Below are 112,847 nucleotides of genomic sequence, written 5' to 3'. Positions count from 1 at the left end.
GAGCAGCCGGTTCTGGCGCCGCAACCGGTGATGGCTCCAGACCGCCTGTATGCGCAGCACGTTCATGGTGAGGATCTGGCCGATCAGCCCTTCGTGGGAGCTGCGCACCTCGGGCGTCATCTCCCCCAGCCAGAGCAGCTGGGCATGCTCCAGCAGGCGGGCTTGGCTCTTGCGCAGGGATTCCAGCAGGGTTTCGCTGTCCGAGGTGCTGGGCAGGATCATCATCATCAGACCGCCGCAGAGGATACCGATGATCACCTCGCTCACCCGCGCCTGGGCAATATCGAAGATATGGTGGGGATCCGCCACATTGACGCAGGAGAAGGCGATGATGGCGGCCGTATAACCACCGAGTGCAAAGGCGTAGGAGACGTTGTTCTGATAGTGGTTGGAGATGTAGGTGCACAAGCCCAGCCAGAGGGCGATGAGGAAGCTGAACAGCCAGGGATCGCTGATGCCAAGACCGGTGATCACCACCGCCGCCATCGCCCCCATCAGGCTGCCAACCACCCGCCCCAGACTCTTGCTGATCACCCCGCCCACGGTGGGAAAACTCACCACCGCGGCCGAGCTCATCGCCCAATAGGGGGAGTCGAGCTGCAGCACGAAGGCCAGCCAGAGCGACAGGCACATTGCTAGGGCATTGCGCAGGGCATAACGCCACTGCCCCCCTGTCGCCTTCCCCCAGGGGGTGCGCAACCAGAACGACTCGCTCACCCTACTCGCCAATGGTGATGGTGCAGGTGGTGCCGGCGATCAGCGTCACGTCCGCCGGCACCTCCAGCAGCTTGATCCGCACCGGCACCCGCTGGGCCAGCCGCACCCAGGGCACGTTGGGTTTGACGTCGATCAGCAGGCCGTTGCCGCCATCGACGCTCTGATCGTGGATGGCGCGCCCTATGCTCTCCACCTCGCCACGCAACCGCTGCTCACCGCTGTAAAGCACCACTTCGGCCGGTTTGCCCGGCGCTATGTGGCCAAGCTTGGTCTCTTCAAAATAACCCTGCACATAGAAGGAGTGAGTATCTACCAGCGCCACCAACGGCACGCCGGCACTAGCATAGTTGCCGACCCGGGTCTGCAGGTTGGTGATGTAGCCATCGCTCGCGGCATGCACCCGGGTCTTGGCCAGCGACCACTCCGCCTTCTCCAGATTGGCCTGCGCCACCTGATAGGCCGCCTGCATCGCCTGGGCATTGAGGCGCGCTTCGTCCACCGTCTCGGCGGAGATGACGCTGCGCGACAGGCCGCTGCGGCGGTTCGCCTCGTGCTCGGCCTTGTCGAGATCCGATTTCGCCTTGGCCAGCGCCGCCCGGGCATTATCGAGGGCGATCCGGTAGGGCTCGGGGTCGAGCGTAAAGATCTCCTCCCCCGCCTTCACCAGCTGGTTGTCCTTCACCGCTATCTTGATGATCTTGCCCGACACCTCGGGGGTAATGCTGACCAGCTCGGCGCGCACCTTGCCATCCCGGGTCCAGGGCCCCTGCATGTAGTAGTTCCACAGCCACCAGCCCGCCGCCAGCGCCAGCGCACAGACCAGCAGGGTGGAGAAGTATTTGAGGGTCGCGAGAGGTGATTTAGCCATGTAACAGCATCCATAGAGCGCCGCTGACGGCGAGGATAAACAGGGAGAGATCCATCAACAAGGGGTACCAGACATCCCCGCCATAGAGCCAGTCACGCAGCAGATGGTGCACCGGCAGCCAGCAGAGCAGGCCGAGCAGCACCGCCTTGAACAGCGGCGGAAAGTAGAGAGAGGCGCCCAGTACCAGATCCGGCAGCGCAGAAGGAGTTGTCACAAACGTGCTCCCTGTTGGCAGTGAAGTTCAGAAGAGTTCGGCCATCCCCTGCCCCGGGCGAGGCAAAGTAAACAGGCCGCTAAAGATTAACACTGCCCCGCAGGGCGAAACAGGAACATATGAGCCCCTTTTTGTTCAGACCTGTCGATCCGCTGGGTGATGCACACCATCGCGCGTCGGCACCACCCCCAGCTCGAACGGGTTCACTTCCTCAGATGTCAATCAAACAGGGTATCGCGCCGCCCCTGCAGCAAATGCTCATGGAGGGAGCGCAACTGGGAGGCCACCACCCGATGGCAGGAGAGCGGGGGCAAATCGTCGATGGGGAAGTACCCCGCCCCTTTGGTTTCATCGGTTTCGCCCAGCAGCTGGCCGCCGGTCACCTCGCACAGGAAGAAGGCCTTGTGGGCGTGAGGCAGCTGGGGCGGATGAGGGTGTTTTAGCTTGTCGAACAGGGCCAGCAGTTGTACCGCGCGGCACTCAAGGCCGGTTTCCTCCACTACTTCACGCACCACGGCATCCGCTGGCGAGTCACCGATATCGCACCAGCCACCGGGCAGAGTCCAGCAGCCGTCGCTGCGCTCCTGTACCAGCAGGATATGGCCCGCATTGTTCTGAATGAAGGCCCGCACGTCGAGCTTGGGGGTGGGATAACCGTTATCGAGGGCAATCCAGTCGCTGATGGCTTCCGGCGCCAGCTCGCTCTGGTTGGCGATAAGAGCCACTGTGGCCGCGCGCAGCGCCTCGAAACGGCCGATATCGAAGGGGTCTTTGGAGTAGGTGAGGCCCGCTTGCGCCGTGGCCAGTACCTGTTCCAGATAGGCGGCCAACGGCGGTTGCATGATTAAAGCCCGAGGAAACGGATGATCTGGGCGTGGTAGCGCTCGAACGCCACAAAGGCGTGGTCGCCGCCGCACTCCAGCGAGAGGCGGGCAAAGCGGTATTCATCCAGCGCCTTGCGATAGTCGAGCACCTCATCCCCCTGCTGTTGCAGGATCCAGAGTCGCTCCGGCGCCGCCACCGGTACCGCCAGTGCCCGCAGCTCGTCCATATGTTCAGGCAGCAGTTCGTACTGCTCCCCGGTATAGGGATTGGTCTGGGGGCCGAGGTAGTCACAGAGCAGTTCGTGCGGGCGCACCGCCGGATTGATCAGCGCGGCGCGGCAGCCGTACTGTTCGCTCACCCGGGTCGCCATAAAGCCGCCGAGGGAGCTGCCCACGGCGCCGAGCTTGAATTCACTACCATAACGCCCCTGCAGATCGACGATGGTCTGCTCGATAGCCGCCCAGGCCGCCGCTGGCGTATTGGGCTGGGCCGGAATGATCACCTCGATGTCGGGCCGGTTGGCGGCCACCCAGGCAGCCATCTGCTGCGCCTTGGCGGAGCCCGGTGAGGAGTTGAAACCGTGCAGATAAAGGAGAACCGACTTCATTGAATGCTCTCCTCAATAACCGGTGGCGTTGGGGTCGGGCACAAACTGCCCCACCGGCAGGCGCCACACCTCGCTGGCCACCCGCCCATCCGGATAGAGGGTCAGATAGCGCCAGCCCGGGCCGGATTCATCCAGCGCAAAGCCATCAGAGAGCGGTTTGAACTGGATGCAGGTCGATGGGCTGGCAATCAGCCGCACCCCGCGGTGCACCTCGTCAAACTCCTGATGGACGTGGCCGAACAGGATGGTCTTCTGCTGCGGATGACGAGCCAGCACGGCAAACAGGTCATCGGCATTCTTGAGATTGTGCTGATCCAGCCAGGCGCAGCCCACCGGTACCGCCTGATGGTGCAGGGTGATAAGGGCGTGGCGATCAGGATATTGACGCAGGGCACGGTCGAGGGCGGCCAGCTGGTGATCGCCAATCATGCCGTGAGGTTTGCCGCGCACCTGGGTGTCGAGCAGGATCACCTGCCAGTGGTCGCCCACCAACTGCTTGGATTCACTGATCCCGGCGGCATGGAGATATTCAGTCATCAGCGGGCTGTCATCGTGATTGCCCGGCAGCCAGTAGATGGGGCGGCCAAGGGGCGCCATCATGGAGGCGAAACGCTGATAGGATTCCGGGCTGTGATCCTGCGACAGATCGCCGGTCGCCAGAATCACCTCGTAGGGGTGTTCATTGGCCTGCACCTGTTCCAGCACGGCGGCCAGACTCTCTGCGGTGCGCACAGCCAACAGCCGCCCTTCGGCACTCGCGAAGAGGTGGGTGTCGGTAATTTGCAACAGGCGCACACTGCCGTCCTGCGCCTGGGGGAGCTCTGTTTCCAAAATCACGCTTCTTTTTATTTGTTCAACTGGAGATATTGATCGGGCTGGTACCATGTCTGAGACAAAATTTTAGCCATTCGGCCAGAAACAGATTTACCTGCTCCTTTTCGTCCCGCTGGTGCATCTTTTTATTGGGATAATCATAACGTGGTTGCAAACGGGAAATCTGTTGCGCTGCACACACTTCCGCCATCCGCACATCATGATACAAACGAATCTCTATCTGAGCTTGTAAATATTCGGGCAATTCGGGGTTGTGCTGGCTCAGGATCACCTGATTGGTGAAGCGACTCTCGCCAATGATGGTGAGCTGGAACTGCAGATCGTTGCCGACCCGATAGCGGCGCTCGGCCCCGACTTCCCCATCTGGCGGCAGCAGTTTCATCAACGCCATGTAATTGACCTCGCAGGTACGCTGCAAGGACATCAGATCAGGCACATAGCGCCTGCTCTGTTGCAGGGTCAGCGCCACCTCAGCGATCCGCCAGCCAGCGGGCGCGCAGCTCGCCATGGTTGAGGGCCAACCACTGCAGGGCAATGACCGAGGCCGCATTGTCGATACGTCCCTCTTTGAGCCAGGCATAGGCCTGTTCGCGGCTCACCACGTGCACCCGGATATCTTCGCCCTCATCAGCCAGACCGTGCAGTCCCTCGGCCTTGCTGGCATCCACCTCGCCCACAAAGACCTCGATCCGCTCGGTGCTGCCGCCCGGGCTCACCAGATAGCTGATGGCATGCTCGCAGCGGGCCACCTCGATCCCGGCCTCTTCCACCGCTTCGCGGCGCACCACCGCCTCGGCGGTCTCCCCTTCGTCGATGATGCCGGCCACCAGCTCCAGCAGCCAAGGGGTCGGGCTGGTCTCCATGGCGCCGATACGGAACTGCTCCACCAGCACGATCTGGTCGCGTACTGGATCATAGGGCAGCAGCGCGGCAGCATGGCCCCGCTCGAACAGCTCGCGCACGATGGGCTGGTTCCAGCCGCCCGCAAATAACCGATGCTGCAGACGATAGACATTCACCTTGAAGAAGCCGTTATATCCAGCTGATTTTTCAATGATTTTCACATCATCGGCGGCGTAATGCCGATCTTGCGGCAAGGGTTGCTGCGACATCCGGGGCTCCCGTCAGCTTGACTTGTATCAGTTTGACCATAAAATCCGAGGAACATGAATGAACGTTCATTCACTCGGCGTGCCATGGTAATGAGGGGTGGATTTTAGCAGCCACAGACCATTTGGCTAGGCGCGCGGGGAGAAAACTGCGTCCAGTTCTTGACGTTCCCGTCACCGGACCTGAGACTCTTAGCATTAAATTTTGCTTATAGTAGAGTGATTAAGCTGCAATCAAGCTTGGTCGGTGACAATATTTGCCTCTCCAGCAACCAGTTTGGGTTACTACATAAGGTTAAAACGATCTATGAAAAGAACACTTTTGTCAGTCATGGTGTTGCTGGGCGTCAGTGCCGGTGCCCACGCCGAAAACCTGCTCGATATCTATCAACAAGCCCAGCTGAAAGACCCGCAGTTGCTGCAGTCCAAAGCCGTTCGCGACCAAGCCTTCGAGAAGATCAACGAATCCCGAGCCCCTCTGCTGCCCCAGATCGATCTGGGTGCCGGGCTCAATTATCTGCAAAACAAGAACGACACCCAGAGCAATACCAACGCCAAGGGTGAGGTGACGCTGTCGCAATCCCTCTATCGTCGCAGTAACTGGGTCAATCTGGATATCAGCGAGAAGCAGGCCACCCAGTCTGATGTCGCCTACAACCTCGAAATCCAGAACCTGATGGTGCGCACCGCCAAAGCCTACTTTGATGTGCTCAAGGCGATGGATACCCTGGAGTTCGTCCGTGCCAACAAGGTTGCGGTAGAGCGTCAGCTGGAGCAAACCCAGCAGCGTTTCGAAGTGGGCCTGACCGCCATCACCGACGTCCATGAAGCTGAAGCCTCCCGCGACCAGGCGCTGGCTGACGAGATCAATGCCGAAAACTCGCTGGACAACAGCTACGAGACCCTGCGCGAGCTGACCGGTATCGATCACCGCAATCTGGACGTGCTGAACACCGATCGTTTCAGCCCGCAGAAGACCGCCTTCGGCTCCGACAAGTGGCTGGAGCTGGCGCTGGACAAGAACCTGCAACTGCACAGTGCCCGCATCAGCAAGGACATTGCCAAGGAGCAGATCGATCTGGCCAAAACCGGCCATGAGCCGACTCTGGATCTGGGGGCCGGACTGCAAACCAGCAATACCGATTACAAGCTGGATAGTATTCAGAGCGGCGGCAATGACAATCAGGCCAATATCGGTCTGACCTTCAAACTGCCCATCTACAGTGGTGGCGCCACCAGCTCCAAGGTAAAACAGGCTCAATACAACTACGTTGCGGCCAGTGAACTGCTGGAGAAGAACTTCCGCTCGGTGCAGAGCACAGTGCGCTCCTCCTACAACAACGTGAACGCCAGCATCGGCTCGGTACGTGCCTACAGCCAGTCTGTGGTCTCCGCCGACAGCGCCCTGAAGGCAACCGAAGCCGGTTACGAAGTGGGTACCCGTACCATCGTCGACGTGCTGGACTCTACTCGCAAGCTGTACGAGGCCAAGCAGAAGCTCTCCGAAGCCCGTTACAACTACATTCTCAATATCCTGAGCCTGAAACAGGCTGCCGGTATTCTGGAAGCGCAGGATCTGGTGGAAGTGAACCAGGGTCTGATGCCTGCCACGGCAAAAGCCAAAGGCTGATAGCCGCTATCGGACATGAAAAAGGCGACCGCAAGGTCGCCTTTTTGTTATCCGTATTTCTGCCGGTTTGCTACCGCCGATAGTGAGCCCCGCCAGATTGCGGGGCTAGCAGAACGTTAGCCGCGCTCGCGGATCGTCTTGATGATGTCGGTGGTGGAGCAGCCATCCTCGAAGTTGAGAACGCGCACCTCGCCACCATTGGCGGTCACCTCGGCGTAACCGGCGATATCTTCCGGCTTGTAGTCACCGCCCTTGACCAGCAGATCCGGCAGGATCTCGGCGATCAGGCGCTGCGGGGTATCCTCGGAGAAGGGCACCACCCAGTCCACCGCGCCCAGCGCAGCCAGTACGGCCATGCGGCGCTCAGTCGGGTTGACCGGACGACCCGGCCCTTTCAGGCGACGAACCGACTCGTCGGTGTTGACCGCCACGATCAGGCGATCCCCCAGCTTGCCGGCGTTGGCCAGATAGGAGACATGGCCGGCGTGCAGGATGTCGAAGCAACCGTTGGTCATCACCACCTTCTCGCCGCGCAGACGGGCGGCACGAACCGCCACTTTCAGTTGGGCTTCGGACATGACGCCGAAGCCGGTCTCCTGCTCGGTGTAGAGGGCGTTGGCCAGCTCGACCGGACTGACGGTAGAGGTACCCAGCTTGCCGACCACGATACCGGCTGCGGTATTGGCCAGCGCACAGGCTTCGTCCAGGCTCTTGCCTGCCGCCAGCGAGGTGGCGAGGGTCGAGATGACGGTATCACCGGCACCGGTCACATCATAAACCTCGTGGGCCTGAGCTGGCAGATGCAGCTCTGGCTGACCTTCGCGGATCAGGGTCATGCCGTTCTCGGAACGGGTGACCAGCAGGGCATCCAGCTCGAAACGCTTGACCAGATCCAACCCCTTGGCGACCAGCTCCTCTTCGCTCTTCACCTTGCCTACCACAGCCTCGAACTCGGACATGTTGGGGGTCAGCAAGGTAGCGCCGCGGTACTTCTCGAAGTCGGTCCCCTTGGGGTCGACCAACACCGGAATACCGGCGGCACGGGCGCGCTGGATCATGCCGGGCACGTCGTTGAGAGCACCCTTGCCATAGTCGGAGAGGATCATCACGTCGCTATTCGGCAGCGCCTGCTCGACCTTGCTCATCAGCAGGGTGGCATCGACGGAGTGGAAGGGCTCTTCAAAGTCCAGACGCAGCAGCTGCTGGTTGCGGGACAGCACCCGCAGCTTGGTGATAGTCGGGAAGTCGGCCAGACGAACGAAATCACAGGCCACCTTGACGCCAGCCATCTGGCCAGCCAAGGCATCGGCTGCCTCGTCCTGACCGGTCAGGCCAAGCAGCACAGCGTGAGCGCCAAGGGCGGCGGAGTTGAGGGCCACGTTGGCCGCGCCACCCGGGCGCTCCTCAATGTGTTCAACCTTGACCACGGGCACCGGTGCCTCGGGGGAGATCCGACCGGTAGGGCCATGCCAGTAACGGTCCAACATGACATCGCCAACGACCAGAACGCGGGCTTTTTCAAAATCGGGCAGGGTGATCTTCATCTGTATCGACTCTCAAAACCTGAAAAATCAGCGGGCGATTTTATCACACTCTTTTATCCGGTGTAGAAAAAGCCGACCGCAGTTGCCGCCGCTGTCACGCTAACCGGACGCAGGCTACCCCTCTGACCAGCACACAGCCATTCGCCCCCGCCCCCCCTTTTCGGCTAGAATCCCCCGATTGTGTTTGCGAACAAGAGATTAGCCATGGCCCATGACAACGCTCCCCGCCTGGAGCCCCGCCTGTTTCATCCCCGTTACTGGGCCAGCTGGTTCGGCCTCGGCCTGCTCTGGCTGCTGACCCTGCTGCCGTGGCGTAGCCAGATGTGGCTGGGCCGTCAGCTCGGTCGTCTCGCCGCCAGGATATTGAAGTCCCGGGTCAAGATTGCCCGTCGCAACCTGGAGCTGGCGATGCCCGAGCTGACCCGGGATGAGCGGGAGAAACTGCTCAAGGCAAACTTCGAGAGCGTGGGCTGCGCCGTGTTCGAGGTGGGGATCGCCTGGTTCTGGCCAGACTGGCGGATGCGCAACCTGATGAAGGTGGAAGGGGAAGAGCACGTCATCGCCGCCATGGAAAAAGGTCAGGGCATGCTGCTGCTCTCCTGCCACTTCCTGACGCTGGAACTCAACGCCCGCTGTTTCGGGCTGGTGCGCCCCGGGGTCGGTGTCTATCGCCCCAACACCAACCCGGTATTGGAGTATGCCCAGTACCACGGTCGCTGCGCCTCCAACAAATATCTGGTAGACCGGATGGATGTGAAGGGGATGATCAAGGCGCTGCGCAACGGCGACGCTCTCTGGTATGCACCGGATCACGACTACGGCAGCCACGCCAGCGTGTTCGTGCCCTACTTCGCGGTAGAGCAGGCGGCCACCATCACCGGCACCGCCACCCTGGCGCGGGTGAAAAATACCGTCACCCTGCCCTGCTACAACATCCGCACCAGCGAGGGTTACACCCTGCATATCGGCGCGCCGCTCGCCGACTACCCCAGCGGGGATGACATGGTTGATGCCGCCCGCGCCAACCGCGAGATTGAAGCCGCCGTGCGCAAGGCGCCGGAGCAGTACATGTGGCTCCATCGCCGCTTCAAGACCCGCCCCTCCCCCGAGGATGCCGGCTTCTACTAAGCCGCAGCCCCGACAGGGCTCAGATCGCAAAAACCGACAAACCGCCTGCTGGCGGTTTGTTTTTATCTGCTATCAGCCCTGCGCGGCAAGCAAGCGCCCCGAACATCTGCCGCTCGATAACATCCTGCATGTTGGCGCCCATTCCCATCGACCAACAGCAAAAGAGAGCTCATCACCAACCGTAAAAACTGAAAGCGGGTTACAAATTTATTGATTCATTGGTAAGCAATGGAGTGTTTCGATAGATCCATCGTCACCACCCGCTGATGAGTGACTGAGTGATTTGTCCCATTCGAATACAAAAATCGAACTTGTGACGCCAATCACCATTCCACAAGAGGGCCACAAAGCAACTTAAGTGATTTAAGTCACAAAAAATGACCATGCAAAACAGAAAAGATCGAAATGTAGCCGAATTACAGAATGGGTATGTGATGTGGATCACTGGTTATGGAGGGGGTATGGCTGGGTATCTGAGAGCTGGATCACAAGATACCCCGTTTTCAGCCTAATTTGATCGCAAGCTGGTAGATTGAAGTTGCTTAGACGACCGGGATGGCGGTTCGGCAAAACCGGCCATCCCGACTACCACTTTTAATCAAACAGGCTTAAAACGGGGTCCCGACATGTTATCACCGGATACCAAAGTCAAGATACAGAATTTTGGACGCTTCCTGTCCAATATGGTCATGCCCAACATAGGCGCCTTTATCGCCTGGGGCTTTATCACCGCCCTCTTCATCCCCACCGGCTGGCTGCCCAATGAAACCTTGGCCAAGCTGGTCGGCCCCATGATCACCTACCTGCTGCCGCTGCTGATTGGCTACACCGGCGGCAAGCTGATGGGCGGTGAGCGCGGCGGCGTGGTTGGTGCCATCACCACCATGGGTGTCATCGTGGGAACCGATATCCCGATGTTTATGGGCGCCATGATGGTCGGCCCGCTCGGTGGCTGGGCCATCAAGCGCTTCGACAAGGCGATGGACGGTCGCGTCAAGAGCGGCTTCGAGATGCTGGTCAACAACTTCTCCGCCGGGCTTATCGGCATGCTGCTGGCGATCCTCGCTTTCTTCGTGATCGGCCCCTTCGTCAAGGTGCTCTCCGGCCTGCTGGCCAGTGGCGTCGGCTTCCTGGTGGAAAACCACATGCTGCCGCTCACCTCCATCTTCGTCGAACCGGCCAAGATCCTGTTCCTCAACAACGCCATCAACCACGGCATCTTCTCGCCGCTGGGGATCCAGCAGGCGACCGAGCACGGCAGCTCCATCTTCTTCCTGATTGAAGCGAACCCGGGCCCGGGCATGGGCGTGCTGCTGGCCTACATGGTGTTCGGTCGTGGTGCGGCCAAGCAGTCCGCTGCAGGTGCCTCCATCATTCACTTCTTCGGCGGCATCCACGAGATCTACTTCCCGTATGTGCTGATGAACCCGCGCCTCATTCTGGCGGTGATCGCCGGTGGCATGACCGGGGTCTTCACCCTGACCCTGTTCAACGCCGGTCTGGTCTCCCCTGCCTCACCGGGCTCCATCTTCGCCGTGCTGTTGATGACGCCGAAAGCCTCCCTGATCGGGGTCGCCCTCTCCATCATCAGCGCTACTCTGGTCTCTTTCCTGGTCGCCGCCGTGTTCGTCCGCGCCCAGCAGCCGGAAGCCGACGAGGCCGATGCCCTCGGTGAAGCCACTCGCAAGATGAAAGCCATGAAGGGCGGCAAGCCTGAAACCGCAGCGGCCAAGAAGCCGGGCGGCGAACTGATGGCGGTGCGCAATATCGTGGTCGCCTGCGATGCGGGCATGGGCTCCAGCGCCATGGGCGCCGGCATGCTGCGCAAGCGGGTGCAGGCCGCAGGGCTCGATATCAGCGTCACCAACCGCGCCATCGATCAGCTCGACGATCAGGTGGACTGGGTCATCACCCACAAGGATCTGACCGAGCGGGCCCGTCGCCATGCGCCGCATGCCCACCATATTTCCCTGACCAACTTCCTCGACAACGGCCTCTATCAGGAGCTGGTTCAGAGCCTGACCCAGGCCGCCAACGATGACGTCGCCAACCCGCAACTGCTGGTGGCCGCCAACGACGACAGCTACGAGCCGCAAGCGGCCGAAGTCTTTACCCTGAGCCGTCATGACGTGCATCTTGGACTGAAAGCGGACAGCAAGGAGGCCGCCATCCTGACCGCAGGCCGACTGCTGGCGGAGCGGGGCTATGTGGCGCCCGACTACGTCAACGCCATGCTGGAGCGCGAACAGCTGGTCTCCACCTACCTCGGCGAATCCATTGCCGTGCCGCACGGCACCATCGCCGCCAAGGAGTTTGTGAAGCGTACCGGCATCGTCATCTGCCAGTACCCGGCCGGGGTCGCCTTTGGCGAGGCTGCCGATGAGGTAGCGCGGCTGGTGATCGGCATCGCCGCCCGCAACGACGAACATATGCAGGTGATAACCCGCCTGACCAATGCACTGGATGAACCCGGTCTCATCGACCGGCTGGCCAGCACCACGGATCCCCAGGCCTTCCTGGATCTGCTGGGTGCCGAACAGGCTGCGTAATCATCTTTCATCGTCTTTGGTTCAAGAGGTTAATATCATGAAAACATTGCATTTTGGTGCTGGTAACATCGGTCGCGGCTTTATCGGCAAAGTGCTGGCGGATGCCAGCCATCAGGTCACCTTCGCCGACGTCAACGACACCCTGATCGACCAGCTCAACCACCGTCAGGAGTACAAGGTCCATGTAGTAGGGGCGGATCAGAAGCTGGATGTGGTGCGCAACGTGGCGGCGGTGAGCTCCGCCGGTCACGAGGTGATCGCCCGCATCATCACCGCAGATCTGGTCACCACGGCAGTGGGCCCCAACATTCTGGACAAGATTGCCAGCACCCTGGCCAAGGGGCTGCAGGCCCGTTTCGATGCCGGCAACCTGACTCCGCTCAACGTCATCGCCTGCGAAAACATGGTGCGCGGCACCAGCCACCTCAAGCGGGAGGTACTCAAGTACCTGCCGGTCGCGTATCATGCCACGCTCGAATCCTGTATCGGCTTCGTCGACTCGGCGGTGGATCGCATCGTGCCGCCCGCCGCGGCTGCCAACGATGATCCACTGGAAGTGACGGTAGAGAGCTTCAGCGAGTGGATCGTCGACCAGACCCAGTTCAAGGGGGAGCTGCCACAGGTGGCGGGCATGGAGCCCACCGACAACCTGATGGCCTTCGTCGAGCGCAAGCTGTTCACCCTCAACACCGGCCACATCGTCACCGCCTACCTCGGCAAACTGCGGGGCTACCGCACAGTGCGCGAGGCGATCGAGGATCCGGTGATCCGCAGCAAGGTACGCCGCGCCATGGAGGAGAGCGGTGCCGTGCTGGTAAAACGCTACGGCTTCGACCCGCGTCTGCACGCCGCCTACATAGAGAAGATCCTGGCCCGCTTCGCCAACCCCTATCTGGTGGACGAGATTGACCGGGTCGGTCGTCAGCCGCTGCGCAAGCTGGCGGCGGGAGATCGACTGGTGAAGCCGCTGCTGGGCACCCTGGAGTACGGCCTGCCGAGCGATCAGTTGCAGGAGGGGATCGCCGCGGCGCTCCACTATCGCAATGCCGATGACCCGCAGGCAGTGGAGTTGCAAGCCCTGCTGGCGGAGCTGGGCCCGGCCAAAGCGCTGGCCCGCGTCACCGGACTGGATGAAGAGAGCGAAGTGGTTAGCGCCATCGTCGCCCGTTACGAAACCCTGTAATGACCCTGCTTGCGGCGCATTCAGCCACCACTGATAGCGCGCCAAGCGCTTGAATGGCAAGGGAATGTGCCCCATATGATAGAAACCGGGAGAGAGGCCCACTCTCTCCCTGTCAGCTGGACCCAATGCACCTATGACCACACACCAGGAAGATGAAGTACTGGAACGACTGAACGAGCAGGATGGCCCCCGCGGCTTCTTTCTCGAAGCCGTGACCATCCTGGAAGAGGCGGTCGACTCCCTGATGCGACGCGCGTTCCGTCAGGAGGAGTATGCCGTCAAATACGCCATCGAACCCCTGCTCAACCAGAGCGGCCCCCTCGGCCAGCTGGAGGTGCGCCTCAAGCTCATCTTCGCCCTCGGCCTCATCTCACTCGAGCGCTATCAGGATATCGAAGCCTATATCAAGATCCGCGACTTTCTGGTGCGCGACCCCAAGGATTACCGCTTCAGCGACAAGCCGATCCGCGATCTGCTCGACCGCCTGCACGGGGTCAATCAGGGCGGCATGATGAAGCTGGAGCCTCCCGCCAGCGAAGAGGATTGGGCCTTCTACCAGATGCAGCTCAACCGGCTCGATCAGATGGTGCGCTCCGCACTGGTACTGGCGCTGGCCGACTGTGTCGGCGAGCTCCACAAGGAGAGCCCCATCTAATCCGGCCCCAAGGCCACACCATCACCACGGTTGGCGTCTGGCTGGCGCCCTGCACACCACAGCCAGCCACCATGACGCCGACTGTCGCACATCTCCCCATCCCGGCCATGATGCACGCTCCTTCAGGTGTCAATCTGACCAACTTAGCCACTACACTAGCTCCATACTCACTGCCTGAATCGAGGTCTGCATGATTGCCCTCTCTCTGGCCGGGATCGCCCTGGTCTCCGTGCTGGCCCAATGGCTTGCCTGGTCGCTGCGGGTACCCGCCATCCTGTTTCTGCTGCTCACCGGCCTGACTCTGGGCCCGGTCAGCGGCCTGCTCGACCCCGATGCCCTGCTCGGGGATCTGCTGTTTCCGCTGGTCTCTCTGTCGGTGGCCATCATCCTGTTCGAGGGGGCACTGACCCTCCATCTGGCCGAGCTCAAGGGGATCGGCAAGGTGGTGCGCAATCTCTGCTCCACCGGCATGCTGGTCAGTTTCGCCGTCATCGGCAGCGCCAGTTACTTCCTGCTGGGGCTGGACTGGCGGGTCGCTACCATGCTCGGCGCGGTACTGGTGGTAACGGGCCCGACGGTGATCGCCCCCATGCTCAACGTGATCCGCCCCACCCGGGAGGTGGACCGCATTCTGCGCTGGGAGGGGATCGTCATCGACCCTATCGGCGCCCTGTTTGCGGTGCTGGTGTTCGAGGCGGTGCGCCTCGGCAGTCAGGGGGATCTCATCAGCCATACCCTGCTGGCGCTGGGCAAGACAGTGCTGGTCGGTTCCCTGATCGGGGTGGCGGCAGGCTGGCTTACCACCCTGCTCATTCGCAAGGACTGGCTGCCGGTCAGCCTGCACAAGTTCGGCGTGCTGGCGCTGGTGCTGGTCACCTTCAGCCTCTCCAACTGGCTCAGCCACGAGTCCGGCCTGCTGGCGGTGACCGTATTCGGCATCTGGCTCGCCAATCAGGAGGGGCTGGATCTGGAGGAGGTGCTGGCGTTCAAGGAGGATCTCGCGGTCATCCTTATCTCCAGCCTGTTTATCCTGCTGGCGGCCCGCCTCGATCTGGCGCAGCTCTGGCAGCTCGGCCCCATGGTGCTGGCGCTGCTGTGCGTGGTGCAATTTGTGGCGCGCCCGCTCTGTATTCTGGTCTCGACCTGGGGCTCGGATCTCTCCTGGCGAGCTCGCGCCCTGCTGAGCTGGATCGCCCCGCGTGGCATAGTCGCGGCGGCAGTCAGTGCCTCGTTTGCCATCAGCCTGCATCAGGCCGAGATCCCCGATGCCGACAAGCTGGTACCGCTGGTATTTGCGGTGATCATCTCCACCGTGGTGTTGCAGAGCCTCACCTCGGCACCGCTGGCCAGCCTGCTCAAGATGCGCCAGAGCGCCCCCAACACCTGGCTCATCATAGGGGCCAACTCGGTGGCGCGGGCCATTGGCAAGGCGCTGGCGGATCAGGGGGTGCCGGTACAGCTCTGCGATCCCGCCTGGGAGTTCTGCAAACAGGCGCGGATGAGCAACCTCCCCTGCTACTTCGGCAACCCCCAGTCGGAACATGCCGAGCTGCACCTGCCGCTTACCAGCATCAGTACCGTGCTGGCACTCTCCCCCAACCGCCACAACAACGCCCTCGGGGTGCTGCACTTTGCCCACCTCTACGGCGAGGAGCAGGTCTACTCCCTGCGATCCAGCGAGCAGCACGGCAAGGCCAACCGGGAGAGCGCCACCTTTCGCGCTCGCCAGAACCTGTTCGGCCCCGACATCAACTATGCCAGGCTGAGCAGCCTGCTGAGCCGGGGCGGCCAGATCAAGGCGACCCGCCTGAGCGAGACGTTCGACTGGGCCCAGTATCAGACCGCCAATCCCGGCGCCATCCCGCTGTTCATCATGGATGGCAAGGGCAAGCCCCAGATCGTTACCGGCCCTGTCACCCCGCAGGCGGGTGAGCTGCTGATCGCCCTGCAGCCACCCAGAGAGCAGGGTGCCGAATGAGCGAAGCCAACCACAATCCGCTGATCGCCCCTCTGCTGGTGCTATTGCAACAGGCGGCGGGAAGCTACAAGGTGCATGAACTGATGGCCGCTCTGCGCCAGCAGGGGGAGATCCCCCGGCTGGCCGACGATGAGCAACTACAGCTGTTTCGGGTCAACTTCCTGATCATGAACGCCCTCTACCAGTTGCAGGCCGAGCTCTGGCAAGAGGGATGGTGGCTGGTAATCAGCACCCTGGATATCCGGCTCGAACCGCTGGCCGGGAATCAGGAGGCCAACCACGGCTTTGCCCTTGGCGAAAATCTGCGTAGCTACTATCTCGACTGGCAGGTGTTCTGGCAGACCGACCGTGCCGAAGTTGAAGCCCTGCTCAACCGCTTCTGGCGCGCTTATGACGGTGAGGGGCACAAAACCGAGGCGCTGGCCCTGTTGGGGTTGAATGAGGGGGCGAGTCAGGAGGCGATCCGCCGCCGCTGGCGGGAGCTGGCACTGCAGCACCATCCGGATCGGGGTGGCAATGCCGAGACCTTTATCCGCATCCGCTGGGCTTGGGAGGTCCTGCGGGGATGATCCCGTTGCCGCATATAAAGGGCAGGCATAGACTGGAGCTGGATATTCCCCACAGGAGAGCATCATGACAGTCAGTGAACTTCGCAAGCTCTATCAACAACAGATCCTGCAAGAGGCCGAAATACTCCACGACGTGGCCATCCCCGGCTGGATCATCGAATTCAGAGGCAATGATGGCGCCCTCTACGAGCTGACCGATACCCTCGGCTGCCCGGTCAGTTTCGATACGGTCGAACAGGCCCGCGATCATGTGCATCTGGTAGCTGACTGCCCGATGCAGGTAGAACACCTCTATCGCTTCTTCGAACGTTAACTCAAACCGTCACATCTCACCCCTAGCCCCGGTGAGGCTTGTACCAGGCACATAGTCAGCACGTGCCTGCCACAGGCCTCCCCAGAAAAAACTGCTTCGATTTACTCGTGTTGCAGAGTACAAGTTGCACGCTATCTGGCATAGACAGCCATAAATCTGGCTATGGAGTGGCTATCTCTATGGTCACATGGACCAGCTCTTCATGTATCGCCAACCGCGCGCGGATCTCGCTGGCGGAGACAGGCGCAGTCATCAGCAGGGAGAGCACGCAGGCATACTGCTGCTGGCCCACCCGCCAGACGTGCAGATCGCGGATCTCGGCATCCGGCAGGTCGGCAATCACCTCACGGATCTCACCCACCAACGGGGTATCCATCTCGGCATCCAGCAGCACCCGACCGGAGTCGCGCAGCAGACCCCAGGCCCACACCGCCACCAGTACGGCCCCCACTATGCCCATCAGGGGATCCAGCCAGTCGGCCCCCCACAGCATGCCCCCCACCAGTGCCAGGATCGCCAGCACGGAAGTGGCCGCATCCGCCAGCACGTGGATATAGGCGGCACGCAGGTTGAGATCCTGATGGCCGTGGTGATCGTCATGGTCATGATGATCGTGGTCGTGATGCCCATGATGGTGGTCATGCCCATGATGGTGGTCATGCCCATGGCCGTGGTGATGATGGCCGTGATCATCCTTGAGCAGCCAGGCACAGGCCAGGTTCACCAGCAGCCCCACCAGCGCGATGGCGATCGCCTGTTGATAGTGGATCGGGCTGGGATCGAGCAGCCTGAACACCGACTCGAACAGCATCAGCCCGGCCACCCCCACCAGCAGGAGAGCACTGGTGAAGCCACCTAGCACCTCGATCTTCCAGGTGCCGAAGCTGAATCTGTGGTCGCGGGCAAAGTGGCGGGCGGCGCGGTAGGCCAGCACCGAGAGACCGAGCGCCAGCGCGTGGGAGCTCATGTGCCAGCCGTCGGCCAGCAGCGCCATGGAGTTGTAGAACCAGCCGCCGCCGATCTCCGCCACCATCATGATGACAGTCAGCAGCACGGCCCAGCGAGTCTTCTGTTCGGCCAGCGGATTCCCTTCGTGGACGACGGGTTGGTGGCAGTGGGATGAGGCAAGGGATGACATGGATTTCTCCTGAGGACGACAATGCAATATACTATACCCCAGTATAGTTTTATTGATCGAGAGGATCCTGCATGTCACACACCATTCACGGTAAAAAGAAGCTGCTGGCACGGGTACGTCGCATCAAGGGACAGGCCGGTGCGCTGGAGCACGCGCTGGAGCAGGAGAGCGACTGCGCCGCCATTTTGCAGCAGATCGCGGCCATTCGCGGTGCCGTCAACGGCCTGATGCTGGAGGTGCTGGAAGGGCACATGCGTGAGCATCTGGGTGCCGCAGAGGCGACCCCGGCCGAGCGGCTGGAAGATCTGGATCAAGTAGTGCGGGTATTGCGATCCTATCTGAAGTAGGACCGGTGAATGAGGCTGCGGGCGACCCCGCATCATTCCGTTTACGGCTGTGTGGCGTCTGCCCGCCAGCCCCCGTCCCTTTCGGGCTTGAGCCACCGCCAGCTTTGCGCCATGATGTCCAGCCCGGCTGACCGCCGGTTTTACTGGACAGTCAATTTCAAGGATCCCCCATGTTTGAACACGTCGATGCCTATGCTGGCGACCCCATCCTGACGCTAGTCGAGACCTTCCACAAAGACACCCGCGAGCAGAAGGTGAACCTGGGGATCGGCCTCTATTACGACGAGCAGGGGCGCATTCCGCTGCTGCCGTCGGTGCAGCAGGCCGAAGCCCAGCGCGCGGCCGCCCCTGCCCCGCGCCCCTACCAGCCGATGGAAGGCGCCGCCAACTACCGCACCGCAGTGCAACACCTGCTGTTTGGTGCCGACCATGAAGCGGTCAAGGCGGGACGTATCGCCACCATCCAGACCATCGGCGGCTCCGGCGCGCTGAAGATCGGCGCCGATCTGCTCAAGCGCTACTTCCCGACCTCCGAGGTGTGGGTCAGCAATCCCACCTGGGATAACCACAAGGCGATGTTCGAAGGCGCCGGCATCAAGGTGCACGACTACCCCTACTACGATGCGGCCACTGGCGGCGTGCAGTTTGATGCGATGATCGACTGCCTGAGTACCCTGCCGGCCAAGAGCATCGTGCTGCTGCACCCCTGCTGCCACAACCCGACCGGGGTGGATCTCTCCCGTGCCCAGTGGGATCGGGTGATCGCGCTGGTGGTCGAGAAGAACCTGATCCCCTTTATGGATATCGCCTATCAGGGCTTCGGCGACGGGCTGGAAGAGGATGCCTACGCCATTCGCGCCATGGTGGCCGCCGGCGTAAGCTTCTTCGTCAGCAACTCCTTTTCCAAGAACCTCTCCTTCTACGGCGAGCGGTGCGGCGGCCTGTCGGTCATCTGCAAGGATGCCGAAGAAGCCAGCCGCGTACTGGGTCAGATGAAGGCCACCGTGCGTCGCAACTACTCAAGCCCGCCCACCCACGGTGGCCAGATCACCGCGGCAGTGATGAGCCAGCCCGAGCTGCACGCCATGTGGGTCGACGAAGTGACCGAGATGCGCACCCGCATCAAGGCCATGCGCCAGAAGCTGTTCGAGGTGCTGAGCGCCAAGGTGCCGGGCCGCGACTTCAGCTACTTCATCAACCAGCGCGGCATGTTCAGCTACACCGGCTTCACCCCGGAGCAGGTGGACAGGCTGCGCGAGGAGTTCGCCGTCTATCTGGTGCGATCCGGTCGCATGTGCGTGGCGGGCCTCAATAGCCGCAACGTCGACTATGTGGCTGACGCCATGGCCGCGGTGCTCAAGGGCTAATCCGCATCAGCCCCGCTTTGGCGGGGCTTTCTTGTCTTGTCTCTTCCCTTCGCTTGTGGAGTACTTATGGATCTGATCGCACTCTCTCGGCTGGGAGGTCGCCATCTGGTCACCCTGCATCTGCTGCTCGACAACCAGAGCGTCACCCGCACCGCCGAGCGGCTCTGCACCACGCCTTCCACCGTTAGCAAGACCCTCAACCAGCTGCGGGGTCTGCTGGGGGATCAACTGCTCTACCGCCAGGGCAACCAGCTGCTGCTCACCCCCATGGCCGAGCGACTGGCTCCCACCCTGCACCGGTTGTTGGGGGAGCTGAACGGCCTCACTCGCCAGAATGCCTTCAACCCCCAGCAGTGGCAGGGCTGCTTGCGGCTGGGATTGCGCGAGAGCGTGATGACCTGGCCGGTGGGCCCCATTCTGGGTCAGCTGATGAAAGAAGTGCCGGGCATGGTGCCGGAGATCTGGAACAAGGATGAGCAGGGGCTGGAGGCGCTGGCAGCGGGCAAACTCGACTTCGTGATCCTGCCCCATGACCAGAGCCAGCCGTTACCGCGCCAGCCCGGGCTGGTGTGGGAGACCCTGCGGGAAGAGAAACTGGTCTGTCTGCTGCGCAAAGACCACCCGGCGCTGGCCAAGCCCTGGGATCTCGATGCCTACCTGAGCTGGCGCCATATCGCCATCCGGGATCAGGAGCTGGCCAACCCCTTCTTCGAGCAGAGCCTTGCCCAGCAACAGGTGCGTCGCCAGATTGGCGCCACCCTGCCCGATTTTGCCAGCGCGGCGGCCCTGCTGCCCCAGACCGATCTGATCCTCACCGCCATCGGTGGCTGGGCGGCATGCATCGCCAGCCAGCCGGATCTGGAGCTGCGTCCGGCACCGTTCGATTACGGCAAGGTGAGTCACAGTCTGGTCTGGTATGGCCCGGCCGGTGATGGCTCGGCCCGCCACTGGTTCCGCCAGCGGATCCTGCAACTGGGTCGCGAGCTGGTCGAGCCCTGAGCCAGGTGACAGCGAGAAGAGATGGATGTTTCGCCACGGCGAAACATCCACGGCAATGAGGGATCAGGGACGCTTGGTATAAATGGGACTGGGGAAGGAGGCGACGTTGCTACCCAGATCCGTAATGCGGGCAGCCCCCTGCTTTTTCACCTGATCGATGCGTAACACCTGATGCATGGGGATAAGGGTGTGACGCACATCGGCAAATTCGCTCTTGAGCTTTTCATGGCTGGGATCGACGATAAGCGCCGTGTGGTTGTCCCAGACAAAATCGGCGATCTCGATAAAACCGAACAGTTGGCCCTGATTCACCTGGCGCACATAGACCTCGTAGCGCTCGTTGTGGCAAATAAACTGAACCCGATATAACGCCTTGCTTTCACTCATGATTTATCTGTGATGGAGGAGGGACGGATGGGCAATATCATAACGAGCCCCAAGGCCCCCTCCAATAGACAGAAGTCACAGTTGTGTGCTTTTACTACACAGCAAGGGAATCGATCAGACCTCTTTAGATCAGCGGTGGCAAGGTCACCGCCCCCACTCCCGCAGCACGCAACCGACTCGCCAGCCACTCCAGCTCGCTGCGGGTCGCCTCTGGCCATTGCGCCGCCTCCCCCCGCACCCCGTGGTGGCGAAAACCGTTGAGGCGAATGGGCACAGGCCCAAGCTGCTGCAAGAAGGCGGCGAGATCCGCGTCCAGCTCACCATTAGCATCCAGAAAATCGCTCTTGCCCGGCACGTGGAGCAGCCGCAGTTCGGTCAGCTTGCCGTGGCGTGCCAGTAGTTGCAGCGACCCCAGCACCCGCTCGCGGCCATAGCCGGTCAGGGTGTGATGGACCGAGTCGCGCCAGCCCTTGAGATCGAGCATGGCGCCGTCGAGCACCGGCAGCAGCCGCTGCCAGCCGGTTTCGGCCAGAGAACCGTTGCTGTCGAGCAGGCAAGTGAGATGGGTCAGATCCGGCGCGCCCTTGATGGCAGCAAACAGCGCAACCACAAAGGGGAGCTGGGTGGTCGCCTCACCACCGGAGACGGTAATGCCGGTCAGCAAGGGGCCGTAGCGTCGCAGTAGAGCCAGCACGTCGGCCACCGTCATGGTGGCCGTCTTGGGGTTGGCGCTGCGCGGGCAGGCCTCCAGACAGGCGTCGCAGTCGGTACAGAGCATCGCCTGCCAATGAACCTTGCCTTCGCTCATGGATAGGGCGCCGCTCGGACAGACCGCAAGGCAGTCGCCACAATCGTCGCACAGCCCGATGGTGTGAGGGTTGTGGCAGCCGGGGCAGCGAAAGTTGCAGCCCTGCAGAAACAGCACCAGCCGGTTGCCCGGCCCGTCGACACAGGAGAACGGCAGCACCCTGCTCACCAGAGCGCTGCGTGTTGGCAAGACATCAGCCATCGGTGAGAACTCAATACTCGCCGATGGTCGATTCGTGGGCGACTACCCGCGGAGCCCGCTGACGAATGGCGGTCACTTCACTCGCCTCGGCACCGAGACAGGTGGTCTGCAAGCGCGATCCCTCCTCTGCGAAGCGAGCCACGTCGCTCTTGCGGATCATGTAGCCGGTCACCCGCACCAGATCGCTGTCGGCCACGTTGGCGGTGAACTCGCGCATACCGATAGCGAGCGCTCCCTTGCAGAGCTGCAGCAGTGCCTGCGGGTTCTGGCGGATGGTGGGATCCAGCGTGAGGATCTCGCTGATCCCCGAATGGTAATAAGTGTGGTGCGGCGCCAGCGCCAGCACATGGCTGGCCGGATCCGGCTCCTGCCCGTAGGGGATGCGCACCCCGGGGGTGACTGCCACATCGATGCTGAGGCCACCTTGCGAGTGCAGCAGGGCGCGACCACCCCAGGCATGGGTTTGCGGCGTCGCAGTGACATATTCCGAGAGCTGGGCCGAGATGCGATAGCCAAGCTGGTTCGCCTCCTCGCCGTGACCATAACGATCCGGCAGATTCTCTTTATCCATCAGGATATTGACCGCTTCCGCCATGCCGTAGATGCCGAACATGGGGACGAAACGATCCTCATCCAGCAGCCCCTCTTTCACCAGGAAGCTGTTGAAGAAGCCGGACTCCTGATGCAAGAAAGCGGCCCGCGCTTCGATCAGCTGGGAGGCCAGACGGCAGTAGTGGGGCAGCAGGCAGCCGAGGAAGTCATCGATCCCCTGGCACTGCTCGGCGACCCGCTTGAGGGAGATGCGCACCAGGGTATTGGCGCCACCAGCCTGCGGCAAGGCGTTGTAACAGCTGACGATGCCAAAACCACGCTGGTCAAAGGTATCGCGATGGATCGGGTAGTTGGCGATGTGCGGCTTGCTGCACTCGGCGATGTTCTTCACCGCCTGCAGCAGCAGGCTGTCCGGGGTCTGCTCCGGATCGTGGAAGAAGGTGAGGTTCGGCGCCACCTGCTTGAGCTCGTTGTCGATGCGCAGGATCAGGCGGCAGATGCGGTTGTCATCCGGCCCGATGTTGACGTGCATGAAGGCGTCCGGCAGCACCCGATCCAGATAGACCCAGAACCCCTTCAGCTTGCGATAGAGGCTCTCGTCATCCAGTTCGCCGACAAACGGCAACAGCAGATGGTCGAGCCGTCCCAGCCAGACCGGCATGCCGGTGACGGAGGGGACATGGTGATAGAGGATGCGCAGGGCGTTGAGCGCCTCGTCGAAATCCTGCGGCGCCGTCAGCTCCAGCCAGGCAGAGCCCTGAGTCAGGAATTTTTCATAGTCCGGCAGCACATAACGCGGCTTGTAGGGGGCATGCCCTTCGAACATGTCGCAGATAAATCCCTGCTCCATCGCCTCGGCGACTGCGGCAGGCAGGTCGGGGTAGGGCAACGCATTCTCGGCGGCCAGCGCCAGTGCGTGGCTCTTCTGAGCAGCGGAGAGATGGGGATCGCGCACGATGCGCTGACAGGTTTCGGTCAAAGACATGGGACACTCCTTCACGGATAGAACCCATATCCTTACCATTTACAGGCTTTTTTTGAAGTGACATTCACAACAATGCGAATGTCTCAAAAAGACATCCGTTAAAGGGGATCACAACCAGAACAGAACGGGGGCCTTGTCTGCCGACAAGGCCCCCGTTGTGCGGATCAGGGCTCGATGATGATGGGCGTACCCGGGTCAATGGCATTCCAGAGCTCATCCATCTCGTGGTTAAGTACCGCAATACAACCGTTGGTCCAGTTGGAGGGCTGTACCCGACGGTTACCCATCCGGTTAAGCTGACCATGGATCATGATCATGCCACCCGGGTTCACCCCCAACTCATTGGCGCGCTTGATATCGTCCAGATTCGGGTAGTTGATATGTATCGCTTTATAAAAGCCGGAGTTGCTCTTCTTGTAATCCAGGGTGTAGCGCCCCTCCGGGGTACGTTGATCCCCTTCCCGCTGCTTGTGCCCCTTGGGCGCCGGGCCCAGTGCAACCCAGTAGCGCTTCAGTTCCTTGCCATCCTTCATCAGGGTGAGGCTGTAGGTAGACTTCTTGACCACCACCAAATCGGCTTTTTCGGTAAAGGCAAAACTCAGCGCGGGCCACAGCCCCAGCACACACAACAATACGGCTCTCATTCCATCCCTCGACAAGCCTCTGGCAGGGCTTTTTATGGTTGTCACATCATCTGAATAGGCTCGCCCGTTGGCGAGCGAGCGCCATGATATTGGATCGCCATCAATACTCAATAGACCCAATAAAACATATCTTGGCTGCGAACGGTGAATGGTCCATGAACGACCTGCACAAACATGACTAATTGACAATAAAAACAAAAACATAGGTTACATTTTCTGGCTAGCCATGATGCCGCAGATCGGTAAATATGTAACAATTGAACCTGATTCAGGATGACATCATGCCTCTGCACTTCTTGCCGAACTCTTCGCTGACCCGCCTGCTGCTGGTCAGCGCACTGCTCTGGCTACCTGCCAGTGTCGCCGCCGATGCACTCTGGCTGCGCGAGCCAGCCCTCTCCCCCGATGGCAAGCAGCTTGCCTTCACCTGGCAGGGGCGCATTTTTGTCGCCAGTGCCGAGGGTGGCCCCGCCACGGCGCTCACCGGCAGCGACTACCTGAGCCAGCGGCCAATCTGGTCGCCGGATGGCAAACAGCTCGCCTTTGCCACCAATCTCTACGGCAACGAAGATGTGTTCGTGGTACCCGCCAACGGCGGCGAGATGGTGCGCCTCACTCGCGATTCGCGCACCGATCTGCCGCAAGCCTTCAGCACCGATGGCAAACGACTGCTGCTGAGCAGCCAGCGCCTGGGCGCGCCCGATGCCGACCATTTTGTCGCGGAAGGCTACCAATGGGGCGAGCTCTACTGGACCCCGATCACCGGCGGCACCTTGCAGGCCGATCTGCCGCTGCCTGCGACCCTCGCCCGCCCCCACGGGGAGCGGATCGCCTATCAGATGCCCGCGGCGGATCAACCCTTTCGCAAGCATCAGCACTCGTTCGCGGTGCCCCGTCTCTGGCTGTTTGATGGCAAGCAGCACAAGCAGCTGACCGAAGATCGGGTGGCGGCCACCGATCCGGTCTGGAGCGACAAGGGGGACACCCTCTTTTACCTGAGCGAGCGCAGCGGTGATTTCAACGTCTGGCGCCGGGATCTTGCCAGCGGCAAGGAGCAACAGCTGACCCACTATCAGGGCCATCCGGTGCGGGGGCTCAGCGCCTCTCGCAATGGCGATCTGGTCTGGTCATGGCTCGGTGAACTCTATCGCCTCGATGCCGGTAGCAGCGAGCCACGCAAGCTGACCCTCACCCCGCAAGTGGCAAGCACGCCGGATGAGGCGAGCGAGGCCCTGACCCTGGCAGACGAAGCGCTGGTCAGCGAAGAGGCGGATGAGCTGATCCTGGTGAGCGAGGGCAACCTGTTTGCCGTCGACCCCGAGCGGGAGCGGGTGCGTCAGCTGACCCGAGATCCGAGCGAGCAATCCAGCCCTCTCTTCGCCGAGCAGGGCCGCGCCCTCATCTATCTGTCGGAGCAGCAGGGGCACGCCGCCCTCTATCGCCTGCGCAAGGGGGACCCTGATCTGCTGTTCAGCGATCCCGGCACTTTGACCGAGAGTCTGCTGCTGGCGATTCCCGACAAGGGGATCAGCCGTCCGGTGCTCTCCCCCGATGGCAAACAGCTCGCATTCGTGGTGGATGGCCAGGCCATCCACCTGCTGGATCTGGCGAGCAACAAGCAGCGGGAGCTGGTGCCTGCCAGCTTCAACCCGTCGCGCCACGAGGTACATCTCGCCTTTGCCCCCGACTCACGCCATCTGGCGCTCACTTTCCGCCCCGATGCGGCAGAGCAGGAGATCGCGGTGATCGATACGGCCAATCCCAAGGCCAAACCGGTCAATGTCAGCCTCAACGGCTATCAGGATGGACAACCGGGCTGGAGTCAGGATGGCGCCATTCTCTACTGGCAATCGACCCGGTTTGGCGCACTGGGGCCCGATGGCGAACCCCTCGTCACCAACCTGCTCGGCATTTACAGCAGCCGCGCCGCCAGAGCCGATGCCATTGCCGAACTGGAGCCGCCGAAAGGGGGATACGGCTTTGAGAGCGATCGTCTCAACCATCGCGAAGCACTGCTGCTGCAACCCACCGGCACCCTGCTCGCCAGCCGCATCATCGGCGACCAGCTGATCTATCTGGTGGAGGAGATGGGGGTCAACAGCGAGAGCGAGATCAAGGGCTACAGCCAGGATCTGCGCAAGGGCAAAACCAGCGAACTGTTTGGCGAGCAGCCCGGCCCTGCGCTGGCAAGCCTCAACCAGCAGGGCACCCTGGCTACCCTGGTGCGGGATGGTGAGATCACCCGGATCCACCTCGACTCCGGCGAAGCCACCAGCGCCCCCTTCGCCTTGCAGCCCACCAGCCGCTGGCAGGAACGCATGACCGCCGCCTTCGATCAGATCGCCCGGCTCACCCGGGACGAGTTCTATCTGGACGATATGAACGGGGTAGATTGGGAGAGCTATGTCGCCGCTTACCGCCGCCTGCTGCCGGGCATCGGCAACCCGCGGGACTTTGGCAACCTGCTGGCGGAGCTGGCTGGCGAGCTCAATGTCTCCCACACCTGGGGCAGCGGCCCCGCCCCCTTCCCGCGCATGGCGGACGAGACCGCCAGCCTGGGCGCCTACTGGCAGGATGGCGAGCAAGGGGTGATGCTCACCGCCCTGCTCTCTGGCGGCCCGCTGGATCAGGAGAGCGATATCGCCCCGGGCGCCCGCCTGCTCGCCATCAACGGCGTCCCGATTGCCAATCTGGCCGAGCTGGATCAGGCCCTCAACCATCAGGCCGGTGCCCGGCTCGCCCTCACCTTCCAGCAGGAGGGCAACAAGCAAACTGACGAGGTAGTGCTCACCGCCATCGACAAGCAGCAGGAGTACCAGCTGCAACAGGATCGCTGGATTGAGAAACGGCGGGAGCTGGTGGCCAGCCTGAGCGGAGGACGGGTCGGCTACGTCTATCTGCCGGCAATGAATAGCGAGGTCTACGATGCGGTGGTGGCGGATGCCCTCGGCAGGCAGCGCAATCGCGAGGCGCTGATCGTCGATGTCCGCTTCAACAGCGGCGGCTATCTCGCCAATACCCTGGTGGAGTTTCTGACCGGCAGCGGCAGCACCAAGGGGATGGCCAGCAGTTGGCCCCGTCAGGGCAAGGGTGAAACCGACGCCGCCACTCGCCAGTGGACCAAGCCTTCGGTGGTGCTGGTCAACGCTGGCAGCTACTCGGAAGGCTCCGCCTTCCCCGAGTACTACCGCACCCTCAAGGTCGGCCCCATCGTCGGCGATCCGGTGCCCGGCACCGGCACCATGGTCTACAGCCACGACTCCCGGCTGATCCCGGGCCTCTCCTACGGCATTCCGACCCTGGGGCTGCGCAAACCGGACGGCACCTTCTACGAGAATCAGGAGCTGATCCCGGACCTGCAGGCGCCCCTCACCCCCGCCGACATGGTGGCCGGGCGCGACCCGCAACTGGAGGCGGCAGTACAAGCCGCCCTCAAGCAGTTGCCAGCCAGCGCCAAATAACGGCGCCCATCGAGCTCAACGAAAGCGAAACAGCTCGCGATGCAGATGCCCGTCCGGCAACAGCCGGGTCAGGGCATCTGCCATCCCCTCCGGCCCGCAAAACCACACCTGCTCGGGCGCATCCTGCGCGATGCGAGCCAGATCCAGCCGCCCGGCCGCCTTGTCCAGATGCAGCTGATAACGCACACCGGTGCGATGACAGAGCTCGGCCAACCGTCGGTGGTAGACAGCTCCCGCCAGATCCGGCGCGCACTGGATCAGGGTGATCCCCTCGCCCCGCTCCCCACGGGCAGCCAGCCCCTCCAGCCAGGCGACGAACGGCGTGATACCTATCCCGGCCCCCAGCCAGAGGGCTCTACCTCCCCCTTGCGGGGCGACAAAGGCGCCATAGGGCCCGGTCACCACCACCCCATCCCCGATGCGCGCCTCTGCCACCAGCTGACGGGTATGATCCCCGAGCGCCCGCACCGCGATCACCAGCTGGCGCCGATCCGCTGACACCCGCACCAGGGTAAAGGGGTGCGGCCCCTCCTTGGCGTCAAACTCGAAGAAGGCAAACTGGCCCGGGCGGTAATGGGCGAGCGGCCTCTCCAGCTCCATGGTCAGCTCGCAGGTCTGATCCGCCAGCGTCCGCACCGCAACGACCCGGCCGGGATGGCGCTTCCGCGCCCCCACTTGCCCCAGCAGGGAGTAGAGGGCCCCGATAGCGCCGATTCCGCCGATCAACCAGATCGATACCCCAACCGGCGTCATGGCTCCCACCTGAGGCAACAGGCAGAGCCCGTGCCCCCACCCCGCCAGATAGATGAGCGGCGCCAGCCGGTGGATCAGCCGAAAACGGCCATAACTCACCAGCGCCAGCAAGCTCACTACCACCAACGCGATCAGTAGATAGAAACTCCACTCACCCAGGGTATTGCCAAGGGCATGGAGCGAGATGCCATTACCTGCACCAGCGCCAGCTGTACTGGCCCCACGCCGCGCAGGACGACTCAGCCAACCCGCCGAGACCGCCCACTTGGGCACCTCCACCACCAGCCAATGCGCAGTGAGCGCCAATGCACCGCCGATGGCCATCTGACGGTGCAATCGCAACATCCGATCCAGACCGCCACACCACACCTCCAACTGCGGCAGACGCAAGGCCAGCAACAGCGAAATCGCCATATAGGTCATCCCCAGCAGGCCGGTCAGTAACAACATCTCATGGCGCCAGGGCCACACCCCGTTGGCATCCCCCGCATAACCGAGCCACCAGACCCCGACCGCCAGCAGTGGCAACAGCCACCACACCCGTTTACTCGTCATAACATGCTCCCTGGTTCCATCGCAGCAGGGCCTCGCCCCTGCTCATGGCACCATTGCACACCCGTCTGGTCACAGGACTTTGCCAGAGGGGGAAGCTTGTGTGGCAATGTGTGACAAACGGCAACAGCAGAGGGGCCCGCTGGCCCCTCTGGTCACCCTTGCTGACTGGCCCTCTCTTCATGGGGAATAGCGCAAAATCCACCTCTGCCGTGATTGACGACCTGCCTGCAAAAGGAATCAAATGGGGACGACACATATCTGCGGCGGAAAACCTGCCGCCCACTCCCCCGGACCAGGAGCCCCCCTTGCTTTCATCCACCGAACAACGCTACTGCCCGAGTTGTCAGCGCGAGACCAACCATGTCGTGGTGCTGGTCGACAAATCCTTTGGCCAGCAGCTGACACCGGCGCAAAAGCGCAAAGCGTTTATCAAGGACTTCATTACCGGCTGGGCCGCCGGCCCCTTTCTGGCCAACATGGATCGCTTTGAACGACATGCCATCTGCGAGCATTGCGGAAATAAAGTCATTGATGAATGAAAAAGGGAGGGGCAATTGCGGGCTTCAATACACCAGCCACCTTTTATGGCCGAAACCCAAAAGAAGGCGTTGCGATTCAGGATCACAACGCCATAGACGTCAATCAAACAACACTGTCACCGGCAACCCTTCCACTTGCAGGTTCGGGGGTAATTTTTCATCCAGCGAGAGTGCGACCTTGAGGGTTGCTTTCTCCCCTTCAAACGGTGCGGCTAACTGAGCCGGCAACTTGTCCGCCAGCTCGACCTGTCTGGCGACCCTGGCAGCCAGACGCTCCCCGCTGGGCAGCTTGACGACAGCCTTGTGTCCAGGAGCCATTGAAGAGAGATATTTGGGCTGCACATAGGCTATCACCAGCGGGTCTTCTCGCTTCGAGATAAGTGCCAGAGGAGCCCCCGAGAATACCCAGTCCCCCTCCTGTACCAGCACATCTGAAACCTTGCCAGTCGCCGGAGCTCTTGGCTGTTGATGGTACGCCATCGCTTCCATCTCGGTCAGCTCCTGATCGAGCAAGTGACGAGCACTGGCTAGCGGTCCGGTCAGTTGGTCCTCACTGATTTGCAGTTCCTGCGCTATCTTCTCTGCCCTTGCCTTCTGCAGAGCTATGCGTGACTGAGTCCAATTCAGCAGGGCCGTTGCGTACTCTGCACTGGATACCAGCTTCTCTTTTTTATAACCGGCATACTCCTGATAGATGACCTCCTGCTCCCGGCTCCCCCGTTCGGCAATACCAATCTGTTCGTCCAGATTGCGCAAGATAGCCTGTTCAGCCTCAGCCTTGCTCAATTCGATGGCCGCTCTGCGCGCTTTTCGTTCCGCCATGTTGGCCTTGAGGGTTGGAGATTCGAACTGCATCAGGGCATCGCCTTGTGACACCCCCTGGCCGGGAGCCGTGTAGATGTGTCGAATAAAGCCATCCCCATTGGCAACAACCAGTTGCGGCTCGGTGGTAATGATGGCTGGCGCCTGGGTCAGCCACCACTCGCGCCCCAGATACCACAGCAGAATAATAACGGGACTGAATGCCAGTAACAGGATGAGATACCAGCGAGCCTTGAAGGCGACACGCTTGGCGGGGGCATACAATACCCGGATCCCTTCATCCGACGTGGCATCCTGCTTCTTGGGGGGATTGAATGTGACTTTCATCAGAATTTATTTCCTCGTTTTAATACCCACCAGGGGGCCATGCTGCTCTCTTCATGACCGCGCCGGAACATCTCATTCAACAGTGCGATGGCGCACCACAAGCGCATCAGCAAGGTGTACACCGGGTAAAGACACAACCATGGCAGCAGACGTAGATCTGCCTCCGGGCGTTCAGATATAGCCAGCAAAAACACGGCGAAATTAACCAGGGTAAGAAACAGGTAAACCAGATAGAGACAGATCATCAACGCAGCGACAAACTGCCCCGGATAGCTAAGCACCAACCACCAGCTATAACCCATGACCAGCAGGGGCAGCACCACGTTTTGCGCCACCCCGTAGATCAAGGTAAACAAAAAGGTCTTCCAGCCCAGAATACGCGGCGTCAGGGAGAGCTTGTGCTTGCGCAGATAGAGAAACAGCAGATCTCCATCCCAGCGTAAACGCTGCTTGGCAAGCGTGATCACGTCTGCGGGCGCATCGGTGTGACCGATGGCACGAGGGGCGAACCCTATCTTTAAAGCCGGATGGCGTTTGAGGTAATGCTTAATACGGACCGTCAGATCCAGATCTTCTGCGGTATGGGTATCCCACCCACCAATCTGGCGCAAAAAATCACGACGAAACGCACCGAAGGCTCCCGAGATATTGTTGATGAGGTTCCACTCGCTCAGTCCCGTCTTGCCCCCCTGCATGGAGATCATGTACTCAATGCTCTGCATCCGGGTCAGTACGCCATCGTTCAGATTTCGCACCCTTAATGCCCCTCCCACAGCAGGCACATCAGGATCATCGAAACAAGCCACGATCTCATCGATCATGTTGTTGTCAAAGGAGGTATCTCCATCCGCGTTCATCACTATCTCGCCAGTCGCAGCGGAGAGACCGGCATTGAGAGTGGAGACCCGGCCTCCCCTCTGCCATTTCGGTAGCAGGACCAAACTTCTGTTCTCGCACCCCTCGAATTCACGAACACAATTGAGCGCAGCCTGATAGGTATGCGCGTTGGCCTTGGCGCCATCAATCACAGCAATGATTTCCATTTGACCGCGATAAAGCTGTTCCTTGAGCGTCAATATGGTGGAGCGGATCGCCTCCCCTTCCCCATAACAGGTGATGATGCAAGACACTTTGGGACAGCGCCGAGATCGCGGCAGTTCAGATGCCCTGGGAACCTGGCGCGCATACCATTTCAGGATGCCGGTCAACGTCAGCGCCATCAGTGGCACCTCCATCAACAGCAACATGGGCAACAGCAACAGAATCATCCGGGGAGAAAACTGGAGGCTACCCAGTATCTCTATCAGGATGTAGTGCACCGTATTCATCCACTCATGCATCCGGGCTATCTCCATCCAGCCACTGGCCGAGCCATACCGCTGTATCGTCGCCCAACAGGGCGGGCAAAGGTTGTACTTTCACCGCCAGCGTCAGAGCATCCAGTCCTTCGATGAGATTCAATGCCTGAATGCGCTCCTGCAGAATGCGCCAGTCGTCGGCATCAGTATGCGGCAACAGCAATAACAATCGGTCATCGGCATACTGGCAAACGACATCGGTATCACGGAATAGAGCTTGCAAACGGCTGAGCAGAGCGGCCAGTCGCTGCTGAGTCTTTAGCATGCCCAACTCGGCCCGCAACTCAGCCAGATGCTCAACCCGAATAGCCAGCAAGGTATGGCAGCCACCATGGCGTTGCAGCAAGCTGTTGTTCCATTGCAGCAACCAGGGGAAGTGCTCCATGGCCATAGGGGTACCCCAGGTCAACGGCAGATGCAGTTGTTGAGTTCCTTCCCGTGCGATGTGGCGGGCCAGCTTGCCGATGCGATATTCATAGATGGGCGCAACCACCAGATCATCGGGTTTGTGCGCCTGGCCACATTCATGGCAACGCGCCTGGACGGCAGCCTCCATAAAACGGGCATGGCATGACAAACAACGGAATTTCTCAAGGGGCCTGTCATAGTCAACACCGATGTGACGCAGAGTCGTGACGCACTTGGGACAACGCAGCACACCCTGTCGCATGAATGCATCCTGATCATCCACGTGCCCGCAGGTGAAGCAGTGCACAGCTGGCTTGGCCTGGATGGCGATATGAGCGCATTCGGGACACACATCGACAAAATTGAGATGTGCCGAGTTGCAACTGTGACAAAGACGTACCCGGTCCACCAGCTGCTCACTCTGCAATAAACGCTCTGCAACCAGCTGCGGGAGGGCATCCCCTGCTTCGCTGCCCAGCAGGCAATCCAGCAGGGGATAGCTGTACCCCTGACGGCAACCAGCCTGCCAACGTGGCAACAAGCGAAAATGGGAGCGAGGCCAGCTGTACCAAGCCAGCTTTTCCATGTCATCCGGATGCTCTCGAGGGGTCAACAACGCCAACCGTTCAAGCATGTCAGAGGCCCGTTCATCCAGCTGTGTCAGGAGACCGTCGGCCAACATGGGAGAGAGCGGGCTCTTCACAACACAAAATACCGGCTGCAAATAACGTATCGGGTCACGCCGCACAGCCTGCAATACCCTGTCCTGCTCATCTGCAGGCAGGTTGAGCAGTAATACCGGCTGCTGCAATGGATCCCAGCAGGACAGATCGAGAAGTGGCAAGGCAACACGATCCACCGAGCCTCCCAGCAGCGCAATCTGACCGGGGTGTTCACTCGTGCTCATCATGGGGAAATAACCTCTTTCCATTCACTGACAAATAGATACCAAGCCAATAAAACGGACCCGCCTGTTGCCATGCATCGGCAGACTCAGGCAATGTCGCGAGATGCGCATTGCCCTGCACGGACAGCACAACAGCAGTGTCAACGTTATCGACGGATAGCATGAAGCAGGCGAACGCGCAGAAAGAGTTGAGAGCTGACGCCATTTTCATGTGCGGCTCAGCCATCTCGGGGGGAAGAGATCTGAAGCTTTCCGAGCCCGACTCACATCGGGGGTGGCAAGGTGGGCGATTTTGCAGTTGTGGACAATTTAGTCAACCCGGAAAGATGAGAATAACTAGCAGATAGTTGAATGGATCAATCTTTATGCACAAAGATGACTACAAAAAGCACTATTAACAGAAAAGACAAAAGAGCGTAACTCAGTGAATCTACTATCTTGCAGCCTGCAATTCCTATTCATGTTCATATGAATACATATCTGATGGCAAAATGCGGACCCAATCGGCAAGGCGACAAACTATGTCGCGCACCTGCCAATAATATGGCAGCGTCTGCCACGGTTACGACAACGAATAACCATGAAAAGCACAGCTCCCGGCCTGATCACCGGGAGCTGTGCGGATTATTCGGCTGAAACCGGTTTGTAATGGTTGACGATCCACGCCTCGAAGTCGGCCAGCATGCGGGTTTCCGACTCGTTGTTGTCGGCGATAAGCTCGGCGCCGTGGACCACCCGGATATGGGCATCGAGCGGGCTTTCCTCGCCAGCCGCGGGGCGCTGCTGGGCTGCGGCCATGCAGGCTTGCGCCTGTTGCCACGCCTCAGCGGCGCTCAGGTTGCACGCCTCGGCCAGCGGCACGGCACTGAAGCCTTCACCAGTCAGGCTGCGCAGGGTCTCATCATGAGTCATGCCGTTGCCCGGCCCCCAGTAGTGGGCGGCCAGATCCGGCCCGATGCGCGGGTTGTCGGTGAGGTAGCCATCGCGCTTGAGGAAGTAAGCGCGGGTCTGCTCCACCGCCATCAGCGCCAGCAGGTAGCCGTGATAGGCGCAGGCCGACTCCTGATTAAGGAGGTGCGGAATGGCCAGCAGCGGGCGCGGGCTCTCGACACCGAGGATCTTGCGCTCCCACTTGCGGGCCAGCGCCAGCACAGCCTCGGGAGTACGTTCAGCCTCATCCATGGCGTAGAGATCCCGCTCGAAGTAGGCCACCAGCGCGATCTGACGTTCGTTAAAAGCGCGAAACGGCTGACGGGCGGCGATCATCTCCTTGATAAGCGCATCGGGGATCGCCTCTCCTGCCGCATTTCTGGCGTAGCGTTTGAGCCAGTCGGCATCGTCCAGCAGGCTGTCGCAGAACATCGACTGGGTCTCGGCATAAGCCATAGAGGTGGGCGGAAACTCCTGTGAGAAGCAGGGGGCGTTGCCGGTGACATTGGCAAAATGCGCGGCGTGGCCCCCCTCGTGGAACAGGGTGTTGAGCCCGCTCCAGCCGCTGCCCACCTGCGCCGGATCGGCCAGGCTGGTGAAATTGACCACCGCAGGTATCCACTCCCCCTGCTGGAAGAAGCTCGGCACCGGGCCGTGGCAGAAGCCGTTCTCGTATTTCCCCTCCCGGGTCAGCAAGTCCAGGGTGAGGGTCGCCCCGCGATACTGGATGCCGAGACGACGGAAGCTCTCGACCCAATCCTTCAGCGCCCGCGAGAAGGGCACATAAGGATCGAGCTGGCGGGTTACATCACCACTGATGGCGTAGCGCAGGTTATGGGGCATCAGGGCCGCCTCCCCCTTGGCCGCTTTCAGCTCGGCAAGGCTTTGCTGCAGCCGGGCGTCGGTGCGGGAAATGAAGTCGTCGAGAATGGAGAACAACTGCTCCGGGCTCATCTGCTCGTTCTTGCGCACCTTGTAATCGAAGTAGTCGCGATAGCCCATGGCTCTGGCAAAGCGGTTGCGCAGCGCCACCACCTCGAGAAAACCATTGCCGACCACCCACTGCTCCAGGGTGTGGAACATGGCGAGCGCGCTCTGGCGCACCGCCTCGCTCGGGCTGGCGGCAAGGGAGGTACTGGCGGCGGGTAGGCTACCAGCCACCTGCTGGCCATGCTCATCCAGCAGGGTCAGTTTCAGCCCCTTGCGGCGGGCGAACAGCGCCGCCTCGGCAGCCACCAGCTCATCCATCAGGGCGGCAGCGGCGGGATCTTCAATCACATTGCACTCGAAGAAGGCGATCCAGCCTTGCAGACCGCGCTTGATATCATCCTCGTCGGCCTGCGCCAGCATCTCCCGCAATTCGGGCAGACGGGCCGGATTGGCGCAAAAAGCCTTGTAGGCCTGCTCGGCCGCGGTAAAACCGGCCTGATCGTCGCTGGTGCCCATATAGGTGGACCAGAAGAGATCCTCCTTGCGCCTGTGTACCTGCAGATAGTCGGCGTTGAGCTGGTTGAAGTAATTCCTGGCAATGGAACTCATAAATTCCCTCTTGTTATGGGGTCACCCGCAGCGGGGCCCACTCCTTTTTTAGTGAAATGCCAAATGATTCACACTCTTTGGCAAAAATTGCGCAGGGATGCGCCTGAACACGCTACCAAAAAATGGGGAGTGCTGTCTGCTGGCTATACTGTTGTCAAAACGCTCATTTAAGGGCGCGCGACCACTGGTTAATAGTAAATAAGTTGTTACATCAAGCAATTGGCTGCCGCAGTAACGAGCCATAGAAAATCAACAGGGAATGAGGGTTTCGTCATGTTCAAGCTCGGTGATATCACCGTGAGCCGCAAATTGTTTTTGCTGCTCACGTTGGCGTTTGTCGGTTTTGTCTCGCTGCTGTTCATCTCGGCCAACGCGCTCCAGCGCAATCTGATGAGTGAGCGAGAGGCGCGGCTCAATGCGGTATTAAGCCAGGCCATGAGCCAGATCCAGTTTCTGGCCAGCACCCTGCCTATGGAGCAGGCGCAGCAAGAGGCACGCAAGCTGCTGACCAATATGCGCTTTGACGACAACAACTATCTGTTCGTGATCAATGAGAACCGCCAGATGCTGGTGCACCCCATCCGGCCGGAGCTGGTCGGCCAGACCATGGGGGAAGGAACAGGTGCCACCGCCGGGCAGTTCTGGCTGCAGATGGTCGATATTGCCAAGGGAGGCAAACAGGGCACCCTGCAATATGTCTGGAGCGGCCCATCGGGCGAAACTGCTGACAAGCTCTCCATGGTGTCAGGCTATCAACCCTGGGGCTGGATCCTCGGTTCCGGCATGCTGCTGCAGGATATCCAGCAGACCATCTGGGCCCAGTACATGAAGATGGGTAGCGCCACCGCCATTGTGACCCTGCTGATGGGGCTGCTGGGCTGGCGCATCACCCGCTCCATCGTCTCCCCCCTCAACCAGATCAACAACGCCATGCAACGGGTCGCCCAGGGGGATCTGGTGGTGAGCATCCCGGTACATGGCAAGGATGAGCTGGGCATGGTCGCCCGCTGTACCAATCAGAGTCTCGATGCCATTCGTCACGCCCTGCTGGAGGCCAGTCTGGGTGCCCGCAACGTGGCCGATGCAGCCCTGCGCATCGCCGCCTCCGCCGAGCAAACCAATCAGGCGGTGAGCAGCCAGCGGGATCAGCTGGCCCAGCTCGCCACAGCCATGAATGAGATGAGCGCCACCATCTCCGATGTGGCCGGGCATGCCGAAAATACCGCGCGGGATACCCAGGAAGCGACCGGAGAAGCTGGCCTCGGCAACCGTGACGTTCACGCCAGTGTGCACGGCATCAAGGCGCTGGCTACCGAGGTGGAGCAGGCCACCCTGCAGGTCAACCAGCTCAAAGAGGGGGTCATGCAGATCGGTGAAGTGACCGCCGTCATCAGCTCCATCTCGGATCAGACCAATCTGCTGGCTCTCAACGCCGCCATAGAGGCCGCCCGTGCTGGCGAGCAGGGGCGTGGCTTTGCCGTAGTCGCCGATGAAGTGCGCCAGCTGGCCAGTCGTACCCGCCAGTCCACCGAAGAGATCCAGAGCACCATCGCCCAGTTGCAGCAACGGGCCGTCACTGCTGCCAATGCCATGGATGCCAGCCGAAAACTGGCCGAAAGCAGCGTCAACCAGTCACAACAAGCGGGTCAGGATCTCACTCTGATCGTCAACCATATCCAGCATGTGAGCGACATGGCGACCCAGATCGCTACCGCCGCCGAACAGCAGAGCATGGTGGCCGAGGATATGAATCGCAACGTCAGCGGCATCAACGACTCGGCGCTCGAGATGTCCCAGTCCGCCTCGCAACTGGCGCAGGAGAGCGAACTGCTGGCCGGTCTCTCCCGCAGCCTGGATGAGCGGCTTGCGGTGTTCAAACTGGGCAAGGAATCCAGCAAGACTCCTATGATGCCAACTCTACATCACTCCAATAGCGAGCAGCGCGCCCGCCATTGATGGCGTCAATCCGTGTCGCCTTGTCACTCGACCTGCCAGCTCGGCTGGCAGGTTTTTTTAAGCCGAAAAACGCGCAGCAAGCATGCATCTTATCGGCATATTCAACGGCATTCGACGCCATTCATAAACAAGAGAACAATTTAAAAACAGCCAGTTAGAACGTTTTTTGTGCCACCGGATTATGCATTTAAACATTCAACTTCAAATAATTAATCAATGCGGTGCACAATGCTGATGGCCGAACATTTGGCCCATCACTAACCATCTAGTCATTTGGCAAACTGACCGAAAGGTCGGGACGCAAAGCCTCCGGTCTACAGACGTTTTGTCCAGGATAGCGGGGTTGCCACACGCAAGTGTGCATCGGGGAACTCCCTGGCCAACTGACTGCCCACATCTATCGAACAGAGGAATGTATGGCAGCAAAAATCCAACTCAATCACATCGCGGCGGTGCTGGCCCTGCTGGCCAGCGGCAGCGCCCTGGCTCATGGCTACATCAGCCAGCCCGAGAGCCGCAACTACCTGTGCAAAACCGGCGGCAACAGCCAGTGTGGAGGCGTACAGTGGGAACCCCAGAGCGTGGAGGGGCCATCAGGCTTCCCGCAAACCGGCCCGCAGGATGGTCAAATCGCCTCGGCGGGCAGCCCGCGCTGGAGCGAGCTGAACATCCAGACCAGCGACCGCTGGACCAAGCGTGAAATACAGCCCGGCCCCTTCGCCATCAGCTGGACCTTCACCGCCAACCACGTCACCCGCAACTGGCGCTACTACCTCACCAAGCAGGACTGGAACCCCAATCAACCGCTCACTCGCGACTCGTTCGACCTGACCCCCTTCTGCGTCATCGACGGCAACATGGTGCAGCCGCCCAAGCAGGTGACCCATAACTGTGTCCTGCCGGAGCGCACCGGTTATCAGGTGATCCTCGGCGTGTGGGAAGTGGGCGACACCAGCAACAGCTTCTACAACATCATCGATGCCAAGTTCAAAGATGGTAGCCAGCCGCCGCTGGAGTGGAGCCAGGCCGGCACCATCTACCCCTCCATCGACCTCGCAGTGGGTGACAAGGCGATGACCCGGGTATTCGATGCCAACGGCGAGCGCCCCGATCTGCAGACCGTGCTGACCATCACCAATGCCGAGCAGGGCCAGAAGAACAACTGGGCCCATGCCCTCGCCGGCAAGCTCAACGCCGAGCAGAGCCTGATCCGCGCCGGTCAGCAAGGAGCCGATGGCCAGTTCAATCCGATCTACGGCATGAACCCCGTCTATCTGCATCGAGACAGCAAACTGGATCGAGTCGAGATTGACCTGCAACAGCAGCAACCGCCGTTGGTGGACAGCATCAGCGTCAGCGGTCTGGCCAGCGACTATGTGCTGGACAACGGCAAGGCAACCCTCGATTTCACCGTCACCGCACAGGGCGATCTGGCCGTCACCAACACCCTCTATGACCACGGCGGCGTCGCCAAGGGTGAAAGCAGCGCTGACATCAAGGACAGCAGCCACACCTTCACCATGGCGCTGGAAGGGCTCAAGGCCGGTCACCACCAGCTGGTGATCAAGGCCACCCCGAAAACGGGCGGCGAGACCATTCAGCAGACCATGGATCTGATGTTCAAGGAGCAGAGCAGCGGCGAATACGACTTCGTCTTCCCGAACTCGCTCAAATCCTATGCCGCCGGCACCAAGGTGCAGCAGCCGAAAAATGGCAAGGTCTATCAGTGCAAGCCCTTCCCCTACAGCGGCTACTGCCAGCAGTGGACCACCACCGCCACCCAGTTCGAGCCGGGCATCGGCTCCCACTGGCAGATGGCGTGGGATGAAGTGCACTAACCCACGCTTGGCCACATAAAAAAGGGCGTCCTCTCTAGCAGGGGACGCCCGGAAAAATCAAACCTTGCGGTTTGCATACCAACGGAACCAAGACCTCACTCTTCACTTACTTCACACACTCAACACACTCTTCAAAACAGGGTTTGTCCATTAACCCTGCCATTTTCCTCCTTCGACGATCACATCATTCGGATCGGTATCAGGGCTCAGCTTGTCACGCACATACTGGTCATAGAGTTTCAGCAGGTACTTCTCCTCACCCAGCTTGGCGAGACGGTCGTTGACCCAGTCACGCAGCTCGATATTGCCCTTCTTCACCGCCGGGGCGATGGGATCTTCCGAGCCCAGTTTTTCGGGCAATACCCGATAGCCCGGGTTCTCCTTGGCCCAGCTGAACAGTACCAGGTTGTCCTGGGCATAGGCGTCACCACGGCCCTGCGCCAGCGCCTGCAAAGATTCGGTGTTCTTCTCGAACTTGAGGACCTTCCACTCCGGGTGGTTGCGGGTCAGCCAGATATCGGCTGTGGTGCCGGTGGTCACGATCAGGGTCTTGCTGGCCAGATCATCGAGCTTCTTGGCCGGACTCCCTTCCGGCACCAGCACCTGTACCGCCACTCGCAGGTTCGGGTTGGTGAAATCCACCACCTCGCGCCGCTCCGGGGTCACCGTCATATTGGCGAGGATCAGATCCACCTTGTCGCTCTGCAGGAAGGGGATGCGGCTGGCTGGCTCCACCGCCACGAATTCGATCTTGTTCTCGTCCCCCAGCAGATCCTTGGCGAAGCGGCGGCCGAGATCGGTGTCAAAACCGACGTAGTTCCCCTTCTCGTCCACGTAGCCAAACGGCGGCTTGTCGGTGAATACGCCGACGATGAGCTTGTCCCGCGCCTTGATCTTGTCGAGGGAACCGTCCGCCGCATGGGCGGCGCCACTGGCGATACCCAGTCCCAATAAGGCACTAAGCAGAACCGAGGTGATTTTTTTCATGCTGACTCCTTTCGTTTGATGACATTTGTATAAAAAAACTTGGCGAGGAACTGGCGCGCACGCTGGCTCCTGGGATTGTCGAAAAATTGGTGAGGCGCGGCCTGCTCCAGAATGTGGCCGCCATCCATGAAGACGATGCGATCCGCCACCGCCCGGGCGAAGGCCAGCTCGTGGGTGACGATAAGCAGGGTCATGCCGCTGCCGGCGAGATCGCGGATCACCTCCAGCACCTCCTGCACCATCTCGGGGTCGAGGGCGGCGGTCACCTCGTCAAACAACATCACCTGCGGGTTCATGCACAGCGCCCGCACGATGGCGATACGCTGCTGCTGACCGCCGGAGAGCTGGCGCGGATAGTCATGGCGCCGCTCCCACAGGCCGATGCGGGTCAGCAGCTGCTCGGCTTGCAGCAGCGCCTCTGCCCGCTCCCGCTTTTGCACCTGCAGGGGGCCAAGCAGCACGTTTTCCAGCACCGTCAGGTTGGGGAAGAGGTGATAGCTCTGGAACACCATGCCGATCCGCTGGCGCACCCGCTGCCAGTCGGTGGCACCATCCAGCAACACACCATCGAAGCGGATCTCGCCCCCCTGAATGGGTTCGAGCCCGTTGAGAGTGCGCAGCAAGGTGCTCTTGCCACAACCACTTGGCCCCAGGATGACGATCACCTCCCCGGCGCGCACGCTGAGGCTGATCCGATCCAGCACCAGATTCGGGCCGAACTGTTTACTGACAGAACCGAGTTCAAGCAGAGGTGTCATACCGCATTACCCCATTGTTGCTCCAGCCGGCGCGAGGCGAGCGAGAGCGGATAGCAGACCAGGAAAAAGAACAGAAACAGCAGACCGTAAATAAGCAGCGAGCCATAGGTGCGCTCGATGATCTGCTGGCCCACCTTGATCACCTCCACCACCCCGATCAACACAGCCAACGAACTGGTCTTGATGATGCGGGTGTAGATGTTGATGGTCGGCGGCGTCAGCCGCTGCAACGCCTGTGGCAGCAACACATGGCGATAGAGCTGCCAGGTCGAGAGCCCGAGCGCCAACCCGGCCTCCTGCTGACCACGGGCGAGGGAGTTGAGGCCACCGCGCACCACCTCCCCCACCTCGCTGGCGCCCCAGAGGGCGAGTACCAGCACGGCGCACCAGAAAGCCGGAATATCGAGGCCGAAAAAGATCGGCAACCCGAAGAAAAAGAGATAGAGCCACACCAGCACCGGCACCACCCGAGACAGCTCGAGATAAAGCCGCAGCAGCCCCCGTACCAACCGGCCGCCCTGTTGTGCCAGCACGCCGTAAGCGACACCGCCGAGGGTGGCAAACAGGATGGCCAGCAGCGAGATGGCGAGGGTCTGACCCGCGCCCACCGCCAGCAGTGGCAGCGCCTGCGTCAGCTGCTCAGTAACGGAATTGACCATATTGAGCCCTCCTTTCCGGCGTCTTGGTGACGAGAGATGGTGGCAGCTGGAAGATAAGTGCCCACATCGGGATCCTCGCCTGAATCAGCGATTCAGTGACCAAACTGACCATGTTGCAGCCTCCTTTCAACGACGCGCAGGGCGAGCGACAGCGGCAGAAAGATCAGCACGCACATCAAGGTCAGCACCGCCAGCATCTCGTAAGTCTTGTAGTAGAGGGCGATGTAATTCTTGGTGGTGTAGAGCAGCTCTGGCACCGCCACCGCCGAAGCCACGGTTGTCTCTTTGAGCAGAAAGATGAAGTTGGCAAACAGCGCGGGCAGGCTGGCGAGCCAGGCCTGGGGCAACTGCACGTGGCGCAGCAGTTGCCAGCGAGAAAGCCCGATGGCCCTGCCAGCCTCCAGCTGACTGGCGGGCACCGCCTGAATGCCCGCCCGCAGCGCCTCGGTCAGATAACCACCGCCGAGGAAGGTCATGGCAATCACCGCGGTAGTAAACCCGGAGAGCGACAAGCCGAGCGCCGGCAGCCCGAAATAGAGGAAGAAGAGCTGGATCAGCAGCGGCGTGTTGCGGGCCAGCTCGACATATCCGCGGATCAGGGCGCTGAGCGGCCGCTTGTGCAGGCTCAACAGGGCGACGTTGAGCAGGGCGACCGCCAGCGAAGTGAGGATCACTATGGTTCCCAGCTGCAAGGTGACCCAGACCGCTTTGCCGAAGGCGGGCAGCGTTGTGACGATAAAGGGCAGATCCAGATTCATGCCGGGATCCTCCCGTCACGCTGCAGACGCTGGGGCAGCACAGTGATCGCATCCGGGTACTTGATGCCGGCACCGGTATTGAGCACCACGACCTGCTCTCCCCCACGGATCCAGCCCGCCTCGCGCAGTTGCCGAGCAGCAGCAAACGCGGCGGCCCCCTCAGGGCAGACAAAACTGCCTTCGCGAGAGGCAAGCTGGCGGATCTCGCTCTGGATGGCCTTGTCATCCACCGCGATGGCGCAACCCTCGGTGCGATAGAGGGCGTCCAGCACCAGAAAATCCCCCAACGCCTTGGGTACATTGATGCCGAACGCCAGCGTTTGGGAGTCGGGCCAGAAGCTCGATTCGGTGGCTCTCTGTTGCCACGCCTGCACAATGGGCGCGCAGCCACTCGCCTGTACCGCGACCAGTCTGGGCAACGCGCCCTTGACCCAGCCCAGCTCCTGCAGCTCGCGCAGCGCCTTGTAGATACCGATGAGGCCGACCCCGCCACCGGTCGGATAGATGATCACATCCGGCAGGGTCCAGCCCAGCTGTTCGGCAATCTCCAGCCCCATGGTCTTCTTGCCCTCAATCCGGTAGGGCTCCTTCAGGGTTGAGGCGTCAAACAGGGATTGCTCCGCCACCGCCTGCGCCACCTGACGACCGGCATCGCTGATCAGGCCATCCACCAGATAGAGGCGGGAACCGGCGAGAGAGGTCTCCAGTCGAGTGATGGCGGGGGCTGCCTGCGGCATAACGATGGTGCTGCGCAGTCCGGCACGGGCACCGTAGAGCGCCCATGCAGCGCCTGCGTTGCCGTTGGTCGGCATGGCGAAGTGAGTGACGCCGAGTTCACGCGCGCGGGAGATGCCCACCGCTGCACCACGAGCCTTGAAGGAGCCGGTGGGGATGACGCTCTCATCCTTCATCCAGAGATCCGGAATACCGATCTGCTTGCCCAGCGTAGGCAGCCGTAGCAGTGGGGTGAATCCCTCCCCCAGCGTCACAACGTGGGCGGGATCCCGTACCGGCAGCAACTCGTGATAACGCCACAGGCTGGCCGGGCGCCCCAGCAATGCCGCCGGGTGCCATGCTCGCTTCAGCGCATCGAGATCGTAGCTGGCCAGCAGTGGCGCACCTGCCCGGCTCAGTTGCCAGGGCTGGTCAGCCTCATGGATCTCGCCACTCTTGCTGCAACGCAGATGTGATAGGTAGCTATACGGCATGCTTTATCCTGAATGGATCGACTTTGGTCAGTCACTTATTCCATCCTGCAACCCAAGTACCGGATAACAAACAAAATTAACTGGCAAACCTAAGTGAAAAAATTCATATGAAGCCGTCTGTTTTCGCTGGCAATCTCATCTGCCAGCAACAAAAAAGGGGAGCCATTGGCTCCCCTTTTGTCATCTCTTCCTATTCAAATCTGGAAGTCGAGGGCAGGCTCGCTGCCCATGGCGCGGGCTTGAATATCCGCCAGCGCCAGCTCGGGGTTGCAGAGCTGGATAAACTGCCAGGCAAAGTTGTGCTGGAACTGCCCCTGCTTGAGGCCAATCCAGGCGGTATGGGGGGCAAACAGATGGCTGCCATCAAGCTGTACCAGCCCCTGATCGCGCTGTGCGTCGAACGCCATGTCGGCCAGTATGCCGACCCCCATCTCCAGCTCGACATAGGTCTTGATGACATCGGAGTCCTGCGCCGTCAGCAGGATCTGCGGTTCAATGCCAGCCGCAGCAAAGGCTTCATCCACCCGCACCCGCCCGGTCAACCCGGCTTGATAGGTGACGATGGGCCAGTTGGCCAGCGCCGCCAGCGTCAGCTCCCGCTCACCTGCCAGCGGATGTTGCTCGGGCACCACGATATTGTGGTGCCAGCGGTAGTAGGGAAATGCCACCACCCCTTCGCTCTTGTCGAGCTGCTCGCTGCTGATGCCGATATCCACCTCGCCGGTCTGCACCAGCCGCACAATCTCCTCCGGGCTGCCCTGACGAAGCTCCAGCTGTACCAGCGGAAACTGCTCGCGAAACGCCTTCACCACCCGCGGCAGGGCATAGCGGGCCTGGGTATGGGTGGTCGCCACCAGCAAGCGGCCCGAGTCGCGGTTGGCAAAGGTACTGGCCAGTTTGCGGATGTTGTTGGCGTCATTGAGAATGCGCTCGGCAATCACCAGCAGCTCCTTGCCAGGCTCGGTCATACCGAGCAGCCGCTTACCGTAGCGGATAAAGAGCTCGATACCGAGCTCCTCTTCCAGCTCGCGGATATGGCGACTCACCCCGGATTGCGAGGTAAAAAGGGCATTGGCCACCTCGGTCAGGTTGTAATCCCGCCGCGCTGCCTCCCGGATAATACGTAACTGCTGGAAATTCACCTTGTCGCCTCCTGCGAAGAGTGGGCGACACAATCTGCTCGCCCCTCTCATTTTTGTTATTTGGCCGGATCATGCCCGGCTGACAGCCTGAACCGGGCGGCCACACCGCCCGTAACACAGCATCAAATCTGATAGTCGGGATAGAACTGCGCCTGTCTGGCCACCAGCTTCACCCCCTGACCCGGGGCAAACAGCTTGGCCGCCTCCTTGGTCAGCTCCGCCTCATAGTGAGCCCCTTTGGTCTCACCGTCACCGCGCAGCTCCACCCGAATGCGCGGCCCCATGGGCAGCAGGCGGGTAATGGTGGCGCGGATCCCGCCCGGCGCATCGGCTGGCAAGATCTCCAGCTCATGGGGACGGACATAGGCGATGGCGGCACTGCCGTGGGCCAGATGAGAAGCCGACGGCCCGCCGAGCAGTTGCTCGCCGACACCGAATCCCTGCTCAGCCACCCGACCGCGGAACTGGTTCACGCTGCCAAGGAAGCTGTGGACGAAGGAGCTGGCGGGCTGGTCGTAGACCTCGGCCGGGGTGCCGATCTGCTCGACCCGTCCGGCATTCATCAGCACCACCCGATCCGCTACCTCCAGCGCCTCTTCCTGATCGTGAGTCACGAACAGACTGGTGACGTGCAGCTCGTCGTGCAGCTCGCGCAGCCAGCGACGCAGCTCCTTGCGCACCTGCGCATCGAGGGCCCCGAAGGGCTCGTCCAAGAGCAGTACCTTGGGCTGCACCGCCAGCGCGCGAGCCAGCGCGACCCGCTGACGCTGACCGCCGGAGAGCTGGGTCGGATAGCGCTCGGCCACATGGCTGAGCTGCACCAGATCCAGCAGCTCCTTGACCCGGGCGCGAATGGCCGCCTCGGCCGGGCGCTCACTGCGCGGTTTGACCCGCAGGCCAAACGCCACGTTCTCGAAGACTGTCATATGGCGAAACAGGGCATAGTGCTGGAACACGAAACCGACATTGCGCTCGCGCACGTGCAGATCCGAGGCATCCTCGCCGCGGATGATCACGCTGCCGCTATCGGCCTGCTCCAGCCCGGCGATGATCCGCAGCAGGGTGGTCTTGCCGCAACCGGAAGGGCCGAGCAGGGCCACCAGCTCACCGTCGTGAAAGTCGAGGTTGATGTCTGCCAGCGCCGCGTACTGATTGAAATGCTTGTTGAGTTGTTGAACCTGAATGCTCATGGCTGCCTCTTTAAAACGGTAATTCAGTGAGATTTGGTGGGCTGGGCACGCAGCCGGGCCAACAGGGTTTCCCCCAGCAGGGTGAAGATCCCGAACAGAGCCAAGAGGCTTGCCACTGCAAAGGCGGCGCCGGTCTGGTACTCGTTGTAGAGGATCTCGATATGCAGCGGCAGGGTATTGGTCTGGCCGCGAATATGACCGGAAACCACCGACACCGCGCCAAACTCCCCGACCGCACGGGCGGTACAGAGCAGCAGGCCGTACATAAGGCTCCAGCGAATGCCGGGCAGGGTGACGCGCCAGAACATCTGCAGGCCGCTCGCCCCCAACATGATGGCCGCCTCTTCCTCTTCCGGGCCGCGCGCCTCCATCTGGGGCAGCAGCTCGCGCACCACGAAGGGCACGGTAATGAAGGTGGTGGCCAGGATGATCCCCGGGGTGGCGAAGATGATCTTGATGTCGTGTTCGCTCAGCCAGTCACCGAACCAGCCACGGCTGCCGAACATCAACACCAGCATCAGACCGGCGATCACTGGCGACACCGAGAAGGGCAGATCGATGATGGTGATGAGCAGCTGCCGACCGGGGAAGCGGAAACGGGCGATGGCCCAGGCCGCCGCAATCCCGAACAGCAGGTTGAGAGGAACCGCACAGAGCGTCACCAGCGCGGTGAGACCGAGGGCACTCAGAGCGTCCGGCTCGCTGATGGCGTGCCAGAAAAAAGCCAGCCCCGGCGTCAGCGCCTGAATAAAGACGGTTGCCAACGGCAGCAGCAACAGGGCGGCAAACCAGCCGAGACCCACCGTGATGAGCAGCCACTTGACCCACTGGGGTTCACGGATCACGACCGGCGCCTTGCGAGCGGGGGTCACCTCCACCGGGGCCGCCTCAATGGCGATAGCAGATGAACTCATATCCGACTCCCTCCGATGCGAGACCAGCTCCAGGCCTGCAACTTGTTGATTAGCAGTAACAAAATGAATGAGATCAGCAGCATCACCACGGCAATGGCAGAGGCACCGGCGTAGTCATACTCCTCCAGGTGGCTCATGATCATCAGCGGCGCGATTTCCGAGACCATCGGCAGGTTGCCGGCGATGAAGATTACGGAGCCGTACTCACCCACCCCGCGGGCAAACGCCAGCGCAAAACCGGTGAGCAGGGCAGGCACCAGGGTCGGCCAGAGCACCCGCAGAAAGGTCTGCCAGCGATCGGCGCCGAGGCTGGCGGCCGCCTCCTCTTGCTCGGTTTCAGCCTCCCGCAGCACCGGCTGCAGGGTACGCACCACAAACGGCAATCCGATAAAGGTGAGTGCGATGACCACCCCGATAGGGTTGTAGGCGAGCTGAATGCCGAGCGGCGCCAGCAACTGGCCGATCCAGCCGTTGGGGGCGAAGATGGCGCACAGGGCGATGCCGGAAACGGCGGTCGGCATGGCAAATGGCAGGTCGATCAGCGCATCCACCAGACGACGACCGGGGAAGGTGTAACGCACCAGGATCCAGGCCAGGATCAGGCCAAACAGGCTGTTGAGCAGCGCCGCGACAAAGGCCGCACCGAAGCTCAGGCGAAAGGAGGCGAGCACCCGGGGGGAACCGATCACCTGCCAGAACTCGGCGGCGGTCAGGTTGTTGATCGCAAACAGCACCAGGGCCGAGAGCGGCAACAGCACCAGCAGGCCCAGATAGAGCAGGCTGAACCCCAAGGTGGGGCCAAAACCGGGCAGGACAGAATAAGAACCAAATCGCATAACACATCCATCTGTTATGAAGAATTTTCGATATGGTGATTCTGCTCACTCCCCTCATCGGCAACAAACACCATTTGCGACTTTGCTAATTACTTTTTTATCTAACAACGGTGGGACAAGGCTTTTAGAGCGATCCAAATAAAAAAAGGTCTTTTATATAAATAAAAGACCTAAGAAATGGAGCAATACGGAGCGGAGCATTCAAAGAACGGGGGCATGGAGTAGCCAGCGAACAGCGCGCTCGCCAACCCTCCAACCACTTCACAGATACCTAGCGAAAGCCCAGTACGACCGGCCGGGGCGATGCGGTCTTGACCGGTGCCACTACCAGCTCACCACGGCGGTAGAGAGCCCCCAGCAAATGCAGCCCCTGATGCCAGTCCCCATGACCGGACTGGGCATTGATATGGCCCGCCTCACCGGCATCGAACAGCGGCACCTGCCACTGGCGACTCCAGTATTCGGCCCGTTCAAAGCTCATCCAGGGATCATTGCGGCTGGCCACCAGCTGGGCCGACACCTGCAGCGGCCCGGCCAAGGCCTCATCCGCAATGCCAAAACGGGCGGGATCGGCGGGCGCCACCAGAAAGATCGAGGCCACCTTCTCCGGCTGCAAGCGGGCCGCCGCGATGGCGGTCAGGGCGCCGAAAGAGTGGGCCACCAGATGGACCCGGCTGCGGCGACGTTTCAACTTGCTCGCCAGCTTGGCACTCCAGACCCTGAGATCCGGCTTGTCCCACGGCAGCCCGGTCATCCGCTGCCATTGGGGAAAATGATCGTGCCAGCGGCTCTGCCAGTGATCCGGCCCACTGTTGTGCAGACCGGGAACCAGGAGGATCTTGTTCATCTTGGTGCTCCTATCGGCTGGCACAGGGGCCAGTTCAGTGATGGATAACGAAGCTATCAACGACCCGGCTGATAGATCTGGTCAAACAGACCGCCCTGGGCGAAGTGTTTCTTCTGGGCTTTCTCCCAATCCCCTTCCAGATCCTTGACGGTAAAGAAGGCAAGCTGCGGGAACTGGGTTGCCGTCTCCTTCAGGATCGCCGGGTTGCTGGGGCGATAGTGATGTTTGGCGACGATATGCTGCCCCTCGTCAGAGTAGAGATAATCGAGATAGGCCTTGGCCACCGCTTCGGTACCGTGCTTCTTGGCCACCTTGTCCACCACCGTGACCGGCGGCTCCGCCAGAATGGAGACCGAAGGCACCACCAGCTCGAACTTGTCGCTGGCACCCGTCTGACCAAGCACCAGCAGGGCTTCGTTCTCCCACGCCAGCAGCACGTCACCGAGACCCCGCTCGGTAAAGCTGGTGGTGGCACCGCGGGCGCCTGAGTCCAGCACCTTCACGTTCTTGAAGAGATCGCCGACAAACTGCTTGGCCCCCTCTTCACTGCCGCTCTTCTTCAGGGCATAGCCCCAGGCGGCCAGATAGTTCCAGCGTGCCCCGCCGGAGGTCTTGGGGTTGGGAGTCACGATGGCGACATCCTTGCGCACCAGATCATCCCAATCCTTGATCTGCTTGGGATTGCCCTTGCGCACCAGGAAGACGATGGTGGAGGTATAGGGCGAGGCGTTGTTGCCGAGGCGACTCTGCCAGTCGGCAGCGGTCAGCCCCGCCTTGGCGATGGCGTTGACATCGTAGGCCAGCGCCAGCGATACCACGTCGGCCTCCAGTCCATCCACCACCGCGCGGGCCTGCTTGCCGGAGCCACCGTGAGACTGGCTCACCACCACGTCGTCGCCGGTCTTCGCCTTCCACTCCTTGGCAAAGGCGGCGTTGTACTCCTGAAACAGCTCGCGGGTAGGATCGTAAGAGACATTGAGCAGGCGGATCTCGGCGGCATTGGCCTGACCAAATGCCAGCAGAGAGAGCAGGGTCAGGGCGGTCATTCGCAGTTTCATGGTGATTCTCCATATCTTGTTGGGTTGAGAACAGCATGCCGTGGAGTTGTTATGCCCAGAAGAAAGAAATAACTCTTTGCTTATCTCTTTTGCTCATATCAGCTCAGCCACCCGCACCGGGAGCCGGACGCAGACTCTGTGAGCCATGCCCCTCTGCCTGCTTACGTCCTGTGCCATCATAGGAACAAGGCAGGCAGATGACGAAAAGGAAATCGTTATGTGGATCAATGCAGAACCCGTCAACGGTGCCCTGGTCTCGCTGGCCATCGGCCTTATCATTGGACTTGAGCGGGGCTGGCAGGTGCGCCAGCTGGGGGACAACCAGCGCATCGCCGGGATGCGGACCTATGGTCTCATTGGCCTGCTCGGCGGGGTGTGCGGTTTGCTGCTGCCCACCCTGGGCCCCTGGCTGCCGCTGCTCGGCCTGCTGGCGGTGGTGATCGGCTGCGGCCTCTCGGTCTGGCTGGCCCAGCGCTGGCAAGGGGAGTTCGGCCTCACCAGCTCGGTAGCCATGCTGCTCACCTATTTGCTGGGGCTGATGTCGGTACTGCTCAGCCCGAGCGAGGCGGTCGCCTGCGCCGTGCTGGCCGCCCTGCTGATGGGCTTGAAGGGACAGATCCAGCAGGGGATGCTGTTTCTCAGCGAGACCGAATTTCACGCCACCCTGCGCTTTCTGCTCATCTCGCTGGTGCTGCTGCCGGTGCTGCCCAACGAGGAGATGGGGCCCCTCGATGCCTTCAACCCCTTCAAGATCTGGCTGATGGTGGTGGTGATCGCCGGCATCTCGTTTTGTGGCCACTTCGCGGTGCGGCTGCTCGGTACTCGCGCCGGACTGGTGCTCACCAGCATACTGGCAGGATTGGCCTCCTCCACCGCCCTCACCCTGCAGTTCGCCCGTCTAAACAAGGAGCAGGGCGGGCTGGAGCGGCTGCTGGCCACCGGTATCCTGCTGGCAGGGGCCACCATGTGGCTGCGGCTGCTGGTGCTGGTGCTGCTCATTCACAGCGAGCTGGCGATGCGCCTCGTCGCCCCCCTGCTGCTGCTGTCCACCACAGTCTACGGCTTCGCCTTCTGGTTCTGGCACCAGCGCGAAGAGCTGACCGACGGCCCGGTAAAACCGGAAACCAGCAACCCGCTCGATCTGGCCACCGCCATCAAGTTCGGCCTGCTGCTGGCACTGATCGGCTTTATGGCCACCCTGTTGCAGAGCAAGGTGGGCAACTCGGGGGTCTACCTGCTGGCGCTGGTGTCGGGGATCACCGATGTGGACGCCATCACGCTGTCGCTCTCCCAGCTCTCCCACAAGGAGCTGGCACTGGAGGTCGCCGCCCGCGGCATCCTGCTGGCCGGGCTGGTCAACTCGCTGGTGAAGGGGCTGCTGGCCCTCGGCATCGGCGGTCGCAGTCTCGGGCTGCGGGTATTGCTCCCCTACTTCGTCTCGGCCCTGCTGATCCTGCCCCTCGTCTGGCCCGCAGGTTGACGGGGATCACCTGCAACAAGTGACAGACTGACGGCGCCCCTGACAGTCACGTATACTGCCTGCTCTTGCAGCATGAGGAGGTAGCAATGGCGAGCGACTGGGACAAGGTACTGGCTGGCGGGGCACTGGATAGCCAGAGCGAGGAGATAGCCAACGACCGGATCCGCGGTCAGGCGTTGCTGGCCCGGCTCAATGGTTCATCGGCGGGCGATGCCTCTTTGCGCCAGCAGATCTGCCGCGAGCTGTTCGGCCACTGCCCCGACTCCTGCTGGATCAGCACGCCGTTTACCTGCGAATTTGGCCGCAACATCCACATCGGCGAGAAGACCTTCTTCAACTTCAACGTCACCATTCTCGACGTGGGCGAAGTGCACATCGGCAGCCATGTGCTGCTGGCCCCCAACGTGCAGATCTACACCGCCACCCACACCATGAACTATCTGGAGCGACGCAACTGGACCGCCTACAACAAGCCGGTGCGGATCGGTGACGACTGCTGGATTGGCGGCGGCGCCATCATCTGCCCCGGCGTCACCATAGGGCCGCGCTCCATCATTGGCGCCGGCGCCGTGGTGACCCGCGACATCCCGGCTGACTCGGTAGCAGTAGGCAATCCGGCCAAGGTGATCCGCAAACTCAAGCAGGATGAGGAGCGCTGCTGGGAGTTGGCCCAATGATGGCGCTGGCGCTGCTGCCACTGGGCGCCGCTCTCTGGCTCGGCCTAGGCGAACAGCAGTGGTGGCCGCTGGCCACACTGCTGACCATGAGTCTGCTGACAGTGGCGGCCTACGCCTGGGACAAGCGGCAGGCGGTGCGGGGAGAGTGGCGCATTCCCGAATCGAGGCTCCATCTGCTGGAGCTGTGCGGCGGCTGGCCGGGGGCGCTGGTTGCCCGCCAGTGGTTGCGTCACAAGACCCAGAAGCGCAGCTACCGGCTGGTCTTCTGGTTTATCGTGCTGCTGCACCTCACCCTGTGGGGACTCTGGCTTGGCCGCCCTCTCTGGCAGCAATAGCTGCCTGCGTCATAAAGGGACAATGGGCCCCATTGCGGCCGCCCGGCGGCTGTGAGAAAACAGAGCAGATCTCATCAGCGTTTTCGCCGTCTATGACGACCATATTGATATCGATAAGGAGTCGTGACATGACCATGTGGACAGGCATAGTCCTGATCGTATTTATCAGCCTATTGTTCGGATATCTCGGCAAGCGGGCCCGCTATCAGATGGGGGATGCCCGCATCACCGACCGCCTCGGCAAGCAGGATCTGGTCATTCGGGAGCTGCAGGAGCGGGTCGCCAATCTGGAGGCGATCGTCATCGAAGAGGAGAAGCGGCGCCCGTTTCGGGAGCTGTGATTTTTCCACCGCCAGGTTTCAGATACTGAGAGGGCTGCACGATGCAGCCCTCTTTCGTTTCAGCAAATTCAGATTGCCAACGGCAGCAACTCCGCATAATCGCGGATCGCCGGAAAAGCGGTGATGCTCTGCTCCGGCTTGCAGCTATCCGGATTCTGGATCGCCAGCTGATAGCCGATGCCATAGTCGGCGGCAGCCCGCAGGATCCGCTCGCTGTCATCCACAAACAGGGTGCGGGCCGGATCGAACGCCAGCCGCTCGGCCAGCGCCTTCCAGCAGTGCTGGCTCTCCTTCGACCAGCCCAGTTCGTGGGTACTCACCATCAGATCCAGATGGTTGCTTAGTCCCAGCTGCGCATCCTTCACCGACAGACTGGCGGGGTGGGCATTGGTGAAAAGCACCAGCTGCTTGCCCGCGGCGCGCAGCTCGGCCAGAAAAGGGATGGCATGGGGACGCCACTGGATCTTCGCCAGCAGCTCCTGCTTGAGGGCACGAATGTCGAGCCCCAGGGTCTCGCTCCAGTAATCTACGCAGTACCAGTTGAGGGTGCCGTTGACGGCGTGATAGTGGACGTCGATCTGCGCTTTGGCTTCATCCAGTGGCAGCCCGAGCCGCTCGGCGTAACGCTCCGGCACCAACTGCTGCCAGAGGTGGTTGTCAAAATGCAGATCGATCAGGGTGCCATCCATATCGAGCAAGACGGTATCTATCTGGTGCCAGGGCAAGGTGGTGGAGCAGGAGTGTGACATCGGGCCTCTTGATCGCGGATCTCGGAAAACGGGGCGGCAGTATAACGGATTTTTCCTCCCCCTTTCCCCTCCCTGCCCCGTGGTGTTCGGTGTGGGAGTCGTTTACTCTTGAAGCACGATTTTTTAACGAGCAGCCAGCGTCCGATGAGCGACCCCCACAAGAGCAAACCCGAGCACATCTCAGCCGACCAACTGGATCACCCCAAGAGCAAGCCGGAGATCCTCAAGGCCGATATCGTGGCCGAGAGCCGACTGTTCAAGGTGGAATCGCTACACCTCAAATTCTCCAACGGCGAAGAGCGGGTCTACGAGCGGATGCGCGGCGGTAATCGTGGCGCCGTCATGGTGGTACCGCTGTTCGATGCCCACACCCTGCTGCTGGTGCGCGAATATGCCGCCGGCACCCACTCCTACGAGCTGGGCTTTCCCAAGGGGCTGATCGACCCCGGTGAAGATGCCTTCGAGGCGGGCAACCGGGAGCTGATGGAGGAGGCGGGGTTTGGCGCCAACAGCCTCACCCTGCTCAAACAGGTGTCGCTGGCGCCGGGTTACTTCTCCAGTCGGATGGACATTTTACTGGCGCGGGATCTCTTCCCCGAACAGCGGATCGGCGATGAGCCCGAACCGCTGGAGGTGATCCCCTGGCCACTCAACCGGATCGACGAATTGCTGGCGCGACCCGACTTCACCGAGTCGCGCAGCATCAGTGCCCTGCTCCTGGCCCAAAAGTGGCTGGCGGAGCAGGCAGAGTAGCCCGCAGACGGGCAGTTAACAGACAGAGGATAACGAGATGCAGGAGTTGTTGGCCTGGGTGCCGGGGGTCAAGGAGATTGCCCGCGAAGCCGGAAGGATCCTTCACGACATCTATCATGGCGGTCAGTTCGAGCGTCAGCTGAAGGAGGATGCGACCCCGGTCACCAGCGCCGATCTTGCTGCCGATGCCTACCTCAAGCAGGCGCTCTCGGCGCTCACTCCCCACGTTCCCGTGCTGACCGAAGAGGCGGCCGACATCCCCTTCAGCCAGCGATCCAACTGGCGGCAGTACTGGCTGGTGGATCCCCTCGACGGCACCGGCGAATTTATCGCGGGTAGCGGCGATTTCGCCACCCTGATCGCCCTGGTGCGGGACAATGTGCCGGTGCTCGGAGTCATCTATGCTCCCGAGTCCAACGTGCTCTACTGGGCGGTGCGCGGCTACGGCGCCTTCAAGGAGGTGAATGGCGAGGTACTGCCCATCAGCGCTATGCATCACGAGCATGACCAGCCCGACTCGCTGGTAGTAGCCATCAGCCGCCGCCAGAAGCTGGAGAACCTCACCCGCCGCCTCAACCCGGCCATCAACTACGAGCTGATCCCGCTTGGCTCCAGCTCCCTCAAATCCTGTCTGGTGGCGGAAGGGGCTGCCGATTGCTACGTACGACTAGGCCCCACCGGCGAGTGGGACACCGCCGCCGCCCAGTGCATCGTCGAGGCAGCCGGTGGCCGTATCCTCAGCCTGGCGTTGCAGCCACTCAGTTACAACGAAACCGAGTCGCTGGAGAACCCTGACTTTATCGTGATGGGGGATCCGGATCTCGCCTGGGGCAACATTCTGGCCCACTAGGCGGATAGCGATGTCATCACACCAGACAAGCAGGCGGCCCGATGGCCGCCTGCTTTTTCAGGGAAGTTGCCCCGGGTGATGGCCGGTGTGATCCGCTGGTCAAGGCGCTCTTGAACAGCGTGATACGCTGGCAAAGAAGCGAAATGATAGTGAAACATCACAATTGGTCGGCGAGAAATGGTGCGATTTTTCACGTAATTCTGAAAACACCTTATTAGCCAAAATAAAAAAATGATCGCAGATAAAAATTTGGTTTTATATTTCACAAAAATCACCATTGTCAGTTTTGTTGCATTCTGTGACCAAGATTCCATTCCCAATCTCGCTGGCTAAACCCCGCAATGGCAGTGATATGTTTCAGCCCCGCTTTTTGAGAATTAAATCCCGATAAACCACAATTAACTCAGATTAAAACACTGACAAAAAGTGAATTAGTAATGAGTTTATCTGTAGAGGCTACCAAGGAGCTATCCGGTTCCTGCTCCACCACAGCCAGCATCACCCGCTGGCGCCGTCACGACACCCACTGGGTTATCAGCCTGTTTGGCACCGCCGTTGGCGCCGGTATCCTGTTCCTGCCCATCAATCTGGGTCTGGGCGGCATCTGGCCTCTCGTCATCGTCGCGGTACTGGCAGGCCCCATGACCTTCCTCGCCCACCGCGGGCTGGCGCGCTTCGTGCTCTCCTCGTCACGCCCCCACGCCGACTTCACCGAAGTGGCGGAGGAGCACTTCGGCAAGATGGCCGGTCGCCTCATCTCGGCGCTCTACTTCCTCTCCATCTTCCCGATCCTGCTCATCTACGGGGTCGGACTGACCAACACGGTGGAGAGCTTTATGGTCAACCAGCTCGGCATGGCGACCCCGGATCGGGTGATGCTCTCCGGCGTGCTGGTATTCGCCATGATCGCCGTGATGCTGGCGGGTGAGAAAGCGATGCTGCGCGCCTTCGCCTTTATGGTCTATCCGCTGGCGGCCATTCTGGCGGCCCTCTCCTGCTACCTGATCCCTCAGTGGCAGTGGCCGGAAGTGACCGCGTTTGAAGGAGTCAGCTTCCTCAACACCGTCTGGCTGGCGCTGCCGGTCACCGTGTTCGCCTTCAGCCACGCCGCCGCCATCTCCGGCTTTGCCAACGTGCAGCGCCGTGAATATGGCGAGCAGGCGGAAGCCAAGAGCGGCCTGATCCTGCGCAACACCACAGTGATGCTGGTGGGCTTCGTGCTGTTCTTCGTCTTCTCCTGCGTGCTGAGCCTCTCGCCAGCCCAGCTGGCTGAAGCCAAGGCCCAAAACGTCTCTGTGCTCTCCTATCTCGCCAACATCACTGACAACCCGGTGATTGTGACTCTGGGGCCGCTCATCGCCTTTATCGCCATCAGCTCCTCCTTCCTCGGCCACTTCCTCGGTGCCCGTGAAAGCCTGAAAAGCCTGATCGCCAAGCCTACCGGCCTGCCGTTGGCCAAGGCAGACAAACTGGGTATCGCCCTGATGTTCTTCGCCATCTGGGGTGCCGCAGTCATCAACCCGGGCATTCTGGGGCTGATGGAGACCCTCTCCGGCCCGGTTATCGCCATGATCCTGTTCATCATGCCGGTGATTGCCATCTACAAGGTGGAGGCGCTGGCCCGCTTCCGTCACGGCTGGACCAACTGCTTTATCCTGCTGACCGGGTCGCTGGCGGTATCGGCGCTGATCTTCAGCCTGTTGAAGTAACGACTCGCAGCAGAAAACAAAAAAGAGAGGCGACCCCGGGGTCGCCTCTCTTGTCTCTGTTCGGGCGTGAACTCAGCCCAGCTTGGCGCCGTTCTCCACCGCCCGCTCGGGAATGGCCATCACCACGGCGCCATCCGGCCGGTAGAAACCGGTCAGCAGAAACTCCGACTGAAACGGGCCAATCTGTTTGGTCGGGAAGTTGACTACGGCGATGATCTGGCGGCCCACCAGCTGCTCTGGCTGGTAGAGGGCGGTGATCTGGGCACTGCTCTTGCGAACCCCCAGTTCAGGGCCAAAATCCGCCCACACCTTGTAGGCCGGTTTACGCGCCTCGGGGAACGGCTCGACCCGCACCAGGGTGCCCACCCGGAGCTCCACCACCTCGAAATCCTGCCAGCTAATCGTCTCCATTTCTGCTCCTGTTTATCGTGCACCTTGCATGACCCGCAGCATGGCCCAAAGAGAGCATCTCGTCTTCGGCGATCAGCCGTTTCGTTGCGGCAGGCGGCCGTTTTGCTGGCGCCAGAGGGACGGAGTGAGCCCGGTCTCACTCAGGAAGCGCTCGCCGAAAGCCCCCTGATTCTGGTAACCGCAGCGGCTGGCAATCTCCCCAACGGGCAGTTGCGTACCGGCAAGCAGGGTACGCGCCAGCGCCATGCGTCGACTGCGAATGTAGTGGGAGACGCTTACCCCCAGCTGCTGGCGAAAGGCGAGCTTGAACTGGCTCTGGCCAAGGCAGGCGATGGTGGCGAGTTGCTGATTGGTCAGCGGGGCGGCGAGGTTGGCATCGATATGGCGCTGCACCTTGAGGATGCGAGCGGCAAGGCGTGGAATGGCTGCTCTCTGCATCCCCTGCCCTTCCGCCAGCAGGGAGAGCCACACCTGCGCCATGCCCGCCACCTGCCGCCCTTCGGCCACCATGCGGTGCAGAAAAGCGAGGTAGTGGCGCTGGGGCTCATCCAGCTCGATAAAGGGGCAGGCCGCCAGATCCCCGGGTAGCCAGTCGCTCTCCTGCACCAGAAACGAAAGCGCGGGATCGGCGGCGTAGTCGTGCCGCTCGCCGGGAGCGATGATGCAGGCAGAACCGGGGGCAAGTCTGCGCCCCCGGCCCTGCACCTCGATCTCGAGGGGGCCGTCGAGGGGGATCACCAGCTGGGCAAAGTCGTGGCTATGGCTGCAGACGTGGTGGTGATAGTGGCGCAGGCTGAAGCGGGACATGGCAGATAGCAATGACGCGGCCAGGGCCGCGTCATTGGGGGTTATTCCTTGTCGAAATCTTCGATCTCTTTGCCCAGCGCTTCCATGATGGCACGCGCTTCGGCAGGGACGCTGTCTGGTTGATCCTTGCGCAAATCTTCGTCGCAAGGGAGCGGCTGGCCGGTGAAAGCGTGCAGGAAGGCTTCACAGAGCAGCTCGCTGTTGGTCGCATGACGCAGGTTATTCACCTGACGGCGGGTGCGCTCATCGGTCAACACTTTCAACACCTTGAGCGGGATCGAGACGGTAATCTTCTTGACCTGTTCGCTCTTCTTACCGTGTTCCGCGTAGGGGCTGACGTAGTCGCCGTTCCACTCTGTTCCCATGACTCACCTGTTCTCATTTAGCCGTGAGCGCGGATTTTAACCCTTAAGGAAATTAATGGCAATCCAACAGCAAAGCCATTTAGACGTCTGGAAGTGTTGACGGCTTTTTTAAGCTGGCGTAGTGTGGTTCATCATGATGCCAGCATTGGCACGATTGCGTGTGGCAAAAGCAGCGTGGCAGGAAGAGCGGCCACCGTCCAGAGAGATCAAGGAGAGAAACATGACCCACAAGGCCACCCTGGCGGTTCGCACCGGGATTGAGACAGACCAGCAACACGGTGCAGTGGTGCCGCCTATCTACCTCTCCAGCAACTACACCTTTGCCGACTTTGGCGAACCCCGTCAATACGATTATGCCCGTTCCGGCAACCCGACCCGCACCAATCTGGCGGACGCGCTGGCGGCACTGGAAGGGGGCGCTGGCGCCGTGGTCACCGGCACCGGCATGGGTGCTATCCATCTGGTCACCACCGCCCTGCTCAAGGCTGGGGATCTGCTGATTGCCCCTCACGACTGCTACGGCGGTACCTGGCGCCTGTTCGAGTATCTGGCGACCAAGGGCCACTACCGGGTGCAGTTTGTCGATCAGGGGGATGAGGCCGCACTGGCCGCCGCTCTGGCCCAGAAGCCTGCGCTGGTATGGGTCGAGACCCCTTCCAACCCGTTGCTGCGGGTGGTGGATATCAGCGCCATTGCCAGCGCAGCTCATGAGGTGGGTGCACAGGTAGTGGTGGACAACACCTTCCTCTCCCCCCTGCTGCAACAGCCGCTGGCACTTGGTGCCGATGTGGTGGTGCACTCCACCACCAAGTACATCAACGGTCACTCAGACGTGGTGGGGGGGGGGGCGATTGCCAAGGAGGCCGCACTGGCCGAGTCGCTGGTGTGGTGGGCCAACTGTCTGGGGCTCACCTCCGGGGCGTTCGACTCCTACCTCACCCTGCGCGGTCTGCGCACTCTGGCCCCCAGATTGCGCACCCATCAGGAGAATACCGACCGCATCCTCGCCTTCCTGCAACAGCAGCCGCTGGTGAAACGCATCTATCACCCCAGCCTGCCGAGCCATCCGGGCCACGATATTGCGCGCCGTCAACAGTCCGGCTTCGGCGCCATGCTAAGTTTTGAACTCGATTGCAGCGAGGCGGGCATTCGCGCCTTCCTTGCGGCCCTCACCCTCTTCTCGGTAGCCGAGTCCCTCGGCGGGGTGGAGAGTCTGGTGGCCCATCCGGCCAGCATGACCCACAGGGCCATGACCCCGGCGGCGCAGCAGGCAGCTGGCATAAGCGCCCAGCTGCTGCGTCTGTCGGTCGGTATTGAACACGGTGAAGATCTGGTGGCCGATCTGGCACAGGCTTTTGCACAGGCGCAGCAGGCAGAACAGGTAGCGAAGTAATGGAACAGCAGCAACAAGGAGAGATCGCGGTGGCAACAGAAGCAGGCTTGAAGCGACGTCACGTCCACAAATTCGGTGGCAGCAGTCTGGCGGATCCGGTCTGTTATCGCCGGGTCGCCAGCATCATTGAACAACAGGTGGGTGGGGATGAACTGATCGTAGTCTCCGCCGCCGGCAAGACCACCAACCGCCTGATCCAGCTGGTGGAGCTGGCCGAAGCAGGTGATGAAGCCGCTGGTGAAGCTATCTCCGCCCTTCACGCCTATCAGCAGGGGCTGATCGACGGCTTGCTGGAGGGTGAACTGCAGCTCGATCTGAGCAAGCAGCTGGCCGACGACATGCAGCTCATCGCCAAGACGCTTGAGGGGCAGTTTGACCGCTTCGCCCGCAACGGCCTGCTCGCCTTTGGCGAGGTGTGGTCGGCGCGCCTGCTGGCTGCCCTGCTCACCAGCCGCGGCGACAAGGCTATCTGGCTCGATGCCCGCAGCTTCCTGCGTGCCGAGGATGGCGCTCTGGTCAAGGTGGATACTGCGCTCTCCAGCGAGCTGCTCAAGGCGCGACTTGCGGAGCATGCCGGTCGCATCGTTGTGACCGGCTTTATCGCTGCCGACATGGAGGGGCGATCCCTGCTGCTCGGCCGCAACGGTTCCGACTACAGCGCCAGCCTGTTGGCGCTGCTGGCGAACGGCGAATCCACCACCATCTGGAGCGACGTGGCCGGGGTCTACAGCGCCGACCCGCGTCGGGTGAAAGAAGCACGCCTGCTGGAGCGCCTGAGCCTCGCGGAAGCCAACGAGCTGGCCCGTCTTGGCTCCTCGGTATTGCACTCGCGCACCTTGCAACCTGTGGCCGACAGCCGCCAGCGCCTCACTTTGCGCTGCAGCTACAACCCGGACGAGGGCTGTACCCATATCCTGCGCCGCGCCCCCCGCTCCGGCGGCGCCCGCATCGTCTCCTCGGTGGATCAGATCGCCCTCATCGAGCTGAAGGTGCTGCCGCAGACCAACTATGAGCAGACGGTGGCCACCATCGAGGCCCATCTGGCCCGTCACCGCCTCAACCCGCTCACCCTGCAGCGCCAGCCGGATCGCCGGATCCTGCGCCTCGCCTACACCCTCGAGGTAGCACAGGGCGCCTTCGAGCTGCTGCGCGACTTCCAGCTGCAAGGGAGCTTCACCGGCCTCATCCAAAAAGAGGGGTTCAGTCTGGTTGCGCTAGTCGGAGCCGGGGTCACCGACAACGCGGAGCAGTGTCACCGCTTCTATCAGCTGCTGGCGGATCAACCGCTGGAGTTCGTACAGGTGGCCCGAGATGGCCTGAGTCTGGTGGCGGTGCTGCGTCAGGTAGTGCTGGAGCCGCTGCTCATCGCCCTGCACAGCGCCCTCTTCAGCCGCCCGACCCGGGTTGGACTGGTGGTGTTCGGCAAGGGCAATATCGGCGGCCACTGGCTGAGCCTCTACGCCCGCGAAAAGGCACGGCTGGAACATGAACTCAATCTGGCGCTCACCCTCTACGGGGTATTCAGCTCGGAAGGGGGCCTGCTCGATGAAGAGGGGCTCAACCCCCTGAAGGTACAGGACAACTTCAATCCCAAGCCGCTGATCTGGCCGGAGTTGCTCTCCCAGCTTGAACAGCACGGCTTTGATGCACTGGTTGCGCTGGACATGACCGCCAGCGAAACGGTGAGCCGCTACTATCCGGATTTTGCCCAGCTCGGCATTCATATCATCGCCGCCAACAAGTTTGCCGGTGCCGCCGACAGCGAGTTCTACCAGCGCATCAAGCAAACCTGCCGTGACCATCAGGTGCAGTGGCGCTACAACGCCACCGTGGGCGCCGGGCTGCCAATCCAGTCCAGCATCCAGATGCTGCGTCAGAGCGGCGACCGCATTCAGGGGGTCTCCGGCATCTTCTCCGGCACCCTCTCCTGGCTGTTCCAACAGTATGACGGCACTCGCCCTTTCTCCGAGCTGGTGGACGAGGCGTGGCAGCACGGCCTGACCGAGCCGGATCCCCGCGAAGATCTCTCCGGTCAGGATGTGCGGCGCAAGCTGCTTATTCTGGCGCGGGAAGCAGGCTTCGAGCTCGACTCCGCCGATATCGAGCTGGAGAATCTGGTGCCCGTTACGCTGCGCAAGGTGACCGCCGATCAGTTCATGGACAGACTGAAAGAGCTGGATGACCCGATCCAGACCGCCTTCGAAGGGGCCAAGCGCCTCGGCAAGGTCCTGCGCTACGTCGCCCGCTTTGAGCATGACGGCAAAGCACGAGTCGGGCTGGAGGCGCTGGAGCCCCATCACCCGTTTGCCAACCTCTTGCCGTGCGACAACATCTTCGCCATCGAGAGCGACAGCTATCGCACCAACCCGCTGGTGATCCAGGGGCCGGGGGCGGGTCGGGAAGTGACCGCCGCCGCTATCCAGTACGATCTGTGGCAGATCTGCGCCAGCCTCTAAGGTGATATGCAAAGGGAGCAGCACTCAGCTCCCGCGCACAATAAAAAAGCCCGAGTCGATGACTCGGGCTTTTTGCAGAATGCCGCTTCGATTAGGAGAAGCAGGCCTGCAGCACGTAGAAGATGGCGATAGCCAGAATGGCACCTGCAGGCAGGGTGATGATCCAGGAGACCACGATGTTGCGCAGTACCCCCAGGTTCAGCGCCGCAATGCCGCGCGCCAGACCGACACCCATCACAGCACCGACGAGGGTCTGGGTGGTGGAGATGGGCAGACCGGTACCGGAGGCAATCACTACGGTCGCGGCAGTCGCCAGCTGGGCGGCAAAACCACGGCTCGGGGTCAGGTGAGTGATGCCGGTACCGACCGTCGCCATCACCTTCTCGCCCATGGTCGCCAGACCGATCACGATACCGATACCGCCCAGCGGCAGGATCCACCAGGCAATGGCTGCCTGACTGGAAATCTCGCCACCGGAAGCCACGATAGAGGCCACCGCAGAGAGCGGGCCAATGGCGTTGGCCACATCGTTGGAGCCGTGGGCAAAGGCCATGGCACAGGCGGTGATCACCATCAGGATGCCGAACACCTTCTCCACGTTGGCGAAGTGCATCTTGCTGTCATCCTGCGGGTTGTACTTCTGACCGCGAATGTAGATCCAGCCGGCAAACGCCACTGCGATGGAGATGGCGATGGAGAGCAGAATGCCCTCGCCATCGCTCAGGTGCAGACCGACGTGGGTCAGCCCCTTCTTGATGGTCACCAGACAGATCACCAGCGCAGTCAGGAACATGTAGAACGGCACATAGCGCTTGGCGTTGTTCAGGGGATCATCAGTGTTGAAGATAAGCTTCTGCACGCTGATGAACATGAAGTAGGCGATGACACCTGAGATGGCCGGGGTGATGACCCAAGAGCCGACGATGCCGCCAAACTTGTTCCACTGCACCGCTTCCGGGCCAATGCTCACCACCGCAAAACCGACGATGGCGCCGATGATGGAGTGAGTGGTGGATACGGGCCAGCCGAAGTAGGAGGCGAGGATCAACCAGGCGCCTGCCGCCAGCAGGGAGGCGATCATGCCGAGCACCAGCAGATCCGGTGTATCGGCAAAGGCGTTGCTGTCGATGATGCCGTTACGGATGGTGGCCGTCACTTCGCCACCGGCCAGATAGGCACCGGCAAATTCGAAGATCATGGCAATGATGATCGCCTGACGGATGGTCAGGGATTTGGTGCCGACCGATGTTCCCATGGCGTTGGCCACGTCATTCGCGCCAATGCCCCAAGCCATCAAAAAGCCGAACAAGGCCGCCACGAGCACCAGAGTGGTGCCGTAATTCGCGATAATGTCCATTAATAGTGTTTACCCAGTCAGTCGATTACGAACGAGCCAGCATCAGTTCCAGACGGGCGCCTACGCGCTCGGCCTGATCTGCCAGGTCACCTACCCATTCGAGGATCTTGTAAAGGAACATCACATCAATCGGATTGTAGTTCTGCTCAACCGCTTGCAGCTGTTGGCGCAGTCCAATCTGCATGGTGTCTGTATCGTCCTCGATCAGATCCAGCTGGTGGATCATCTCGGCAACCATTTCCACTTCCCGTCCTTTGAAGCCGGTCTCGAGCAGCTCGTCGAGCTCCCCGATCGCTTTCTCGGCCTGAGCGGTCGCATCAATACAACGTTTGAGGTAAGCCATGAAATCCGTCCGCATTTCAGCGGGGAACTCCATGCGACGGCCAAGCATGCGGCCGGAGATATCCTTGGCACGGTTGGCAATCTTGTCTTGCTGGGTCAACAGCTCCAGCAGGTCGGTACGTGCAACCGGCAGGAACAGGCCGCGAGGCAGTTTCAGACGGATTTCACGCTTGAGGGTATCTGCCTCTTTTTCCAGTTGGGCGATCTGCTGCCGGATCTTCTCGGCATCTTCCCAACGGTCTTCGGCAACGGCGTCAAAGAAAGGAACCAACTGCTGTGAGCACTGGTGAACCTTGACGATATGCTTCTGCAGCGGCTTGATGGGGGACTTGGCAAAAAGCCCCAAAATAGTATTTACTGGCATGGCCAAACCTGTGTCGGTGAAAAAACACTCGATACGATTTTATGAGGCGCGCATGGTAACCGAACTGCGCCCTCAATTAAACCGCGAATTAATCTAGTCGTCTCGCGGGCATTATATCCCCGCGACCCGAATCCTGCCCCCCAAAGTTGCCTGCCAGCCCGGAATGACTATGCAAACTGAGATCGAGATAAAGTTTTTTGTCGCCCGCGACATTCAAGCCAAGTTATCCAACCTGCTGAATTCTCTTGAGATTAAAGAATCGTCACAACAGCAGCTCGGCAACGTCTATTTCGATACGCCGACCCTAGCTCTGCGCCAGCTGGAGATGGGACTGCGGATCCGCCGCTGCAACGCCTTCGCCGAACAGACCATCAAATGCCGTGGCCAGGTGGTGGGCGGCCTGCACGCCAGACCCGAGTACAACACCCCCGTGAGCGGCGATCTGCCGACCCTCTCGGCCTTTCCCGATGAAATTTGGCCGACCCTGACCGAGCGTGACCACATTCAGCAGCAGCTGGTCGCCCAGTTTCGCACCGACTTCCTGCGCCGCCACTGGCTGATCGTCTTCGAGGGGGCCGAGATTGAGCTGGCCTGGGATCAGGGCGAGATAGTCGGCAGCCAAGGCAGCACCACCATCAACGAACTGGAACTGGAGCTCAAATCAGGCGCTACCGCGGCGCTGTTTGCGCTGGCCCAACGCCTCGCCAGGATCGGCGGGCTACGCCTTGGCGCCCAATCCAAGGCTCAGCGCGGCTATCGACTGGCTGGTCTTGGCAAACCGCTGTCCCTGCAGGCGCTGCTCGAGCATGAAGGTATGGATGGCATAACGGGGGTAAGCGAGGGGCTGGGTCACTGGCAGCACCACGAGCAGCTCTGGCTGGAGCATCCTCAGGATAAAGGCATTCAACAGCAGGCACTCGCGGCCCTGTGCCAGGGGATCGATCTGGTCGCCCGCAGTGCGGCCGCGCTGCCACAACCCGCACCTTGGCTGCCAGCTCTGACCAGCCTGCACGCCCATCTGCAAGCCCAATCGGACGAGCAAAACGAGTGGCCTGCCGAACTGGCCGATCTCTTCCTCTATCCGGCGTATGTCGAGTTGCAGCTGGCCATCGCCGCCTGGCTGCATCACGCAGCCTGAGTGGTGCGATGTCGTAAATAAAGGCCAGAAACAAAAGCCAAAAACAAAACGGGTGAGCCTTGGCTCACCCGTTTTGCATTACAGCAGGTTGAGCTGCTGCATGGCGCTGCGAATGCGCTCGCGGGTCGCTTCCGACAGTGGCATCACCGGCAGGCGACACTCTTCGCTGCAGAAACCGAGCAGGGAAGCGGCATATTTGGCACCGGCCGGGCTCGGCTCGGCAAACATCGCCTGATGGAGCGGAATCAGCTGGTCTTGCAGCTCACGCGCTTCTTGCCACTTGCCAGCCAGCGTGAGGTTCTGCACCTCGGCCACCAGCTTGGGCGCCACGTTGGCGGTCACCGAGATACAGCCCTGACCGCCGCCGATGTTGTAGGCCACAGCCGTGGCATCTTCACCGGATAGCCAGGCGAAAGGCTTTTTGATCAGCTGGCGCTCGGTCCAGGGGCGCGCCAGATCGCCGGTGGCATCTTTCACCCCGGCAATGCGCGGCAGCTCGGCCAGACGGGCCAGGGTCGCGGGTTGCACGTCAACGATGGCGCGCGGCGGGATGTTGTAGACAATGATCGGCTTGGCGGTGGCATCGTGTACCGCCTTGAAGTGGTGGTAGAGCCCCTCCTGATTGGGGCGGTTGTAGTAACCGGCCACATGCAGAGTGGCATCAGCCCCCACCCGCTCGGCATGGAGGGTGTACTCGATGGCTTCGACCGGATTGTTGGAGCCCGCTCCGGCAATCACCGGAATACGGCCAGCGACCTGTTTGACCACCAGCTCCACCACCCGGCAGTGCTCGTCGTGGGTCAGGGTCGGGCTCTCCCCCGTGGTACCCACCGGCACAATGCCGTGAGTACCCTGCTCGATATGCCACTCCACCAGACGCAGCAGCGCCTCTTCATCCAGCTTTCCCTGTCGAAACGGGGTGATCAACGCAACGATTGAACCTTGAAACATGGGATCTCCTTCTCCTAAATGACGCGCATATGGCAATAAAAAACCCCGGTACGATGTGCGCAACCGGGGTTTGAAGCTTCTCAGGGATGAGAGGTTACGCGCGAACGTCGGCAGGCCCGAATTTCAGGCTTTTTTTGTGCTTTCGTTTCGACCCGTTGAACCGCATTTCGTCATCTCTGGTCAAAAAATGGTGTCTGGGCATATTTCGGGAACACGGCATAAATGTCAAGGCGAAAGGGGCTATGTATAATGGCCGCCCAAAATTGCGTGGAGAGACCCGATGAGCAGCCCTATCAGTGCCGTCAGCCAGATGCTGGAACGAAACCAAGCCCTCTTTGTCGGCAAGCGGCTACTTGTCTGTGGCGCGCTGGAGGATGACTACCCCCGCCAGCTGGCGAGCCTGGCCCAGACCCTGACCGTCTTTACCACCGATTACTGCTACTACCGCAGCCAGCAGGCCGCCCTCGGCGAGGCGATCCTGTTTGACCACCAGCTAGGTGGTGCCCCCCGCTTCGATGCCCTGTTGCTGCTGATGCCCAAGGCCAAGGCCGAGGCACAATATCTGCTGGCCATGATGACCCCCTTGCTGGAAGCGGGTGCCGATCTGTTCCTGGCCGGTGAAAACCGCGGCGGCATCAATGGCGCCGACAAGCTGCTGGCCCCCTATGGCGAAAAGCCGATAAAGCGCGATTCGGCGCGCCGCTGCTCGCTCTATCACGGTGAGCTGAGCAAGCCGGTTGAACCTTTCAATCTGGATAGCTGGTTTGGCCGCTATCAGTGCAAGGCGGATGATACCGAGCTGACCGTGCTGGCGCTGCCCGGCGTCTTCAGCGCCGCCGAGCTGGATCTCGGCACCCAGATGCTGCTGGCCGCCGTGCCACCGATGAAGGGCGAGCTGCTCGATTTTGGCTGCGGCGCCGGGGTAATTGGGTCTGTGCTGGCCAAGCGCAATCCGGATCTGCAGGTCAACATGGTGGATATCAGCGCGCTGGCGCTCGAATCGAGCCGCCGCACCCTGGCAATCAACGGTCTGCAGGGCAAGGTCACCGCTTCCGATGTCTATTCGGATGTCTCCACCCGTTTCCAGCACATCGTCTCCAACCCGCCATTCCATGCGGGTCTCAAAACCTTCTATGCGGCGACCGAGCAGTTCCTGGCCAAGGCGCCGGAATTTTTGCTGCCAAATGGTTCGCTGACCATTGTTGCCAACGCCTTCTTGCGCTATCAGCCTATACTGGAGACACACTTCAAACGGACTGAAGTGATCAGCAGTGATGCCAAATTCAAGGTCTATCTGAGCAAAGTGTAATTAAGTGTAAGCAGTACAAGAAAACAGCTAGAGAGCCCCATACGGGATCTGGTAAGGTACTAAGAGCACGATAAAAACCACCCCTTTAGGGGTGTTTTTATACCGAGCTTTGAAAACCTTTTCATGTTGTTCATTCAGGGAGAGAAATACGATGGCTGGCATTTTGACCATGATCTTGGCTGGTGGCGAAGGTACTCGCCTGCAGCCTCTGACCACCACCCGCAGCAAGCCTTCCGTCCCCTTCGGTGGCAGCTACCGGCTGATCGATTTTGTTCTCAACAACTTCGTCAACGCAGACTTTCTACGCATCTATGTACTAACCCAATTCAAATCCCAGTCCCTCTATCTGCACATGAAGAAGGGGTGGAATATCGTCGGTATCACCGACCGCTTTATCGATCCCATCCCGGCCCAGATGCGGATGGGCAAACGCTGGTATGACGGCACCGCCGATGCCATCTACCAGAACCTCGGCTTTATCGAGCGGGCCGAACCGGATCACGTCTGCATCTTCGGCTCCGACCACATCTACAAGATGGATGTGAGCCAGATGGTCACTTTCCACAAACAAAAAAATGCTGCCATGACAGTCGCGGCCCTGCGCATGCCCATCGAAGAGGCGAGCGCCTTCGGGGTGATCGAGGTAGATACCGAAGGACGGATGATCGGCTTTCAGGAGAAACCGAAGCAGCCCAAGCACATTCCCGGCGATCCGACCCAGGCGCTGGTCTCCATGGGCAACTACATCTTCGAGACCGATGCCCTCTGCCGTGAGTTGAAGCGGGATGCCGCCGAGGAGAACTCCAGCCACGACTTTGGCAAGGATGTGATCCCGAGCCTCTACCCGCGCGCCCCCGTCTATGTCTATGACTACAGCACCAACGTCATCCCCGGCGAGAAACCGCACGTCTACTGGCGGGATGTGGGCACTCTCGACTCTTATTGGCAAGCGCACATGGACCTGGTGGCCGACAATCCCCCCTTCTCCCTCTATAACCGCAAGTGGCCACTGCACACCCACTATCCGGCGCTGCCACCAGCTACCTTCATCGACAGCGACGAGTGCAAGGTGAAGATAGCCAACTCGCTGATCTCCGCCGGTTGTTTCATTCAGGGCAGCCAGATCCAGCGCTCCATCCTCGGTTTCCGCTGCAATATTGGCCCCTGCAGCCACATCAGTGAGTCCGTGCTGCTGGGGGATATCAAGATTGGTGAGGGGTGCTCCATCCGGCGCGCGATCATAGATAAAAACGTTGAAATTGCGCCCGGCACCGTTATCGGTGAAAATCTCGACCACGATAGAGAGCGATTTACCGTATCCGAAGGCGGTATCGTGGTGGTACCTAAGGGAGCAAGAGTTGGCTATTAACCCACTGAAAATCCTGTTTGTTGCCTCGGAGGTTGAGGGGCTGGTCAAGACCGGGGGCCTGGCCGATGTCGCCAGAGCCCTGCCGATGTACCTGGCCCAGAAGGGGCATGATGTCAGGATCATGCTCCCCTTCTACAAGACGATAAAGCGACGGGATGAGGCCAGACTGGTCGCTTCTCGCTGGTTGCCAACCCACCCCGGGCTGCCGGATATCGGTTATCGCATCTACCAGATGGAGCTGGATGGCGTCTGCGTCTATCTGCTCGATTGCCCGCAATATTTCGATCGTCCCCAGCTCTACGCCGAGAACAATCAGGCCTATCCGGATAATGGCGAGCGCTTTGCCTTCTTCTCGGCCGCGGCCCTCCATGCCTGCGAGCAACTCGGCTTTGCGCCGGACATCGCCCACTGCAACGACTGGCACACCGGCCTGCTGCCGCTGCTGCTGAAAACCCGTCATGCCCACAACCCCTTCTTCCAGCAGACCCGCAGCGTGATCAGCATTCACAACGCGGCGTTTCAGGGGGTGTTTGGCCGCGAGCAGTTCTGGGCCATGCCCGAGATCGCCGACTACGAACGCCGCATCAACTACGACTACGGCCACGTCAATCTGCTCAAATGCGGGGTGCTCTACGCCGACAAGATCAATGCGGTCAGTCCCAACTATGCCCAGGAGCTGTTGACTCACCTCGGCGCCCACGGCATGGCGCATATCTTCCAGCAGCGGGCGGCGGATCTCTGCGGCATCCTCAACGGCTGCGATTACAAGGACTGGGATCCGGAGTTCGACGAATTCCTGCCTGCGACCTACAGCATCGACAACATGGCTGGCAAACAGATCTGCAAAGAGAGCCTGCAGCAGGAGGCGGGGCTGGCCGTGGCGGACTTGCCCATCTACGGCATGGTTTGCCGCCTGACCGAGCAGAAGGGCGTTCCCCTGCTGCTCCCTGCGCTGGAGAAATTCCTCCACCATCAGGTACAAGTGGTGATCGTCGGCTCTGGCGATCCTGCGCTCGCCACGCAACTGCAAACCATGGCCCGGGATTATCCGGGCAAGCTCGCCTTCATCAACACCTATGACGATCGGCTGGCTCATCTGGTCGAAGCCGGTGCCGACTTCTTCCTGATGCCCTCGCTGTTCGAGCCTTGCGGCCTCAACCAGATGTACAGTCTCGCCTATGGCACCCTGCCACTGGTGCGCGCCGTGGGGGGTCTGAAAGATACCGTGGTGGATTGGGATGCGGATCCCGAGCATGCTACCGGCTTCTGCTTCAACGATCCGACTGCCGCCATCCTGCTCGATACCATGCGCCGCAGCCTGCTCTATTTCCTGCAGGACAAGGAGCGTTTTGCCAAGGTGCAGCGCAATGCCATGAGCACCCGCTTCAACTGGCCTGACTCGGTCACCCAGTATGAACGGATGTATCAGAACGCATTGGGCCGTTACTGAATGCCAGACGTCGGCTAATTGCTGAAGTTTTGTACCCTTGGCGCCACTTTGGGCGTCAACAGCGAAAAAAGTCCCCTTTGGCTGTTGACGCTCCCCCAAAACTCTATAGAATCCCCCTCCGCAGTGATGCGAAGGTGGCGGAATTGGTAGACGCGCTAGCTTCAGGTGTTAGTGTCCCACGGATGTGAGGGTTCGAGTCCCTCTCTTCGCACCAATACTGCCATGCTGATTCAGCAGCATGTAAATCCAACTAGAAAACCCGAATGTGCGAAGGTGGCGGAATTGGTAGACGCGCTAGCTTCAGGTGTTAGTGCCCCCCGGGTGTGAGGGTTCGAGTCCCTCTCTTCGCACCATGCTTCTGACATGTAAAAACAGAGCAATGCGCTCCAACCGCATTTAAAAACCAGCTGGAGAAAATCAGTGTGCGAAGGTGGCGGAATTGGTAGACGCGCTAGCTTCAGGTGTTAGTGTCCCACGGATGTGAGGGTTCGAGTCCCTCTCTTCGCACCATTCATTACGCAAAAGGCCCATCACGAAAGTGATGGGCCTTTTGTTTTTACTCCTTGTTATGGCTATGCTTTTGACGACTCCCCGCTCATCGTCATGCCAAGGAACGCATATGATACTGGATACCGACATTCACAACTTTTACGAACATCTGGTGCTCAAGGAGATTGAGAAACAGGGGCTGCAGCAAAAGCTCAACAGCGATCAGATGGCCGACCTCTGCTGCCTCACCCTCAACCAGCTTCCGGCCCACTATATTCGCCACAATGTCGACATGATCTACTTCCTGACCGACGCCAAGCGTACCGAAATGGAGAAACTGGTGGTCGAATCGCTCAAGGTGGCACAGCAGAAGATCAAGCAGGCTCCCGTCAAAAGCTCATAACCAGGGCTGCTGCCAGAGCAGGGTGACGATACCGGTCAACCCGGCCACTGGCAGCAAGATCAAGGCGGGCCGCAATCCGGGCTCCAGCATCACCCAGGCAGCCAGCAGAAAACCGGCACTCCAGGTGCCGTACTCTTTATCCTGACCCCATGCGAGTACGGCCACCGCCACCAGCAACATCATCCCCCGCAATATCCAGCGCATTGTTTTCTCCCCAATCAACAATTGATAATAATTATCATCTTCATCTGATGGGGATGCAAGTGGCGTCACAGGCAAGCTTCGGATGTGCCCCTTTGTGTCAACAGGCCGCTCAAAAACGGGTTATGAGATCAACTAATTTGTGATTTTTTCAATCAAATGTGCATTTTTGCCAATTTGATGGGGCTTTAACCCGCCGGGTTTGTGGTAGATTGCGGCCTCTTTTTGGGTTGCCTCCTCGGGATCGATGTATCCACAGGACGAGAGGGAGTGACCTTGGCGAGCAAGAGTTTAGGAAGTATCTATGCAAAACCAACAAAACCACATCCGACTACCGGGCATGGCACAGGTGTTTGCCTGTCTGGCCATTTTCCTGGCCCTGGCATTCTCGTTCACCAGCGTGCTCGATCTGCCGATCCAGCTGGCGTTGTTCATCGCCTGGTTCGTCATTATGGGGCTTGGCATCAAACTCGGCCACGATTACAAATCCCTGGAACAGGCAGCCGTTGACGGCGTTGCCAAGGGAATGGGGGCCATCCTGATCTTGGTCTCCGTCGGTGCTCTGGTCGGCACCTGGATTGCCGGTGGCATAGTCCCCAGCATCATCTACTTCGGCCTCAAGGTGATTCACCCGTCCATCTTCCTACTGGCGACCCTGATCATCTGCTCCCTGACCTCGCTGGCCACCGGCACCTCCTGGGGCTCTGCCGCCACCGCCGGTATCGCCATGATGGGGATCGGCCACAGCCTCGGCGTGCCTGCGCCGCTGGTAGCCGGTGCCGTGCTCTCCGGCGTCTATTTTGGTGACAAGCTCTCTCCGCTCTCCGACTCAGTAGTGCTGGCTTCGACCATGTCCAACGTCGACGTGGTGGAGCATATCAAGGGGATGCTGCCTATCAGCCTGCTCTCCTATGTCATCACCGCCGTGCTGTTCACCGTGGTGGGCATGCAGTATTCGGGTAATGTCAGCCTGGAGCAGGTCAATCTGGTGATGGAGGCTCTCGACAACCAGTTCAACATCACCCCGCTGGCCATAGTCCCCGTGGTGCTGGTGCTGGGTCTGCTGGCCAACCGCAAGCCCGCCTTCCCGGTGATCAGCTTCGGCGCCCTGCTGGGCCTGATCTGGGCCATCGCCTTCCAGGGCATGGATCCGGTCAAAGCGATGCACTCAGCTTATAGTCCGTTTGCCATCACCTCCGGCATCGATTTTATCGACAACATTCTCGGTCGCGGCGGCATGGAGTCCATGCTGGGCTCGGTCGCGGTCATCATCTTCGGTCTCGGGTTTGGCGGCCTGCTGGAGAAGGTTGGCATTCTGGAAGTGATCGCCAGCGCCTTCGAGAAGCGCATCAATAGCGTCGGCAGCCTGACCAGCCACACCATCGGCACCGCGTTTCTGGCCAACGTGTTCGGCTCAGCCATGTATGTGTCGCTGATCCTGACCCCCAAGATCATGGCCAAGAACTACGACCGACTGGGACTGGCGCGCAAGAACCTCTCTCGCAACGCCGAGTTTGGCGGCACCCTCACCTGCGGCATGGTGCCCTGGAGCGACAATGGCATCTTCATGGCCGGGGTACTGGGAGTGGCCACCCTCGACTACCTCCCCTACATGTGGCTGAGCTTCACCTGCATCATTGTGACCATCACCCTCGCCTACATGGGCAAGGCGGTGAACCGGATCCCGCTGGTCGCGGCGGCAAGCTCCCGCTAAGCCATCCTGCAAACAACAAAGGCGCCATCAAGGCGCCTTTGTTGTTTCAGAGAAATGCTGTTTGATGGAGCACACTGATCACCACAAACAAAAACAGCCCTCGTTGCCGAGAGCCGTTTCATCAGACCGATACGCCGATCAGATGGAGAAGCTGGAGCCACAGCCACAGGTCGTGGTGGCATTGGGGTTGGTCACGGTAAAGCGTGAACCTTCCAGACCCTCGGTGTAATCCACACTGCCGCCTACCAGATATTGCAGGCTCATGGGATCGATCACCATGGTGACGCCATTCTTCTCGACTACGGTGTCCCCGTCGTTGATCTTCTCATCAAAGGTAAAGCCATACTGGAAACCGGAGCAGCCCCCACCCGTGATGTATACCCGCAGCTTCAGCTCGGGATTCTCTTCCTCGGTGATCAGGTTCTTCACCTTGTTGGCCGCCGCATCCGTCATCTGGATGGGCAGCGGGGCTTCTGCTACTGCACTCATTACTGACCTCACAACCATTAGATCCACAAACATGGAAACCGCGAAATTATCCAATACCCGACCATTCAGTTCAAGTATTCACCACGTTTAACCGGCCGCGGGAACCGGAGCAGGCGGTGTGGCGACCAGCGGCTTGATCACCTCGCCCCACTCAACCAGCAGCTCTTGCGCTGGTTGCCTGCCATCCTTGTTGATGGTGACACGGATCCGATCCGGCACAAAGCCTTCCGGCAACTGCCAATTCCCTTCCAGCAGCTGGAAATAACGCAGGGCATAACGCCACTCGCTCACCTTCATTCCGAGATCGCGACCGGTCAGCGTCTTCGGCTTATCAGCCAGGCTCCCCTCAACCCGGATCTGCACCTGACCACGAAACAGCTCCCGCTTTTTGGCGGGCTGGGTCAGGGCGAGACGATAGTGGTAGCGACCGGGAATGCTGGTCTCCTGCAAGGTCAGGTTATCGATCACCACCCCCACCTGTTCGCCGGTGGGGCGCATGATCCGCTCGAAAAAGGCCAGCTGGCGCTTGAGCTCCTGCACCTGCGCCTCCTGACTCTTCAAGGTGGTCTGCAACTGCTCGAAGGCCGCTTTTTGGGTCGCCAGCCGGGTATCTTTCACCCCCAATTCGGTCTTGAGCTGGCCGATGGCCTTGCCCTGACGATCCAGCGTCTCCTGCTGCACCACCAACAGGCTGCTCTGGGCCAGCTCCTGGCGGTTACCGACAAAGTAACCGATGAGCCCGCCAACGGCTAACACGACCAATAACTTCAATAGATTGGACATAGCCCCTCATCCCGTTATCACGCCATTTACGGCAGCGCCTCTCCCTTCACTATACCGCCCGGACCGGGGTCACTGGCGATAAAGGGAAAAATTAACTGGCCGTGGCGCTGCCATCACCCCGCTTTTGACGCGCGGCGAGCCGTAAAGTTCGCTCTAGGATCTGGGAATAGATCGGTCGGCCACCCAGCCACTGGGCAACCAGAGTCGCACCGACTGTGGTGATCATCATCGGCAGGATCAGCTGATAGTTGTCGGTCATCTCGGTGACCAGCACGATGCCCGTGATGGGAGCACGCACTGTGGCAGCAAACAGCGCCCCCATTCCGGCGATGGCAAAGGCGCCGGGCTCGATGCCAAGCTCCGGAAACGCCGCATGAAACAGATGGCCGAACACCACGCCAAACAGAGTGCCCAACGCCAGGGTCGGCGCAAACACCCCGCCCGGGGCACCGGAACAGAAGCAGATGAGGGTCGCGACCAGCCGCACCGAGAAGATGAGGAACAGGCTCGCCATCGCATACTCATCCCCCATCAGATGGGGAATAAGCTCGGTGCCGCCCCCCGTCACCGAGGGGGCAAACAGCGACAGCACCCCAAAGGTCCCGGCGACCAGCATGCCGATGGCCACGAAACGGTGGCGCTTGTTCTGATGCAACGCCAGATAGCCATCCTGACAGGCCAGCACCAACTTGTTGAAGACAAAACCGAGCACCCCGAAAGTGGCCCCCATAAAGAGGAACAGCCAGAGCGCCTTGAGGGCTGGCGCATCGTAGTGGGGCAAGGTGATCACCGCTCCCTGCCCTTTCATGTTCTGCAACATCAAGGTCGCCATGATGGCGGAGATCCCCACCGCCTTGATGGCCAGAAAGGAGTTGCGGAATTGCGGTCGCATCTCCTCCATCACGAACAGGATGCCCGCCAGCGGCGCATTGAAGGCAGCAGCCAGACCGCCCGCCGCACCGGCGGCCAACAGGGCATGGCCATGTTCCTTGGGCAGCCGGAAGATATCCGCCACCATCTTGCCGAGGTTGCCGCCGATCTGTACCGAAGGTCCCTCCCGCCCCAGCACCATACCGGAGCTCAGGGTGCAGATGCCACCGAAGAACTTGACCGGCAACACCCGCCACCACCGCACCGGGCGCAGATCATCCATCGCCCCCTCGATCTCGGGAATGCCGGAACCGCCCGCTTCCGGGGCAAAGGTATGAGTGAGGAAGTAGCCGACAAATCCCAGCAAGGCGCTGAAGCCAAAGCCGAGCAGACCGAGCTGCCACCAGGGACGGTCGGCCAGCAAGGCAATGCGTTGCTCTGCCAGCCAGTGGACTCCCGATTCGAACAGGCCGCACACCAGTCCGGCCAGGGTGCCGACCAGCGCCGCCAGCAACAGAACCAGCAAGGGCATCTTGTCTTGCCGGATAATGCGGGAAAGCGGCCCCCGCGCAGAGGTATCGGCTTCAGAGGAGAGAGCTTGTTGCGCCATCTTGTTACACCAACTTGGAAAAACCATATCGTCAGCTAGCTGAGATCAGGATCACCCGGCGCGTTGCTCGGCTGCCCAGGGCTGGGGCTTTCTGCTATAGTCGGCCCGTTAAATTTTTGTCACGGGAGCAGACCGAGAGTCCGGGTGGCGAGAGCGCAAAGCATACTCCTGATGCTCCGACCTGCCGAGTCTCAATCGGCTGCAATCCCTTGTGTGACGACCAAAATCCCATTAAGGATGATCCATGTCAAAATCAGATCAGCTGTTTGAACAGGCCCGCCAGACCATTCCGGGTGGCGTCAACTCACCGGTACGCGCCTTCAATGGGGTCGGCGGCACGCCCCGCTTCATCGATCACGCCGATGGCGCCTACCTCTATGATGTGGATGGTCAGGCCTATGTGGATTACATCGGCTCCTGGGGCCCCATGCTGCTGGGTCACAACCACCCCGCCATCAAAGCCGCCGTCATCAAGGCCGTTGAGAAGGGGCTGAGCTACGGTGCGCCGACCGAGATCGAAGTGCTGATGGCCGAGAAAGTCCGCCAGATCGTCCCCTCCATGGAGCAGGTTCGGATGGTCAACTCCGGCACCGAAGCCACCATGAGCGCCATCCGTCTGGCCCGCGGCTACACCGGCCGCGACAAGATCGTCAAATTCGAGGGCTGCTACCACGGCCACGCCGACTCCCTGCTGGTCAAGGCCGGTTCCGGCGCCCTGACCCTGGGTCAACCGAACAGCCCGGGCGTTCCGGCCGATTTCGCCAAGCACACCCTGACCTGCGTCTTCAACGATCTGGATTCGGTGCGTGAAGCCTTCACCCAGTACGGCAGCGAAATTGCCTGTATCATCGTCGAGCCGGTCGCAGGCAACATGAACTGCATCCCGCCGGTCCCCGGCTTCCTGGAAGGGCTGCGCGCCATCTGTGACGAGTTCGGTGCCCTGCTGATCCTGGACGAGGTGATGACCGGCTTCCGCGTCTCCCTGCGCGGTGCCCAGGGCCACTACAACATCGAGCCCGACCTCACCACCCTCGGCAAGATCATCGGTGCCGGCATGCCTGTGGGCGCCTTCGGCGGCAAGAAGAAGGTGATGCAATACATTGCACCGACCGGCCCTGTCTATCAGGCGGGTACTCTCTCCGGCAACCCGGTGGCCATGGCGGCCGGTCTGACCATGCTGGATCTGCTGCTGGAGCCGGGTCTCTATGAGCAACTGAGCGCCAAGACGGCTCGTGTTGCCGAGGGACTGAAAGCGGCCGCAGCCAAGCACGGCATCCCGCTCGCCATCAACTATGTGGGCGGCATGTTCGGCTTCTTCTTCACCGACGAGCCCGAAATCACCCGCTACGAGCAGGTCACCCGCTGCGACATGGAACGCTTCAAGCGCTTCTACCATCTCATGCTGGAAGAGGGTGTCTATCTGGCGCCGAGCGCCTACGAGGCGGGCTTCCTGTCTCTGGCTCACGGCGACAAGGAGATCGAACATACCCTGGCTGCCGCCGAGCGCAGCTTCGCCAAGCTGGCTGGCTAAATCGCCGCAGGTTGTCGCAGAAGGGCCCGTCATGGGCCCTTATCTATTGCTGTGCAGCGATCACCAGACAGGGCATCGATGCGCCCAGTTCTGGTGCATTCCCCCTCGTCATCCGTCGTTTTGTCATCCTCTGGTGCAACTTGCCCTGCCATCCCTGTCATAAAGTAGGCCCACTATTTGCACATTCACCACAAGAGCCCACGTCACCGAGGTCCATATGGCAGAGATGAGCCCCATCGATGTGCTGCGGCGCTATCAGGAGTATCAGGAGGAGTTGACCCCGCTACTGCAGGGGCTGCTCAGCGCCCCCCTTGTCTCGCTCAAGGGGTATCCCTTTGTCGTCAGCATTGACCATTATCAGGGGCCGATGTGCATCCAGCCTGCGGCACCGGCCGCCCATAACCGGTTGCACCTTATCGTGCAGGGGCAAGGACGGGAGATCACCGTCTGTCTGAATCAGCTGATTGGCTGGTTGATGGGAGACAGGGAGCGCCGCCGCGCCATGCCCTGGTTCAAGGCGGTCTATGTGGTGCTCAGCATGGCGCTGTTTCTCATCGTCGCGACGCTCATCTGGCACGGGCTGGAGCAGCTCTACCAGCTATTGTGCGGCGAGCAGCAGAACCAGCTCGGCGCCTTTAGCGCCATCATCTTCCTGACGCTGGCACTGGCGGTGTTCGATCTGGGCAAGACCATTCTGGAAGAGGAGGTACTGCTGCATAAGGATATCTTCCGCCACAGCGCCATTCGTCGCACCATCACCCGCTTTATCGCCGCCATCCTGATCGCGGTCTCCATCGAGGGACTGTTGCTGCTGTTCAAAGGCTCGCTCGGCCAGAGCGAGCTGCTCTGGCCTGCGGTCGGAGTGATGGGGTGCGCGGTGGGTTTGCTGCTGGCGCTGGGCCTCTATGTCTTTCTGGGGGCCAAGGCCGAAGCGGCACTGGTACAGGCTAGCCTGCGCTCTCCACCGTCAGCTGCACAGGGGAGCGACGCGCCGCCCGCCAGGAGGCGTACATGGTCCAGGAGGTATAGATGACGATAAAGGCAACCAGCCACTTCAGCATCTCCATATCCATGGATTTGACCAGCATGGCTGCCAGCACCACACCGATGGGACCGAAGATGGCTACCGCCAGCACCGCCTTGGCATCAAACGCCCCTTTGCGGATAAAGGTGCCTGCGGAGAAAACGCTAAGCACGGCGGTGGAGCCCATCATGATGGGAAACGCCGCCAGCGGATTCATCCCCAGCAGATAAACCAGCGTCATGCAGGGAGCAAACAGGCCGATACCGACATTCATCAGCACTCCGAAGATGAAGTTGCCGAGCAGGGCGATCGCCAACTTGTAGCCGCTGAGCCCCATCGCATCGCCGCCTACAGGGAAAAGACCCAGCAGACCGGCAAAGATAAGCCCTGCGACGACCAGCAAGGAGATGGCCATCACCAACCGGATGGTCTGCCGATCAAACGAGGCCACATGACGAGCGCCCCAGGCTGCGCCAGCTGCGGCGGCCATCATCATGCTGATCAGCGTCAGCGGCTCCACTGCGACTGCGCCGACGAAGATCAGCGACTGAGTCACGGTCGGCAGCACGCACTGCCCATTTAGGGTACCCGGCAGCACCCGATCATCGATCAGCTTGAACTGCTTGTAACAGGCGGTCTTTACCGCAAAGCTGCCCACCCCCAGGGTATCGAGAAAGTTGGCAACCCCACCGATCAACGCCACCGGCCAGAAGGGGGTCGCCTCAAAGGATCCACTCTGCTTCTTCCGCCAGCAGGCTTGCACCAGCATAAAGATGAATACGAGGCCTCCAGCTATAAAAACCAGCCGTAAAATATCAACTAACATAGGGGTTTCTCCTGCAACGGGCGGCGATTCTAAGGCAAGCAGCAGAAAAAATCTTGACCGGAATTAAGCAATGCTCATGACACACCTCTGCGAGGCGAAATATTTATCAATCGACTCCGAACGACTCTGCTAATACTTGTTACTGAGGCCAACAGGCCGGGTCCTGAGCACGTTGTTATGGTCCTTTCGCGACGACCACTTGTGCCAAAGGACATAATAAAAAAGAGGGCCGGTAGTGATACCGACCCTCTTTCTGTATCTGGCCGGGGCGCTGGGCCCTCGACCATGACAACCGCTTATTGAATGCTCTTGCCGGCACGCACGTCCTTGATAAATCCCTTCAGGCTGGCCAGATCACGGGGGGCACCGCGCAGGATCTGATCACCGATGATGAAGGCCGGGGTTCCGGAGATACCGAGCGCTTCAGCCAGCGCACGGTTGGTACCGAGGTTCTGGTCAATGCTGCCATCCTTGATCTTGGCCTCCACCTTGCTCCAGTCCACACCGGCCGCCACAGCCAACTGCTTGACCTGTGCTTCATCAGCGAGCGGGCCCTGATGGGTATAGAGCTTCTCGTGGAACGCCTGGTACTTGTCAGGCTGACCCAGCTGGACCGCCAGCGCAGCACGGGCTGCGAAGTAGGAGGACTCGCTCAGAATGGGGAACTGCTTGTAGATGTAACGGATATCTTTATCTTCCGCCATCAGCTGCTTGACCAGCGGATGGGCACGCTTGCAGTAACCGCAGTTGTAATCGAAAAACTCCACAATGGTCAGAGATGCCTTCGGATTCCCCATCTCGGGATCCTGATTGGCATAAAGCTGCTTGGAGTGAGCCTTGATCAGCGCCTTGTCACTCTCGGCCTGCTGGCTCTCCTGCTTGGCACGCAGGGCATTGGACATCTCAACCAGGATCTCGGGATTCTTGACCAGATAGTCGCGAACGATTTGCTCGACATCGCTTTTGGTCAGCTCGCTTGCATGTACCGGCGTCGCCAGCAGGGTCACGCCAGCCAGCGCGCAAAACAGGGCATTTTTAATAGTCATAACGTTATCTTGCAGAGGATATGATAGAGGCCACTATAGTGGTTGAGTCTGTTTTCAAGTCAAGTTATCTGGCCAAAAAAGCGCTTGATGCGCCCTGACTGCCACTTTTTCATGTCATTTCGCGCAATTAACCAGCAATCAAACCGGACGGGGATTTACAAGCCGGATCAGCATGGTAATATTCGCCGCACTGCTGCGGAGGGGTGGCAGAGCGGCTGAATGCACCGGTCTTGAAAACCGGCGATGGGCGACCATCCGTGGGTTCAAATCCCACCTCCTCCGCCATCTATGTAGCCCAACTGATTGATTCGGTTGGGCTTTTTTGTATCTGAGATTTTTGGTATGCCAGTGAGTATGCCATTAGGTGTTGGCTGTCCTACCCCTTGATAGCACTCCTTTGGACAGTTCATTGCCACGCCTCCCTCAAGTTACCCAAAACAAGAGAGGGCCATTGGCCCTCTCTTGTTATCTATTTTGTTGGTCAGTGCAAACAGCACTGCTTGTACTTCTTGCCGCTGCCACAGGGGCACGGCTCGTTACGGCCAATCTTGATGGGTGCCACCACTGGTTGAGAACGTGCCGGGCGTTCACTTCGTTGCGCCAGAAAGTGGGCATGAAGGATACGAGCAGCAAAGCGGGCCTTGGTGGCTTGCTCTTGCAGATGTTCATTGCTGAGCGCTTCCAGCGATGTAGGCATCTTCTCCAGCGGTTCACTGATCATCGCCAGTGCAGCAGCTTCCGGAGCCGGTAGCGTTGGCCATGGTGCCAATTCAATCGCCCCCAGGTAACCACCACACCAGTCGTGGATCAGCGGAAGCCACTCACCGTGTCGTTCAAACTCCGGTGCCACCGGGAAATAGTCTTCTGCCGCATAGGTCAGCGTGGTCGCAATGTCGTTGCTGTGGCGCATCACTAGGTCGATAAAGCGTTCCAGTTCGACTTCGCTTTGCCACTCGGGTTGATCCTGCTCACCACCCCAGATTGCGTGGAGCCAGGTGCTCGGCATGATGAGGTGGGGACCAGAGACCACCGCTGTCAAAAAGCCATCGAGCATCGACATAGAGGCAATGCTGTTTTCACTGCCGTAGCGCTCCAGCAGCGCTTCCAGCTCATCGAATTCTTCATCACTCAAAATTTCAATCGGTTGCATGATTTGATTATCCGGATGGTTACTTGCTGAATCTGTGAAATTCAGATGTAGATTTCTGTATTCTTATTCATCTGGTACAACAGTCCACACCCGTTTGAGAGGTAATTGAGCTTTTAGTTCGTCGTCCAATTTTTCATAGACCGAAAACAACTGCTCTAATAGTTCATCTTGAGACCAAAGACGCAGCCGGAAGAAGCAGTTGGCCATATCCTTTTGTACATGCTGTTTGAAACCACCCCATGCTACAAATAAGCCATGGTTTGCGTTGAACTTAGACATAGCGCCTAAAAGCTTGTCGACGGTTGGTCTGTCGATAGTACCGACCCCGGATTTAACCTCAGCGCAGATTGTCTGGTTACCAAAACCCAGCATCCCGTTTGTTGCAAGTATGTCCGCTCCCCCATCAGCACCTGCCGGGCTCTGCCACACGGTATAACCTTGTGCTTTCAGAATTGCCGCAACTAAGCGGGTAAGCTCATGTCCTTTAAATCGTGATTCAATGAGGCGCACTACTTGCTGTTTTGCTAGGTCGGCTAGATTGTATTCACCCTGTTCTTCATCAGATGCAACATCGTTGGTTAATTGGGGGGTTGTAGTTGCCTGCATTAAAGAGCTGGTTGTTTCTGGCTGCCAGTCTTGTTTAGCCATCGCTTGAAGACGAGACAATGCATGGTTGCGATGAATTCGGCATATGGTCATGAATGCCCCAAAGCTATAGAGCAAATCCTGACCGAAATGAGACCTCGGTATTTCTTGGCCGAACCATTCAACGGACCGCCAATGATAATAGGGGGCAGGGCCTACTGGTTCGTGGACGTAATTACTCGTTATACGGCCAACATAAATCACCGGTTGCCGCTTGGAAGGAAGCACAACCCAATCACCTATTTCCATAACCTTGGCAAAAGGCCAAATCTGACTGCAATGGTTTATCAGGCGTTTTGCCTTCTCGTCTGGATAGGTTCGTTCCAGTAGCGCGAGCAACTCCGTACGGTCTTCTAGCTGTGATAAGTTAGCTGTAAGATCGCCCCAGTTAAGATAGATTCGTCCTTCTTCCAAAAATTTCTGCTCAAACTCACCATGAGAACCCGCTCTTGTTAGCCACAATTCCATGTCATTGCTCTCGATTGTTAATTACGACAATAGATAATGCGCCTTAATAAGGCGCATTATCTTTTCAGTTATCAATCTTCCTATTCAGCTGAGCAACAACGTCAGCACCATTGTGGTCTGCTGTTGCCATCAAGAAAAGGCATTGGCCATCACTGGTTTTTTCCCATTGTGCTCCAACTGCTGCTTTCTCCCGACTATCCGCGTTATCTTGCAGGTGTTGACCCTTGTATTCGACAACTAGCAAACGACCATCCGTCAATTCACACACAAAATCAGGATAGAAATAGCCACCAGCAACAGGCAGTTTGAAAGAGAGTCGAGGCTCTTTTTCTACGTTGCGAACCCAATGTTTTACCTTGGGATGCTCATCGATTGCACGTGCACACAAGAACTCTTCAGCCCATTTACCAGCAGAGGTTTTTTCCCGCAGGTCATGTATTAGAGCACTACCGTAATAGTGCTTTTGGAAGCGGTATGTGCCCTTGTAGTAAGGTGGGCGCCCAGCATAGTACTGCGGCTTGAAGTTAAAAAAGAACTCCATGCCATCGTCAACTTTGGCCGCTTCCATGTTGCACAACTCTTGCTGAAAGCCTTTTTCACCAGCTCGTTTGCGGCGAGCAAGAATGTCTCGTTGCAATGCATCGGCGAGTTGAAATTTGCCACGTATTAACGCTGTCAGTGTGATTTTGCGGGTATGGGTGAGGTAGGCCAGCATCTGGGTCAAATAGGCCTGCATATCGCGCTGGAACACGTTGGGTTGACGCAACTGGCTATCAAGCCATCCAATCAAGTCCTGTTCCGTATTGGCTGACTGGATGCCGTTTAGATTCATTTGTGTGGCCGAAACAAAGCTTGATGACAGCCGACCACGCTCCATATCCAATGCCCAGGATTTTGCCTGCTCATTAACCGCAAAATAAGGCAGTTCGATCGCTTCATTCAGCAAATTAAAGTTACTGAACTCTTCAAACAACTCGGCATCAGCAAGGGAAGCAAAACCGTTATCACGCCAGCAAAGTAGCGGCAGTTGACGGAATAAAACACCTCGAGCACTTGGGCTGGTCTGGGCGTCATGGCGGGCCTTTTCCTGCTCCATTCGCTGCTGCACCATCGCCTGATGCTTTTTGGGCACACCAGTTAGAATGAAATCCTCAACCTCTTGCGTCATCTCCCCATGGATCAATACAGTCGATCCGCTTTGAGTAGGGCGAATTTCGATCTTGTCCTGTAGCTCTGCCGGTACGGGAGTTTGCGGCATCACTGGCAACGGCACACTCATGGACGGCTGGCTGGGGGCGGCCCCACCAGTGCCATCGCTTTCATCGTTGAAAAGGTTGTTGTTCCCCGCTGGCTGTGACTGGAGTGCCAAAGCAGCATCCATCGGATCAAAGCCCATGTTATTGACCAGATTATCCTGGATGCTGTGCAGCGCCTCACCAAAGCTGCGTGCAGTGATGTGTGCATAGGCCTGATTGAGTTCGGGGTGCTTGCGAGCTTTGGCATATGGCATCCGCAATACTCGCCCGAGCAACTGCTCTACATCTTTAGCGCTGCGCGACTCTTGCATACTGCACAGGATATAAGCGAAGGAGCAGTCCCAACCCTCTTTGAGAGCTTCAACTGTAATGACGTAACGAACCGGACATGCGGGATCAAAAAGGTTCACACCATCCAGCTCTTTCTGTGTGCCGGTTGCAATAGCGATCTGCTCTTTGGGGATCTTCTCTACGGTCTCTAAATGTTGGGCCAATACTTCGACCGTTACACTTTTACCCTTTGGTTCTGCCTGGAATAACACGATAGGACGCAGATATTCCGGCTCCTTCTGGGCAAGGGTTTCCAGCTGACGTTGCCTCAAGATGGCATCACGGGCAGCATCCTGCCAACCAGTCACATGTTCGACCAGCATGATCGGGAGTTTGATCATCTCCTCATTTTTCAGCTCTTGGGCACTAACGTGATAGAGCACGTTTGAGCCTTTAACCGGAGTCGCGGTCAACTCAACGATGGCGCAGGGGTTAAAGCGCTTCAGCGTTTCAAAACTGTTTTGAGTGCGGCTATTGTGTGCCTCATCAACGATGATTACCGGCTTGTGCAAGTGCAGCCAGTTTGCCAACGAGGCTTTGACGCGACCAAGATCTGCCGTAGTGAGAAAAGGCTGAGCAAAGAGGTCTGCTTCTGTGACCACTTCTAGCCCCGGCATCAGTGTGCTTGTGACGTCGGTAAAATGGTGTATCAGTGATTCGTCAAAGGAGTAGACGTTGCGCTGTGTGGTATCGGCCACACGAAATGCCTGAATAGTTGCCACCACAATGATCGCATTGGTGCCAACCTCATGAGGCCCGACAGTAGCAAGGCTCTCTAATGTGCAGACCCGAACCTTATCGTTAAAACGCTGGTCAAGTGACTGGCGGTAGGGATGCTGTTTGTTCATCAGGGCCTTGAGGGTCTGCTCACGAATAGCATCAGAGGGCACGAGCCAGAGGGCTACGGGCGCTTCATTAAAGGTGTAATGGCGTGACACGTCGCCAATGACATGGGCTGCCAGCAGGGTCTTGCCGCCCCCAGTTGGCAACCGCAGGCAGACACAAGGCACATCTCCAAATGCCTTGTCCTGATAGGGCAATGTCGGTTCACCTCGAGCGATAAACTCCTGCTGGAACGGCTGCTCTCGCCACACCTTGTGCAGGTCAGCCTGATTTGCCAGTTGGCCAAAGAAATGACGTAAGGAGTTGAGAGCGCGTTCTTGATAATGCTTAAGCGAAAAAGTCACGGGATACCTCGTTAGCGCAAGACGACATCATAGGGGATCTGTTTGAAGGTCACATTGGCCTGAGCCAGGCGCTCTTCACCGATCCGGATCGACTCGCCATAAATCACTTTAGGGCCATCATGGGGGTACTCAGCTTGCAGCCAGGCCAGTATGGGGCGAGTGAGCACATTCCCTCCTTGTGGACGACGGTCACCCAAAATACCGTTGTAAAGGAGGTAGTAAGCGATGCCGTTGTGCACGCCAAGCAATGGTGAGTCCATGGTCTGGCTGCTGCCCACGCCAGTTTCCATATGCCAGATATAGGCCGCCAGCGGTTCAAATTTGATGTCAGGACGAATTTGGCCATTGGCTTGAAATACCGGCTCGGGATGCAGGGTATAGAAACCAAAGCCACCGCCACCTTGCCACTCAACGCTTTGGGATATCCCTCCCTGTTCGCCTTCAATCACTTTTTGCAGGCGTGGAATACAGTGGGTCGTGGCATGCTCGCCAATTTCGATACCGATATAGCGACGCCCCATTTTGTGGGCAACGGCTGTAGTAGTACCTGAGCCTAAAAATGAGTCCAGCACCAAGTCACCAACATTTGTGCCAAGCAACAAGACTCGCTTGAGTAGCGCCTCTGGTTTGGGCGTGCTGAAAGAGGATTCATCCGGGAAAAGGGACCTCATCTCATTTTTTGATGTTCTGTTGCTACCCACATCATCTCGCTTCCAGAGTGTTCGAGGTACAAGATCAGAAACCTCCGACAAGTACCTCTTTATACTGGGTCTCGCGTCCCCTTTAGGTCCCCACCAAATTCTATTGTCTAGGTCTAATTCATTTAACTTGTCCTCTGAAATACGCCAATATCTACCAGGTGGTGGTGAAAATACCCTCCCAGTCGGGCCGGTCACTGAATACAAGCCTTTAGAATATGGTTTGTTTGCATAAGGGTCGCCAGGCAGCCACGGGCCCCGTGGATCATTGTCCGGGTTTGTGTAAATAGAATTAGACTCGACAGTTCTTGGAAGTCGATTGGGTTGCCAGTCGGTATTTTTTGAATATACGAGTACGTGATCATGATCAGATGAGAATTGACGTGCTGAATTTCTTGGTGAGTCGGCTTTCTCCCACACAGCATTTGTGACAAAGCAATTTCTTCCAAAAATCTCATCCATCATAACTTTCATGTAATGGGCTTCATTATCATCCAACGTAACCCAGATACTGCCATCATCAGTCAGCAAATCCCGTAATAGCACCAGACGTGGATACATCATAGAGAGCCACTGGCTATGTTCCAGCTTGTCATCATAGTGCTCAAAGGCTGATTGGGTATTGTAAGGCGGGTCGATGAAGATGCACTTGACGCGACCAGCATAGAGGGGCATCAACGCGCGCAGAGCCAACAGGTTATCGCCCTGGATCACCAAATTCTCTGATGGGGTGCCAAATTCGGCTTCTTTTTGCAGCAGGTGGTACGGCACTTGGGTGCTGATTGCCCTGGCCTGATTCTTATTTACCCAATCCAAAAATGGCATGTCGGTATCTTGCTCTCTAATGAAACATGGCACGCATGATACCGGAAAAGTTGGAGTCAGTCAGGTTCAGGGCGTGATGATACCGCCCTGGTTAAGGTCATAAAAAACAAAGGGAAGGCCACGTATTGGCCTTCCCCACGGCCTACACACTTATCACGGACGAGTAGGTGCAAAAAGGTTACCACAAGCGGATGCGTGGTCATGCCTCGCGGTTAATCCTTGTCGCAGGGTAAATCACGATATAGACATAGCCATGGCTACCGAGGGTATCGGCTTCGCAGGTGAAACCGCTGTGATGGAAGGTGATACGTTGCTGACAGCGGGCATCCAGCTCGCCGGTCAGCAGTTTGTTTTCCAGTTCCTTGATGATGGCCGGGAAAACAGATTCAAGCTGGTCGATAGGCTCCTCCTCCCATTCACCAATCAATGAGGCCCGATCTGACAAAAAGTGCAGCCGGTGATGCTCTTGAATGAGACGAGCGCCAAAGCGGGGCGTCACGGTATGGGGCAAGCCCCACTGTGCAAAAATCCTAGTGGGGTGGTCTGGCGCTACGGGGTGTTGGTTGTTGGTGTGTGTGGTTGTCGTGGTCATGATTAGCGATACCTCAATTGGGTGTGGATGATGGTGCCTGGCACGTTGTGGCGCTGGCGTAGTCTGGTCAGGTGCTCGGGGAGGTCTGTCAGGCTTGCCAGTCGCCCCCGGTAGAGCCGGGAGAGATTGACGTAGTCCGGATGGCTCACGGTGATGGTTATCTGATGCCCTGGCTGCCAGCGGCTAAACAGGCGGGCTTTGGCCTCTTTGATGGTGGTGATGCCGGGAGCGGGTAACGTTTGCCGGTTGCGCAGATGCAACGTGTTAAGTTCGGGGGCATAGCGATGCACCTCGAGTCCAGTGATAAGACGGGTCATGTTCAGTGACTCCAATGATGCCAAGGGCCAGCCTGTGAGGGCTGGCCCTTTATGCTGTTTGTGGATGAGCGATGAGATGGTCGCGGTGGCTAGCCGTTGTAAAACAGGATGTAGTTCACACCGGTCTGCTGGGCAGCAGTGAGCAAGGGTTGCAGTGCTGGCGGGATGGCATCGAGCTCCATGGCCAGATTCAAGGTGTACTCATAGGCGGAGTCATCCTTCACACCGACATGTTCATGGGAGGCCATACGCTTGACCCATTGCCATTCCGGCACCAGGTCTGCGTCATCGTAATCGCCGATGATGGAACTCATGGCGACATCCAGCATCTGCATCACCGAATGGCCTGCCAGTGGGTTCGTTGTTGCAGGTAGGAGGTTAGTCATTGAGCGGTTCCTTGTTGTCTGGGCTGTGCGTTACAGCTGATTGATAACCGGCTTGCAATTGAGTCTGTCCAGCAGGTGCCGCGAGCCGTACTGGGCTACCAGCCGGTCTATGGCCATCTGGGCGCAGACTGTTCTGCTGGGCTTATTCTCAGGTATGGCGTAACGCGCGGTGAGCCAGCCACCGAGTAGTGCAATGCGATAGCCACTCGGGATATGGGTGAGTGAGGTGCCGATGCCCCTCCCGTGAATGAGGAAGGGCACAGCTTGCCCACCGATGTCGATATCCATGCGCTGGCCTTTGAGTTCAAAGGTGGTGAGCTCACCGGTTCGCGGATGTTTGCCGGGGACTCTGATGGTGATGTTCTTAGCCATTTCACACCTCCGGCTTGCGTTCAAAGTGGTGGGTCACAACGCCCGCTTCCGGGTCGATGCTGATAAACGCCGGGGCTTGCGGGTGGTACTGGTAGAGCCGCGCCAATTCAGCACGAAACGCCTCGACGTTCGGTGCAATTACATGGCTGGTATCCCCCTCGGCGTAGGTAAAGGTCTCCAGCTTCTCGGTGTGAATCCATATCCCGAAGTACCAAGCATCTTCCTCGGTGTCGTATTGCTGCCAGCCCTGGGCCAGCAGCGTGCGGTCGTAGTAGTAACGGTCAGCCTGATGGCTACCACGGTCGATGCGGCAACCCGTCACGGTGAGCTCAAGCGGGATAAGCCCTACCTTCAGAGCCTTCTTGACCCGGCGCAGCAACTTGAGTGCCTTGGCTCTGTTGCGGCCATTACCTAGCGGGGGCGGCTGTCTGGCCCGCAATACCAGGTGGGTCATTATCTTCGGCGCAGTGTTGTGGTTGAGCTGGCCGATAGCGGCGGTGAGTTGTCGGGCGGACAGAGTCTTGTAATCACGTAAGTCATGCATGGTGGGGTTTCCTTCAAATGCAAACAGCCCCTCGGCGTGAGGGGCTGCATGGGGTCATATGTGTGCTGTCGGCGTTGTCATGGTCATGTGTGGCTACTCCAATCCGGCGCATCGTTGCTGCCGTGGTTGACGTAGGCACCCACAATGGTGCGTCGCCACTCCCCAACGGGATAGCCGAGGTCGTTGCACTCACGCTCCCACCACGCAAAGTTAATCTCGCGGGGCAGGTTGTCCACCATGTCCAGTGGACTCACGAACAGCGTGGTCTTGTGCATCGTTGGCACTGGCTTGATCTTGTCGGGGCCAGTGCGCTTGCCGGTCTCGTCATAGTCGTGTGCCCACTTCGGGAAGGTGAGCTGATAGGTAATGAGCCGATGCAAATCGCCATGTGCGCTCATTGCCTGAGCGACTGCGACCTGAGTGAAGCTATCGTTGAATTCGATCATGGGTGTTTCTCTCTTTCTGCAGGTGAACGGTAAGCCGCTGCCAGCAGCGCAAACTGTTCGACCAGGTAACTGATGCTGATGCCCAGTTCATCGCTGACTCCATCCCCCAGACGGTGATGCTGGTGTGCCATGTCATCGGCGATGCGTTGAGCCAGGTGGGCCGTTGAGCTCGGTGGTGAGCTTGTCACCGTCAGGGTGATGGAGAGAGCCATCACATCTCTCCCCAGGGGGCTTGCTCCCACAGTGACAACCGGGTCAGCACGTCTTGCGCGAGAGCCTGTTGCAACTGCTGTATCACTTTCACCAGCCGGGGAGCCTGCTCGGGGCTCCCGCTCCATTCACTCGATTGGTACAGGGCGCAGCAGGTGAATTTGTAGAGGGCAACCAGCTCGCTATCGGTGAGTGGTGCCTGGTGGTAACGGTGGGCAGGTTTAATCTGTCCCAGCTTGGTCGAGCTGTGCTGGCGTGGTTCCTTCTGCTCTTGCTGGCGTCCTAACTGATAGCGATGCCAGACTGCCCGCCGGTTGGCGAGCATCATCAACCGTACCAACCGGTCTACCCGCCACGTCCAGGTACTGGTCGTGTCTGCTGGCGGTATCAACCAGAGGGAGCGCAGCAGCTCCAGGGTGTAGTGTGGTGGCGTTGGGGCATTGCAAAAGCGGTGTAATTGAACGGCAAAGGTAAGGTAGTCCTTGCGATCGATCATGAAGGCAGACATGGGATGACTCCTTGAAATGCAAAAGGCCACCTGCAGTGAGGTGGCCCTGTGGGTTGTGTCGGAATATCCGGATCATGGTGTTGGACCTGATGATCCTGGTCTGATAATCCGGGTTATTGGGTGGAAACGTGATCGGCATGCATGTTATCCGGCGATCGGTATACATGTTATTTCTGTGCCCGCGCTGCGTCTGGGTGAGCCGCATCGAACAGGATGGCGTAGAGCGCACAATCAATGCCGTTGACGGCATCGTGGTGCGGGTAATAGGGCGGTGCGTCTCGGGATCGCTCGAAGTAGTCGCCAAAGCAACTGAGACACTCGCGGATCTCGATGGTGGAGCCCTGCAGCAAGATCTCTTCAAACTGCTTGGCATAAACCTTGTCGTCACGGGCCTTGGTGACGGCCTTTTCCAACAATACCTGCGCATCCTCGTTGCAGGCGGTAGCAAGGCCATGGCGTAGCTTCTCGAGGGTATCCTCAAGGGTATAGGGGTTAGGTAATCGCATGGTGTTTGTCTCTTCTTGGCGCGACTAATGGCGTAGCTGATAGAGCAACGCATCAATGGCCTCGACACAATCGCTCTGGGTGAGCAGGTAACCGTTAGACATGTGAGCCACGATGGCAGGCTCGGCCTGCATCTCGACGTTGTCAGCCAGCCAACAGCGCAGCTCGATGAGGATATCGAGGGCGGTGAGGTGGGTTTTGCCTGGGGTTAGAGTCATAGCTGACCTCTTTCGGCCATCGAGACTACGCCTTCGGCACCGACCACCAGATGGTCGAGTAATCGTACATCGACCAGGGCCAAGGCCTCTTTGAGGGCCTGGGTGAATACCCGGTCTGAGTGGCTGGGTTCTGGGTCACCGCTGGGGTGATTATGGACCGCGATAATCGAGGCACTGCAAAGCAGTATGGCCCGCTTGACTACCTCTCGTGGGTAGATACTGGCGCAGTCCAAGGTGCCGCGAAACAGCTCCTCAAAGGCCAGCACGCGATGCTGGGAGTCAAGGAACAGTGCGCCAAACACTTCGTGCTCCCGGTCTTGTAGCAGGGTTTGCAGCCGCTCGGCGGCCTCGGTAGTACTGGTGATGGCGGTACCTTTGGCCAGACGCTTGCGGGCAATCTGGTTGGCGATACGCAGCAGGTCTTGCTCTGTCACCGGTTCGGTGACGACATAGGTGCCGGGGCATTCCCCGGCTTTGAGTTTGTGGTAACGCATGGTGGAATTCTCCAAATAAACAAAACCCCGGCACGCATGAAGCATGTCGGGGTCAAAGGTAGAGAGGTTGTTGGCTCTCTTTCAGGGTAGTTCAGCAGTCCGTTGTGATGAGGCCTGCCGTGGCTGCGGGTTCACGCTTCACTGGTATCAGGTTTTCCGGTACCAACACGTTCAGCGGGATAGCCAGTGCGAGGCTCAGCCGTTCCGCCAGTTCATAGGCAGGGCCGATGGTTTCGTAGTCTGCTACCCAGGTGGCCAGTGCCAACCCATTGGCCTCTACCGCCCGCAGGTAGACGCTGTAGCCGTGCACGGTCAGGCCACTGTCACGCACCACCTGCGTTTCCCCCTCTCGATTGATTGCTTCAAGTTCAACGGCTATCGGTTGCTTGGGCATCGTGTGCCTCCTCTTGGGGTAAGGGGTCACTCTCTACGCAATAACCGTGGTGGATGCAGGTTCGCTGCAGGTCGCTCAGAAAGCTCCCTAGTACACGGGGCTGGTCGATGAGTGGGACGGGTCCTGCTTGGCAGCGCCAGAAACAGCGACGAGTGGGGTCCACACAGATTTCATCCACGGGTTGGCTCATGGTGCGCCAGTCCTCGGCATTGGTGAGGGAGAGCAGTTGCCACTGCACGCCAGACCAACGTAAGTGCAGCGTGACGGAGCGGGTGTTTGGGCTACCAGGAGTCAGGTGCAGCAACCAGCGCTCGCCCTGGCGAGTTGGCTGCAGCTTGGCTTTGGCCGCGACCAGCCCCAGCCACTGGCGTGAATAGTGAGATAGCGGCAGTTCGTTAGTCATCACACACCTCCTACTCCCCGCTGACCGTGATGGTGAAATACCCCAACTGGGCGTAGCTAATGAAATTGCTCTGCCACATTGCAAACAGTTCCCGCGCTTCCACGCCGGGCAGTGGCCCCCAGCCTTGCAGATAGTGCTCGTCGCAGGAGAGGTTGAAGTCGAGCTCCTTGCAGAGCTCGGCATCCTGGCCCAGCCCCTGATAGCTGAAGTCGGTGACGTAATCGAACAGCCAGCCATCAAGACCGCGTATCAGACGTATCTCGACGGGGTGAGCCCCTCCTTGCTCGGGGCTGTAGGTGGGACTGCGAAAGTTGAAGGTGAGCTGGGTCAGGCGCTCGAGGTTGAGGCCGAGATGGGCAACCTCCTGACTGAGTAACGTGAGCAGCGCTTGGGCAACGGGTAGGGCAAAGCCGTCCCGGAAAAAGGGAATAGTCATGGTGTACTCCTTGAACGGGTTAAACGTCGCCGAACAGCTCGCGCATTTTTCTGGCTGCACGGGCACGGATCTGGGCGTCAATAAAGGCGGTAATGCTGGCGAGTGCTGCACTTAGTACCGCGATGTCATCGGCGAGCCCCATCGGCAACACATCCGGAATGGCATCGATGGGCGAGATAAAGTAGGCCAGCGCACTGTAAATCAGGAGCTTGGCCCAAAGCGGCAGATCATCCTTCTGGCTGGTGTAGTAGAGCAACAGACAGGTCTCGATAAAGGGCCGACCGGCACGTTTGGCAAAGGCCCAAAGTTTTCGCCAAAAGCCTGGGTGATCGAATGGCTCGCATTCGGGGGGAATGCAGGGTGGCATAGTGTGTCTCCTTCACGGGTGGGTGAATGGCGGAAATGAAAAGAGGAGGCAAATGCCTCCTCTGGGATGAAATGGGCGTGAACTATTGGTCCCACATCAAGCAGTCAAACTCGGGGGTATTGGTGGCGGGCAGCACAGAGGCCACCTCTTTGATCGGCAGTGCGAGCTGCTTACCGTCAGCAGTCAAAATGCGGATCGACTTGGCCTTACGCAGCTTCCCCCACATGTCGAAGAAATTGTTCTCACCGACACGGGAAGCAGTCTCATAGGGCGCGTCGTATTGGCTGCCATCGACGATGATGGAGAAAGCCTGCCCAGCATAAGAGCCATACTCCTTGCCCTGAACGGTAGCCGCCATGCTGACCTTGCGGGTGTCACTACAGGCGATATAGAGATGGTTCTGCTCATTGACCACCGCTGTGTATTCGCTGGTGCCCTGACCCCAGCCACTGCTCCAGCGACCGGCCTCGCCATAGGCCAGGGCGTTATTGCACAGCAGTATGGCCGTCAACGTGATCCAAGATTTTTTCATGGTTAATGCTCCTCATCCAACGTAGTAACCCAACACATTTTGTAAAAAGCCGCCTGCAGCGATGTAGCCAACGACGCCCCCAATGAGCTGGGGACCCATTTTCCAAAACAGCTTCTTCTTGAACATCTCCTGTGCACCGTCAGCCAGCAACAAGTCAGGCTGAGTGAAGCGGCGAAAGAGTTCGCCAGCCATCATCCCCAAGGACGAGAACAGTGAACCGAACACAAAGAACCAGAGATGCCCCCATACCCCGAGTTGGGGGGAACCTCCGGTCCAGAGGGAATGAATGGTGGCAGCCAGTAAAAAGAGGGTGGCAATGATGGGGTAACGGATCATGATTTTCTCCTTGGTTAATGTAGTGAGTGTGAAAAGGGCATGAGTAGTGGGGTATTAAACGAGGCATGAACCTCCGGCCATGGGCAACCTGTGTTGCCTGGATGACGTACACGGGTCGCCTTGGCGGTTATCGCATCACATCGACAAAAGACCTTTTGGGGTGATATTCGCCTTTTTGAGTCCTTATCGTCAATGGGCTCATGATTGACCATGTGGGTCGATTGGAGGGGCTATGACGGACATCGACTTGAAACAACTGGCCAAAAATGTGGGTAAAGCGATTGGACGTCAGCGCAGCCAAGCTGGGTTGACCCAAGAGCAGGTGGCTGAACACCTCAATATCGGTATGGAAGCGGTCTCTAGGATGGAGCGTGGAATTGTGGTGCCGACCGTAGTGCGGTTGGCTGAACTCGCTCAACTGTTTGGTTGTGAGCTGGCGGACTTTCTGCGTGAGACTAGCAACCGTCCCACCGAGCAGGGCATTGTGTTGAGCCAGCAATTGGCACAACTTGATGATGCCGACCGGACCTTGCTGCTGGAAACCATTAATCGTCTTGTAACGCGATTTACCCAATCAAAGTAAATGAATGAGACAACGTCGATGGCATAAATCTCCTTACCCGGACTGGCATCAGCCAATCCGGGTGAGGATTGTTATACTGGTTGAATAAAGAGAAACACAATTATTGTAGTAACGTGAGTGCCTGTTCCAAGGCGTGGTATTTTAGCTGAGCACCTTGGCCGAACCCGACTGAATCAAGTCGCTTATCCTGACTGCGAGCAAGATGATGATGAACGACATATTCCGTTACAGCATTAACTAAGCCCCAAGCAGTATTTTTGTCACTGGCAAAGTCTGAGCACACTCCTGTGCCTTGGGAGCGTTACTGTAATTTCTTGGTAGGACGACTCAGAGCAATGTTGCCGTCATCATCTGTCGGGTCATTAATCAGGTCACTGAAGAAAAGAATAGCTTCAGCAGGAGAGACTGAGCGATGACTCTGCTCATGTATATTGCGTTGAAACAGGTCCCAGTTTGCTAAACCAAGACCTAGCACCTCTTTGACATATTCCGGGTTGAATTTAGTTGAGTGGGGCACTTTAATTGCGTCGGCTTTATCATTGAGTGCCATCTGTAATTTAGTATTACAAACCACCCGCAGAGAGGTAAATTGAGCAGTGGTACAGAGCGTTCCATCACAACTGGTCGCCAACAATAAATAAAATTTCACGGTGTCGCTGCCGTTTAGTCTCATGTCCTGGCCCATCCAGGCCAATGCCCACAGCATTCTCCCTCCTTTTAATACGCCTGCTGTTTCTAATTCAAACCTACCTGCTTGCACCAAATCCTGATAGAAATGCAATACCTCGTGAGGCTGTACCACATTATAACGTTTGGAGACCACCGAGAGTGGAGCCTGCGTATCGGAGCGGTAAAGGACTTTACTCATCGTAAAGGGGCGGATATGCAGTGCATCTGAGGTGACATTGTAGAGCACATCGCTTTGTTCGATGCCCCAGTCCATCCCAGCTGCTTGTTGCCAGATATCGAGAGATGGTTGGGGGACAATAAATGACACAGGCCATGCCCAGGTTTTGCCCTACGTAGGCCATCGCATCGATAAGGTGCGAATGTGCCCTCTAGGTGAAGACCTGTGCCAATTCATCTGGGTGATATAGGTCTGAGATTTTCTGGAAATGCCAGTGAGCCCCTGGTGAATGCAGCTATAGCCGGTATGTCAATTTGGACAGGATGGACATACATGTGAAGCGACCTCGAACTGGTCAGATTGAGCGGCATCACCAAGTTAGATCCTTACCGGCGCATCCCTTGGGCGGCTCACATGTCCCTCCATAGGCAGTGAGAGGGGCATTTTCCTTCTCTCGTCACAGAGAGTACGCAACCTCATGTTTCACATGGAAATTCAACTAACTATTTAAACTTCTTCAACTAACTTCTCATCGGTACATGGTCATGAATGCCGCATGTAGCCGTGTGAGTTGTGAGACTACCGGCGAAGGAGGTCAGGTTCACCAGTGCTGATTTTTAGATGGTACAGGAGATGTGTAAATAGAACCAATACGGCAGAAAATGGCATCGTTTGAGGGGGGCATTTTTGGAGAAAATGTAGTTGTTAAACAGGGCATTAAGAAGGAGGTAAAGCAATGCTATCTAACGTACTACGTCCCAAATATGCGATCAAGATGCTCGGGATCAGCAGCGCCAAATTTTTTGACATGCAGAATCCGAAGTCACCACGTTTCGATCCGACGTTCCCTAAGCGGATCCGCCTCGGCGCTAACTCGGTCGGGTATCTGGAACACGAGATCATGGAATGGCTGAAATCGCGCCAAGAGGCGTGAGCAGGTCATCTTGCTGATGGCAACATGGGACACAACAGAGTGCTCCATGGGCCGTAAGATCGACGTCTTAGCAAGGTCGATTACGTGTTAGAGAAGAAGGAGAAAAATAGACACTAAGTATACAGAAATCAGTCCGGCACACTGCATCGGCATTCTCGGGAAAATAAGGAGGGAGATGGAATTATTTTCCCTGAGAATGTTGTTCGCAACTGAAGTTCGAATATTGGTTTTTATTGTTATTAATAGTCCCTCTAAATAACCATGAGAGGACACCATTACCATTAACTGGTTATCCAATCATTCATGATGGATCATCATACAGGCGTAATCAACAAGATGAAGCCTGTAACCAGATATTCGAGTAGGACATAACAGCATGTCCTCACTCACCATTCACTAAGGGGTAAGTATGTCTAAGTATGGTCGTAATAGTATCGACATTGATGCAATCAAAATACTTCAAGAGTCTAATCTTGAGGTCGGCACTAAAACCGACGGGAGTCCCACAGTTAGCTTGTCCCAGATACACGACGAGGTCGCTTATTATCGTGTGATGTTGAATTACATTGCTAAGCTTGAGCGAATGAACTACCCGCCCATCATTTTTGGCTTGATACAAAAATATGGGACCTGTGGCCTGACCGAGGATGGCACAAAACTCCTAGATATTGTCAACAAAGCTACATTGGTCTTTAAGCACCAGAAGTATTATCGCTTGCACCCTAAGCTAGCGTGCTTGTGTAACTTTATCGTGAAGCATGAACTTCACGAAATGCTTGAACTTGGCCGTGTTGATGGCAAGGTGAGAGAGAAACTGACCGAAAAGCTTAAAGTATTATTGCGTGAGTTGAAATCATACCAACTGATGTGCCAAACATATGCCTTTATTAAAGGCGCACGCAAAAATACCGTATCACTGAGAAAATATGTGGACGGCTTGTTTCAGCGTTACTCCCGGCTGTTGGTATTGCGGGTGGATTTGTCCTACAAGCGCGAATTTCGCGATTCACTTTCGATTGATGAAATCCTCAAGCACAAGGATGCATTGCTTAAAAATCGCCGTAAAGGGGCTTTGGCTGCCACCTGGGTGGGGTATGCTTGCCGTTTGGAGTACGCCCCGGAGACGGGCTTTCATTTGCACCTACTCGTATTCAAGAATGGCGCTGATTTTCGCAGTGATGTGTTTCATGCAGGGTTGATCCTCGACGAGTGGCAGCGTATCACTGGCGATCGTGGACGGGGCTTTAACTGCAATATGAAGGCGAAGGATGGCGGATACCGATTCTGCGGGATTGGCGTCGTCAATCATGACGACAAGGAGAAACGGCAATATTTGCACAAGGCGGTTGCTTACCTGACCAAGTCAGATCTCGTAGCTAAGCTGACGCTTGAAAAGCGCCGTACCTTCTTCAAGGGAACTTTGCCCAAAAAAGTCACGGCCAGAGGGAGACCGCGTGTGAAGACCAGCACGCAGTCTCGGCAGCCAGTACAACAGCTCCGCTTGGTCGGTGTTTGACTCGACCTGGCTATCTTGTCAGACTCTTTTGAGGGGCCTTCGGGCCCTATTCATTGAGCATTGATAAGCATGGGGGCAATGTTGGCGGCATCGAAAGGAGATTGGTTGCGACTGAAGTTGTTGGAGCTCGCACGGCAAGTGTCATTTGATATCGGGATCTCTTTGGACGAACTCTGTCCACTTGAGATGGCTGGAAATAATGAAAATCTGCCTTGGCGATTGCGTCATGGTCATGGCGACGAGCATCACCGGAATTTGTACTATGCCTTGGCGTTGATTGAGAAGTTAAAGGAACAGCTTGGCTGCACGCCTGAAGACGAATGGCAAATATTTGAACAGGTGAGTATTGAGAAGTCTATCGAACGATTTCACTCGTTAGCAGAGTTTCAAACGGCCAGTATTTTTCCGATAACGAAGATAGGGTCGCTTTTTTTAGCCATCTTGTCTCTCCTCAATGTTGCGCATCGGCATTTCAGGCATTACACGTTGCATCCCTACGCTAATTATTTCTCAACCCAAGAATGTATCGACATCATCAGCTGTTATTATGACCATCTCGTTTTTCACGAGGAGGTCATGGCGTCTATCCCGGTGGAACCTGATATGTCGGAGCCGATTCTTATTGGTATGGTTAAGCAGGCAACGAGCATTGCAAGTAAAGTCAATGAAAGAGCCCGTGTTATCCTTAAGGAACTATGCCGAAAAGACTTGAATGTGAAAGTCAGTGAGTTTGAAAAAAATGCAGCTAAGCATATCTCCGGTTTTTCCAGCTTGTTACATCAAGTGAATCGTGATAAGCGACATTTAAATGTTGTGATTAAGGCTAGATTTGACTTTGAACCTTACTGTGGAAATAAAAATGATCCTGCGGGCATTCAAGCGCATGCCGAGAGATTTAGTAAGGCGATATCAAGATTGAATGATAATCTAAGAAGAACGGCCACCTTGAAAGGCTTTTCCAATATGGAGAGTGTGCTCCATGCCCCAGAGGTAATGCCATGGTATCAAGAAACATTTATTGTCCTTCGCTTTCCTAAAAAGGCATACCCCTTTGATTATCATAAAGGGTCATTAGCGTTACTGTGCCAGCATGATGGGAGCATATCTGAAGGTCTCCGTGGTTATGCTAAGACTCCACGTAGCAAGAAGTACTCTGACCTTTTGGCAAAGACACTCAATAATGATACCCAACAGGGTAGCAATCTGGGCGATCTTGTTGATATTTTGAAAGCTAAAAAGAAAGACAATACACCGCTTGCTACGACGGCAGACATCATTGATGATTTACATAGCAAAATGGCGATTTTTGATAGTGTCATTTTCTTGCAAGAGGCACAGGAGCGTTGGCATGAGTACGTGGAGAAATACGCTAATGATGCAACTTCCACTGCACAACAGAAAGACTATCCGGTGACACTTTTTTCGATGCTGCTTATCGATAAAAAAGTTGTCACACCTCTTGTGGCTACCCCGAGAATACTATTCGAACAGTCAGGCCCATTGGATATAGCCAAGTATACTCACCGACAACATCAGAGTATTATCGCAAACGCTCTTCAAATGCTGCCCTTTCCAACATTGAATACGATGCCAGAGGGACTTCAGAATAAAGTTGCCATAGGTATCCCCCATAATGAGCTCATGCTGCTTGATATCATCAAAAGTAGCATGGTAAAGCTGTTTTTCATGAAGCTAAACTTGAAAGATTTGAATAGAGAGCTTGATGAGGTTCGCAGTACATCTAGCTCAGGGGGAAGTAAAAGTGGTTTAATGTCAGAATGTAAGAGTGCCTCTCTTACAGAGCTAAAAAAGATCATGAAACTATGCTCAATGTAATATTTCGACTCAATGTCTTCATGGAGCATAGTCGAGTTATGAATATAACGCTGCGCTGTGATTTTTTTGTTTTAGATGACTCTATGTTGCGTTATTATCATTTTCATGCTGAGTGTTAACGTTGCATCATGTTGATGCTTTATTTACGGGGATTGAATAGGTGAATGAATTTCTGAAGGTGTTACTTAATGTGCGTAGCCTGCGGGCAGCACTGCGTGAATTGTCTCTGGAACAGCTCAAAGAAGCCCACGAGAAAATCGAGATGATTTATCTGGAGCGTTTAGAGCAGGCAGAAAAAGAGCAAGCCGCCAATGCTGAGCGTCAGCAAAAGCTGGCTGAGTTCCAAGCGATGTTGGCTCAAGCTGGCATTGACCCGACTGAGTTGGTAGGCAGTGCCCCAACTGCTGCGACTGTGGCTAAAGCTAAACGAGCACCGCGTCCCCCGAAATACCGTTATGTTGAAAATGGCGTAGAGAAAACTTGGACCGGTCAGGGCCGTACACCCAAGTTTCTGGCTGAGCAACTCGAGCAAGGTCGTCAGCTGGATGACTTCCTCATCTAAATAAACAAGGCCATGCCCTCACGGTGTGGCCTTTCTGTTTACACGCTCCGTGGCTAATTAGTGCCAGCTCTCGTCGTTACGAACCAGGAATATTCGGTAATGATCTGTCGCATGACAGAGGTCAGCTCTAATGACATTATTCAAAACATCCTTTAGCATGCACATGATGCTGGCTTAGCTCAGTAGGTAGAGCAACTGACTTGTAATCAGTAGGTCACCAGTTCGATTCCGGTAGCCAGCACCACAATGATCACCGAATTCCTCATAGCCGACCCCGATGCCAGCCATAAAAGACTTAGACGCAGAACGTACTGATTTGGATGCGCGATTACGTGAAGCCATTGATAGCTGGGATCCACGTCGCCCCAGACGCTGGCTAGCGAAATATGGCGGTTGGCGAGTAGAAAAGCGCTCCCTCCTTACGCAGCGATATTGTGCGATACGCGACGAAGCCCAAGCCTTGCTAACAACAAGTAGTTAGTCTGGGTGTTTATTGCCATTCTCTGAACTAATCATTCAATGGGTAGCCTAATGATGCCTACCCATCACCCAGCGTAATGACGGAATACATGTCTACCAATCCGAATCCACCTTTGCCGCGTTACTTGCAGGTTGCACATTGGCTACATGACCAACAGCGAGCAATCAGTGCCCGTGAAGCTGCAGACGTGTTTGGCGTCTCGCCTTGGTCCATAGAGCGAGATTTTGCCAGGGTTCGGGGATTGTCCGGGATCGTGGTGTTCGATGAGCAACGAGCCCCCAGCAAAGGTGGGCAGCAGTATTTACTGCGGGTGCTGCAGATTTTCCCCTACTGGCTTGACGAACACCAGCAACCCCATCAGCAACTCGCCAGTTCCTGGGACCTCAACGCCCCCCTCACGTGGCGAGACCTACTCTGCCGTCCTTGGTGTCAATTAGTCGCCCGACATCAACGCAGTATCGATGCTTGAGCCTACTCATATCGAACGCTTGCCTAGCGAAGTGCGCCGAGCTCTTGGAGAAGACTGTCGTTTAGATACGTCGCTCATGCGAGGCCTTATTAACAGCTGATGGAATATTGCTCTATCTGATTGATAATTGGTAATATTGAGTACATTTCATCGCTTTTAAGCCGAACGATTGACCATTACGCCGCTCTACTTCCTCAATACCACCGATGCACTGACGTTGATCGCCGAGTTCGGTACCGCTACTGATGAGCAATCTATCGTGACCTTACTCCGATCACTCTGCCAGCAGATGGGGTTTGACCATTTTCGGTTGGGGTTCATTTCACCGAGCTCGATACAGCGTCCTGACGTGCGGATCTTCAATGGCTGTCCTGGCCCGTGGGTGCAGACCTATGACGAGAAGGGGTTGTTTGCGGTGGACCCCGTGGTGCGCAAGGGGATGGCGCAGAGCATGCCGATATTGTGGGCTAATCTCATTGCCGAGTGTTGCGACCAACAGGATGCTGCTGGATTGGAGGTCATGATGCTGGCCCAAGAGGCTGGACTGCGTGATGGCATCACCATCCCTTGGCATGGGCCGAATGGCCATGTCGGGTTGCTCTCTCTCATCACACGCGCACCACGTACTGAACATCAATGGCTCAGCGCGATCCCATTTCTGAGTTGGCTATCAAGCCACGTCTTCGAAGCTGTTGTTCGGGTGTGTACGTCAGCCATGCCACTTCGTGTCCCTTTGAGTTTGCGAGAGTTAGAGGTCTGTCAGTGGGCGGCTGAAGGGAAGCAAGTCAGTGATATCGCTCAAATCCTGGGTATTACCCCTCGGACAGTCACCTTTCATCTGGAACGCATAACCGAGAAGTTGGGGGCGAGCAGCAAGAGTCAGGCGATCTCTTGGGCTCTCAAGCAGGGATTGATACGTCTGAATATCGGTGCAGCAGAAGTGGGAAATATCTGCGAGCTCAGTGAATGACACTAGGTGGCGCAACATATTGCGCGAATTGCAGTGAAAATCACTAATTCAGCAACTCTTTATAGTGCATGTAATCAATTTGGGCAAAATGTTGCTCGACAGCTGAGCTACTGCAGTCGCGTTATTTGGTTAAGTTATTGATAAATAACAATGTGGGAAGGTTGGCATGGTCGCTGCTAAGGCTGGTTGAGTGCTATCTCGTTTAACCAACCTATTTAGGAGCATACCCATGCCAACTCCATGTTATATCAGCATCGAAGGTAAAACCCAGGGCAACATCACTGCCGGTGCCTTCACTTCCGATTCCGTCGGCAACATCTTCGTACAAGGTCACGAAGACGAGATGCTGGTACAAGAGTTCAATCACCAAGTCACCGTGCCGACTGACCCGCAATCCGGTCAGCCTGCTGGTCAGCGTGTCCACAAGCCGTTCAAGTTTACCGTTGCCCTGAACAAAGCTGTGCCGCTGATGTACAACGCGCTAGCTTCCGGCGAGATGCTGCCGAAAGTGACCCTGAAGTGGTACCGCACCTCCGTCGAGGGCAAGCAGGAGCACTTCTTCTCTACCGTGCTGACCGATGCCACCATCGTTGACATCGACTGCCAGATGCCGCACTGCCAGGACCCGGCGAAGTCTGACTTCACCCAGCTTATCCAGGTCTCCATGGCTTACCGCAAGATTGACTGGGAGCACACCGTTGCTGGTACTTCCGGTGCTGACGACTGGCGTGCGCCTATCGAGGCCTAAGCCTCCCTTTCGTACTTTGGTATTCCTTGTAAGTAACCCTGTATCTTGTGGCCGGTGTGCTCCGGCCTTTATCCCGTGTTTCTCCGGCCAGCCGTTGGCTGCCGGAGCCTTTTATGCTTTGCCATCCCTCTGTCTGGCTGCTGATGTAATGGGGATTACCTTGGTAGCTAGTGCGGGGGGATGGCAAAGCACACAAGAGGTTTGAATTATGTGTCCCTCCATTGCATTGCTCGGTGACCTTGGCACCGACCACGATGGCTTTCCACCGACCCCGGTGATTGCCGCCAGTCCTGATGTCTTTCTCGATGGTAAGCCAGTGGCCCGTCAGGGCGACCCGTTAGCGCCGCACGACAAGCCCAACAATCCACCCCACCCGCGCAGCATTGCCGGAGGAGTTGGCTCTGTGTTGGTGAACGGCAAGCCCATCGCTGTTACAGGTACAGCGGTGGATTGTGGTGGCGTGGTGATTGGCTCGGGCAGTGGGCAAGCAGGATAAGGAAAAAGGTCATGGCACAGAGCACAGGATTACAATTCACCGTCAAGGTTGGCGCACTGGCTGACAACACCTTTGCAGTCGCGAGCTTCAAGCTCGATGAAGGCTTGAACCGTCCCTTTAACCTTCACTTGGAGGTGGCCAGCCAGCAACCGGACATCGATTTCGGCGCCGTATTGGACCAGCCGTGCGAGCTGCTGGTGTGGTACAACGGTGAGCTGCAGCGCCGGGTGTGCGGGGTAGTGAGCGAGTTTGCACAAGGGGATAGCGGTTTTCGCCGCACCCGTTACAGCATTGAGGTAAAACCTGCCCTGTGGCGGTTGGGATTGCGCCAGAACTCCCGCATCTTCCAGGCGCAAAAGCCCGATGAAATCCTCAGCATCCTGCTGCAAGAGCACGGCATTACCGATTATGCCTTTGCGATCAAGAATGAGCACGCGCAGCGCGAATACTGCGTCCAGTATCGGGAGACCGACCTCGATTTCGTGAATCGTCTCGCAGCCGAAGAGGGATTGTTCTACTTCCACGAATTTGAAGCAGGCAAGCACCGCATCGTCTTTGCTGACGATGCCGCTGCGCTAACCGCTGGCCCCGAGCTCTTCTTCAACCTCGGCAACCGCTCGCTGGAACAGGGGCCTTACGTGCGCCAGTTCCACTACCGCGAGGCGGTGCGCACCTCGGAGGTGGAGCTCAAAGACTACAGCTTCAAGACCCCGGCTTATGGCCTCTCCCAGAAGAAAATGGGCGCAGAGCTGGAGCACCAGCGCGATACCTACCAGCACTTCGATTATCCGGGGCGCTACAAGCAGGACCCGAGTGGCAAGGCCTTTGCCCAACACCGGCTCGATGCGCTGCGCAATGACGCGGTGGCGGGCAGTGGCAAGTCCAACAGCGCAGCCCTGCTGCCGGGACAAAGCTTCTCCCTGACCGAGCATCCGAACGGCAGCCTTAACACCGACTGGCAAATCGTCCATATCCGTCATACCGGCGAACAGCCGCAGGCGCTGGAAGAGGAAGGCGGCAGCGGCCCCACCGTTTACCACAACGAATTCGGCGTAGTGAAAGCGAGCACCACTTGGCGCGCCCGTATCGGCAGCCTCGAGGCGCCCCACAAGCCGATGGTGGATGGCCCGCAAATCGCCAGCGTGGTGGGCCCGGAAGGGGAAGAGATTTACTGCGACGAACATGGGCGGGTCAAACTGCAGTTCCCGTGGGACCGCTACGGCTCTAGCAACGACCAGAGCTCCTGCTGGGTACGGGTGAGCCAGGGCTGGGCGGGCGGTCAATACGGCATGATGGCGATTCCGCGTATTGGCCACGAGGTCATAGTGAGTTTCCTCGAAGGTGACCCCGACCAGCCCATCGTCACCGGACGTACCTTCCACGCCACCAACAGGCCACCTTACGACTTACCGGCGAACAAGACCCGTACCGTGCTGCGCACCGAAACCCACCAAGGCGAGGGTTTCAACGAGCTGCGTTTTGAAGACCAGGCGGGGCAGGAAGAGATTTACATCCACGGTCAGAAAGACCTGAACGTAGCAATTGAGAACGATGCTGCCTGGCACATCAAGCACGACCAGCACACCGACATCGACAACGAGCGGGTGACCCGCATCAAGGCCAACGACCATCTGACGGTCGAGGGCGAGAAGCGCGACCACATCAAGGCTGACTATTCGCTGACGGTCGATGCCTCGTTCCACCAGAAGCTGGCCCAGTCACTGCTGGTTGAGGCAGGCCAAGAGGTCCACATCAAGGCTGGTAACAAGATTGTGTTGGAAGCAGGCTCCGAACTGACCCTCAAGGTCGGTGGCAGCTTTGTGAAGGTTGACCCCAGTGGCGTCACCCTGGTGGGTCCTACCATCAAGATGAACTCGGGCGGTAGTCCCGGCTCGGGCTCCGGTTGGGCGGGTCAAATGCCTGGCTTGCCGGGGGCTGTCAAAGTCCCCCCCGCACCACCAGCGACTATCCCTGCGAGCGCCATTCAAAAAAGCATGGAGTCCATGGCCCCGTTGGTGAAGCCCTGCCCCTTTGCCCAGGGAGGTAAGGCATGACCTTTCAAGAGTGGCGTAACCAACACCCCGGTCAGTTGTTTGCCATCGTCGATGCCGCGCTCGATACCTCCGCAGTGGCGGACTACTGCAACCAGGGCGGTGCTAATGCCATCCCCTTGTTTGCCGGTACCGCTTTTGCTGAGCAGTCCGAACAAGGCCCCTGGCTACTGCCCGCCCCAGCTCCCGAGTTTATCGCGGCTCACCCGCAACTGGGCGGCGTCTACGTCACAAGCGATGCCACTATCGACGTTGTCCACCAGCACTGGCAAAGCCTGATCGAAGTGGCCTTTGAAGGAGAGGTGATGTGGCTGCGCTATGCCGATAGCCGGGTCTTTCCCAAGATGCTGGCCACCATGAGTCAGCAGGAGGTCGATGATGTACTGGGGCCTTGCTCAAGCCTGTGGGCCAACGAAAGTGCGTGGCAGCGCACACCTGATACCGAATTTACTCCCCGCCAGGCCCCCTGGTTTCGCATTCAGCCTCACCACTTGACGCCGCTGTATGACGAAAGCAGTCACGCCTATATCCTCTCTCGCCACTTCTGGCAACGGATGGAGGAGATGATGGCGCGTCATCCCAATCCGGAAGCCGCCATTACCACCGTCCTCAAGCAGGCCAATCAAGCAGGGCTGGCAGGCGACGTCCTTGATGGCGTGGTGGCAGGAGCCCTCACACTGCAGGCAAGCATGGCGCTGGATGCCATCAGAGCGCCATTGATGCTGACCGATGATGAAATGGCTCAGGTGAATAACTGGCTGAACAAACACCCTGATTTGATAGGAGCTATGTAATGGCTATCAGTGCCCACTGCATCCCCTGTGAAAAGTACAACTGCTGGATTGAGATAGACGTTCGCGACGAACAAAACCGCTCGTTCAAGGGGCAAAAGGCCACCTTGACCGATGCCACTGGCACCAGCAAAACCGTGACTCTGAAAGATGGCCCAACCCTGGTACAAGGTTTTGCGGTGGGGCCGGTCACCGTCAAGCTGGAGACCCAACCCTGGCTCAAAGCAGCCCAAGCCCGTGAAGCCCTGAAAGAAGGCGAAACCAGCCAGGTTCCCGCTTATACCGACAAACTCTTCGGGCACGACGATGTAAAGCGCGAACACATCAAGGTGACTTCCGGCGACCTTTGCCTCACTGACCCTGAGCAGCCGCTACCAGAAGGGCACAAAGCTGGGCAGGCCCAGCCGCCACGGTTTATCACCAAGCACTCCTACGTGATTGAGGTGAAGGGCTATCAGCTGAATATCCTGCGTATCGGTGTGTTCTTTGACGGCACCGCCAACAACACCTTCAAACACCTGGAAGGGCAGGAGATGATCGAGGCTTTCCTCAGTCAGTGCGATGACCCCGTTGAGCGGGAAGCATTGCGCCAACAGTGTCAGGCTGGGGCTTTACCGCTGAAGGACAACAGCGAGAAGAACGACGTCACCAATATTGGCAAGGCTCATGAGCTTTATCTTCCTCCAAGTAAATCATCACTAATTGTAAAGGCTTACATCAGTGGCATCGGCACCGCAGCCGGTGAGGGGGATACCAGCCGGGGGTTGGGCTTCGATAATGGAGCCACCTCCAGCTTGGCCAAGGTAGAACAGGCTTGTCGCAGCAGCATAGTTCAGGGAATAAAATCCCAGCTAGGGGATTTCTTGCCCGGCATTGACTGCATTCACAAAATCGAATTCGATGTGTTTGGCTTTAGCCGAGGGGCGTCGGCGGCCCGCCAGTTTGTCAACCAACTTGACCAACGCGCCGACCACTTGCTGGTCGAGGCAATAGCCAATGAACCCAGCATCACTCTCAAGGCGGGCTTTGATTGGGCCAGCCGCGACGATGTGCGTATTCAGTTTGTCGGGTTGTTTGATACCGTGGTCACCTCGCAATTTGAAAAGCGCCAGGTGACCCTAGCCCCCGACTGCGCAGAGCGGGTGGTGCACCTGATAGCCAATGATGAATGGCGCATGAACTTCGCCCTGACCCTTATCAGAGACGATGCAGCCAGCAACAAGATACCTCCACACTTTACCGAGCTGACCCTGCCGGGTGCCCACTCTGACATTGGGGGTGGTTACTATAGCCGCTGGAGCTTGCGCAACCCCAATAGCGATCCGGCGCTGACGGAGCAAAAGGTGATTAAGCTGTTTCAAAGTATGGAACCCGCAGGGACTCGCCCAGCGCAGAGCTCCGCTTATCAGCAAGCGATGGACTATGCCCAAGCCAAACTGAGCCAGGGCTGGGGAAATGGGGTGACTGTGTTACCTTCTCCAGCTAGCGACCCAGTGAAAGGGAAACTCAATTTACGAGTTCGCACGTTAAACCGCCCCGAGTTTGGCCGGGAAAAACCGTTGGAAGTCAGTGTCACAGTGTTGCTCAACCGGGTGGTCGAGGGGGAGTATTCCCGCATTCCGCTGCACATCATGGTGGAAGCCGCCCGTGACGCAGGCGTGCCGTTCCAGGAGTGGGATTTGACCGATAAAAACCTCATGCTGGAGAGCGCCGCCGTGCCGCATCCCAGGGTCGACTTAACCAAGCTGGACACCCTGTGGCTGACAGCGGGCAAACGCAAAGGAGTGGTTGAGGATCTGGCCCAGACGCTGCCCCCAGATATCTACCGTTATCTGCGTTTTGAGTACCTGCACCATAGCGCAGATAACGGCTTGGTGAACTATCCAAACCAGATTGATGGTCGAGAAGCTCGCCGTATAATCAACAACCTGGAGGGAGGGAAATAATGCGCTGGTTGATATTGCCGCTAGTGGCACTGGGGCTGATGGCCTGCCAAGACAACGGCCCCACACGCATGGACTGGCGTTACACGGTCGGCTCCAATGCAGACGGGATCTGGCACACCAAAGCCAACTTCTATCGCGAGGGCAAGCCGGTGCATGGCTCGGCAAATGGAGCCTCAAGCCGAGTCGATGAAAAGTCATTAAAAGAGCGTGATTATCGTTGGTTAGTCAGTGGGGGACGAAGTGGCTACAATGAGCCCGTGCCAGACAAGGTTGTGATTGAGTGGGTCTCCTATCACGACAAAAAACGCTATGGCATCACCCTGGACTTGCCCAAAGATATGGCTGCCCAGATGGCCCGCCGCTATAGAGTGCAGGTCGGTGACAAATGGCAAGAAGAACAGCGCAACAACATAGCACTGGGCTTGGCCAGCGGCGGCTATGTCGAGGTGTTTTTAAGAAACCCCAAGGTCAAGCCGGACATATTGTTGGCCAGAGGGTTGGCGACAGAAGTGGTTGATCCTTATGACTTGCGATACCCGCTGGCAAAGCAGTTTGAAAAACGTTGGGAAGGCTTTGATAACTCTTTCTCCAAAATCTACCAACAATACCCCACTCCCAGTGGTATGGCTTGGGCTCCCATCATGGATGCTTATCGCGCCGCACAGCCTAAAACGGATACCGATCCGGTCAATTAATTTGGATTGCGGTTTAAGAGGTATCAATGAAGCAGTACCAAAACTGGCTAGCCCAGTATCTGATTTGTCGTCGTGATAACGACCATGCCATGGCCGCAGAATTGACACAGAGCATCTGTGCTTTCTGGCAGGCCAGAGGCGATAAGGCTGAGCATTCCAAGTGGCAGAAGGTCTATCAGGATCACCTGCAACAGACCACCTGACAGGCAAGGCTAATGGCCAGGGAAGGCACCGCATCAGCTGTATGCCCATCAGGTGGCCGCGTAGCATAACGGATTAGCCCGTAATACAGCACTACCTCACCCGTCACTTTTTCACTCTGCGAAGATTTTTCCATGACACATCGAGCCTTATGGCTGGCACTGGCAGCCAGCATGCTTGCAGCCTGTGCTTCCACGACCCCACGTACTGACACCGAGTTATCCCAAGCAGCAAAGCAGGGGGATGGCCGCGCCCAATATGAGTTGGCCAAACGTCTGGCCAGCCAACCCGATTACCCCAATGCCATGCACTGGATGCAGCAGGCCGCTGAGCAGTCTGGCCCTTTGGCCGCCGATCAGCAGATCCGCGCCAGCGCCGCGTGGCAAGTGGGTGACTGGTACCAGGCCGGGCTCGGTGAACCCAAAAATCCGGCACTCGCTACTCAGTGGTGGCAGCGTTCAGCGCGCCTTGGCAACACCCAAGCCAGCTACAGACTGGGGTTGATGTGCCAAGAGCAACATCAAGGCAAGCTGGCGAGTGACTGCCTCAATTGGTTCGAGCAGGCTGCTAAGCAGGATCATGCTGACGCTCAGCTGGTACTGGCCCGCTGGTACAGCACCCAACCGGGGGCTGATACGGATGCCGTCAAGTGGCTTGAGCGATCTGCAGAGCTGGGTAACCGTGATGCCCAGTACCTGCTGGGTGAGCGCTATGCGCAAGGTAAAGGGGTAGTCAAACGACCAGATCTCGCCCAGCGCTGGAACGACAAGGCGGCGGCTCAGCAGCAACCGGACGCTTTGCTACAGCAAGCCAAACAGGCCGCCCCCACCAATGCTTTCGCTACCTATCAGCGCGCTGCCAATGCGGGTTCTGCCGAGGCAGAGCTTTGGCTAGGGATGGCTTATCTGGCCGGAGAGCAGGTATCAGCCGACCCCGCTTTGGGGCGCTACTGGCTGGAGCTGGCAACTGGACACGGTTCCCACGAAGCCGAGTACCAACTGAGTTTGCAGCAGGTGGACCCCGAGCAGCAGGTCTACTGGTTAGAGAAGGCAGCTAACGGTGGCGTACCCAAGGCGTTGTTCGAGCTGGCGGAGCTACAGCATAAGCAAGGTGAACTGACGCAGGCCAGAGCCAGTTATGCCAAGGCCGCCCAACAAGGACACATTCTCGCCCAGTACACCTACGGTGAAATGCTGCGTCTGGGACAAGGGGGAAAAGAGGATTACGCGCTTGCTCTCAAGCAGTATCGCCTAGCGGCCCAGCAGGGCGACCGCCAAGCCCAATACCGAATGGGGACATTGCGTGAGGAAGGCTTGGGGGCTCCTCGTAACCGGGTGCATGCCTATGCTTGGCTGTCACTGGCGGCGACAGAAGGAATGCCTGAGGCTGTACGGGCCCGTGATGAACTCGAGGCCGCGATGACCAAGCCGGAAGTCAAACAAGCGCAGAAACTCTCTGAGCACTGGTTTGGCAAGATGTCATCAACGGCTAAGAAAAGCTAAAAAAAGAACATAGAAGGAAGCGGCCTTGGTGGGCCGCTTCCTTCTTATTCAGTTGGTGAATTACCGGATACAAACTCAGCCCACGCATCCATCATTGGACGTCGCTGATCCAGCAAGTCCGTGCGGTGGTAGGCGGCTTCTACCTTGTTCTGCACTGTATGGGCTAACGCTCGTTCAGCGAGATCCCGCGCATAGCCCTGCTCGCTGCACCAGTCTCGAAAGCTGGAACGAAAGCCATGAGCCGTTGCCATTCTGCCAGGAGTGCAGCTCTCCGCTTTAGCTCTTCTCAGAAACATCGTCAGCACTGTGTCTGAGAGCGGTACCTGATCTCTGGGGGATGGGAATACCAACTCGTCATGTAATCCCCTTAACCCCTTCAGGATTTCGACGGCGCGAAGAGATAACGGAACACGATGTTGTTGCTTGGCTTTCATACGCTCGGCTGGCAAGGTCCAGATCTTTGCTTCCAAGTCTACTTCTGACCACTTCATGGCTCTGACTTCACCTGAACGGCATGCAGTAAGGATCAAGAACTCCAGCATTGAGCGGGTTACATCGTACTGTTGCGCTGTTCGCAGATGCTTTTGCACAAAGGCGGGGATATCACGCCAAGGCATCGCGGGCTGGTGTTCAACCCTCACTGATTTGCTGGGTTGGGCCGGTAGTAAGTGACTCACCACATCCACCGGGTTTGCAGAGGTATAGCCGTGAGCCCATGCCCAAGCCATGACTGCGTGTAGGCGTTGCTTAACACGGCTTGCCGTTTCCGGGATCATCAGCCATATCGGTTGCAGAACTGAAGCGATATTAGCTGGGGTTATCGCATCAATGGAGATAGCGCCAATTGCAGGAAAGGCATATTGCTCCAATGTGGTGATCCATTGCTTACCGTGTTTGGGGTTCTTCCAACCTGGTAGCAAGCTTTCATAGACCAATCTGGCAGATGCTTCCAAGGTCGGGATCTTCGGCTTGTTCTGCTCCTGCAGCCGGAGTTCTAGTGGGTCTAGATTATTCGCCAGCTGTTCCCGCATTGCCTGTGCGTCTCGAGCTGCGTCAGCGATGGAGATCTCGGGGTAAGTCCCGAGGCCTGCATTACGTCGTTTCTTCGTCAGTGGGCTGACATAGCGGAATACCCACTTGCCTCTACCCTTGGCAGTAGAAGGGTGTAGCGTTAACCCAGTTACACCACCATGAGCAAGGGGTTTATCTTCCGGCTTGATGCTACGAGCTTTGGTATCGGTGAGGATTGCCATCAGGTAACCTCCTTGAGAATTGAATATGCCACTCAGTATGCCACCAAGCATGCGCAGTGGTAATATGTGATTGGGATGGATTGGATAATGCTTGGCTATAACTTACTGATAGTAAATGGTGTGTTGGGTTTGTGTGGAGTTGATTGGACTTGATTGCGGCGGGCACCTCCTCCGCCATTCATACCGAGCCCATGCAACCATGTTGCGTGGGCTTTTTATTTGCCTACGACTTGCCACTCCCCATAGCACTCAGCAAATCAGCCTCCTTCATCACCCTCCTTAATCTTCACTCCTGCAGGCTCAATAACTACCAGAAAATCCCCCATCAACCTCGAACCTCTGCGTTCCTGCGAGCATCCCTTCCCATTTCCTTATTGCCCCAAACAACAACGACCCAACGCAGCGACCACGGCTCCAGCATGTTGGTACCGCCAATAACCCCTCTTCGGAATAAAGTCATAGCCGGTTAACACAGTCACAGAAAAGCAGGGACGATGGGGTTTCGGCTTAAAAAGAGGGGACGGCTAACTCAGGAAGCATAGAGCCTAAGCAAGAGCTCATGACGTATAAACGATCATGGGATTCACGGGTTATGACGGCACCAGAGCAGCCATACAGAGCAACTGCTTTACATGAAGAAAGAGTTAAAGCGTAACATCAGGCTATTCGTTGAACTGAAAGGCAACAGCGAGTAGCAATAAAAACCGATGAAAGGAATAAGTCAGGTCAAATATCAGACTATTTAATAAATTGCAGCCAATAAAAAACCCCGCTCGATGAGCGGGGTTTCTTGTATTGGGTGCCTGGCAGTGTCCTACTCTCGCATGGCGAATGCCACACTACCATCGGCGCTAC

The 112,847-nt window shown here is 58.5% G+C and carries 112 protein-coding genes, 5 tRNA genes, 1 pseudogene and 1 riboswitch (1 of these 119 running past the window's edge); of the genes and pseudogenes, 51 read left to right on the top strand and 67 right to left on the bottom strand.

The annotated features are described in order from the left end of the window. The 8 genes from G5193_RS13100 to nudF form a co-directional block, all read right to left on the bottom strand. Positions 1-717: the 5' portion of an FUSC family protein gene (locus tag G5193_RS13100; RefSeq protein WP_279009815.1), read on the bottom strand. Its footprint begins 1,293 nt before the window's first position; the window shows 717 of its 2,010 coding nt (coding positions 1-717); it begins with the start codon at positions 715-717; its stop codon lies beyond the left edge, outside the window. A 1-nt stretch (position 718) separates the two neighbouring features. Next, positions 719-1,585, bottom strand: coding sequence for an efflux RND transporter periplasmic adaptor subunit (locus tag G5193_RS13095; RefSeq protein ID WP_421206161.1), 867 nt, complete (start codon positions 1,583-1,585; stop codon positions 719-721). Beyond that, the gene (locus G5193_RS13090; RefSeq protein ID WP_421206192.1) at positions 1,578-1,820 is read right to left on the bottom strand and encodes a DUF1656 domain-containing protein; all 243 of its coding nucleotides are present in this window, start codon (positions 1,818-1,820) and stop codon (positions 1,578-1,580) included. Before G5193_RS13090 ends, G5193_RS13095 begins: the two co-directional genes overlap by 8 nt. 197 nt (positions 1,821-2,017) lie before the next feature. Next, entirely contained in the window at positions 2,018-2,641 is a 624-nt protein-coding gene (locus G5193_RS13085; protein WP_421206160.1) for an NUDIX hydrolase, read from the bottom strand. 2 nt (positions 2,642-2,643) lie between these two features. Next, the gene (locus G5193_RS13080; protein ID WP_421206159.1) at positions 2,644-3,231 is read right to left on the bottom strand and encodes a YqiA/YcfP family alpha/beta fold hydrolase; all 588 of its coding nucleotides are present in this window, start codon (positions 3,229-3,231) and stop codon (positions 2,644-2,646) included. Positions 3,232-3,243: 12 nt separating this feature from the next. Continuing rightward, the gene (cpdA, locus tag G5193_RS13075; protein ID WP_041202814.1) at positions 3,244-4,062 is read right to left on the bottom strand and encodes a 3',5'-cyclic-AMP phosphodiesterase; all 819 of its coding nucleotides are present in this window, start codon (positions 4,060-4,062) and stop codon (positions 3,244-3,246) included. A 22-nt stretch (positions 4,063-4,084) separates the two neighbouring features. After that, positions 4,085-4,573, bottom strand: coding sequence for a DUF1249 domain-containing protein (locus tag G5193_RS13070; RefSeq protein WP_196783449.1), 489 nt, complete (start codon positions 4,571-4,573; stop codon positions 4,085-4,087). After that, on the bottom strand, positions 4,536-5,177 hold the full coding sequence (nudF, locus tag G5193_RS13065; RefSeq protein ID WP_005335901.1) for an ADP-ribose diphosphatase: 642 nt from the start codon (positions 5,175-5,177) through the stop codon (positions 4,536-4,538). The genes G5193_RS13070 and nudF overlap by 38 nt, the downstream gene beginning before the upstream one ends. A gap of 304 nt (positions 5,178-5,481) precedes the next feature. On the opposite strand from nudF, the gene tolC reads away from it, so the two are divergent. Beyond that, on the top strand, positions 5,482-6,804 hold the full coding sequence (gene tolC, locus G5193_RS13060) for an outer membrane channel protein TolC (RefSeq protein WP_266135321.1): 1,323 nt from the start codon (positions 5,482-5,484) through the stop codon (positions 6,802-6,804). 116 nt (positions 6,805-6,920) lie between these two features. Here the strand turns inward: tolC and hldE are convergent, their stop codons facing one another. Further along, entirely contained in the window at positions 6,921-8,348 is a 1,428-nt protein-coding gene (gene hldE, locus G5193_RS13055; RefSeq protein WP_058058377.1) for a bifunctional D-glycero-beta-D-manno-heptose-7-phosphate kinase/D-glycero-beta-D-manno-heptose 1-phosphate adenylyltransferase HldE, read from the bottom strand. A gap of 204 nt (positions 8,349-8,552) precedes the next feature. On the opposite strand from hldE, the gene lpxL reads away from it, so the two are divergent. From lpxL to G5193_RS13020, 7 genes are all read left to right on the top strand, one after another. Then, positions 8,553-9,476: an LpxL/LpxP family Kdo(2)-lipid IV(A) lauroyl/palmitoleoyl acyltransferase gene (gene lpxL / locus G5193_RS13050; protein ID WP_021231687.1), complete on the top strand. Its 924-nt coding sequence runs from the start codon at positions 8,553-8,555 to the stop codon at positions 9,474-9,476. Between the two features lie 626 nt (positions 9,477-10,102). Then, complete coding sequence (locus G5193_RS13045) at positions 10,103-12,025, top strand: PTS mannitol transporter subunit IICBA (protein WP_421206158.1); 1,923 nt, start codon at positions 10,103-10,105, stop codon at positions 12,023-12,025. A gap of 37 nt (positions 12,026-12,062) precedes the next feature. Next, positions 12,063-13,208: a mannitol-1-phosphate 5-dehydrogenase gene (locus tag G5193_RS13040; protein ID WP_168176879.1), complete on the top strand. Its 1,146-nt coding sequence runs from the start codon at positions 12,063-12,065 to the stop codon at positions 13,206-13,208. Positions 13,209-13,341: 133 nt separating this feature from the next. Beyond that, positions 13,342-13,863, top strand: a complete 522-nt coding sequence (locus G5193_RS13035) for an MltR family transcriptional regulator (RefSeq protein ID WP_005335907.1) — start codon at positions 13,342-13,344, stop codon at positions 13,861-13,863. A gap of 190 nt (positions 13,864-14,053) precedes the next feature. Further along, positions 14,054-15,841 carry a cation:proton antiporter gene (locus tag G5193_RS13030; RefSeq protein ID WP_421206157.1) on the top strand — a complete coding sequence of 596 codons (1,788 nt, stop codon included), beginning with the start codon at positions 14,054-14,056 and terminating at the stop codon, positions 15,839-15,841. Beyond that, positions 15,838-16,410 carry a DNA-J related domain-containing protein gene (locus G5193_RS13025; protein ID WP_421206156.1) on the top strand — a complete coding sequence of 191 codons (573 nt, stop codon included), beginning with the start codon at positions 15,838-15,840 and terminating at the stop codon, positions 16,408-16,410. Before G5193_RS13030 ends, G5193_RS13025 begins: the two co-directional genes overlap by 4 nt. 64 nt (positions 16,411-16,474) lie before the next feature. Continuing rightward, on the top strand, positions 16,475-16,723 hold the full coding sequence (locus G5193_RS13020) for a hypothetical protein (protein WP_005343091.1): 249 nt from the start codon (positions 16,475-16,477) through the stop codon (positions 16,721-16,723). A 160-nt stretch (positions 16,724-16,883) separates the two neighbouring features. On the opposite strand, the gene dmeF is transcribed toward G5193_RS13020, so the two are convergent. Then, entirely contained in the window at positions 16,884-17,861 is a 978-nt protein-coding gene (dmeF, locus tag G5193_RS13015; protein ID WP_216979543.1) for a CDF family Co(II)/Ni(II) efflux transporter DmeF, read from the bottom strand. Positions 17,862-17,932: 71 nt separating this feature from the next. Here dmeF and G5193_RS13010 point away from each other — a divergent pair, with 71 nt between their 5' ends. The 3 genes from G5193_RS13010 to G5193_RS13000 all read left to right on the top strand — a co-directional run bounded on the left by G5193_RS13010 (position 17,933) and on the right by G5193_RS13000 (position 20,574). Further along, positions 17,933-18,208, top strand: coding sequence for a metal/formaldehyde-sensitive transcriptional repressor (locus tag G5193_RS13010; protein ID WP_421206155.1), 276 nt, complete (start codon positions 17,933-17,935; stop codon positions 18,206-18,208). Positions 18,209-18,378: 170 nt separating this feature from the next. After that, positions 18,379-19,575, top strand: coding sequence for an aromatic amino acid transaminase (locus tag G5193_RS13005; protein WP_033114017.1), 1,197 nt, complete (start codon positions 18,379-18,381; stop codon positions 19,573-19,575). A gap of 66 nt (positions 19,576-19,641) precedes the next feature. Continuing rightward, positions 19,642-20,574: a LysR family transcriptional regulator gene (locus tag G5193_RS13000; protein ID WP_216952117.1), complete on the top strand. Its 933-nt coding sequence runs from the start codon at positions 19,642-19,644 to the stop codon at positions 20,572-20,574. Positions 20,575-20,637: 63 nt separating this feature from the next. Here G5193_RS13000 and G5193_RS12995 read toward each other — a convergent pair whose 3' ends face one another. From G5193_RS12995 to G5193_RS12980, 4 genes are all read right to left on the bottom strand, one after another. Further along, on the bottom strand, positions 20,638-20,961 hold the full coding sequence (locus tag G5193_RS12995) for a DUF1820 family protein (protein ID WP_216952118.1): 324 nt from the start codon (positions 20,959-20,961) through the stop codon (positions 20,638-20,640). A gap of 124 nt (positions 20,962-21,085) precedes the next feature. Next, a complete protein-coding gene (locus G5193_RS12990; RefSeq protein WP_421206154.1) occupies positions 21,086-21,970 on the bottom strand; it encodes a YjjW family glycine radical enzyme activase in 885 nt (294 codons plus the stop codon). A 10-nt stretch (positions 21,971-21,980) separates the two neighbouring features. Next, positions 21,981-23,507, bottom strand: a complete 1,527-nt coding sequence (locus tag G5193_RS12985; protein WP_270905182.1) for a YjjI family glycine radical enzyme — start codon at positions 23,505-23,507, stop codon at positions 21,981-21,983. 164 nt (positions 23,508-23,671) lie between these two features. Further along, on the bottom strand, positions 23,672-24,151 hold the full coding sequence (locus G5193_RS12980) for a L,D-transpeptidase family protein (RefSeq protein WP_227341454.1): 480 nt from the start codon (positions 24,149-24,151) through the stop codon (positions 23,672-23,674). A gap of 281 nt (positions 24,152-24,432) precedes the next feature. On the opposite strand from G5193_RS12980, the gene G5193_RS12975 reads away from it, so the two are divergent. Continuing rightward, positions 24,433-27,612, top strand: a complete 3,180-nt coding sequence (locus G5193_RS12975) for a S41 family peptidase (RefSeq protein ID WP_421206153.1) — start codon at positions 24,433-24,435, stop codon at positions 27,610-27,612. 15 nt (positions 27,613-27,627) lie between these two features. On the opposite strand, the gene G5193_RS12970 is transcribed toward G5193_RS12975, so the two are convergent. Next, a complete protein-coding gene (locus tag G5193_RS12970) occupies positions 27,628-28,920 on the bottom strand; it encodes a ferredoxin reductase family protein (protein WP_257725042.1) in 1,293 nt (430 codons plus the stop codon). Positions 28,921-29,225: 305 nt separating this feature from the next. Between G5193_RS12970 and G5193_RS12965 the strand changes: the two genes are divergently transcribed. Next, positions 29,226-29,459 (top strand): hypothetical protein, encoded by a 234-nt coding sequence (locus tag G5193_RS12965; protein ID WP_319919530.1) that lies wholly within the window; start codon positions 29,226-29,228, stop codon positions 29,457-29,459. 99 nt (positions 29,460-29,558) lie between these two features. On the opposite strand, the gene G5193_RS12960 is transcribed toward G5193_RS12965, so the two are convergent. The 4 genes from G5193_RS12960 to G5193_RS12945 all read right to left on the bottom strand — a co-directional run bounded on the left by G5193_RS12960 (position 29,559) and on the right by G5193_RS12945 (position 35,750). Then, complete coding sequence (locus G5193_RS12960; protein WP_216952122.1) at positions 29,559-30,608, bottom strand: HlyD family secretion protein; 1,050 nt, start codon at positions 30,606-30,608, stop codon at positions 29,559-29,561. Next, complete coding sequence (locus tag G5193_RS12955; RefSeq protein ID WP_266135309.1) at positions 30,608-31,948, bottom strand: glycosyltransferase family 2 protein; 1,341 nt, start codon at positions 31,946-31,948, stop codon at positions 30,608-30,610. Before G5193_RS12955 ends, G5193_RS12960 begins: the two co-directional genes overlap by 1 nt. Further along, on the bottom strand, positions 31,941-33,284 hold the full coding sequence (locus G5193_RS12950) for a diguanylate cyclase domain-containing protein (RefSeq protein ID WP_227341458.1): 1,344 nt from the start codon (positions 33,282-33,284) through the stop codon (positions 31,941-31,943). The genes G5193_RS12955 and G5193_RS12950 overlap by 8 nt, the downstream gene beginning before the upstream one ends. 621 nt (positions 33,285-33,905) lie before the next feature. Further along, positions 33,906-35,750, bottom strand: coding sequence for a M3 family metallopeptidase (locus G5193_RS12945; RefSeq protein ID WP_421206152.1), 1,845 nt, complete (start codon positions 35,748-35,750; stop codon positions 33,906-33,908). A 273-nt stretch (positions 35,751-36,023) separates the two neighbouring features. On the opposite strand from G5193_RS12945, the gene G5193_RS12940 reads away from it, so the two are divergent. Beyond that, positions 36,024-37,706, top strand: a complete 1,683-nt coding sequence (locus tag G5193_RS12940; RefSeq protein WP_216952126.1) for a methyl-accepting chemotaxis protein — start codon at positions 36,024-36,026, stop codon at positions 37,704-37,706. Between the two features lie 265 nt (positions 37,707-37,971). Next, positions 37,972-38,057: riboswitch (cyclic di-GMP riboswitch) on the top strand. Between the two features lie 65 nt (positions 38,058-38,122). Then, on the top strand, positions 38,123-39,544 hold the full coding sequence (gbpA, locus tag G5193_RS12935; protein WP_421206151.1) for an N-acetylglucosamine-binding protein GbpA: 1,422 nt from the start codon (positions 38,123-38,125) through the stop codon (positions 39,542-39,544). Between the two features lie 150 nt (positions 39,545-39,694). Here gbpA and G5193_RS12930 read toward each other — a convergent pair whose 3' ends face one another. The 11 genes from G5193_RS12930 to G5193_RS12880 all read right to left on the bottom strand — a co-directional run bounded on the left by G5193_RS12930 (position 39,695) and on the right by G5193_RS12880 (position 49,901). After that, a complete protein-coding gene (locus G5193_RS12930) occupies positions 39,695-40,531 on the bottom strand; it encodes a transporter substrate-binding domain-containing protein (protein ID WP_040067363.1) in 837 nt (278 codons plus the stop codon). Continuing rightward, entirely contained in the window at positions 40,528-41,289 is a 762-nt protein-coding gene (locus tag G5193_RS12925) for an amino acid ABC transporter ATP-binding protein (protein ID WP_421206150.1), read from the bottom strand. Before G5193_RS12925 ends, G5193_RS12930 begins: the two co-directional genes overlap by 4 nt. Next, positions 41,286-41,948: an amino acid ABC transporter permease gene (locus G5193_RS12920; protein ID WP_421206149.1), complete on the bottom strand. Its 663-nt coding sequence runs from the start codon at positions 41,946-41,948 to the stop codon at positions 41,286-41,288. Before G5193_RS12920 ends, G5193_RS12925 begins: the two co-directional genes overlap by 4 nt. Positions 41,949-42,040: 92 nt before the next feature. After that, a complete protein-coding gene (locus G5193_RS12915) occupies positions 42,041-42,706 on the bottom strand; it encodes an amino acid ABC transporter permease (protein WP_043850026.1) in 666 nt (221 codons plus the stop codon). After that, positions 42,703-43,914, bottom strand: a complete 1,212-nt coding sequence (locus G5193_RS12910) for a threonine synthase (RefSeq protein ID WP_216952130.1) — start codon at positions 43,912-43,914, stop codon at positions 42,703-42,705. Before G5193_RS12910 ends, G5193_RS12915 begins: the two co-directional genes overlap by 4 nt. A gap of 194 nt (positions 43,915-44,108) precedes the next feature. Then, positions 44,109-45,056 (bottom strand): HTH-type transcriptional regulator Cbl, encoded by a 948-nt coding sequence (gene cbl, locus G5193_RS12905; RefSeq protein WP_216959546.1) that lies wholly within the window; start codon positions 45,054-45,056, stop codon positions 44,109-44,111. Positions 45,057-45,178: 122 nt separating this feature from the next. Then, entirely contained in the window at positions 45,179-46,246 is a 1,068-nt protein-coding gene (locus tag G5193_RS12900; protein ID WP_042053281.1) for a sulfate/molybdate ABC transporter ATP-binding protein, read from the bottom strand. 23 nt (positions 46,247-46,269) lie between these two features. Further along, positions 46,270-47,160, bottom strand: a complete 891-nt coding sequence (gene cysW / locus G5193_RS12895) for a sulfate ABC transporter permease subunit CysW (RefSeq protein WP_158110488.1) — start codon at positions 47,158-47,160, stop codon at positions 46,270-46,272. Next, complete coding sequence (gene cysT / locus G5193_RS12890; RefSeq protein ID WP_040067348.1) at positions 47,157-47,996, bottom strand: sulfate ABC transporter permease subunit CysT; 840 nt, start codon at positions 47,994-47,996, stop codon at positions 47,157-47,159. The genes cysW and cysT overlap by 4 nt, the downstream gene beginning before the upstream one ends. A 271-nt stretch (positions 47,997-48,267) precedes the next feature. Beyond that, complete coding sequence (locus G5193_RS12885) at positions 48,268-48,843, bottom strand: RBBP9/YdeN family alpha/beta hydrolase (RefSeq protein WP_058058574.1); 576 nt, start codon at positions 48,841-48,843, stop codon at positions 48,268-48,270. 56 nt (positions 48,844-48,899) lie between these two features. Beyond that, the gene (locus tag G5193_RS12880) at positions 48,900-49,901 is read right to left on the bottom strand and encodes a sulfate ABC transporter substrate-binding protein (protein ID WP_106843852.1); all 1,002 of its coding nucleotides are present in this window, start codon (positions 49,899-49,901) and stop codon (positions 48,900-48,902) included. Between the two features lie 217 nt (positions 49,902-50,118). Here G5193_RS12880 and G5193_RS12875 point away from each other — a divergent pair, with 217 nt between their 5' ends. The 4 genes from G5193_RS12875 (at position 50,119) to G5193_RS12860 (ending at position 52,734) form a co-directional block, all read left to right on the top strand. Then, positions 50,119-51,381, top strand: a complete 1,263-nt coding sequence (locus G5193_RS12875; protein WP_421206148.1) for an MgtC/SapB family protein — start codon at positions 50,119-50,121, stop codon at positions 51,379-51,381. An 86-nt stretch (positions 51,382-51,467) separates the two neighbouring features. Next, on the top strand, positions 51,468-52,058 hold the full coding sequence (locus G5193_RS12870) for a sugar O-acetyltransferase (protein WP_368152892.1): 591 nt from the start codon (positions 51,468-51,470) through the stop codon (positions 52,056-52,058). Further along, entirely contained in the window at positions 52,055-52,393 is a 339-nt protein-coding gene (locus G5193_RS12865; RefSeq protein WP_421206147.1) for a DUF1294 domain-containing protein, read from the top strand. The genes G5193_RS12870 and G5193_RS12865 overlap by 4 nt, the downstream gene beginning before the upstream one ends. A 128-nt stretch (positions 52,394-52,521) precedes the next feature. Beyond that, positions 52,522-52,734: a hypothetical protein gene (locus G5193_RS12860; RefSeq protein ID WP_068977307.1), complete on the top strand. Its 213-nt coding sequence runs from the start codon at positions 52,522-52,524 to the stop codon at positions 52,732-52,734. Positions 52,735-52,802: 68 nt separating this feature from the next. On the opposite strand, the gene yrfG is transcribed toward G5193_RS12860, so the two are convergent. Then, on the bottom strand, positions 52,803-53,483 hold the full coding sequence (gene yrfG / locus G5193_RS12855) for a GMP/IMP nucleotidase (protein WP_421206146.1): 681 nt from the start codon (positions 53,481-53,483) through the stop codon (positions 52,803-52,805). 144 nt (positions 53,484-53,627) lie between these two features. Here yrfG and nudE point away from each other — a divergent pair, with 144 nt between their 5' ends. Beyond that, positions 53,628-54,236, top strand: a complete 609-nt coding sequence (nudE, locus tag G5193_RS12850; protein WP_005340262.1) for an ADP compounds hydrolase NudE — start codon at positions 53,628-53,630, stop codon at positions 54,234-54,236. A 37-nt stretch (positions 54,237-54,273) separates the two neighbouring features. After that, positions 54,274-55,086, top strand: a complete 813-nt coding sequence (gene cysQ, locus G5193_RS12845; protein ID WP_005357849.1) for a 3'(2'),5'-bisphosphate nucleotidase CysQ — start codon at positions 54,274-54,276, stop codon at positions 55,084-55,086. On the opposite strand, the gene G5193_RS12840 is transcribed toward cysQ, so the two are convergent. Then, the gene (locus tag G5193_RS12840; protein ID WP_227341469.1) at positions 55,083-55,400 is read right to left on the bottom strand and encodes a hypothetical protein; all 318 of its coding nucleotides are present in this window, start codon (positions 55,398-55,400) and stop codon (positions 55,083-55,085) included. The two genes, cysQ and G5193_RS12840, sit on opposite strands and share 4 nt — an antisense overlap. Before the next feature lie 123 nt (positions 55,401-55,523). On the opposite strand from G5193_RS12840, the gene G5193_RS12835 reads away from it, so the two are divergent. Then, complete coding sequence (locus G5193_RS12835; RefSeq protein ID WP_421206145.1) at positions 55,524-56,795, top strand: aromatic amino acid transport family protein; 1,272 nt, start codon at positions 55,524-55,526, stop codon at positions 56,793-56,795. 72 nt (positions 56,796-56,867) lie between these two features. On the opposite strand, the gene G5193_RS12830 is transcribed toward G5193_RS12835, so the two are convergent. The 3 genes from G5193_RS12830 to metJ all read right to left on the bottom strand — a co-directional run bounded on the left by G5193_RS12830 (position 56,868) and on the right by metJ (position 58,378). Then, positions 56,868-57,206: a tRNA-binding protein gene (locus tag G5193_RS12830; RefSeq protein ID WP_227341471.1), complete on the bottom strand. Its 339-nt coding sequence runs from the start codon at positions 57,204-57,206 to the stop codon at positions 56,868-56,870. Between the two features lie 72 nt (positions 57,207-57,278). Next, complete coding sequence (locus tag G5193_RS12825) at positions 57,279-58,013, bottom strand: AraC family transcriptional regulator (RefSeq protein WP_227341472.1); 735 nt, start codon at positions 58,011-58,013, stop codon at positions 57,279-57,281. A gap of 41 nt (positions 58,014-58,054) precedes the next feature. Further along, positions 58,055-58,378 carry a met regulon transcriptional regulator MetJ gene (gene metJ, locus G5193_RS12820; protein ID WP_005340251.1) on the bottom strand — a complete coding sequence of 108 codons (324 nt, stop codon included), beginning with the start codon at positions 58,376-58,378 and terminating at the stop codon, positions 58,055-58,057. A 220-nt stretch (positions 58,379-58,598) separates the two neighbouring features. Between metJ and metB the strand changes: the two genes are divergently transcribed. Both metB and G5193_RS12810 read left to right on the top strand, forming a co-directional pair. Next, positions 58,599-59,771, top strand: coding sequence for a cystathionine gamma-synthase (gene metB / locus G5193_RS12815; RefSeq protein ID WP_219295514.1), 1,173 nt, complete (start codon positions 58,599-58,601; stop codon positions 59,769-59,771). Beyond that, positions 59,771-62,227, top strand: coding sequence for a bifunctional aspartate kinase/homoserine dehydrogenase II (locus G5193_RS12810; protein WP_421206144.1), 2,457 nt, complete (start codon positions 59,771-59,773; stop codon positions 62,225-62,227). Before metB ends, G5193_RS12810 begins: the two co-directional genes overlap by 1 nt. Before the next feature lie 91 nt (positions 62,228-62,318). Here G5193_RS12810 and G5193_RS12805 read toward each other — a convergent pair whose 3' ends face one another. Together G5193_RS12805 and G5193_RS12800 are read right to left on the bottom strand one after the other, a co-directional pair. After that, positions 62,319-63,584 carry an inorganic phosphate transporter gene (locus G5193_RS12805; RefSeq protein WP_421206143.1) on the bottom strand — a complete coding sequence of 422 codons (1,266 nt, stop codon included), beginning with the start codon at positions 63,582-63,584 and terminating at the stop codon, positions 62,319-62,321. A gap of 25 nt (positions 63,585-63,609) precedes the next feature. After that, entirely contained in the window at positions 63,610-64,290 is a 681-nt protein-coding gene (locus tag G5193_RS12800) for a TIGR00153 family protein (protein ID WP_100654622.1), read from the bottom strand. Positions 64,291-64,459: 169 nt separating this feature from the next. Between G5193_RS12800 and G5193_RS12795 the strand changes: the two genes are divergently transcribed. Then, entirely contained in the window at positions 64,460-65,428 is a 969-nt protein-coding gene (locus tag G5193_RS12795) for an inorganic triphosphatase (protein WP_421206142.1), read from the top strand. 78 nt (positions 65,429-65,506) lie between these two features. On the opposite strand, the gene dapA is transcribed toward G5193_RS12795, so the two are convergent. Continuing rightward, the gene (gene dapA / locus G5193_RS12790) at positions 65,507-66,379 is read right to left on the bottom strand and encodes a 4-hydroxy-tetrahydrodipicolinate synthase (protein WP_005357833.1); all 873 of its coding nucleotides are present in this window, start codon (positions 66,377-66,379) and stop codon (positions 65,507-65,509) included. Positions 66,380-66,659: 280 nt separating this feature from the next. Here dapA and rsmC point away from each other — a divergent pair, with 280 nt between their 5' ends. From rsmC to G5193_RS12755, 7 genes are all read left to right on the top strand, one after another. Beyond that, entirely contained in the window at positions 66,660-67,688 is a 1,029-nt protein-coding gene (rsmC, locus tag G5193_RS12785; RefSeq protein WP_421206141.1) for a 16S rRNA (guanine(1207)-N(2))-methyltransferase RsmC, read from the top strand. 151 nt (positions 67,689-67,839) lie between these two features. Further along, positions 67,840-69,057, top strand: a complete 1,218-nt coding sequence (gene glgC, locus G5193_RS12780) for a glucose-1-phosphate adenylyltransferase (RefSeq protein WP_216952148.1) — start codon at positions 67,840-67,842, stop codon at positions 69,055-69,057. Then, positions 69,047-70,507 carry a glycogen synthase GlgA gene (glgA, locus tag G5193_RS12775; protein ID WP_058058561.1) on the top strand — a complete coding sequence of 487 codons (1,461 nt, stop codon included), beginning with the start codon at positions 69,047-69,049 and terminating at the stop codon, positions 70,505-70,507. The genes glgC and glgA overlap by 11 nt, the downstream gene beginning before the upstream one ends. 128 nt (positions 70,508-70,635) lie before the next feature. Continuing rightward, positions 70,636-70,721 (top strand) — tRNA-Leu (locus G5193_RS12770). Between the two features lie 53 nt (positions 70,722-70,774). Next, positions 70,775-70,860, top strand: a tRNA-Leu gene (locus G5193_RS12765). Positions 70,861-70,931: 71 nt separating this feature from the next. Continuing rightward, positions 70,932-71,017: transfer RNA gene (locus tag G5193_RS12760), tRNA-Leu, on the top strand. Positions 71,018-71,126: 109 nt separating this feature from the next. Next, positions 71,127-71,399: a late competence development ComFB family protein gene (locus G5193_RS12755; protein WP_005343036.1), complete on the top strand. Its 273-nt coding sequence runs from the start codon at positions 71,127-71,129 to the stop codon at positions 71,397-71,399. On the opposite strand, the gene G5193_RS12750 is transcribed toward G5193_RS12755, so the two are convergent. Then, complete coding sequence (locus G5193_RS12750; protein ID WP_005357820.1) at positions 71,394-71,603, bottom strand: hypothetical protein; 210 nt, start codon at positions 71,601-71,603, stop codon at positions 71,394-71,396. The two genes, G5193_RS12755 and G5193_RS12750, sit on opposite strands and share 6 nt — an antisense overlap. Before the next feature lie 301 nt (positions 71,604-71,904). Between G5193_RS12750 and nhaC the strand changes: the two genes are divergently transcribed. Then, positions 71,905-73,314, top strand: a complete 1,410-nt coding sequence (nhaC, locus tag G5193_RS12745) for a Na+/H+ antiporter NhaC (protein WP_005357819.1) — start codon at positions 71,905-71,907, stop codon at positions 73,312-73,314. Positions 73,315-73,452: 138 nt separating this feature from the next. Here nhaC and erpA read toward each other — a convergent pair whose 3' ends face one another. From erpA to clcA, 3 genes are all read right to left on the bottom strand, one after another. Continuing rightward, entirely contained in the window at positions 73,453-73,803 is a 351-nt protein-coding gene (gene erpA / locus G5193_RS12740; RefSeq protein ID WP_005340225.1) for an iron-sulfur cluster insertion protein ErpA, read from the bottom strand. An 87-nt stretch (positions 73,804-73,890) separates the two neighbouring features. Next, positions 73,891-74,586 (bottom strand): DUF6776 family protein, encoded by a 696-nt coding sequence (locus tag G5193_RS12735; RefSeq protein WP_201946964.1) that lies wholly within the window; start codon positions 74,584-74,586, stop codon positions 73,891-73,893. 91 nt (positions 74,587-74,677) lie between these two features. Then, positions 74,678-76,066, bottom strand: a complete 1,389-nt coding sequence (gene clcA / locus G5193_RS12730) for a H(+)/Cl(-) exchange transporter ClcA (protein WP_421206140.1) — start codon at positions 76,064-76,066, stop codon at positions 74,678-74,680. A 244-nt stretch (positions 76,067-76,310) separates the two neighbouring features. Here clcA and hemL point away from each other — a divergent pair, with 244 nt between their 5' ends. Continuing rightward, entirely contained in the window at positions 76,311-77,597 is a 1,287-nt protein-coding gene (gene hemL, locus G5193_RS12725) for a glutamate-1-semialdehyde 2,1-aminomutase (RefSeq protein WP_139410053.1), read from the top strand. 217 nt (positions 77,598-77,814) lie between these two features. After that, complete coding sequence (locus G5193_RS12720; RefSeq protein ID WP_216956498.1) at positions 77,815-78,630, top strand: hypothetical protein; 816 nt, start codon at positions 77,815-77,817, stop codon at positions 78,628-78,630. Here the strand turns inward: G5193_RS12720 and G5193_RS12715 are convergent. Together G5193_RS12715 and G5193_RS12710 are read right to left on the bottom strand one after the other, a co-directional pair. Beyond that, complete coding sequence (locus tag G5193_RS12715) at positions 78,545-79,447, bottom strand: sulfite exporter TauE/SafE family protein (protein WP_064338862.1); 903 nt, start codon at positions 79,445-79,447, stop codon at positions 78,545-78,547. The genes G5193_RS12720 and G5193_RS12715 overlap by 86 nt on opposite strands. A gap of 296 nt (positions 79,448-79,743) precedes the next feature. Then, the gene (locus tag G5193_RS12710) at positions 79,744-80,493 is read right to left on the bottom strand and encodes a DsbA family protein (protein WP_042084194.1); all 750 of its coding nucleotides are present in this window, start codon (positions 80,491-80,493) and stop codon (positions 79,744-79,746) included. Between the two features lie 197 nt (positions 80,494-80,690). On the opposite strand from G5193_RS12710, the gene G5193_RS12705 reads away from it, so the two are divergent. Beyond that, positions 80,691-80,778: transfer RNA gene (locus tag G5193_RS12705), tRNA-Ser, on the top strand. A gap of 196 nt (positions 80,779-80,974) precedes the next feature. Here G5193_RS12705 and G5193_RS12700 read toward each other — a convergent pair. The 21 genes from G5193_RS12700 to G5193_RS12600 form a co-directional block, all read right to left on the bottom strand. Continuing rightward, the gene (locus tag G5193_RS12700; protein WP_421206139.1) at positions 80,975-81,643 is read right to left on the bottom strand and encodes a UPF0149 family protein; all 669 of its coding nucleotides are present in this window, start codon (positions 81,641-81,643) and stop codon (positions 80,975-80,977) included. A 63-nt stretch (positions 81,644-81,706) separates the two neighbouring features. Further along, on the bottom strand, positions 81,707-82,756 hold the full coding sequence (locus G5193_RS12695; protein ID WP_421206138.1) for a restriction endonuclease: 1,050 nt from the start codon (positions 82,754-82,756) through the stop codon (positions 81,707-81,709). 64 nt (positions 82,757-82,820) lie between these two features. After that, positions 82,821-85,529: a DEAD/DEAH box helicase gene (locus G5193_RS12690; RefSeq protein ID WP_421206137.1), complete on the bottom strand. Its 2,709-nt coding sequence runs from the start codon at positions 85,527-85,529 to the stop codon at positions 82,821-82,823. Between the two features lie 11 nt (positions 85,530-85,540). Further along, positions 85,541-87,052 carry a site-specific DNA-methyltransferase gene (locus G5193_RS12685; RefSeq protein ID WP_421206136.1) on the bottom strand — a complete coding sequence of 504 codons (1,512 nt, stop codon included), beginning with the start codon at positions 87,050-87,052 and terminating at the stop codon, positions 85,541-85,543. A gap of 199 nt (positions 87,053-87,251) precedes the next feature. Continuing rightward, the gene (locus G5193_RS12680) at positions 87,252-87,644 is read right to left on the bottom strand and encodes a type IV toxin-antitoxin system YeeU family antitoxin (protein WP_421206135.1); all 393 of its coding nucleotides are present in this window, start codon (positions 87,642-87,644) and stop codon (positions 87,252-87,254) included. A gap of 2 nt (positions 87,645-87,646) precedes the next feature. Continuing rightward, a complete protein-coding gene (locus tag G5193_RS12675) occupies positions 87,647-87,961 on the bottom strand; it encodes a hypothetical protein (RefSeq protein ID WP_124240607.1) in 315 nt (104 codons plus the stop codon). 89 nt (positions 87,962-88,050) lie between these two features. Beyond that, on the bottom strand, positions 88,051-88,347 hold the full coding sequence (locus tag G5193_RS12670) for a hypothetical protein (protein ID WP_421206134.1): 297 nt from the start codon (positions 88,345-88,347) through the stop codon (positions 88,051-88,053). A gap of 30 nt (positions 88,348-88,377) precedes the next feature. Beyond that, complete coding sequence (locus G5193_RS12665) at positions 88,378-88,719, bottom strand: hypothetical protein (RefSeq protein WP_421206133.1); 342 nt, start codon at positions 88,717-88,719, stop codon at positions 88,378-88,380. 1 nt (position 88,720) lies between these two features. After that, positions 88,721-89,263: a hypothetical protein gene (locus G5193_RS12660; protein WP_421206132.1), complete on the bottom strand. Its 543-nt coding sequence runs from the start codon at positions 89,261-89,263 to the stop codon at positions 88,721-88,723. Positions 89,264-89,346: 83 nt separating this feature from the next. After that, a complete protein-coding gene (locus tag G5193_RS12655; protein ID WP_042050506.1) occupies positions 89,347-89,709 on the bottom strand; it encodes a hypothetical protein in 363 nt (120 codons plus the stop codon). Then, positions 89,706-89,921: a hypothetical protein gene (locus tag G5193_RS12650; protein WP_421206131.1), complete on the bottom strand. Its 216-nt coding sequence runs from the start codon at positions 89,919-89,921 to the stop codon at positions 89,706-89,708. Before G5193_RS12650 ends, G5193_RS12655 begins: the two co-directional genes overlap by 4 nt. Further along, on the bottom strand, positions 89,921-90,427 hold the full coding sequence (locus tag G5193_RS12645; RefSeq protein ID WP_421206130.1) for a hypothetical protein: 507 nt from the start codon (positions 90,425-90,427) through the stop codon (positions 89,921-89,923). Before G5193_RS12645 ends, G5193_RS12650 begins: the two co-directional genes overlap by 1 nt. Positions 90,428-90,594: 167 nt before the next feature. Then, the gene (locus G5193_RS12640; protein WP_421206129.1) at positions 90,595-90,933 is read right to left on the bottom strand and encodes a hypothetical protein; all 339 of its coding nucleotides are present in this window, start codon (positions 90,931-90,933) and stop codon (positions 90,595-90,597) included. Between the two features lie 24 nt (positions 90,934-90,957). Beyond that, positions 90,958-91,149 carry a hypothetical protein gene (locus tag G5193_RS12635; protein ID WP_421206128.1) on the bottom strand — a complete coding sequence of 64 codons (192 nt, stop codon included), beginning with the start codon at positions 91,147-91,149 and terminating at the stop codon, positions 90,958-90,960. Next, positions 91,146-91,643: a RadC family protein gene (gene radC, locus G5193_RS12630; protein WP_421206127.1), complete on the bottom strand. Its 498-nt coding sequence runs from the start codon at positions 91,641-91,643 to the stop codon at positions 91,146-91,148. Before radC ends, G5193_RS12635 begins: the two co-directional genes overlap by 4 nt. 91 nt (positions 91,644-91,734) lie before the next feature. Beyond that, positions 91,735-92,037: a hypothetical protein gene (locus G5193_RS12625; protein ID WP_421206126.1), complete on the bottom strand. Its 303-nt coding sequence runs from the start codon at positions 92,035-92,037 to the stop codon at positions 91,735-91,737. Next, positions 92,012-92,440 carry a hypothetical protein gene (locus tag G5193_RS12620; protein WP_421206125.1) on the bottom strand — a complete coding sequence of 143 codons (429 nt, stop codon included), beginning with the start codon at positions 92,438-92,440 and terminating at the stop codon, positions 92,012-92,014. Before G5193_RS12620 ends, G5193_RS12625 begins: the two co-directional genes overlap by 26 nt. A gap of 10 nt (positions 92,441-92,450) precedes the next feature. Then, positions 92,451-92,876, bottom strand: a complete 426-nt coding sequence (locus G5193_RS12615; RefSeq protein ID WP_421206124.1) for a DUF2787 family protein — start codon at positions 92,874-92,876, stop codon at positions 92,451-92,453. A gap of 19 nt (positions 92,877-92,895) precedes the next feature. After that, the gene (locus tag G5193_RS12610) at positions 92,896-93,243 is read right to left on the bottom strand and encodes a YkvA family protein (protein WP_124240617.1); all 348 of its coding nucleotides are present in this window, start codon (positions 93,241-93,243) and stop codon (positions 92,896-92,898) included. Positions 93,244-93,325: 82 nt separating this feature from the next. Further along, positions 93,326-93,775 carry a hypothetical protein gene (locus G5193_RS12605; RefSeq protein ID WP_076362367.1) on the bottom strand — a complete coding sequence of 150 codons (450 nt, stop codon included), beginning with the start codon at positions 93,773-93,775 and terminating at the stop codon, positions 93,326-93,328. Between the two features lie 12 nt (positions 93,776-93,787). Further along, positions 93,788-94,111, bottom strand: coding sequence for a hypothetical protein (locus G5193_RS12600; RefSeq protein WP_244365580.1), 324 nt, complete (start codon positions 94,109-94,111; stop codon positions 93,788-93,790). Between the two features lie 232 nt (positions 94,112-94,343). Between G5193_RS12600 and G5193_RS12595 the strand changes: the two genes are divergently transcribed. Beyond that, positions 94,344-94,694, top strand: a complete 351-nt coding sequence (locus G5193_RS12595; protein ID WP_098983717.1) for a helix-turn-helix domain-containing protein — start codon at positions 94,344-94,346, stop codon at positions 94,692-94,694. Positions 94,695-94,794: 100 nt separating this feature from the next. Here G5193_RS12595 and G5193_RS12590 read toward each other — a convergent pair. Beyond that, a pseudogene (locus tag G5193_RS12590) lies at positions 94,795-95,637 on the bottom strand (DUF932 domain-containing protein). A gap of 640 nt (positions 95,638-96,277) precedes the next feature. Between G5193_RS12590 and G5193_RS12585 the strand changes: the two are divergent. The 14 genes from G5193_RS12585 (at position 96,278) to G5193_RS12520 (ending at position 110,739) form a co-directional block, all read left to right on the top strand. After that, the gene (locus G5193_RS12585) at positions 96,278-96,475 is read left to right on the top strand and encodes a helix-turn-helix transcriptional regulator (protein WP_421206123.1); all 198 of its coding nucleotides are present in this window, start codon (positions 96,278-96,280) and stop codon (positions 96,473-96,475) included. A 409-nt stretch (positions 96,476-96,884) separates the two neighbouring features. Then, on the top strand, positions 96,885-97,991 hold the full coding sequence (locus G5193_RS12580; RefSeq protein WP_421206122.1) for a hypothetical protein: 1,107 nt from the start codon (positions 96,885-96,887) through the stop codon (positions 97,989-97,991). A 105-nt stretch (positions 97,992-98,096) separates the two neighbouring features. Next, positions 98,097-99,827: a hypothetical protein gene (locus tag G5193_RS12575; protein ID WP_421206121.1), complete on the top strand. Its 1,731-nt coding sequence runs from the start codon at positions 98,097-98,099 to the stop codon at positions 99,825-99,827. 160 nt (positions 99,828-99,987) lie between these two features. Beyond that, positions 99,988-100,389, top strand: coding sequence for an H-NS family nucleoid-associated regulatory protein (locus tag G5193_RS12570; RefSeq protein ID WP_408834520.1), 402 nt, complete (start codon positions 99,988-99,990; stop codon positions 100,387-100,389). A 168-nt stretch (positions 100,390-100,557) separates the two neighbouring features. Beyond that, positions 100,558-100,633, top strand: a tRNA-Thr gene (locus G5193_RS12565). Between the two features lie 875 nt (positions 100,634-101,508). Further along, entirely contained in the window at positions 101,509-102,309 is an 801-nt protein-coding gene (locus G5193_RS12560; RefSeq protein ID WP_269382186.1) for a helix-turn-helix transcriptional regulator, read from the top strand. A gap of 229 nt (positions 102,310-102,538) precedes the next feature. Next, the gene (hcp1, locus tag G5193_RS12555; RefSeq protein ID WP_005359949.1) at positions 102,539-103,057 is read left to right on the top strand and encodes a type VI secretion system effector Hcp1; all 519 of its coding nucleotides are present in this window, start codon (positions 102,539-102,541) and stop codon (positions 103,055-103,057) included. A gap of 208 nt (positions 103,058-103,265) precedes the next feature. Beyond that, complete coding sequence (locus tag G5193_RS12550) at positions 103,266-103,553, top strand: type VI secretion system PAAR protein (protein WP_204479498.1); 288 nt, start codon at positions 103,266-103,268, stop codon at positions 103,551-103,553. Between the two features lie 11 nt (positions 103,554-103,564). Further along, complete coding sequence (locus G5193_RS12545; RefSeq protein WP_421206120.1) at positions 103,565-105,607, top strand: type VI secretion system tip protein VgrG; 2,043 nt, start codon at positions 103,565-103,567, stop codon at positions 105,605-105,607. Next, positions 105,604-106,398, top strand: a complete 795-nt coding sequence (locus G5193_RS12540; RefSeq protein WP_421206119.1) for a DUF4123 domain-containing protein — start codon at positions 105,604-105,606, stop codon at positions 106,396-106,398. Before G5193_RS12545 ends, G5193_RS12540 begins: the two co-directional genes overlap by 4 nt. Beyond that, entirely contained in the window at positions 106,398-108,341 is a 1,944-nt protein-coding gene (locus G5193_RS12535) for a T6SS phospholipase effector Tle1-like catalytic domain-containing protein (RefSeq protein WP_421206118.1), read from the top strand. The genes G5193_RS12540 and G5193_RS12535 overlap by 1 nt, the downstream gene beginning before the upstream one ends. Beyond that, positions 108,341-109,036, top strand: coding sequence for a DUF2931 family protein (locus tag G5193_RS12530; protein ID WP_244365573.1), 696 nt, complete (start codon positions 108,341-108,343; stop codon positions 109,034-109,036). The genes G5193_RS12535 and G5193_RS12530 overlap by 1 nt, the downstream gene beginning before the upstream one ends. Before the next feature lie 26 nt (positions 109,037-109,062). After that, the gene (locus G5193_RS12525) at positions 109,063-109,239 is read left to right on the top strand and encodes a hypothetical protein (protein ID WP_244365572.1); all 177 of its coding nucleotides are present in this window, start codon (positions 109,063-109,065) and stop codon (positions 109,237-109,239) included. 132 nt (positions 109,240-109,371) lie between these two features. After that, positions 109,372-110,739 (top strand): tetratricopeptide repeat protein, encoded by a 1,368-nt coding sequence (locus G5193_RS12520; RefSeq protein ID WP_421206117.1) that lies wholly within the window; start codon positions 109,372-109,374, stop codon positions 110,737-110,739. 44 nt (positions 110,740-110,783) lie between these two features. On the opposite strand, the gene G5193_RS12515 is transcribed toward G5193_RS12520, so the two are convergent. Continuing rightward, positions 110,784-111,992 carry a tyrosine-type recombinase/integrase gene (locus G5193_RS12515; RefSeq protein WP_421206116.1) on the bottom strand — a complete coding sequence of 403 codons (1,209 nt, stop codon included), beginning with the start codon at positions 111,990-111,992 and terminating at the stop codon, positions 110,784-110,786. Positions 111,993-112,847 lie beyond the last annotated feature (855 nt).

Source organism: Aeromonas sp. 601027 (genome assembly GCF_049174455.1).
GTDB lineage: Bacteria > Pseudomonadota > Gammaproteobacteria > Enterobacterales > Aeromonadaceae > Aeromonas > Aeromonas veronii_A.
This window is presented reverse-complemented; position numbering and strand designations above follow the sequence as displayed.

What these genes read in the sequence shown, in the direction of transcription:
- G5193_RS12580 (WP_421206122.1), top strand. Translation starts at nt 96,885, where the DNA reads ATGTCTAAGTATGGTCGTAATAGTATCGACATTGATGCAATCAAAATA.
- G5193_RS12940 (WP_216952126.1), top strand. Translation starts at nt 36,024, where the DNA reads ATGTTCAAGCTCGGTGATATCACCGTGAGCCGCAAATTGTTTTTGCTG.
- G5193_RS12600 (WP_244365580.1), bottom strand. Translation starts at nt 94,111, where the DNA reads ATGATCCGTTACCCCATCATTGCCACCCTCTTTTTACTGGCTGCCACC.
- erpA (WP_005340225.1), bottom strand. Translation starts at nt 73,803, where the DNA reads ATGAGTGCAGTAGCAGAAGCCCCGCTGCCCATCCAGATGACGGATGCG.
- G5193_RS12655 (WP_042050506.1), bottom strand. Translation starts at nt 89,709, where the DNA reads ATGATCGAATTCAACGATAGCTTCACTCAGGTCGCAGTCGCTCAGGCA.
- G5193_RS12640 (WP_421206129.1), bottom strand. Translation starts at nt 90,933, where the DNA reads ATGCGATTACCTAACCCCTATACCCTTGAGGATACCCTCGAGAAGCTA.
- G5193_RS12880 (WP_106843852.1), bottom strand. Translation starts at nt 49,901, where the DNA reads ATGAAACTGCGAATGACCGCCCTGACCCTGCTCTCTCTGCTGGCATTT.
- G5193_RS13020 (WP_005343091.1), top strand. Translation starts at nt 16,475, where the DNA reads ATGACAGTCAGTGAACTTCGCAAGCTCTATCAACAACAGATCCTGCAA.
- G5193_RS12795 (WP_421206142.1), top strand. Translation starts at nt 64,460, where the DNA reads ATGCAAACTGAGATCGAGATAAAGTTTTTTGTCGCCCGCGACATTCAA.
- G5193_RS12650 (WP_421206131.1), bottom strand. Translation starts at nt 89,921, where the DNA reads ATGGCTCTCTCCATCACCCTGACGGTGACAAGCTCACCACCGAGCTCA.
- G5193_RS12810 (WP_421206144.1), top strand. Translation starts at nt 59,771, where the DNA reads ATGGAACAGCAGCAACAAGGAGAGATCGCGGTGGCAACAGAAGCAGGC.
- lpxL (WP_021231687.1), top strand. Translation starts at nt 8,553, where the DNA reads ATGGCCCATGACAACGCTCCCCGCCTGGAGCCCCGCCTGTTTCATCCC.
- G5193_RS12625 (WP_421206126.1), bottom strand. Translation starts at nt 92,037, where the DNA reads ATGCCCAAGCAACCGATAGCCGTTGAACTTGAAGCAATCAATCGAGAG.
- metJ (WP_005340251.1), bottom strand. Translation starts at nt 58,378, where the DNA reads ATGGGAACAGAGTGGAACGGCGACTACGTCAGCCCCTACGCGGAACAC.
- G5193_RS13085 (WP_421206160.1), bottom strand. Translation starts at nt 2,641, where the DNA reads ATGCAACCGCCGTTGGCCGCCTATCTGGAACAGGTACTGGCCACGGCG.
- G5193_RS12515 (WP_421206116.1), bottom strand. Translation starts at nt 111,992, where the DNA reads ATGGCAATCCTCACCGATACCAAAGCTCGTAGCATCAAGCCGGAAGAT.
- G5193_RS12665 (WP_421206133.1), bottom strand. Translation starts at nt 88,719, where the DNA reads ATGGCTAAGAACATCACCATCAGAGTCCCCGGCAAACATCCGCGAACC.
- G5193_RS12900 (WP_042053281.1), bottom strand. Translation starts at nt 46,246, where the DNA reads ATGAGCATTCAGGTTCAACAACTCAACAAGCATTTCAATCAGTACGCG.
- G5193_RS12670 (WP_421206134.1), bottom strand. Translation starts at nt 88,347, where the DNA reads ATGACTAACCTCCTACCTGCAACAACGAACCCACTGGCAGGCCATTCG.
- G5193_RS12685 (WP_421206136.1), bottom strand. Translation starts at nt 87,052, where the DNA reads ATGCCATTTTTGGATTGGGTAAATAAGAATCAGGCCAGGGCAATCAGC.
- tolC (WP_266135321.1), top strand. Translation starts at nt 5,482, where the DNA reads ATGAAAAGAACACTTTTGTCAGTCATGGTGTTGCTGGGCGTCAGTGCC.
- G5193_RS12715 (WP_064338862.1), bottom strand. Translation starts at nt 79,447, where the DNA reads ATGTTAGTTGATATTTTACGGCTGGTTTTTATAGCTGGAGGCCTCGTA.
- G5193_RS12945 (WP_421206152.1), bottom strand. Translation starts at nt 35,750, where the DNA reads ATGAGTTCCATTGCCAGGAATTACTTCAACCAGCTCAACGCCGACTAT.
- G5193_RS13010 (WP_421206155.1), top strand. Translation starts at nt 17,933, where the DNA reads ATGTCACACACCATTCACGGTAAAAAGAAGCTGCTGGCACGGGTACGT.
- G5193_RS12970 (WP_257725042.1), bottom strand. Translation starts at nt 28,920, where the DNA reads ATGACGAGTAAACGGGTGTGGTGGCTGTTGCCACTGCTGGCGGTCGGG.
- G5193_RS12915 (WP_043850026.1), bottom strand. Translation starts at nt 42,706, where the DNA reads ATGAATCTGGATCTGCCCTTTATCGTCACAACGCTGCCCGCCTTCGGC.
- G5193_RS12930 (WP_040067363.1), bottom strand. Translation starts at nt 40,531, where the DNA reads ATGAAAAAAATCACCTCGGTTCTGCTTAGTGCCTTATTGGGACTGGGT.
- G5193_RS13000 (WP_216952117.1), top strand. Translation starts at nt 19,642, where the DNA reads ATGGATCTGATCGCACTCTCTCGGCTGGGAGGTCGCCATCTGGTCACC.
- G5193_RS13080 (WP_421206159.1), bottom strand. Translation starts at nt 3,231, where the DNA reads ATGAAGTCGGTTCTCCTTTATCTGCACGGTTTCAACTCCTCACCGGGC.
- G5193_RS12675 (WP_124240607.1), bottom strand. Translation starts at nt 87,961, where the DNA reads ATGACCCGTCTTATCACTGGACTCGAGGTGCATCGCTATGCCCCCGAA.
- G5193_RS12520 (WP_421206117.1), top strand. Translation starts at nt 109,372, where the DNA reads ATGACACATCGAGCCTTATGGCTGGCACTGGCAGCCAGCATGCTTGCA.
- G5193_RS12585 (WP_421206123.1), top strand. Translation starts at nt 96,278, where the DNA reads ATGCTATCTAACGTACTACGTCCCAAATATGCGATCAAGATGCTCGGG.
- G5193_RS12885 (WP_058058574.1), bottom strand. Translation starts at nt 48,843, where the DNA reads ATGAACAAGATCCTCCTGGTTCCCGGTCTGCACAACAGTGGGCCGGAT.
- G5193_RS13040 (WP_168176879.1), top strand. Translation starts at nt 12,063, where the DNA reads ATGAAAACATTGCATTTTGGTGCTGGTAACATCGGTCGCGGCTTTATC.
- G5193_RS12530 (WP_244365573.1), top strand. Translation starts at nt 108,341, where the DNA reads ATGCGCTGGTTGATATTGCCGCTAGTGGCACTGGGGCTGATGGCCTGC.
- G5193_RS12710 (WP_042084194.1), bottom strand. Translation starts at nt 80,493, where the DNA reads ATGACTATTAAAAATGCCCTGTTTTGCGCGCTGGCTGGCGTGACCCTG.
- metB (WP_219295514.1), top strand. Translation starts at nt 58,599, where the DNA reads ATGACCCACAAGGCCACCCTGGCGGTTCGCACCGGGATTGAGACAGAC.
- G5193_RS13035 (WP_005335907.1), top strand. Translation starts at nt 13,342, where the DNA reads ATGACCACACACCAGGAAGATGAAGTACTGGAACGACTGAACGAGCAG.
- G5193_RS12825 (WP_227341472.1), bottom strand. Translation starts at nt 58,013, where the DNA reads ATGTCCCGCTTCAGCCTGCGCCACTATCACCACCACGTCTGCAGCCAT.
- G5193_RS12680 (WP_421206135.1), bottom strand. Translation starts at nt 87,644, where the DNA reads ATGACCACGACAACCACACACACCAACAACCAACACCCCGTAGCGCCA.
- G5193_RS12980 (WP_227341454.1), bottom strand. Translation starts at nt 24,151, where the DNA reads ATGAGAGCCGTATTGTTGTGTGTGCTGGGGCTGTGGCCCGCGCTGAGT.
- rsmC (WP_421206141.1), top strand. Translation starts at nt 66,660, where the DNA reads ATGAGCAGCCCTATCAGTGCCGTCAGCCAGATGCTGGAACGAAACCAA.
- G5193_RS12695 (WP_421206138.1), bottom strand. Translation starts at nt 82,756, where the DNA reads ATGGAATTGTGGCTAACAAGAGCGGGTTCTCATGGTGAGTTTGAGCAG.
- G5193_RS13005 (WP_033114017.1), top strand. Translation starts at nt 18,379, where the DNA reads ATGTTTGAACACGTCGATGCCTATGCTGGCGACCCCATCCTGACGCTA.
- dapA (WP_005357833.1), bottom strand. Translation starts at nt 66,379, where the DNA reads ATGTTTCAAGGTTCAATCGTTGCGTTGATCACCCCGTTTCGACAGGGA.
- G5193_RS12860 (WP_068977307.1), top strand. Translation starts at nt 52,522, where the DNA reads ATGACCATGTGGACAGGCATAGTCCTGATCGTATTTATCAGCCTATTG.
- G5193_RS12960 (WP_216952122.1), bottom strand. Translation starts at nt 30,608, where the DNA reads ATGAAAGTCACATTCAATCCCCCCAAGAAGCAGGATGCCACGTCGGAT.
- radC (WP_421206127.1), bottom strand. Translation starts at nt 91,643, where the DNA reads ATGCGTTACCACAAACTCAAAGCCGGGGAATGCCCCGGCACCTATGTC.
- G5193_RS12995 (WP_216952118.1), bottom strand. Translation starts at nt 20,961, where the DNA reads ATGAGTGAAAGCAAGGCGTTATATCGGGTTCAGTTTATTTGCCACAAC.
- gbpA (WP_421206151.1), top strand. Translation starts at nt 38,123, where the DNA reads ATGGCAGCAAAAATCCAACTCAATCACATCGCGGCGGTGCTGGCCCTG.
- G5193_RS12605 (WP_076362367.1), bottom strand. Translation starts at nt 93,775, where the DNA reads ATGAAAAAATCTTGGATCACGTTGACGGCCATACTGCTGTGCAATAAC.
- nhaC (WP_005357819.1), top strand. Translation starts at nt 71,905, where the DNA reads ATGCAAAACCAACAAAACCACATCCGACTACCGGGCATGGCACAGGTG.
- G5193_RS12620 (WP_421206125.1), bottom strand. Translation starts at nt 92,440, where the DNA reads ATGACTAACGAACTGCCGCTATCTCACTATTCACGCCAGTGGCTGGGG.
- G5193_RS12545 (WP_421206120.1), top strand. Translation starts at nt 103,565, where the DNA reads ATGGCACAGAGCACAGGATTACAATTCACCGTCAAGGTTGGCGCACTG.
- G5193_RS12805 (WP_421206143.1), bottom strand. Translation starts at nt 63,584, where the DNA reads ATGGACATTATCGCGAATTACGGCACCACTCTGGTGCTCGTGGCGGCC.
- G5193_RS12735 (WP_201946964.1), bottom strand. Translation starts at nt 74,586, where the DNA reads ATGTCCAATCTATTGAAGTTATTGGTCGTGTTAGCCGTTGGCGGGCTC.
- cysQ (WP_005357849.1), top strand. Translation starts at nt 54,274, where the DNA reads ATGCAGGAGTTGTTGGCCTGGGTGCCGGGGGTCAAGGAGATTGCCCGC.
- G5193_RS12975 (WP_421206153.1), top strand. Translation starts at nt 24,433, where the DNA reads ATGCCTCTGCACTTCTTGCCGAACTCTTCGCTGACCCGCCTGCTGCTG.
- G5193_RS12635 (WP_421206128.1), bottom strand. Translation starts at nt 91,149, where the DNA reads ATGACTCTAACCCCAGGCAAAACCCACCTCACCGCCCTCGATATCCTC.
- G5193_RS12840 (WP_227341469.1), bottom strand. Translation starts at nt 55,400, where the DNA reads ATGGAATCTTGGTCACAGAATGCAACAAAACTGACAATGGTGATTTTT.
- G5193_RS12535 (WP_421206118.1), top strand. Translation starts at nt 106,398, where the DNA reads ATGGCTATCAGTGCCCACTGCATCCCCTGTGAAAAGTACAACTGCTGG.
- hemL (WP_139410053.1), top strand. Translation starts at nt 76,311, where the DNA reads ATGTCAAAATCAGATCAGCTGTTTGAACAGGCCCGCCAGACCATTCCG.
- clcA (WP_421206140.1), bottom strand. Translation starts at nt 76,066, where the DNA reads ATGGCGCAACAAGCTCTCTCCTCTGAAGCCGATACCTCTGCGCGGGGG.
- G5193_RS12595 (WP_098983717.1), top strand. Translation starts at nt 94,344, where the DNA reads ATGACGGACATCGACTTGAAACAACTGGCCAAAAATGTGGGTAAAGCG.
- G5193_RS12925 (WP_421206150.1), bottom strand. Translation starts at nt 41,289, where the DNA reads ATGACACCTCTGCTTGAACTCGGTTCTGTCAGTAAACAGTTCGGCCCG.
- G5193_RS12755 (WP_005343036.1), top strand. Translation starts at nt 71,127, where the DNA reads ATGATACTGGATACCGACATTCACAACTTTTACGAACATCTGGTGCTC.
- G5193_RS12910 (WP_216952130.1), bottom strand. Translation starts at nt 43,914, where the DNA reads ATGCCGTATAGCTACCTATCACATCTGCGTTGCAGCAAGAGTGGCGAG.
- G5193_RS12830 (WP_227341471.1), bottom strand. Translation starts at nt 57,206, where the DNA reads ATGGAGACGATTAGCTGGCAGGATTTCGAGGTGGTGGAGCTCCGGGTG.
- cysT (WP_040067348.1), bottom strand. Translation starts at nt 47,996, where the DNA reads ATGCGATTTGGTTCTTATTCTGTCCTGCCCGGTTTTGGCCCCACCTTG.
- G5193_RS12660 (WP_421206132.1), bottom strand. Translation starts at nt 89,263, where the DNA reads ATGCATGACTTACGTGATTACAAGACTCTGTCCGCCCGACAACTCACC.
- G5193_RS12955 (WP_266135309.1), bottom strand. Translation starts at nt 31,948, where the DNA reads ATGCATGAGTGGATGAATACGGTGCACTACATCCTGATAGAGATACTG.
- G5193_RS12720 (WP_216956498.1), top strand. Translation starts at nt 77,815, where the DNA reads ATGGCAGAGATGAGCCCCATCGATGTGCTGCGGCGCTATCAGGAGTAT.
- G5193_RS12985 (WP_270905182.1), bottom strand. Translation starts at nt 23,507, where the DNA reads ATGTCTTTGACCGAAACCTGTCAGCGCATCGTGCGCGATCCCCATCTC.
- G5193_RS12800 (WP_100654622.1), bottom strand. Translation starts at nt 64,290, where the DNA reads ATGCCAGTAAATACTATTTTGGGGCTTTTTGCCAAGTCCCCCATCAAG.
- G5193_RS12990 (WP_421206154.1), bottom strand. Translation starts at nt 21,970, where the DNA reads ATGGCTGATGTCTTGCCAACACGCAGCGCTCTGGTGAGCAGGGTGCTG.
- G5193_RS13095 (WP_421206161.1), bottom strand. Translation starts at nt 1,585, where the DNA reads ATGGCTAAATCACCTCTCGCGACCCTCAAATACTTCTCCACCCTGCTG.
- nudE (WP_005340262.1), top strand. Translation starts at nt 53,628, where the DNA reads ATGAGCGACCCCCACAAGAGCAAACCCGAGCACATCTCAGCCGACCAA.
- G5193_RS13070 (WP_196783449.1), bottom strand. Translation starts at nt 4,573, where the DNA reads ATGGCGAGCTGCGCGCCCGCTGGCTGGCGGATCGCTGAGGTGGCGCTG.
- yrfG (WP_421206146.1), bottom strand. Translation starts at nt 53,483, where the DNA reads ATGTCACACTCCTGCTCCACCACCTTGCCCTGGCACCAGATAGATACC.
- cysW (WP_158110488.1), bottom strand. Translation starts at nt 47,160, where the DNA reads ATGAGTTCATCTGCTATCGCCATTGAGGCGGCCCCGGTGGAGGTGACC.
- G5193_RS12540 (WP_421206119.1), top strand. Translation starts at nt 105,604, where the DNA reads ATGACCTTTCAAGAGTGGCGTAACCAACACCCCGGTCAGTTGTTTGCC.
- G5193_RS12610 (WP_124240617.1), bottom strand. Translation starts at nt 93,243, where the DNA reads ATGCCACCCTGCATTCCCCCCGAATGCGAGCCATTCGATCACCCAGGC.
- G5193_RS12920 (WP_421206149.1), bottom strand. Translation starts at nt 41,948, where the DNA reads ATGGTCAATTCCGTTACTGAGCAGCTGACGCAGGCGCTGCCACTGCTG.
- hldE (WP_058058377.1), bottom strand. Translation starts at nt 8,348, where the DNA reads ATGAAGATCACCCTGCCCGATTTTGAAAAAGCCCGCGTTCTGGTCGTT.
- G5193_RS12950 (WP_227341458.1), bottom strand. Translation starts at nt 33,284, where the DNA reads ATGATGAGCACGAGTGAACACCCCGGTCAGATTGCGCTGCTGGGAGGC.
- G5193_RS12750 (WP_005357820.1), bottom strand. Translation starts at nt 71,603, where the DNA reads ATGCGCTGGATATTGCGGGGGATGATGTTGCTGGTGGCGGTGGCCGTA.
- G5193_RS12865 (WP_421206147.1), top strand. Translation starts at nt 52,055, where the DNA reads ATGATGGCGCTGGCGCTGCTGCCACTGGGCGCCGCTCTCTGGCTCGGC.
- G5193_RS13030 (WP_421206157.1), top strand. Translation starts at nt 14,054, where the DNA reads ATGATTGCCCTCTCTCTGGCCGGGATCGCCCTGGTCTCCGTGCTGGCC.
- G5193_RS12835 (WP_421206145.1), top strand. Translation starts at nt 55,524, where the DNA reads ATGAGTTTATCTGTAGAGGCTACCAAGGAGCTATCCGGTTCCTGCTCC.
- dmeF (WP_216979543.1), bottom strand. Translation starts at nt 17,861, where the DNA reads ATGTCATCCCTTGCCTCATCCCACTGCCACCAACCCGTCGTCCACGAA.
- G5193_RS12550 (WP_204479498.1), top strand. Translation starts at nt 103,266, where the DNA reads ATGTGTCCCTCCATTGCATTGCTCGGTGACCTTGGCACCGACCACGAT.
- G5193_RS12700 (WP_421206139.1), bottom strand. Translation starts at nt 81,643, where the DNA reads ATGCAACCGATTGAAATTTTGAGTGATGAAGAATTCGATGAGCTGGAA.
- G5193_RS12875 (WP_421206148.1), top strand. Translation starts at nt 50,119, where the DNA reads ATGTGGATCAATGCAGAACCCGTCAACGGTGCCCTGGTCTCGCTGGCC.
- G5193_RS13045 (WP_421206158.1), top strand. Translation starts at nt 10,103, where the DNA reads ATGTTATCACCGGATACCAAAGTCAAGATACAGAATTTTGGACGCTTC.
- G5193_RS12525 (WP_244365572.1), top strand. Translation starts at nt 109,063, where the DNA reads ATGAAGCAGTACCAAAACTGGCTAGCCCAGTATCTGATTTGTCGTCGT.
- G5193_RS12615 (WP_421206124.1), bottom strand. Translation starts at nt 92,876, where the DNA reads ATGACTATTCCCTTTTTCCGGGACGGCTTTGCCCTACCCGTTGCCCAA.
- G5193_RS13025 (WP_421206156.1), top strand. Translation starts at nt 15,838, where the DNA reads ATGAGCGAAGCCAACCACAATCCGCTGATCGCCCCTCTGCTGGTGCTA.
- G5193_RS12645 (WP_421206130.1), bottom strand. Translation starts at nt 90,427, where the DNA reads ATGTCTGCCTTCATGATCGATCGCAAGGACTACCTTACCTTTGCCGTT.
- hcp1 (WP_005359949.1), top strand. Translation starts at nt 102,539, where the DNA reads ATGCCAACTCCATGTTATATCAGCATCGAAGGTAAAACCCAGGGCAAC.
- glgC (WP_216952148.1), top strand. Translation starts at nt 67,840, where the DNA reads ATGGCTGGCATTTTGACCATGATCTTGGCTGGTGGCGAAGGTACTCGC.
- G5193_RS12870 (WP_368152892.1), top strand. Translation starts at nt 51,468, where the DNA reads ATGGCGAGCGACTGGGACAAGGTACTGGCTGGCGGGGCACTGGATAGC.
- nudF (WP_005335901.1), bottom strand. Translation starts at nt 5,177, where the DNA reads ATGTCGCAGCAACCCTTGCCGCAAGATCGGCATTACGCCGCCGATGAT.